The sequence below is a fragment of the Microcoleus sp. N9_A2 genome, assembly GCF_036701775.1.
Classification (GTDB): domain Bacteria; phylum Cyanobacteriota; class Cyanobacteriia; order Cyanobacteriales; family Microcoleaceae; genus Microcoleus.
In genome coordinates this window covers 1-106662 of record NZ_JAUBRH010000019.1, presented here as the reverse complement: position 1 = coordinate 106662, position 106662 = coordinate 1, and the positions used below count along the sequence as shown (strand labels likewise).

Genomic DNA, 106662 nt, shown 5'->3' with positions numbered 1-106662 from the left:
TTCTTCCATGTCACTTAATTTATCAGATTTTCTCCGCTTTTTGGGCTATTTCTCTTTTACCCCCCCTGAACGGTTACGAGAATTCTTTCTGCAAGCTTTTAAACTCTTAATCGAGGAAAAGTTTAAAGTTGACAATATGACTCCGTGTTGGAGAGCTTACTGAAAAACTTATGTCTAGGAGCATGAGAGACGCTAACAAATATATATTTGAGGTATTAGCTGCATTTGTCCAAAAAAGTGAAGTTGCTGTGTCTGTTTCTAATAATAAACGATGTATTGAGACAAATACTAAAGATAAAGAATGGTTGCAAAAACTCAAAATTATAAACAAGCAGTTACTTTTACCCAATTTCCAAACAGCATCATTTGAATTTAATAGCCAGAAATACTTTGTTGCCGTCGGTTGGCAGAGTAAACAAACTATTGATAGTGATGAAGTTATTGAATTTGTAGAACTGAATGCGGGCATAGTTACAGCATTACTATTTGAACTTAAAATTCCTCTTAGCCATGAAGCAAATCCTTATGATATTGCCGAGAATATTTTATATGATGACCCTATAAACTCAATAATTAAATATGAAAATTATTCTTTAATAAGCAATGTTTTTGAACCATTTTCTGTCTATCGAATTCCAGAAAATTCTCCTTTTGTCGAAAAAAATGATATAGATTTAATAAGGATATCAGGCTTCTATGCTTTAAAAAATAGCCAACTAATTGCCTTGAAATTTTCTAGTCAAACATTTGATAAATTTGAAAATCTTTTTTTTGAAGGATCAAAAAACATACCTTATGAAAATTTATTATTTAGTTTAGTTTCTGTTTCTTGGAAATATTCATTTCTCGATATTTATAGATGTATAGAAATGCTGTTTCCCCTATCATATTTAGAAATTTTTCACAAGGAATTGAAGATCGAAGATTCGCTCTTAAAGTTTTCGGCTGATGTTGAAAAGTACATGGGTTGGAAACCTAAAGAAAAAGATGCGGTTAATAAACTAATTGACGAGTCCCCGGAAGAAGCTCGTAAGTTATTGCGAGAAATTAAAAGATTGCTTGATGGTACAGAAGAAGGTAATTGTGGAGATTTTGTTTATAAAATTCGGAATTCTATAGTTCATTTTAGACCAGCAACTCAGTCTATTAATATGGAGGATAATAATTGGGATATGCTAATAACAGCATCTTTACATATCGTTGAATATTGGTATAAGCAATATGACGAACAATTAACGCTTAGATAGTCCCTCCATACCTTACCAACCTTTTCAACAATTCCTACTTTAAAACTTCAAATATGAGGATAAATTAACTAATGATCGGCACAATTGCCACCGAATAAAAACTAAAAATTCCAGTTGTCTATGCCGCTTATACCGATGCCAAAGGGGGCAATATAGGAAAAATTTTCAACAACCCAGAAATCCTGCGCCACTTGATGCTATATTTGTCACCCCCCAGCTTTTGCATTGCCCTACTCTTCAAGTTCTAAATATCGAGCCAAAATCCGTTGAATTTCTGGTATTTGTTGCAACTCCAATTGCCCAAGACAGCGCACAAGTCTGCGTTTATCAAACGTCATCGGATCGACACACACGATAAAACTCTCGGTACTCAGACCATTGAGAGTCGAAGGAATTACTGGCAAAACAATGGGTCGTAAATGCTCGTTTGGAACAGCAGAAGTGATGGGCAGAACTGTGACTTTACTGCGTTGATTAAAAGCAGTTCCTGAAATAATTACCGCCGGTCGAGTCTTGCGGATTTCTGTACCGACTGAGGGATCGAAATTCACGAGCCAGATGCTTCCCAGTCGGTAATCGCTGCTTGCTGCCATGCTTCATCCTCATCGGTTAATTTATCGCTCAGTTCATCCAGCAATAAACAGGCTTCTACCATTGCCTGCTGTTCTTGTTGTTTGCGCCATGCTTGCAATAAAAGCTCAACTAGCCGACTGCGATTTTCTACACGCTCGTCAATGTAACGCACTAGCTCATCTGGCAAAGAGATAGATACTTTCATATTATTTATGCCACTTTTAATACTACCAATGGTAGCACATCGATCGAGCAAATAGCAAGCTGATGAAGTAGAGCAGCAGCAATGCCGATTCCGTCTGATTCCGATCGCCCCCTACACAAAATTAGCCGGATCTTGATCTCGCCGATGCTTCAGCAGAATCGGAGTACCCTGGCCATCACCCACCAAAGCCGCCGTTTCCTCCAAAGCTTCCCTCAAGCGCTTCGCCGCGTAAATCGACATATCGCGGGGCACATTTACCCGATCGCGCAAATACCGCAAAGCCGCATCAGAACCCGCCGGCGGCGTACAAACTTCGCCAGTCATCATCAAAGTTAAAGCACAACGCAAAGCCTCATCGAATAAGTTGTCATCAGCAGGATTGACTCGAACGATGTTGCGGTGGTGCTTAATGACGCGATGAAGTGCTTCAGCGCGGGAAGTTTCCGGTTCTGGATACATCACATCCGGCAGTCCAGCCCAAGGCCCATTATCCACGCGGGCTTTATTGAGTAGCATCTGAGGTTCGCCGTTTTCATAACACCCGCCCATCTGAGGCGGTAAATCGTGGACGTGGGTGTGAAAATCGCTCTGAGTGCCGCGATAGGTGGGGCGGCTTTCCATCCCCGCAAACCAGTCGCCAAAGCGCGGGTTTTCTTCCCGCATCGAGTAGCCTTTGTAGTAGTAAAGACTGGCATTCATCCGTTCGACATAGGGCGTAAAGATGACATCCGCAGTGCCAAATTCATCGAGGAAATAAGGCCCAGGGGTGCTAGCCAGAGCTTTTTCTACTTCGGCGACGACACTGATAAATTGGTTGCGGTTGTGCTGTTCTACTTTGGCTGAACTCGCCGGGTAACACAGCCAAGAGCACCAGGCCCTAAACAGCAGTCGCTCTAACCGCCGCATGGGTATTACTGCCGGGTTTTCCATCCCCAAACCCAAGGGGCCGAAAACTCGTTCTAGGGCGATTAAGATATCATCGCTTTCGGTGATAATGCGGCCGTCTAGTTCGATCGCCGGTAGCATTCCCGACGGCACTTTCCGCTTGTACCAACTTTCCTTTTCCCCATAGCAGAACATAGTAACTTTGTCAATACGGTAAGGGATTTCTTTTTCTTCCAGCCACAGCCAGATTTTTTGGCAGTAGGGACACCAAGCATGGTTATCGCGGTACAGAGTGACTCGCACATCGGATTCGGTTTTACCAAAGAGGCGCAAGCGGGCTTGGGCGTTCGTTGGCCCGTTGACGCGATCGAGTTCAAAGTCTGTGAGGGCTTCTAATTCTGTCCAGCTAAGGGGGGTGGCGATCGTGGCGGTGGATGTCATAGGTGAATTAGTGCTGATAATGGTTCCCCAAAATATAGACTAAATGTATAGCTTTTCTTGGTCGCGATCGTCCACAAGTTAGCCACCCCCTTGATGATTCGGCGGTTAAAAGAGACTGTTGACTTTGTATGAAGGGTATTACGCCTCATACAAAGTCACAACCAATAGCGAGAATGATTATGTAATCAAAGTCACATTAAATAATCTAATTCAACTTGACATTCATATTTTGTAGTTTCTCTTTTAACCATTCCTCAAACAGAAGATTTTCCAAATCTCGCTTTAAAGCACCTTCTAACGAAGCAGGTAGCAGTTGTTCAACTTTCAACAAACAATAGCGTCCCTCAATCTGAAGCGGGCCAATAATTTGTCCAACTTGTGCATTTTCTGTGGCCTTACGAACCATTTCTGGCATCTGAGCGCGAATAACTGGCCCCATTACCCCACCTACTACAGCATCATCTACGGTGGAGTATTGTTTAGCTAATTGGGCAAAATCTGCACCCTGTTCTAGTTGCGGTTTCAAATCTTGAGCAATTTCTGGATGCTGTACGACAATGCGTGAAAGGACAACCCGATCCAAATTTTCTTTATTTTGCACAAAGTGTTTTTGTACTTTTAATGCTGTGACCTTTTCTTTGAGATTTTCTTGTTTGATCCGAAAAATCACTTGCTGTTTAAGCACAGCATAATTTATCCCATTTGTCAATAACCATTTTTGGAAACTTTCAGGGCTAGTTAATTGCTGTTGCAACCGAAATTCTAGGATAAATTGTTCTACGATATCGGCTTCCGGTTCTGGAATTTCTAAAGCTTTTATTTCGTTTTCTACAAGATACTGCTGGGCAATTTCTAACACAACTGTTGATAATTTACCAGCCGTGCGGAGATAGTCAAGGGATTGTTCTAAAGATAAAGTTACACTGTCGATCGATAAAAAATTGTTGATGTCCATTAGAAACTGTTGGTTAATGAGGGCGGTTAAAATTGTAAGGGCAGGTTAGAACTATCCGTAGTTTACCCGCCCCGCATCGATACTAGCTAACTAGCAACTTGAGCAACGTGGGATTGGTAACCACTTTGGTAAGCGAGTTGGCGACACCTTTGAAATTGCCATCGCCTACCGCTTTGAAAGCATTGACTAAATCCTCGACACCGGGAATCATGTACATTCCTTCAAAGAAAGCATCCAAATACTTACCTTCTCTTAAGTTAACAGCAGCTTGGGCTAAATGTTCACCTTCCGGGAATCCAGCAACTTTGAATCCTGTAGAAAGCGCTTTTAGGTAGTCGCCTTGCTGCAAACTCCACGCCATGTCTACCCAATTCTTACCATCTTGGAACTTGGCAACGTCAAAGCCAGTCGAGAGTGCTTTGAGATAATCGCCCTCCTTGACAGACTGCACCATATCTATCCAATTTGTACCATCTTGGAACTTGGCAACGTCAAAGCCAGTAGAAAGTGCCTTGAGATAATCACCGTCTTTAATAGACCAAGCAGCATCGACCCAACTTTGAATCGTTTGGAAGTTGGAGTTTAAGAAAGCACCAATCGCTTTTCGATTCGCTTCCGCAGTTCCGCGCGTACTTAATGAGGTTGAAACATAGGGCGATACCAGTCCTAATGCGGCCAAGAACAGTGTGTAATCTAATTCTTTGTATTGGAAGGCAGGATTGCTCAAATCGAGAACAGAAAGAGAAGAGAATTTTACCCCAGATGCTTTTTGTTCGCCCTTAATTTCCACACCATTCAGCACAGCCAGTCCGTGTTTTTTCCAGACAAAAGGATTAGAGTACGAGGAAAGAACGGCTTGACCGGGCAGGAATGCTTCTCCAGCCATTTGGACTATATCGCCAGATACGACGTAGTGGGTTACATTTTCTGGATTGCCTTTATTCTTGGCAAATTTAAGCGCGATCGAATCATCAATTCCGGGAGAATTAAAGGTGACAGTTTGACCCACTTTATCTGTAAATTCAGCCGCAATTGTTTGAGCTAATGCACCGCCTAAACTGTGACCCACAACATCAGGACGGCGACCTTGCTGATTTTGAGCCGCTAACCAAGCTTCGATCTCATTCTTATTCGCTTGGAATTGACTGTAACCGATGCTAATAGGATTGGCATCTTCCAAAACATCTTTTAACGTTGCGATGCCTTGCCGTTCCGTTGGGCTGCCTGCCGTACCGCGAACGGCAAGAACGGGTGGTTGACTGCCATCAATTGAAACAAGACCTACGGCATAAAATCCAGTGCTGGGATCGGAAATTACTTTGTCAACTTTGTAACCGGAGTTCAGCACTTCACCGACAGCGAGTTTATTGCCCAAGAGACTGTTATTGTTGAAAGCTGGTTCGGCAATAGCAGATACTTCAGGATCTTCGTAGGCAATACCGCGAGCCAGATATTCGTATAACTTGTGTTTTTGCGGGATAGCTGCGGGGTCTATACTTTGTCCTGGCAGCGAGTAATCGTCTGTAATAGCATCAAAAACATTCCCCACAAATGTTCCAGCATTACCCAAACCAGCCGTTTCTAAACCTGCACTCAAAGCTTGCTTGTAGTCGCCATCTTTAACTGCCCAGGCAACGTCTACAAATTTGTCAGCATTGGCAAATCCAGTGGTTGATAAACCCGTACTCAGAGCTTTCTTATAGTCACCATCTTTGATAGCCCAGGCAATATCGACAAATTTCTCAGCATTATTAAACCCAGCGCCCGACAAACCAGCACTTAAAACATCCTTCCAGTCGCCATCTTTCATCGCCCAGGCAACATCTACAAAGGTGTTGGCGACATCGTTTTTTACATCAAGCTCTTTGAGGATATCTTTCAAGGCAGTCTTGTAGTCTTTGTTGATAATTCCCCAGCCGACATCTACTAGGATATTGACCAGCGTATCTGGAACAGCAGAGCCACCGGGTATTATACCTAGCACTCCATTGATAGCGTTCTTGACAACCTGTTTCCAATCTCCTCCAATCAGGGCAATCAATCCCTCTATGCCATTGACAACAGTGCCGACAACTGGAATTTTCTTTAAGACATCAAGGACAGCACCAACGTCTATACCGTCGAGGGAACTTTTAAGTTTGGCCGCGAGGTCATCTGCTAATTTTTTGACAGGGTTATTTTTATCCAATAACTCCTTAAATTCTTGACCCTGTTTCTTGATGTCGTCAATGCTCTTGGGAATGCGATTAGCTACTTCTTCAGCTACCTTACTGATAGCAATCCAACCTTTTTCCAAGCTCTTTTGCACGGAATGAACAGCATTGTTAGTTCCATTCCAGGCATCAGTCACCCAACCCGTCACTGAATTGGCAGTTGCTATGGTGGCGTTCCAGGTTGCTGCTGCTGTGTTTCTAACGTAGTCAGCAGCATTTACGAAACTATTCCAGCCGTTATTCACTGCACCGTCTATTGAGGTAGCAGCACTACCAACAGCATTCAAGCCATCATCAAGTTTTTCTCTAACGTAGTTAGCAGCATTCCACGTTTCCGATGCAAACTTGCTATTGAGCTGTTGTAGATAAACATCGGCATTTAGCATCGCTTGGCTAGTCTTTTGGGCAACTTGATCGAGAACTGTCACCGCACTGTCAAGCGATTGCCAGGTGCTGTTTGTCAAATCTCTTGCCCACTGCGGGAAGGGGTTGGAAGAACTACCACCACCTGAACCGCCAGAATTTCCAAACAATCCTCCAACTACTGCACCTGTTACAGGATCGCCTAAAACAGCACCAATTCCTGCACCTACAACAGCACCTCCCCAACTCCAAGCGGCTCGTTCTGTAGCAATACTACTGCCTGTACTATTCCAAACTGTACCTGTCATCTTGGCTTCCAGATCGTAGTAGTAGTACAAGTTGTAGAAGTCTTTCCAGTAAACTTCTGGGATGCCATAAGTTCTCAGAGTATTTTCAAACAGATCAAAGTTAGCAGGCTTGTAGGTTTCTGGTTCAGTTGCTTTCGCCAAATGCACCCCCGCCGCAATATTTAGCAGTCCCAAACCTGTTTTAGTATCCCAACCTGGCGTATCCAAGTCAGTCGCCGTGCGGCGAAGAATATCCATCACTTGGGTGTAGTTCAAATTGGGGTTCGCAGCCCAAATTAAAGATGCTGCACCTGTAACTTTAGCTGCTGCTACCGATGAACCAACAGCACCATTACTAGCAGTTCCCTGTGCCAAGATGTCAACACCCTTGCCGTAGTTGGAATAATCAATTTCCCCATAGCTGGAATAATCTGCCCGTTGCCAACCTTCAGCAGCACCCGCAACCAGAATATTGTCAAACTCTTTAGTTGCTTGACTTAGAGCAGACATGAGATCGTTCTGATTTCCTGTTGCGGCAACAACTAACACATTATTCTGCTGGGCATAAGTTAGAGCCGCTCTTTCTAAAGCAGTCAATTCGTGGCGCGTGACAACAATACCATCAGGTAAAGTCTGAGTTAGGTCGAAGCTGAGGTTAACTACAGAATTTGGTTGTCTTGATGCTTTGGCAGTATCAACAAACTCAATCAATGACTGTGCCCAATCGTTTGAATCAACAGCACCTCCTAGCCAAATCGGTGACTTATCATTGATGCCATCAATCCCAATGTTGTTTTTACGAGTCGCACCAATAATCTCTAGGATTTTAGTACCGTGATCGTTTCGCCACCATTCCCCAGAATCCAGCAAGGGGTTTTCGTCACCACCAACTAAATCTTTACCCAGTGTAATGCGCGAGTAGTCAATGTCTGGATTTTCGGCACTAAAACCCGTGTCAATAACGCCAATGAGTGGCAAACCGGATTTTGCATTATCGGGGGTGTTGTACCAACGATTTTCAAAGGTGGCGATTTTTGCCCAAACATCAATTTGAGCTTGAGTATCGTCAACAGAATCATTCCAAGAATTAGTAATTGCGCTATACTGATTCCAAGCGTCACTCATAACCTGCTGGCGAGTGCTGTCTTGCTCTTGATAATGAGTCCAAGCATCTGCCATAACAGCATCAGTATAGTTATCCAGAGCGTAGTATTGATTCCAAGCATCGTTGATTACCCCAGTTTGATAATCATTCATGCTGTTATATTGACTCCAAGCATCATTTATCATCCCAACTCGGTAGTTATCCAAATCGCGGTAGTCGTTCCAAGCATTGCTGATAACGGCATCCGTGTAGGAATCAAAGCTGTTATACTCACTCCAAGCATTGTCCACGACTTCAACTCGATAGTCATTCCACGCCCGGTAGTTGCGGGAAGCATTATTTAAGCTTGTATTTCTGTCCGTGGCATTATTGTTATAATCGATTACAGCATTATTCACTAGAGAGTCGCTGTAGTTGCTGAGGGCATCATACTCGTTCCATGCTGCATCTCCTACACCATATTGATTAAATTCATCTACAACATGGTTGGTACGATCGATCATCCAGTTTTCAATCCGGACGATCTCGTTCCAGTTATGGTTCGTCCATCCATACATCCAGTCGGAAACGCGATTGATTTCATTTGCCGTGTATGCTGCCCAGTCGTACATATACTGTCCGCTACCCGATATTTCATTGTTGAGGTAGTTATCCCAGGCATTTATGTAGTCCGTGTTGCTGGAGAGATTTTGCCAGATATCCCAAGCTTGGTTGTATGTAGAGCTATCGATAGAAGAGACTTCTCCTTGTAAATAGTTCGTCCAAGCATTCATAGAATCTCCACTGCTGGAAATTTGATTGCCTAGATAATCTACCCAAGCATTCATGTAGTTTCCATTACTCGATAGATTGCTCCCGATATCGGGAACTTGATTGTAGATAGAGTTCCCCGCATCACTCAGTTCATTTTGAAGACTTTGTAACTCTTGCTCTCCACTTGCTTCTAATTTGGTCATTTGGGAGTTTGCTTGTTCTAGCCACTCGTTAACGACGGTTTGGGGTGTAACAACTGACTCTGTAATTGTTACTTGTGCAGGGGAGGCGATCGGCCCTTTTCCCTCATCCTTACTAGCTGAATTTTCTACCACGGTTGGTTGTGGGATGGAGCCTGAATTACTGTCTGCTGAAGTGGGCGCGATCGCTCCTATCTCCCCACCCTCATTTGCAACAGTTTCCCCTAAAGTTGGCTGTGTGGTGGATTTCGAGTTATTGTCTTGAGTTGAAGGGGCGATCGCTCCTATCTCCCCACCCTCATTTGCAACAGTTTCCCCTAAAGTTGGCGGGGTATTAGAAGCTGAATTATTATTTTGGGTTGTGGACGTGAGCTCATCGGAGTTGGTAGAAGTTACATCAGTTTCCGTTTTAGCAGGATCGGATGTTGCGGCGGCTGGAGTGACGACGGGGGTATCTGATTTTGATACTTCAGAGGCGATCGCTCCTGAATTATTATTGGTTACTACTGCTGAATCGAGATTTTTTGGAGTATCGGATACGATCGCTCCTGCATCCCCCGTGACGCTAGATGAAGACTCGGTTGTCACAACTTGCTGTTCTGGCGATACTGGTGTGGTCGATCCAGAGTCAAGCGGTGCGATCGCTTTATTTTCACTCTCAGAAGTTACCGCTGTTTCATCTGTGACAGGGGAAGTTTCCTCAACGGAAACTGATGGTTTCTCGATCGCGGGCGCGAGCTCATCGGAGTTGGTAGAAGTTACTTCAGTTTCAGTTTTAGCAGGATCGGATGTTGCGGGTGCAGTCACAACAGGGGTGTCTGATTTTGATACTTCAGAGGCGATCGCTCCTGTTTTACTAGCGTTATCTACCTGGTTATCTGTATTGCCGAAAACACTATCTAGCAACTCATCTGTTACCAACTCCCCAACGTTGGGATTCTCCGGTGTTACGTAAGGTTTAGCATACTCAGTCAACGCTTTACCCAAGTTAGTTGGACGCCAATCTTTCTTGAGATCGATGACGCTATCTATACTGACTGCGCTCCCCGTCGCACCCCGCACCTGGAAGATAATGTCATTGTAGTCGCTATCTGTACCTGGCTTGTCTACCCGCAAATCTTCCATGACAAAGGTATTTCCTATACCCGTGACATCGGCAATTTGCCCAGTCATAAAGCTACCATTTGGGTTAGCCATTGGCAGGGAAAATAAAGGCCGTGCGTCATCACCTGTTGCAGACTTGTTTGCAACTTGCTGTAAGTTAGCTCGATTAGGAACTAAGATGAAAGCAAACGTATCCCCTGGAAGCATTGTCAAGGTTTTAACGCCTTTATACTCGCCTTGATTACGGTTGATGTCGTCAGGGAGATCGCCATTAAATCGGGCTCCTTCAGTAGCATCGTTAATGACGACATAACCCAAATTAGAATTACTTACCGCTCTGCGTGCAGCCTCAGTAATAAAAGCATCGGAGTTTTGAGCTAATTTCTCCATCCCCTCCAGATTAAAAATCCCTAACTCTCCCTCATATCCACCTCCGTCAAACAGATAATCAATCCCAACATTGCCAGTTTCACCAACTTTAAATACCCCCATGTTAAATGTAAAGTTTTGAGATGTAGTGACAACGGGAGTATCTGATTTTGATACTTCAGAGGCGATCGCGACTGAATTATTATTAGTTACTACTCCTGAATCGGGATTTTTGGGAGTAGAAGTATCGGATACGATCGCTCCTTCATCCCCTGTGACGCTAGATGAAGACTCGGTTGTCACAACTGGCTTTTCGGACGATACTGGTGTGGTTGATCCAGTGTCAAGCGGTGCGATCGCTTGATCTTCACTCTCAGAAGTTACCGCTGCTTTATCTGTGACAGGAGAAGTTTCCTCAACGGAAACTGATGGTTTCTCGATCGCTGGTGCGAGTGCCTCTGAGTTGGTAGAAGTTACATCAGTTTCAGTTTTAGCAGGATCGGATGTTGCGGGTGCAGTGACGACGGGGGTATCTGATTTTGATAATTCAGAGGCGATCGCTCCTGAATTATTATTGGTTACTACTCCTGAATCGGGATTTTTGGGAGTAGAAGTATCGGATACGATCGCTCCTGCATCCCCCGTGACGCTAGCTGAAGACTCGGTTGTCACAACTGGCTTTTCTGACGATACTGGTGTGGTTGCTCCAGTGTCAAGCGGTGTGATCGCTTGATCTTCACTCTCAGAAGTTACCGCTGCTTTATCTGTGACAGGGGAAGTTTCCTCAACGGAAACTGATGGTTTCTCGATCGCACCAGCGATCGTTTTATTTTCAGTTGAAGTAATGGAAGTGTCGGGCGTCTTAGATTCACTTGTTGCTGGCGTAACGTTTTCTTTTGGCTGTTCCGTATTGTTAAGTGTTTGGCTTTGAGAAGCAGAAGGATTCGTTAATGAGTCCGGTTTTGAATTATCTATTACCGCTTCGTTTAGTTTTAAGCCTGTTAGGGTATCGATTCTTGTATCGGATGTACTAGATTTAGAGGTTACATCAGTTGAAAAAATAATTGTTTGGGTGGTGCTAGATACGGGCAAAATTACATTGTTAATTTCCTCGATTTTTAAGTCTAAAATAGTTGGTGATATATCTTTGTTAGTCGCTGAATCGTTAGCAATAACTGAATTAATAACAGAGTGACCACTGTTTATTTTATCTGATGCTGGTACGAGTGGATTTGTCGATCCTATTACTGCATCTAGGTTGCTTTTTTCATTTTCCAGGTTAAGCGTAGCGTTGTAATTAATTAATTCGCTCACGGTAAAGACCCTCTGATTTATCTACGTTGAATGGGTGGTTTTAGTGGATTTATCGTTGCCTGAATTTCAAAAAGTAAATTTTTAAGCATGGCAATAAAATTAAGCAGCTCTTGCAATGCCCATTACTACCTGATAACGAAACTGGATTAGATATGCACCCTTTTGATAGCTATTACTCTTAAGTGTGAACTTGGCTGGTTAAATCTATCTTGTTCAGTAATAACACTGATGCGCCGATCGCGTCTGTGAGTAAAAGTTATAAATAGTTATATCGTGGCTGCAAACTCTACCAACTTTTTAAGTATAATGGCTTAAACGCCTGCAATTGGGGACAGGAACCACGACCCTTGCGCTAACAAACCGGATAATTTTAAATAAATGACGATCGACGAAGCACTGCTTTTCCTCGACTCAGTTCTCAAACAAGAGCATCTCAACGATATTCACATACTGGTATTGCGGCAGTCTTGGGAAGGACACTCTTATCCACAGATTGCCAAAAGCGCGGGTTATGATGCCGAATATATTAAGTTTGTTGGCTTTCAGTTATGGCAAGTTCTCAGTCGGGTATTCGGAGAAAAAGTCACCAAGAGTAACGTTCAGTCAGTTATGCGACGGAAAGCACAACAGGCACAAGTAACCGTCGCACTACCCAATAGCCAAATTAGTCACAATATCAACCAACAAATCGATCGCAGTAGTGCGATCGCCGATCGAGTTGCAACAGACGTAACAAAACTCAACAAAACGATTAATTGGGGAGAAGCAATTGATGTTTCTATTTTCTACGGACGTGCAGAGGAATTAGCTTTATTAGAAAAGTGGCTAATTGTCGATCGCTGCCGCCTAGTGACGCTGTTGGGGATGGGTGGAATTGGCAAAACCTCTCTCTCTATCAAGGTAGCAGAACGCATCCAAGAACAATTTGATTATATTATCTGGCACAGTCTCCGCAATGCTCCATTAATACTCGACTTATTGGTAGAATTGATTCAATTTCTCTCGAACCAACAGGAAACGAATTTACCGGAAACTGTGGATGCTGGAATCTCGCGCCTGATGCACTATCTGCGACAGCATCGGTGTCTTTTAATATTAGATAACGTCGAGTCAATTCTACAAGAAGAAGAATGCACGGGTTGTTATCGACAGGGATATGAAGGATACGGTCAACTTCTGCGATGCGTAGCCGAAATCAACCATAAAAGTACCCTGCTACTAACCAGTCGAGAAAAACCGATCGGTGTAGCAGCTAAAGAAGGCGAAACTTTGCCTGTTCGTTCATTACAACTGACAGGTTTAACCACCCCAAGAGCACGGGAGATTTTTCAACGCATCGGTTCTTTTCAAGGGTTAGACTCCGAATGGGATATTTTGATATCCCACTATGCCGGAAATCCCCTAGCATTAAAAATGGTCGCTCCAGCCATTCGCGACTTTTTTGACAGTAGCCTGACCAAATTTTTAGAACTTTTAAATCAAGGAAGTTTAGTATTTGATGATATTCGGAACCTATTAGACCGACAATTCAATCGTTTATCAGATTTAGAAAAAAAGGTGATGTACTGGCTGGCTATTAATCGGGAGCCAGTCTCGCTGGGAGAGTTACAACAAGATTTAGTTTCAAAATTAACTGTCAAAGAATTACTAGAAGTTTTAGGTTCTCTCGTTAGACGTTCTCTCATCGAAAAAACCTCAGACGGCTACACTCAACAACCCGTCGTCATGGAATACATGACGGAACGATTAATCGAAAAAGTCTGCACTGAGATAACCAGCAGCGAAATTGACCTTCTCAGAAGCCTGGCTCTTCTCAAAGCTACAGCTAAAGAATACATTAGAGATACTCAATCAAGTCTGATCCTCAAACCTATTGCCGAGCGACTGCTTTTTAGTTTTGAATGCCAGCAACTTTTCGAAAACCAACTCAAACCAATTTTGGCATCGCTGCGCGGTAAACCAACACTAGAAACTGGCTACGCTGCGGGTAATATTATAAATCTATTGCGTCAGATGCAGCCAGATTTAAGCGGTTGGAATTTTTCTAATTTGACCGTTTGGCAAGCTTATTTAGCCGATACGAATTTGCATCAGGTCAACTTTGCTGGTGCTAATTTAGCTAATTCCGTTTTCGCCGAAGTTTTGGGAAGTGGTTTGTCAGTCGCTTTTAGCCCGGATGGAAAACTTTTAGCAATGGGCGATACAAATGGTGAGATTCACTTGTGGCAAATGCCAGAAGTTAGGCTGCTGAGAACTAGCAAAGAATACGGCAGCATCGTGTTATCCGCTGCTTTTAGTCCGGATGGGAAAACTCTTGCTACTGGCGGTAGTAACGGGACTATTCGTTGCTGGGATGTTAGCAGTTGGTCTATCCGTCAAATATTGCAGGGAAATCATAGCAGTGTGCTGGGAGTTGCTTTCAGTCCAGATGGCAAGATGCTTGCTAGTGGCATCGGTGATGGAACTGTGCGTTTTTGGGATTGGAGTAATGGACGATGTTTGCTAACTTTGCCAGCATACAAAAGTCAGGCTTGGTCGATCGCATTCAGTCCTCCAGGTAAGATTTTAGCTAGTGGCGGTGATGATGGAATACTTAAACTGTGGGATGTTGCTACTGGACAATGCCTGAAAATGTTTGAGAGTGACAGTCGTCAAATTCGATCAGTTGCTTTCAGTTTAGATGGTAAAACGGTAGCCTGTGGTGGTCATGATGCTTTGATTCGCATCTGGGATATTAGCACGGATCGAGTCGTGAGCATTTGCTCTGGACACTCACGAATAGTGGTGTCTGTTGCCTTTAGTCCAGATGGTCAGATTTTAGCAAGTTGCAGCGAAGACAGCACCGTGAGATTGTGGGAGGTGGCATCGGGTGAGTGTCTAAAAACGCTACAAAAACACACCAGTCGGGTTTCAGCCGTCGCGTTTAATCCTGATGGCAAAACTTTAGCTAGCACTGGTGAAGACTGTACGGTGAGACTGTGGGATGTTAAAACAGGTCATTGCCTGAAAACAGTATTGGGGCAAAGCAATCCAGTAAATTCGGTAGTTTTCTCGCCCGATGGCCAAACTTTAGCTAGTAGCGATCGCGCCGTGAGATTATGGAATATCAAAACGGGGAAGTGTTTTAAAAGTATACAGGATGGACGTACTAATCGATTGAAATCCATTGCCTTCAGTCTGAATGGGGACTTGCTGGCGAGTGGATTCTCTGACACTCGTGTCAGGTTATGGGATACTGCGATCGGTGAATGTCTAAAAAGTTTAGAGGGTCATTCTGCTTGGGTTTGGGGAGTTGCCATCAGTCCCGACGGTAAGACATTGGCAAGTTTCAGTGAAGACCAGACGATCAAATTATGGGAGATGAGCACAGGGCAATGTCTTGATACTTTTACTCAGCATGAGAGTTGGGTGATGGGAATTGCTTTTAGTCCTTCAGGTGATATCCTGGCTTCTGCGAGTACCGATAAGACGGTGAAGTTATGGGATCTCAGTACAGGGAAAGTTTTAAGAACTTTGATGGGAAATAGCGGCTGGGTTTGGTCTGTTGCCTTTAGTCCTGACGGTAATATCTTGGCAAGCAGCAACAGTGACGGTAGTATCAAGTTTTGGGATATCAATACCGGAGAATGTCTGACAAGTTTAGAGGGACATGAGGGTATTGTGTCATCTGTAATGTTCAGTCCTGATGGTACACAGTTGGCGAGTGGCGGTCATGACCAAACTGTACGAGTGTGGGATGTTAGCACGGGTAGATGTTTGCAAGTTCTCGAAGGACATGACAATTGGGTATGGTCAGTTGCGTGTAGTTCAGATGGTCAAATTCTAGCCAGTGCCAGCCAAGATGAGACGATTAAGCTTTGGGATGCAGTGACGGGTAAGTGCATCAAAACCTTACCAATTCCCAAACCTTATGAAGGAATGAATATTACAGGTGTTAAAGGTTTAACTGAGGCGACTATTGCGACGCTCAAAACACTGGGGGCAGTTGAAGTAAGTTGATCTGGACTTATACCAAATCCGGGTTTACTACCCCTTTTTTTGTATTATTTGTCATTGCGAGGAACGAAGCTATCGCTTAGTCTCTGTGATAGCTTCGTTCCTCGCAATGACGGAGGGGTAGTCATGATATTAAACCCGGATTTGGGATCGGGCGACTACATTTGGGGAGGGGGTGGGGCGTCTTGAATTTTAGCCAGTGCTGCTTTCATTTCAGGAGTGGCTAGCAACTTTTGGGTATCTGCGATTAAACGATCGCCCCAGAGGTTTTCTTTGAGATATTCTACGGTAGCATAGCGTTTGTCGAGTTTCAGAGCTGCTTCTCCCATCGCTAAGCCTTTTTCTTTGTCACCTTTGGTGTAGAATGCTACTGCTAGAGCTAGCATTGCTTCGGCTGCTTTGTCGTCGATCACGATCGCCTGTTCCCAGCGTTTGATGGCGCTATCAATATCTCCCATTTCGTATTTGACTAATCCGATATTGTTAATAGCAGGCCAGAGGTTTTTTTCTAAAGCAAAGGCTTTTTCGTATTGGGCGATCGCCTGATCAAACCGCTTCAGCTTATAAAAAGCATTGCCTAAATCAAATAATGCACCTGGAGTGTCTGGTTTTAACTTTAACCCTGCTTGCAAATATTCGACTGCTTTCTCGTAGTTCGCTTTCCGAAAGTGAGCTTCTCCCAAGACAAATTTAATTGATGGATTTTCTGGTGACAGAGATTGAGCTTGCCCCAAAGCTTCAATGCCTTTGTCAAACTGCTCGACTTGAAGGTACAAGCTACCTAACAAAGTCCAAGTTTGAGCATTTTTGGGGGCTAACTGTGTGGCGAGTTCGGCTCTGGGTACCGCTAGTTGGTACTGCTGCAGTCTGGCTAGCTGGACGGCTTCTTCTGCAAGGCTCAAGGCCGTTTGTTCGAGTTGGGCCGAGTCGATTTGCAGGGTGTAAGGCAGGAGTGCCTGACAGGCAGCAGGCTCGGGCATTGTCCACAAACCGAGTGCAAGTAGCAGAGATATTAAAGGAATGCGATTAGGCACTGTACAGCCCCAGAAAAAAATATAAGGGTTTCTCGATCGCCTATAATAACTCATATTTTTGAGTTTTGATATTGCTTCTTGACTCGCAACACTTCGGGGTTTTCATTTAAATACTTCTCAAATTATGTTTACATTCAGGATAGCCGTTTTTCTTCACCGTTGTATTGACGAATTATCACCTCACTACAAATAGGCAAAATTATGAGTTATTAGAAACTTGAATTAGTTAATAAATAACGTTTCGCGGTTTTCCGTTGAAGAATTCCCAAACTATGTTTTTAATCAGAAATAATAGTTGGTCTTTACAGGTTTAGAGAGGAGTGAATTCCTCACTACAAACCTAGTAAATTCTTCATTTTCAGGAATTTGAGTGAGTTAATAAAGTGTGTTGAATTTTGTCTAATAATTGTGCGGCTGACAAGGAAGAAGGCAAAATTTTGGCAGATACTTCTTGCAGCAGAAAGTCGATCGCCTCGGATTCGGAATTTACAGCAGACCGATAATCCCAGACTAAAATTGGCAGTTTTACTGCCATTTGTCGCAGGTTCGATAGCGCCTGCAACATAGCGGAGGATTCTGAGGGAGCATCTCGCAAGCACAGCAAAACTAAGTCAACACTTTGATATTGCAACTGCTGCAAAACTTCTGTCCAGCAAGGAGCGATGGACCATCGAAATCCTGCGGTTTGGATGTACTGAATCAAAGCTTGAAAGTTGGGAGTAGAAAACTGGGAATTGGGCATGGGAATCTCGACTTTTGTCGATCGCTCGCAATCTTTCAATTCTTCCGTCGGGTTCCCCCCAGAAGTTCGGTGCAAATCGGGTAAAGTCGAAATGTCGGCCAATAAAATGCTGGGCTTCCAACTCATGCCCGCAGCAACTTGAATCACTTGCCACAAAGCACTTGGCACCAACCCGGTACCTGAAGTTTCACTGTCGTCGGGACTGCGGGTAGCCAAACAGGGAAATACCGACAATCCTTTGACTTGATTTGCCAGTTGCGTAGTGGGATGGTCTAAAGTCACCAAGGGGAGAGAACCCAAATTTCGAGATCGACTTAACTGTTCGATAAAAGCTAAGGGGTTTTGCAGTTGACTTGTACCGTCTAAGACGATCGCGTCGGGCCGCCAAATTCTGGCCACGAGTTCTGCTTGGCCGAGGTCGTCTGCTTCTAAAACCCGGCAGTAGTTGGGGTTGAGCAGTAAAGCGGAACCTTGAGAGGAACCGTTTTGCGGGCTGAGCCACAACACGGTTAAAGAACTCCTTACTTTGGGGCTACTAGCATTACTGTGGCCGATCAAGTCTGCCAGCAGCCGCCGCAAAGCTGGTTCTTCCACCGGCAAGCTCAAAAAGCCTTCGGCTCTGTTGACACTGGCCCGTTCTTTTTCGCCTCTGGTGGCCGTGACGATCGCCGGAATCGATCGGGTATCCGGGTCACTCTTGAGCAGCGTCAGCACGTCCCAACCCGACAGCAGTGGCAGCAGCGGGTTGAGGAAAATCGCTTCGGGACTGAACCTGCGGGCTTTTTCCAGCGCTTCGGTGCCGGAACGGGCGACTATTACTTGGTAGCCCAAACCTGAGATGACGTTGGTTAAATCTTCGATATATTTGGGAACTGCTTCGACTATTAATACTAAACGAGAGCGAGAATTGGCGATCGGAGTCTGATATTTTGGTTTTAATAATTCTTCCTCGGTGGCTGTACGTGCTGGGAATTCTTCGCTGCTGTTTCCCGGAGGATTTGGCGGCAGCAGCAGGGTAAATTGAGAGCCTTGGTTTTCTGAGGAAATAAACGAAACGTCTCCGCCGTGGAGCCGAGCTAGGCGTTGAGTCAGTACCAGTCCCAGTCCGGTTCCTTGAAAGCGCCTGGTGAGGGGGCTTTCTAGCTGTTGGAATTTCTGAAAGATTAGGTGCTGTTTGTCGGCGGGGATGCCGATGCCAGTGTCCCAAACTTTGAATGCGATCCAGCCTTCCCAAACATTTACTTTCAATCCGATTTTGCCACCGAGTTCGGTGAATTTTAGGGCGTTGGAAAGGAGGTTAACCAGCATTTGCCGCAATCGCAGTTCGTCGGCAATTAAGTGGCTCAGTTCCGGTTCTATTTCGAGTGTAAATTCTATTTGGGCGGAGGGTTCTGCGTTTGCTGTACCGTCCGTTTTGCTCGGGCCGGCAGGGTTTTTTTCTTCTTGCTGTTGCAGTTGTTTTGCTTGTTCAAAGGCTCTTTGGCAGGTTGATGCTATTTCGACTGCTTCGGGAATTAGTTCTAGCTGCCCGGTTTCCATCCGGGTTAAGTCTAATATATCGTTAACTATTGTCATCAAATGCCGCCCGCTTTTATGGATTAGTTTGGCGTAGCGTGTTTGGCGATCGTTGAGTTCTCCGATCAATTTATCTTTGAGGAGGCTGGACAAACCGAGGACGGCGGTGAGCGGGGTTTTTAGTTCGTGGCTGATGCAGGATAAAAATTCGTCTTTTAGTCGGTTGAGGTGGATTAAATCTGCGTTTTTCGCTGCTAGTTCTTTGGCGACTAAATGTTCTTCGGTGACATCTTGTCCCATTACTAAAATTAGCTGGTCTGAGAGTGGCTGTTTGACAAATTGCCAGATCCGTTCTTGACCTTTTTGTACGGGGCACTCGCAAATGTAGGTGTCTGGTTTGCCGGCCATGGGACACCAAGCTGGAGCGGTTAATGTTGAAGGGGAGGCAGCAGCGTACAGGGGCAGCGGGCAACTGGTGGCTGCGGTTGAATCGCGCTCGTCCGATCTACTTGCTCCTACTAGGCTCCTGCACTCTTTGGTGATTGCCTCTAACTGCACGCTCTTGTATTCGCTTGTTAAATGGCTTGGTTTGCGGGGCGAGTGTTTACCCAAATTTGCTGCTGGTTCTGGAACTGGTTCTGGGCCTGCTCCCAGCAAAATCCGCCACGCTGCGTTTTGGCTGACTATTTGTGCAGTAGGGGTTTGCAATCTCAGGGGCAGGGGCAGTTTTTCCAACAGTTCCACTAGGGAGTTCAGGTTTTCCGAAGGTTTCAATCCTGCTTCTAGAAAGCGCACTTGAGCGTCTAGAACCGTGGCGATGGCTTCGGAAACCGGCCTTAATTCGATTTCTTTGACGACTGTTGCCGGCTCTGTGAGGCTGCAGAGCGAGCTGCTGTTGAGTGCGGCGAATTGCAGCAGGCTCAGGCTGTCTAGCATTCCTAAAAATTGACCACTGGCATCTGTCAGGGCGATCGGGTTGTTTGATGAAATGCCTGCGGTTTGGCGGTTTTGCCGGGCTGGGGTGTTCTGTTCCTCTGTTTGCAGGTACTGCCAGAATTCGCTGATGCTCATAGCGGCGGGTAATGCCCTGACTGGTTCGATCGCGATCGGGCTTTCTGACAAAGGTTGCTGCCCGTCGTTTGGGCGATCGGCCGCGCGGGCCCAAAGGCTGCGGAGGTACACTAATCCCAGCGGCTGTAGCTGTTCGTTGACTACTGCGACTCGATCGCAGTTGCTGGAGCTGAAAATTGACCGCAGCGCTTCTAGCGTCGCCGTTTGGAGGCACAGCGGCACTGGCTCGATAAAATTTTTGAGACTGGGGGTGGTGGTTGACATAACAAACCTGAGAGTCTGCTATCTATAGCAGTAATATTTTTGATACCCAATGTAGCTGCGGATTTCTATATCTTATTTGTTTTATATCAGTTCGCTATTAGGCCGGGGATCGCCACCGAGACCTAGGAGTTCGATGCCTGCACCTGATTTGAGGCGACTAGCAATTATTTTAAGGCTTAAGCTTAATTGCAGAAATCAAGCTCAGGGTGCTTGACACAAAAACCAAGGAGTACACTTTGATTATTCCTTTGCTGTAAGCACATCGCTTATTTTGCGGTTAAGATTGGTTAAAATAAATATTGAGATGATTGTTAAAATGTTAAGTTTTTTGTAAAGGAGATATCAACTCTGAGCGATCCAGCACTTTCAGGCAACTTAGGTGGTGCACCTACAGCTTTGCTTCCTCAACTGTCTATCGGTATTTTTGTCCGCTCTGAGGAAATCGCAGCCTCTGCGATCGAGCTTTTGAGAGGCGAACGCTATGCTTTAACGCACATGAAGTCGGCGGTGGAGTTTTTGGGATTCCTTAAGCACAATTATCACCTTGATTGTTTGGTTTTGGAGGTGGATGGGGATCTGCGATCGCTTCTGAGCAAGCTGCAAGAACGATCGCTCTTTTTGCCTGCTGTGATTTTTTCGCCCCAGCCGGGGGAGGATGCAACACCCGAAGCATCACCTTCAGATAATTTTGAGGCCGCGGCCAGTACCGCCGACCATAGTCAAGAGCAAAGTTGTGCTTTTTTTTACCACCCTGCTGAGGTACAACTGCCAATCGATCGATCGACTGAAATAAATGCAAGTATCGATCGGGCGATCGCACAATTTCTGAAACTTTCAACTCCGGTTCCTGTCAATTACCAATCCGTAACGGTCGATGCGACAGCCCAATTGACTGCTCAAAGTTTGCTCAGCCGACAGCAGCGGCGGCTGGCGGAAAAATTACGGGAGCGATTAGGATACTTAGGTGTGTATTATAAAAGAAATTCCCAGATTTTTTTGAGAAATCTGTCGGGACCAGAGAAGCAAAAGTTTTTGGAGCAACTCAAGTCAAGTTATCGCGACATCGTTTTGAATTATTTTTCTCAAGGTGCTGCGGTCAACAATCAAATAGATGAATTTGTGAATTTGGCTTTTTTTGCTGACGTTCCCGTGACTCAAATTGTAGAAATTCACATGGAATTGATGGACGAGTTTGCTAAACAGCTAAAATTAGAAGGGCGCAGCGAGGAAATATTGCTTGATTATCGTTTGACCCTGATTGACGCGATCGCTCATATGTGCGAGATGTATCGGCGATCGATTCCGAAAGAGACATATCAAAGTAGAATGTAGAAGGGATTCGGCCTAATTTAAGAAAGAAAAGGTAGAAGGTAGAACCTAACAAAAAAGAAAGGAGCCGACCAACGGTCGCGCGAGCGCGAGGCTGAAATTATTATAAAATAACAAAGAACAGCGGATTTAAGACAAATAACAACTACAACTAACATCTGACAACTAATACTCAACATTTAAAAAAGTTCATGAGTCCTCTGAAGAAAACCTACGTTCTGAAGCTGTACGTTGCGGGGAATACTCCCAACTCAGTGCGAGCTTTGAAAACCCTAAAGGACATCCTAGAACAAGAATTTCAAGGAGTCTACGCGCTGAAAGTCATAGACGTTCTCAAAAATCCTCAGCTAGCAGAAGAGGACAAAATATTGGCAACCCCGACGCTGGCCAAAATCCTGCCGCCGCCGGTGCGAAAAATTATTGGCGATTTGTCCGATCGTGAGAAAGTTCTGATAGGATTAGATTTGCTCTATGAAGAACTTCGCGAAGAAGACCTGAATTCATAAGATAATCAGGTGAGAGTCAGTCAATTTTAGATTTGAGACTTCGGTTTGGCGTGAAACGTTCGGCGAGCGCGAGCGTCGAAGCGTCGAGTCGCGCTCAGTCGAAAGATTTTAGATTTTAGATTTACTCAACAGATGAATCTGGGAGGTGGAACAAAAGTCTAAGATTTTGATCTCTCCACGACAGGAATACGTGGCAGGGTATCCGTTTTTCCGCGGGTCATTAGTCAGCAGTCAGCAGTCATTAGTTATTGAGCAAGAGCCAAAACTAAAAGCTGGGTACAAAGACTCATGATCGGCGGTTAATGAGTGACAACTAAAGAATACTGAGAGTTGACAAAAATCGATATGAATGAAATTAGTCAAACGGTTCAACGAGAAGGATTGGTAACCGCAGGAGTTGAAAAAATTCGCACAATGATTGAGGGTTTCGATGACATCAGTCACGGCGGAATGCCGATCGGCAGAACCACCCTAGTCAGCGGCACGTCAGGAACGGGAAAAACTTTATTTGCCGTACAATTTATCTATAACGGAATCACCCATTTTGACGAACCGGGAGTGCTCGTAACTTTTGAAGAATCTCCGACAGATATTATTAAAAATGCTTGCAGTTTCGGTTGGGATCTGGCCAAGTTAATCGATGAAGGCAAGCTATTTATTTTGGACGCTTCCCCCGATCCAGAAGGTCAGGATATCGTGGGAAACTTTGATTTATCTGCCTTAATCGAGCGGATTCAGTACGCCATTCGCAAGTACAAAGCCAAGCGCGTTTCTATAGATTCGGTGACAGCCGTATTTCAGCAGTACGACGCTGCATCGGTGGTGCGCCGAGAAATTTTTCGCTTAGTTGCGCGCCTCAAACAAGTAGGAGCAACTACAGTTATGACTACCGAACGGCTGGAAGAATACGGCCCGGTGGCGCGGTTTGGAGTGGAAGAATTTGTGTCAGATAATGTAGTGATTGTTCGCAACGTTTTGGAAGGGGAACGCCGCCGCCGCACAATGGAAATTTTGAAGTTGCGCGGTACAACTCACATGAAGGGCGAATATCCTTTTACTATGACTAATGACGGAATTAATATTTTCCCCTTGGGGGCGATGCGATTAACTCAAAAGTCTTCAAACGTGCGGGTTTCTTCTGGCGATAAAACTCTCGACGAGATGTGCGGCGGCGGTTTCTTTAAAGACTCGATTATTTTGGCTACGGGTGCGACGGGAACAGGCAAAACGCTGTTGGTGAGCAAGTTTTTGCAGAATGCTTGTATGAACGGCAATCGGGCGCTGCTGTTTGCCTATGAAGAGTCGCGAGCTCAGTTGTTCCGCAATGCTTATTCTTGGGGCATTGATTTTGAGGAAATGGAACAGAAAGGACTGCTGAAGCTGCTGTGCACTTACCCGGAATCTGCGGGTTTGGAAGACCACTTGCAGACTATTAAATCAGAAATTGCTGAGTTCAAACCTTCTCGAATTGCAATAGACTCGCTGTCGGCCTTAGCTAGGGGTGTCAGCAATAATGCTTTCAGGCAATTTGTGATCGGAGTAACAGGTTTCGCGAAGCAGGAAGAAATAACCGGCTTTTTCACGAATACCAGCGACCAGTTTATGGGTTCTAATTCTATTACGGACTCCCATATTTCTACGATTACGGACACGATTATCATGCTGCAGTATGTAGAGATTCGAGGGGAAATGTCGCGGGCAATTAATGTGTTTAAGATGCGTGGTTCGTGGCACGACAAAGGGATTCGGGAATACACGATTACTGAAAGAGGGCCGCAAATTAAAGATTCGTTCCGTGGTTACGAACGGATTATCAGCGGTTCTCCGACTCGGATTACGATTAATGAGAAGAGTGAGCTATCGCGGATTCTCCAGGGTGTGCAAGGTCAAAGCGATGACGATATTTAAGAGTTACCAGTGATTGGTCGTTAAAATTAGGTTGGGTTGAGCTAGGAAACCCAACTTTTTTAATTTGAGGAGTTTGTGAACATTTATAACAACCGCGGCGCAAAAAGTCCGGGGCAAACTTGGCAGATATGGAGGTAGTTTTGGAGATACTTGGAACAGATGGGAGCGAAACTTGAGCAGAAAATAGGACTATCGGTAATACAATTAACCTGAAACCCTTGCTCTACAAAAGACATAAACAATGAGCACGGAGGGATTTGAACCCCCGACCCTCAGGACCGGAACCTGATGCTCTATCCACTGAGCTACGTGCCCTCGACTTTTTTGAGTATAACACGTCTTGCGGAAAATGGCGAGTGTCGATCGCAAATTTCCTGGTCTACCTCCAAACCGCTTGAGCCATGCGGGTTCAACTCGCCCGCGCGCTCAAATATCAGGCTGTTCTCGAAGCCAGAGACTGCAACTTTTACCTAAATGGTAACAATAATACGACAATGGGTAAAATAATAGACTTTAATCGAGTAAACATTAGGTTCACATTAGATCGGGGTCGAGCATCTACCACAGCTAAAATAGCCCGCATCAATTCCCCCTAGCTAAGCGGCAGTAAATAAATGGTGCTGCTATTAAGACCGGTGGTACAAATACGGTTCTAGACTAAGTTCACCAAACCTCTCAATCTTATGGTTTCTAAAATTTTAGACAAATTACCGCTGCGAACAGTTCTCATAGTTCCATTTGTACTGCAAATCGTGGGAGCCGTGGGACTCGTAGGATATCTGTCTTTTAGAAACGGACAAAAAGCAGTTAATAACCTTGCCAGTCAGTTAATGAGCGAGGTGAGTTTGCGTGTCGAGCAAAACCTGCAAGTTTACCTGACAACTCCCCATCAAATCAATCAAACCAAGCTGGATGCTGTCAAGCTCGGGTTGTTAAAAATGGAAAACTTATCAGCTTGGGAGAAATATCTTTGGCGGCAAGTAAAATTATATCCCTATATCAATTTTACCTCGGTTGGCAACGAAAAGGGAGATTATAGATCCGGTGAACAACTTTCTAACGGCTCCCGCACGATGAATGTGATAGAAACATCTACTGGGTTAAATTTTAATTCTTACAATACGAACGAGCGAGGCGATCGCACTACATTTATCACCCTTGTAAAAAACTATGATAATCGGCAACATCCTGCGTACAAAAAAGCCGTAAAAATCGGAAAAGCTACTTGGAGTTCGGTTTATGTTTCCTTGCTAGAGCCGACCTTAATTATCAGCGCTATCCAACCCGTATACAGCGACAAAAATCAGCTAGAAGGAGTATTATTTGCTGCTTTGCGTCTCGACCATATTGGAATATTTCTCAACAGTCTCAAAGTGGGCAAATCCGGTCAAACATTTATTGTAGATCGCCAGGGTACTTTGTTAGCAACTTCCACCACAGAAAAACCGTTTCGCACCCAAGGTAATGAAAGACAATTGTTTAAAGTAGAAGAAAGCAGTAACCCTTTTACTCAAGCGACAGCTAAATATTTGACTGCAAAGTTTGAAAAATTAGACCAAATTAAAAAATCTGAGTTATTGAGCTTTGAAATAGATGACAAGCGACAATTTTTAAAAGTCTTGCCGTTCCAAGACGGCAAAGGTTTAGACTGGCTGATTGTCGTAGTTGTTCCGGAAGCAGATTTCACCAAAGAAATCGATGCCAATACCCGCACAGCGGTTTTGCTCTGTTTCGCAGCTTTAGGAGTAGCTGTGGCGATCGGCATTCTGACTTCTCGGTGGGTGACAAATCCTATTTTGAGCTTAAATACAGCAGCAAAAAATATTGCTAAAGGTGAATGGGACACAACAGTACAAAGCGAACGCTCCGACGAATTGGGGGAATTAGCCAAGTCATTTAACAGCATGGCTCAACAACTGCAACAATCTTTTGAAACTTTAGAACAGCGAGTGCAAGAGCGGACGGCAGAATTGGCTATAGCTAAAGACAAAGCGGAAGTAGCGAATCAAGCTAAAAGCACTTTTCTTGCTAACATGAGCCACGAATTGCGATCGCCTCTCAATGCAATTCTTGGCTTTTCCCAACTGATGACTCGCAGCCAAACTCTATCCCCAGAACATCAAGAAAATATTAGCATAGTTAGCAGCAGCGGAGAACACCTCCTTACCCTGATTAATAACGTACTGGATTTATCTAAAATTGAATCGGGGCGCACCACCCTCAATCCCCATAAAATAGACCTCTATCGCCTGCTCAATGACTTAGAAGATATGTTTCAACTCAAAGCAGATGACAAGCACTTGCAGTTGGTTTTTGACCGCAGTCCCGATGTGCCACCATACATAGAAGCGGACGAGTTAAAGTTGCGGCAAATCTTAATTAATCTGCTCAATAACTCTCTTAAGTTTACCCATGAGGGCGGTGTAGCGGTCAGAGTTAGCAAGCAGTCATTAGGCACAAATCAGCAGACAGAAGGGAGCAATTTTGAGCACTCCGAAGGATCAAAAAATACAGAAAATTCAGCAATTAATGGCATTAAAATATCTCAATTCAGTCAGTCGAACAACCAGATTATTGTAACGCCAAATGACGATTCAGCTTCTACCTCTTCCTTCTTCCTTCATTTTGAAGTCGAGGATACTGGTTCGGGTATTGCTACCAATGAATTAGACGATCTTTTTGAACCTTTCGTGCAAACCAAGACAGGCAAAGATTCGCAAGAAGGTACCGGCTTGGGATTGCCAATCAGTCGCAAATTTGTGGAATTAATGGGCGGCGAAATGAGCGTCTCTTCTGCTGTTGGTAAGGGAAGTAATTTTAAGTTTGACATTCAAGTTATTGCGGTCGATGCGGCTGATATTGAAAGCCCAAAACCGAGGCGGAATGTTATTGCCCTGGTTCCCAACCAACACACCTATCGAATTTTGATAGTAGACGATAAACCGCTCAACCGCCAACTGTTAATTAAAATCCTCTCTCCTCTGGGTTTTGAACTAAAAGAAGCTACTAACGGTCAAGAAGCTATTGAGATTTGGGATAGTTGGGAACCGCATCTAATTTGGATGGACATGAGAATGCCTGTGATGGACGGCTACGAAGCTACGCAATACATTAAAGGTACTCTTAAAGGTCAAGCTACTGCGATTATTGCGCTGACAGCGAGCGTTTTGGAGGAAGAACGGGCAGTTATTTTATCGGCGGGCTGCGATGCTTTTATGAGGAAGCCTTTCCGGGAAGCCGATATTTTTGATGCTATGCACAAACATATCGGAGTGCGCTATATTTATGAAGATCCGGGTCAAACTAATTTATCGGCAATCAAAGAGGGCGATCGCGGAATGACTGCGACTGATTTCGTGAAATTGCCGGATTCACTGGTAGCTGATTTAAAGCTAGCAATACTGAATGCAGATATGGATTTAATTGATACCTTGATAGAGCAAATTCGATTAAAGGATGCAGTAACGGCAGGTGCGATCGCAACTTGTATAGAAAATTTTGAGTACGACAAAGTTTTAAAGTTAATATCTCAAGCAATATCACATGAATAACGACATTCTTAGCACCGATCGCGGTAATATTTTAGTAGTTGACGACACCCCAGCTAATTTGCGGCTGCTAGCCGGAATTTTGAATAGCAAGGGCTATAAAGTGCGCCCGGTACCTAGCGGCGAGTTAGCGCTTTCGGCGGCAAAAGGTATGCCACCAGATTTGATTTTGCTGGATATTATGATGCCCGAAATGAATGGATATGAAGTTTGCGAAAAGATCAAAGCTGATCAACGAACTTGCGACATCCCGGTGATTTTTATTAGCGCGATTAATGACGTACTTGATAAGGTCAAAGCCTTTGCTGTTGGCGGGGTAGATTATATTACCAAGCCCTTTCAGGTGGAAGAGGTTCTAGTGAGGGTAGAAACCCATTTAGCAATGTGCCAGTTGCGAAAAAAACTCCAACAGAAAAACACTGAACTTACAGTTACTTTAGACCAACTGCAAGCTACTCAGAATCAATTAGTGCAATCGGAAAAAATGGCGGCATTAGGGCAACTGATTGCGGGCATTGCTCACGAAATTAATACGCCGTTGGGGGCGATTCGGTCGTCTATTGGAAATATTACCAGCTTTTTGGATAACAATCTCGAAAGTTTGCCAGTTTTTTTTAAAGAACTGTCAGCAGAACGCCAGCACGATTTCTTGCGTTTGATGTACAGTTCTAGTCAACAAAATTACTCTTTATCTACTCGAGAAAAACGGGTATTGAAAAAAGGCGTGAAGCAGCAACTAGAGTCGGAAGGGATTGACAATTCTGACAGCCTTGCTAGCATTTTAGTCAATATCGGATTGCAAGGAAATTTGCAAGAATTCTTGTCGTTGCTCAAAGATCCTGACAGCGAAAATATTATAAAAACAGCCTACGACTTTGCTAGCATTCACAAAAGCGCCCGAACCATCGCTACCGCTACTGAACGCGCTGCAAAAGTCGTCTTTGCTCTGAAAAATTATGCGCGTTACGATGTAAATGGGGAAAAAATACAGGTGAATATTACGGATGGAATTGAAACGGTATTAACCCTTTATCAAAACCAAATCAAGCAGGGTGTGGAAGTTGTCAGAAACTATCAAGATCAATTACCGGCGGTACTGTGTTATCCTGACGAACTCAATCAAGTTTGGACAAATTTAATTCACAATTCCTTACAAGCGATGGACAATCAAGGAACTTTAACAATTGACGCGGTACAACAAGATACCAACGTCTTGGTAAAAATTATTGACAGCGGTAAGGGGATTCAACCAGAGATTATTCCGAAAATTTTTGAGCCTTTTTTTACTACTAAACCTGCGGGAGAAGGCAGCGGGTTGGGACTGGATATTGTCAAAAAAATAATTGAAAAACATCAGGGTAAAATTGATGTGGAGTCGATGCCCGGTAAAACAGCATTTACCGTGTCTTTGCCGATTAATTTAACTGAGTAGGTAAAGCGCCGGAGACTGAAGTCTGGGGCTAAAATTTGCAGTCTACGCGCGCAGAATGTAGAATTTGGAAAACGGTGTGCTGCCCATGGGGGTTCACCCTGCCACACTAAAGAAGGAAACTAGCGATGTCTAAATCAGCAATTTTGTGTGTGGACGATGAAGTAGGAGTGTTGGAAAGTCTGGAAATTGAACTGCAACAGGCATTTAACGGTAAATATCTTTGCGAATTTGCTGAAAGTGCTGCCGAAGCCCTGGAAATTATTGAAGAGCTATGTGAAGATGAGGTTAACATTTTAGTAATTGTCTCTGATTGGTTGATGCCCGGAATGAAAGGAGATGAGTTGCTGATTAAAATTCATCAAAAATATCCGCAAATTGTGACAGTGATGCTGACAGGACAAGCAGATAAAGAAGCAATCGAACGCACAAGAACTCAAGCAAATCTTCATGCTTTCATAGAAAAACCTTGGCGAAATCAAGAATTAATTGAAGCGATTAAGTCGGGTCTAGCAAATTTATGAAAAAACCAGTCATTATTTGTGTCGATGATGAGCAGACTATACTCGATAGTCTGGAAATAGACCTGCTAAAAGCCTTTGAAGATAAATATTTAATTGAAACGGCCCAAAGTGGCGAAGAAGCTTTAGAGTTGCTGTCAGAACTTTTAGCAGAACAGTATGAAGTTCCTTTGGTAATTTCGGATCATATCATGCCGAACATGAAAGGAGATGAGCTATTAAGGAGCATTCATGCCATATCGCCGAACTGTCTCAAGATTATGTTGACGGGGCAGGCAGATTTGGAGGCGGTAGCCAATGCTATTAACTATGCTAACTTGTACCGATACATACCTAAGCCTTGGCAATGTGATGACTTAAAATTAACTGTCACTGAGGCAATATATAGATATTTTCAAGATAAACAATTAGCTGAAAAACAAAGAGAACTTCAGGAAATGAATCAGGAGTTGGTAAAATTAAACCGCAAGCAGGCAATGCTGATTGCCAAACTCCATGAAAACGAAAGTCGCTTGACGCAATATCTAGAAGCTATGCCATTGGGCGTGTGCGTGCTTGATGCGAACGGTCAATCTTTTTACGCAAATCAGAAGGCGCAGGAGATATTTGGCAAAGGCACTGTGCCGCATATTAATTCAGAGCAAAAAGCAGCAATTTATCAATTCTATAAAACCGGGACTAATCAGAGATGCCCCGTGGAAGAATTGCCAATTATGCGGGCGCTTCGGGGCGAAAATGTGCGGACTGAGGGTGTAGAAATTCGTACAGCTAGTAAGATTATTCCTGTAGAGAGTTGGGCAACTCCAATTTATGATTCTACAGGCGAGATTTCCTATGCGATTATTGCTTTTAGTGACATAACTGAACGGAAGGAAGCTGAAGCGGCGCTAATTCAAGCTGAAGAGAAGTATCGCGGGATATTTGAAAATGCTCTAGAAGGTATTTTTCAGACGACGCCGGACGGACATTTTATTAGTGCGAATCCTGCTCTGGCGGAAAGTTACGGCTACGATTCCGCGTCAGAATTGATAGAAAGTATTAATGAGATTCAGCAGCAATTGTACGTGGAACCGAACCGCCGTCAAGAGTTCCTGGCGCTGATGAAACAGCACGGTACTCTGTGTGAGTTTGAGTCTCAGGTTTACTGTCGAGATGGCAGCATTATCTGGATTTCTGAGTATGCGCGCACAGTTTATGATGCTAATGGTGAAGTGCTTTACTATCAGGGTTTTGCTAAGGATATTAGTTTGCAAAGACAGGTGCAAGTGGAACGAATCAGGTTTACTAATGATTTAGAAAAAGCTTTGGCAGCCGAAGAAAAGTTAAATGAGGCACTGTCAGAAAACGAAAGCCGATTGACTCAATTCCTGGAAGCGATGCCAGTGGGAATATTTGTTGTCGATGGTAAGGGTAAACCTTTTTACATGAATTCTTGGGGCGAAAGGATACTAGCCCAAGGTTTAATTTTTGATGGGGGTACTGACCAATTTCCTGAAGCTTATCATTTTTACGACGCTGGAACTAATCAATTGTATCCGAGGGATAGCCAACCGATTGTTCGGGCGTTGCGGGGAGAATTTGTGCGTATGGACGATCTAGAAGTTCATGGGTCGGATCGGATTGTGCCGATCGAGGTTTGGGCGACTCCAATCTACGACGAACGGAAAAACATAGTTTACGCGATCGCAGCTTTTCAAGACATCACAGAACGTCTAGAGGTAGAAACCGAGCGCCGCCAATTCACAGAGGAGCTGCAAAAAGCTTTAGCAGCGGAAGAAAAATTAACAGATGCTTACGGGCGGTTTGTGCCGCACGAATTTCTCCACTTTCTGGGATATGAAAGTATTCTGGAAGTCAAATTAGGCGATCAGGTACAGAAAGAAATGTCGGTGCTGTTTTCAGATATCCGCGATTTCACTTCTCTTTCGGAAAGGATGAATCCCGAAGAGAATTTTCAATTTATTAATGGTTATTTGTCGCGGATGGAACCTGCAATTACTGACAATTTTGGTTTTATTGATAAATATATTGGCGATGCGATTATGGCGCTGTTTGATGGCAGTGCGGACGATGCTGTGAAAGCTGGAATTGCCATGCTAGAAGAGCTTAACGAGTATAATATTAGTCGTAATCAGGTCGATTTCCCGCCGCTGCAAATTGGCATTGGCATCAATACGGGTTCTTTGATGTTAGGCACGGTGGGCGGCCAAAGTCGGATGGACAGCACGGTGATTAGCGATGCGGTAAACTTAGCCTCCCGCGTGGAAACTTTGACGAAAGAGTATGAAGTTTCGATGTTAATTACTCACAATACTTTTATAGAGTTAAACGATATTTATGATTTGAGGTTAATCGATCGCGTAACAGTTAAAGGCAAATCGCGAATGGTAACAGTTTATGAAGTATTTGCGGCCGATCCGCCAGAGTTACGACAGAAAAAGTTAGAGACAAAGACAATCTTTGAGCAAGCTTTGGTACTCTACTATAGTGACAAGTGTGGCGAAGCTATAAGATTGTTTTCGGCCTGCTTGGAAATCAACCCTAATGATAAGGTAGCTCAAATTTATATGCAGCGGTGTCTGAAAGGAGCGATCGCTCCTCCATAATACAATTTTAAATTTTAGATTTTAGAATTGGGAAGGATTTATTCCATAATGGTTGGGAGTGTGCCTACAGTTACATTTTTTTTGAAACTGGTATAATCATTGTTTAGACAGGCAGAGAAACGCAAACTATGGTTTCTTGCTGCGGTAAACTTTCTATTTTAAATTCTCCTCCGTGCAATTCTACAAGGCGTTGAACAATAGCCAGGCCCAATCCCAAACCTGCTTGTTGGTAAAGTTTGCGATCGAACTGCCTGTAAGCTTCTAGCTGTGCAATCTGATCGGTAGTCATGCCGCGGCCTTGGTCTTTGACAGACAGAATAAAAGTCTGATTTTCGATGACAGTGCTTAATAAAACAGGCGTTCCTTCTAAAGAAAATTTGAAGGCATTGTCCAATAGTTCTTCAACAATTTTTGCGAGTCGGACAGAATCCATAGCTACCGAGGCATCTTGCAAGTTTAATTGTAAATCGTCTGTTCTATTCGCGTGTTTTGCTTGCTGCCGCGCTTTTTGACTCAGCAAAGATTTTACACAGCTAAATTCGCTGTTTCGCATCTCTTTTAGCAGTTCGGGATTTGTGGCTGCTATCTCCAGTTCTGCATACAGCAAAAAGTTCTGAATCAGTCGATACAAGCGATGACCGGAAGTTTGAATTTGACCGATCATCTCTAAGATATCTGATTCCTCTAAAACCTGATATTCTGACAGAATCAGCTCAGAAAAACCCATAATTGCATTCAAAGGAGTCCGCAATTCGTGGGGCAGCGACATACTAATATTCGTGCGTAATTCGTCTAGCGTCTTTTGAGATTGTCGGCTAATTGTTTTTTGTTTTTCAAGTCTAATAGAAATGGCTTTTAGCAGTTCTTGCGGCGTACACGGCTTAGTAATGTAATCGTCAGCTCCCAGTTCCATGCCTGTGCGAATGTCAACTTTATCGGCTTTTGCTGTGAGGAAAATAAACGGAATTGTGGCAGTCAAGGGTTCCGAGCGCAATGCTTTGATGACGCCGTGACCGTCTACTTCCGGCATCATCATGTCGCACAAAATTAAATCCGGGATTTTTTCGATCGCCAATTTGATGCCGACTTTGCCGTTAATCGCTCCTATTCCTTCAAAATTCTCGGCTTCCAGCAACTCTAAAATATTCTCTCTAATCGCTTCTTCGTCTTCTATTACCAAAATCATAGCCACGGTGATAGCTCCTTTTAGTTAGTAGTTTGTTGGAAAATTCTGGGTTCAAGCACTTGATAAGTTTGTTTGTTAGGGGCTTAATTAATCGTTAACTAGCGGATATGTATAGTTGATAATTCAGTTGTTATTGACTGGGAGGACACATTAGAGGCAAGGTAATAGTGAAAGTTGTGCCTTTTCCTTCTTGACTGTCGATCGCGAGTTGACCGCCGTGAAGTTCCACAGCCCTCTTCACGATTGCTAAACCGAGACCTGTTCCCGAAATATTGCCGACATTTGGAGCTCGGTAAAAAGTTTCTAATATCCGCTCTCTATCGGCTTGGGGAATGCCGATGCCCTGGTCTTGAACTTGGAAAATAGCTTCTTTGTTTTGACAGTTGAGGTGCAAGGAAACTGTACTGCCTGCGGGGGAATATTTGATGGCATTTGAGAGGATATTTCCCAAGATTTGCTGCAGCAGTTTTTCATCCATTTGAGCCTCGCAGTTGCCGCCTTCATATTGAAAGGCGATCGGGTGTTGGTTGCTGTCGTTGAGCTGCTGCTCTTCTACCAGTAGACGGCAAAATTTTTCGAGGTTTAAGGAAACAGGTTGAAACTGCAAGGTATTGGCTTCGATTTTGCCAATTACGAGGATATCTTCTAATAACTCTGTCATGCGTTTAATTGCTAATTGAATCCGCACAAAATGAGTAGATTTTTTATCTTGGGGCCACTGAGAACTGTAATCTTGCAGCAATCCAGCGGAAAATTGGATGGTTGTCAAAGGTGTGCGGAACTCGTGGGAAACCATTGTGACAAATTTAGCTCGCAGTTCTGAAAGTTCCTTTTCTCGTGCGAGGGCTTTGAGAATTTCCGCTTCTGCTCGTTTGCGATCGCTAATGTCACGGGCTTCGGCAATCAGCAGCAAAACTTGTCCTGTTTCATTTTTAACAGGTTTCAGTGAGAAATCAACTGTCATAATTTGGCCACTTTTGCCTAACAAGTCGATTTCGCTGCGGAAAAACTCGCCGCGACTTGCTTTGCCGATCGCGCATTGCAACTGTTGGGAAACCTGTGGCGACTGGGCCCAAATCGCCATTTCCCAAATCGGGCGGCCCACAATATCCTCCGATCGCAATCCGGCAAAATCGAGGGCTGTCTCGTTCACTTCCAGCACGATTCCTTGGGGAGTCAGCAGCTTTGTTAGCTGAAACGAAGAGTCAAAAATCGCCCGAAAGCGGCGCTCACTTTCTCGCAGCATTTGAAATGTTTGAGATCGTTCGATCGCGTAGCGGATCGTCCGCACTAATAATTGAGTAGTAATTTGACCTTTAACAATGTAATCTTGAGCCCCCAAGCGAACTGATTCTAGGGCGATGGCCTCATCATCCAAGCCCGTCATTACCACCATTGCGGTATCCGGGGCAACTTCTCGCAGGCGAGTTAGGGTTTCCAAACCGTGGCTGTCGGGCAAAGAAAGGTCGAGCAAAACTACATCAAAGGGCTGTTTGCTCAGATGTGCGATCGCCTGATGCAGGTACTCAACCGACACCAGTTCCCACTGGACACCCACAGATACTTCTAACAGTTCTGCAAGCAAATCAGCATCAGCCGGATTGTCTTCTACTAACAGAATTTTAATCCACATAGCTTTGACGTTTTTGACTGTAAAATTTTCACTCTACCAATCTCAGGTTAAACTTTTTTGCTTTCCCTTGCCATTTTTAACTTGAAAGTTATTATTTGGGCGCGGTCACCACCGCCAGCCACAAATCCTCAATCCATCTTACAAAATTAGCAACTTGACTAAAATCGACAGGCTTAGTGATGTAGCACCGGGCTGACAGGGCATAAAACTTGAGCATCTCTTCATCGGCTGCTGAGGTTGTCATAATTACCACCGGAAACATTTTTAACTTTAGTGCCGAGTAGATTTATATCAATATTTTCAACCGTTTTTTTTGAGACAAGATCCAGTTAAGCATAATTAAATTGGGATGATAATGCGAACAGAAAAGCCTGCTTTATTCAATAAAATTATTTATACCATATCTTATACTATTTGCAAATCGTTAAAAATTGGCTTGTCGCCAGCTTTTATAAAGTCCATTCAGCATCGCTGAGCAAATCATCCACCAGCAGAATTTCCATAGGTTAAAAAATTTTATAGCGCTCATAAGCAAAGCATCTGTTCGTTTAATTTACAGGAAGTTCGACGACTGCGAGCCAGAATTCCTCAATTAACCTGACTACTTTAGTAAATTGTACGAAGTCTACGGGCTTAGTAATGTAACAGTTGGCGTGCAACGAGTAGGACATAAGAATATCCTCTGGGGCTGCTGAAGTGCTGAGAATTACTACGGGAATTATTTTTAAAATTGAGTCACTTTTAATTTCTTCTAGCACTTCAATACCGCTTTTTTTCGGCAGATGCAAATCGAGCAAAATCAAATCGGGACGGGGTACGCTGAGATAGGGTTCTTTGCGGCGCAAAAACTTGATTGCTTCGACTCCATCCTCCACAAAATGCAAGTTATTCAATATTTTACCCTGACCCAGGGCTTCTATTGCCAAATCGGCATCGCTGGGAGAATCCTCAATCAGCAGAATCTCTACGGGTCTAACAGTGCTTCGATCGCTCATAACCGGCGTATCCTTTTGATTATAATAAAAAAAATTGAAATTTGAGGCTTCATGTACTAATTATAGGAATAGTGAAGTAAAAAGTCGCTCCTTTTCCCTCCTGAGATTCCACCCAGATACGCCCGCCGTGGCGTTCTACAATTCGCTTGCATATTGCCAAACCTATGCCTGTGCCGGAATATTGGCGGCGTCCGTGCAGGCGTTGAAAAATGATGAAAATGCGATCGGCATACTGCGGATCGATGCCAATGCCGTTATCGCGGACACTGAACACCCATTCGCTCTCTTGCCTGCGGGCAGCGATATGAATCAAGGGGATATCTTGGCGGCAAAATTTGATGCTGTTGGCGAGCAAATTTTGGAATAATTGCACCAGTTGAAATTCATCCGCCATCACGGTTGGCATCGCGTCGCAGGTGATGACAGCTTTCTTTTCGGCGATGGCAATTTGCAAATTACACAAACTTTGCTGCACAGCAGCCTTGCAGTCTGCCGGCTCAAACTCCTGACCCCTGGTTCCCAGGCGCGAATACGCCAACAAATCGTTAATTAACTGCTGCATTCTGGTGGCGCCATCGACAATATAATTAATATACTTATCTGCGCGATCGTCCAAATTTCCTTGATAGCGCTGGGCCAGCAATTGAGTGTAACTGGTAATGGCTCGGAGCGGTTCTTGCAAATCGTGGGAAGCCACATAAGCAAATTGTTCTAATTCCTCGTTGGAACGCTTCAAATCTTCTGTAAGTTGCAGCATTTGCTGCTCTGCTTCTTTGCGGGCTGTAATGTTGTAAACCAAGGCGCAACAAGATAGCAGATTACCCTGAGAGTCCATGACTGGACTGGTAGACATATCAGTCCAAATATCTTTGCCGTCCTTGCTTTGGAATTTAAATTCGTGTTGTTCACCAATACCTTGCTTGCGCCGCTGGAAATTATCAAGAGCTTGTGGTTTTTGCTGTTCGTCCATAAAATCAAAAATCGACCGCCCGAACATTTCTAATTCACTATAGCCGAGCATTCGCGCCATTGCGTGGTTCACGTAAGTCGTGAGGGCATTGCTGTCAATTACCCAAATACCTTCTTCTGCTAATTCAACTATTTGCCTGTACTTAAATTCGCTTTCCAGCAAAGCTGTTTCCGTTAGTTTGCGCTCAGTGATATCTTTCATAAAACAGTGGTGGCCGTTAAATATCCCTTGTGCGTCGCAAGCTTTTACCATCGTTAATTGCTTGTAAAAAAACGACCCATTTTTCCGCACGCCTCTAGCTTCAACTTCTACTTGGCCAGAAATTAGCATTTCCTGATAAGCTGAGAGCATCATCTCAACATCGCTCGGATGTACGGTGTACTGCCATTTCATGCCAAGCATTTCTTTCGGTTCGTAACCGCATTTATGAGCGTAAGCTCGGTTAACCTTCATGTAGCGTCCATCAATGTCCAGCCGCGAAATCCCTTCCACCGCATTTTGCAAGGCATTAGTGAGGTCGCGCAGCTCTTTTTCAGCTTGTTTGCGATCGCTAATCTCCTGGCCGATACCCAAAAAACCGTTAATATTTCCGTTGCTGTCAAATAAGGCAGTCACCGACAGCAGTACCGGAAACCGCGAACCATCTTTGCGAATGTAAGTCCATTCATTTTCGTCAGCGATTTCCCGGCGCGGCAAGGCAACAAAGGCTTCAATTCCAGGCTCTATTTTCACTCCCAATTCTTGAGAAAGAACTTCAGCTCTTTTAGCGACCTCCAGAGGATCGTGAATTATTTCTACCGTGACTTTCCCGACCACTTCTTCTAGCCAATAACCTAAAAGTTGCTCTGCCGCCCGATTAAATGTTTTAATTGTACCGTCGGGTTCTGTAGAAATAATTGTGTATTTAGCGCTATTAAGAATTGCATTTTGCAGTTGCGTCAATTCCAACAAAGTGATCGCAATTTTTTCGCGGTAGGCTATTTCTTTTTGCAATTTGTGGTTAGAAACTTCAATTTGAGCAGTGCGCTCAGCAACTCGATGCTCCAGAGTTTCATTGAGCCGTCGATTTTCCTCTTCTACCTGCTTGCGCTCTGTAATATCAGTAATAGTACACACATAACTTTTAACCTCCCCATTTTCTCCGATTTGACCGACAGCTTGACCGAATACCCAACAGATTTGAGTTTGATTAATGCCTTGAAAGCGGTACTCAGATTTAAACGGCAATTTCTCCGGCGCGGGGCTATACCATTCCGTAAAAACCCGATCGCGGTCGTCTGGATGAATGCCTTGCAACCACCCTTTGCCCAAAGCTTCATTGCAGGTAATTCCCGAAATTTGACACCAGCGCTCGTTGACATACAAGCAGTCTCCAACAGCATCTGCATAAAATATTCCCACCGGCGAAGCTTCAGTTAAAGTTTGATAGCGAGCTTCCGTTTCTCGGCGTTCAAGGATTTCTTTTTGCAGTATTGAATCGAGCATCCCTAATTGAGTTGGACTGAGGAGAGTTAAGGCTTGGGGAACTAAAGGAATTAATGCAAAAGCGGTGTAGGCAGAAATCGCGGCGGTAATAATTTTCAGACTGCCAGAAACCCAATAAACAGGATGCCAAAGCGTCCAAACTTCCATTATATGAGTAGTGCCACAAGAGATAATAAAGGCTGCAAGCAGCCAAAAGATGTTACGGAAGGGCAAGTCTTTTCGCTGACCGATAAAATAAATTAGGGATAGGGGTATTGAATAGTAGGCCAGGGCAATTATAGAGTCTGACACTATGTGGAGCGCGACTAGCTCTCGCTGCCAAAGGTAACAGTAGCCTTGAGGAATATAATTCCCGGTGAATAACAGGTGATTTAAAAATTTCCAAATCATCATAAATGGAATGGGTAATCGAGAATTGGTAATTGGTAATTGGTAATTGGTAAGCGGGAATTGGTAAGCGGGAATTGGTAATTGGTAATTTAACCCAATGACTTATAACCTATCTCAAATTTTTGAAAGATACAGTCTTGAACGCACCGGGGGCTAAAAACCCGGTTTCTGGTTAGATGCCTCGTTGCCAAACCGAATATTGTCGTAGAAACTGGTTTTTCTTCCGTAACTCTTAATATAGCAATTCTCAATGATTCGCGAGCTGTAGCGAGCTCTAGGCTGGGTAGACCGAAGTGAAACCCAATATTCCGATTTTAGATTTTAGATTTTAGCTTTTCCTTCCTTCTTCCTTATCTTCTAGATAACTAAAGCCTTCTCTCGCGACGATAACTAAGGAATGAGAATTAAATAACTTACAATGCGTGATAGTTCTTGTGGGATGGGCGTCCCGCCCGTCCAGAAAGGGCGGGCGGGACGCCCATCCCACAAACGTTGTGTAAATTATTTAATTCGAGATCCTCAAGCCTTCTTCCATCCATCTGTTACATCTGTTACATCCGTCGAGCGAATCCGTTGCCGAACTTCTTCCTCCTTCTATAAAAAATGGGGCGAGCCCAAAGCCCGCCCCACCACAAATTATGCTGTTGCTATTGATTAACCCAACAGCGCCTTAGCCTTAGCTAACACATTATCAACGGTGTAGCCAAACTTTTCTAGAACAACTGGGCCCGGTGCAGAAGCGCCGAATGTATCGATACTGATGCTGTCGCCTTCGGAGCCCAAATAACGTCCCCAGCCGAAGCTAGAAGCCGCTTCAACTGCTAACCGCTTGGTAACAGCTTTCGGGAGTACAGATTCGCGGTAAGCGGCATCTTGCAAGTCGAACAATTCCCAGCAAGGCATCGAAACGACGCGGACTTTTTTGCCGGCTGCGCGCAATTTTTCAGCGGCATCAACGCAGAGGTATGTTTCGCCACCGGTGCCGATCAAAATGATGTCGGGAGTGCCGCCATCGTCGGACAAAGTGTAAGCGCCTTTGGCTGTTCCTTCGATCGAGCTTCCGGCCAAATTCGGCAAGTTTTGACGGGACAAAGCCATTAATGTGGGGCGTTTGGGGCTTTCTACTGCCACTTTATAAGCACCGGATGTTTCGTTTCCATCCGCAGGGCGCATCACCAACAAATTGGGGATGGCGCGCAGGGAAGCGATGGTTTCGACTGGTTGGTGAGTGGGGCCATCTTCGCCCAAAGCTACGGAGTCGTGAGTCATGACATAGATGACTCCAGCTTCCGAGAGTGCGGAGAGGCGAATTGCACCGCGCATATAGTCGGCAAATACTAAGAATGTGGCGCAGTAAGGAATCAAACCGCCGTGGAGTAGCAGACCATTGGCGATCGCGCCCATAGCGTGTTCCCGCACGCCAAAGCGCAGGTTGCGTCCTTCGTATTGACCTTTTTGAAAATCTTTTTCACCCTTAAGCAGAGTCATGTTAGAAGATGCCAAGTCAGCCGAACCGCCGATCAATTCAGGTAGGACAGCAGCCAAAGCATTCAAACATTTGCCAGAATGATTCCGAGTCGAATCAGCCTTATCTTCTACCTTGTAAGTCGGGAGAACTTTATCCCAACCTTCGGGAAGTTTGCCAGCAACCGTGCGCTCATATTCTGCTGCTTCTGCGGGATATTTTGCTTTATAATCTGCAAAAGTTTTATTCCATTCTTGCTCGGATGCAGCACCGCGATCGACTGCTTTGCGGAAGTGTGACAAAGCATCATTAGGAATCTCAAACGGTGCGTATTCCCACTTCAAGAAATCGCGAGTTGCTTGGACTTCATCGCTACCCAAAGCAGCACCGTGAGCGCTGTAGGAATTCCGCTTGTTAGGAGAACCGTAACCAATGATGGTGCGGACTTTAATCATGGACGGTTTGTCCGTGACTTTTTTCGCTTCTGCAATAGCTTTGTGAACTGCTGCTAGATTAGTATCGTGGTCTAGAGCAGTATTATCTACTGTAATGACGTGCCAGTTGTAAGCTTCAAAACGCTTGCCGACATCTTCAGTAAAGGCCAAGTTAGTGTCGCCTTCAATGGAAATGTGATTGTCATCGTAGAGGGCAATTAATTTGCCGAGTCCGAGGTGTCCAGCCAAAGAACAAGCTTCGCCAGAAATGCCTTCCATGTGGCAGCCGTCACCCATGATGACATAGGTGTAGTGGTCAACAATCGTGTGGTCGGGCTTGTTAAATTTGGCAGCGAGGTGAGCTTCTGCCATTGCCAAACCGACGGCGTTAGCAATGCCTTGTCCCAGGGGGCCTGTGGTAACTTCTATGCCTTCGGTAACAAAGTTTTCCGGGTGTCCGGGGGTTTTGGATTCCCACTGACGAAATTGCTTGATGTCGTCGAGGCTGACGCTATCGTAGCCTGCCAAGTACATGAGGGCGTACTGTAGCATACAGCCGTGGCCGGCGGAGAGGACGAAGCGATCGCGATTGAACCACTTGGGGTTTTTGGGGTTGAACCGCATGAAGCGATCCCACAGCACGAAGGCCATAGGGGCAGCGCCCATCGGCAGTCCCGGGTGTCCTGATTTTGCTTTTTCTACCGCATCGATGGCGAGAAAGCGGATAGAGTTGATGCAGAGTTCTTCAGTCTGTGATTGAGTTGCAACAGCCATAATTCTGGTTTTTATATCTAAGAGTGTGTGTGGTCGATTCTGGCAGAGGTGCGATGAGTCGAGTTCGATCGCCCGCTTCTCTGCTGTTCAGTTTCTGTGGAACTGCCGTGAGGCTGCACTACATATCATCTCACCTGTTGCGATCGACATACAACTTAATTTTTTAATGTTTCGCCCGCTTTGACAGTTGGCAGTTGACAGTTGACAGTTGACAGTTGACAGTTAGCAGTTGACAGTTGACAGTTAGCAGTTGACAGATTTTAGTTGACAGTCAAGGTCGGCTCGACGCTCGCAATGTATCTTGGTTGTTTGAAAAATTCGTCTGTGTTGCCCAGTTATGATAAAGTCTAGTGTTTCTCACATTTTGCAGCTTGGTCACGAACAGGCAAGATGCCTGTCCCACCCCAAGTGAATTTTCTGGTGGGGTGGGCTGGCGAGCCAGCCCGAGAATAGTGCAAGATGTAAGATATTGGTAATTTTAATCAGGCAATAAGTAATGACTCTGAGTGAAGCCGAAGTCCGCAGTCAAAAAGTAGACGAACTGCGATCGCAAGGCATAGAACCGTATCCTAGCCAATCTTACGCGCGATCGCACACAGCCCAACAAGTTCGCGAAATATTTAGTCAGCCAGGAAAAGAACTCGAAAACGGACAAAGCGACTCCGAAGAAATTTCCCTGCGATTAGCCGGCCGGATTATTTCCAAGCGAGACAGCGGCAAAATTGGTTTCATCGATTTAAAAGACGCTACAGACAAAATTCAACTCAAAATCGAGAAAGCAATCGTCACCGGCGAAGTCGGTTTGAGCTTTGACCAAATTAAAAAATTGCTTGATGTCGGCGATTTTGTCGGCGTAGAAGGTATCGGCTGCCGCACGCCCAGGGGAGAACTTTCTATTTTAGTGCGGGAATTCACGCTTTTATCAAAAGCTACGATGCAATTTCCCGATGCTTATTACGGAGTTAATGACCCCGAAGTATGCCGTCGCCACCGCGAAATGGATTTAGCTAGCAACCAAGATGCGCTCAACCGTTTCATGCTGCGTAGCCGCATCGTCCAAAGCATCCGTTCCTATCTCTGGAAAGCCGATTTTTATGAAATAGAAACACCGACATTGCAAGCAATTTATGGCGGTGCTGCTGCTAAGCCATTTATCACGCATCATAATGCTTTGGAGATGGATTTGTATTTGCGAGTTGCACCGGAACTGTTCTTAAAAAGGGCAATTTGCGGCGGTTTTGAGCGAGTATTTGAACTAGGAAAAGCCTTTAGGAATGAGGGCATTGATAGCACACACAATCCAGAGTTTACGTCTTTAGAAGTTTACCAAGCTTATGCAGATGTGTTCGACATCTTAGGAGTTGTCGAAGATATAATGTGTTTCGCAGCGGCTGCTGTCTTTGGGGATGTCAAAGAAATTGAAAATCAGGGGGAAACGATTAGTTTAGAACGCAAGTTCGACTACAGCGAAAAATATCCCGGTTTCAGTGGCAAACACTGGCAAGTGAAAACGATGGTAGAAGCTGTCAGAGACGAGTTTGGGCTGGATTTTGACAGTTTGGATCTCGAAAGTGCGATCGCCTCTGCAACCAAGCTAGAAATGCACCTTTCCAAGTTAGAACAACAGAGTTTAGGCTACGTGCTCTACGCAGTTTTTGACAAATTAGTTGTTCCCAAACTAATTCAACCTACATTCATCATCGACTATCCTGTCGAAGTTAGTCCCTTAGCCAAAGGACACCGCAGCAAACCCGGATTTGTCGAGCGTTTCGAGCTATTTATCAACGGCACAGAATACTCGAACGGATTCTCAGAATTGAACGATCCGAAAGAGCAAAGAAAGCGGTTTGAAGAACAATTAGCACAGAAGAATGCAGGAGATGACGAAGCGCATCCAATGGATGAAGATTTCATCCAAGCGCTATCTTTGGGAATGCCGAATTGTGCGGGAATGGGCATCGGCGTAGACAGATTGGTAATGCTTTTAACTAACACTCAAAGCATCCGAGATGCCGTGATGTTCCCGACAATGCGGCCTGTCAAAGATTAGTAAAATCTTGTAGGGTCGGGTTCACCAATAACATTTGATTCCCACAAACAATCTAGATAAACCCGCCCCCCCCACAACAAACAATTCACATCAACATTGATTTTTATTGAACGCTCAAATTGTGCATTTAGATTGCTGGTTGGGTGGGGGCGGGTTTATTTAGTTTGTCAATTATTGGCTAATATTGGTGGTGAACCCGCCCCTACAGTTCTGCGTGGGGAAATTGTGCATTTAGATTGCTGGTTAGGCGAGGGCGGGTTTATTTAGGTTATCAATTATTGGCAAATTTTGTTGCTGAACCCGCCCCTACAAGCCTCAATCTAACGAATTTCATATCACCGCATAAATGAACCGACAACACCGTTCATATCTTCAGTTAAAGGATTTCCCAAAGCCTTAAATTTCCACTCGCTACCTTCTCGATAGACTTCTCCCATCAACATATTTAATTTGCCTTCATAGGAAGGATCATTTGACAAGCGATAGCGAGCGATTTCTTTCCCGGCGGCATCTACAGCCCTCACGTAAGCATTTTCTACCATGCCAAAATGCTGTTTTCTTTCTTTGCCATTGTAAATATTTACGCCCAAGATAATTTTGTGATATTCTGCTGGCAATGAGCTCAGTTTCACAAATATTTGTTCGTCGTCTCCATCTCCAGCCCCGGTGAGATTGTCGCCAGAGTGAACAACTGTTTTGTCGTTTGACTCCAAATGAGAGTAATAAATTACATCCTCTTTGTAGTTCTTGATTTTGCCATTTTCCCCCAGCAGCAAAGCGTAGGAATCTAAGTCAAAATTAGCACTGCTGCTTCTGCCGAAAAGACCTTTTTTAGCTTGTGCAACATCCCAGCCCAAAGCCATTGTCACTCTGGATAAGTCGAATTCGCTTTTGCTGAGAACGATCGATTGTCCTTTTGTCAAGTTGATAGCCATAGTTTTGTGATTTTGTAAAGTTTATCGTGCAATATGGGATTGATAAAAAGACCGGGCGGTTTCAACAGTACGTCCGATCTGTTTATTCCCCGGAGATTCCCCTAAATCCCCCTTAAGGGGGGGACTTTGAGAACTCTCTTGCCCCCCCCTTTTTTAAGGGGGGCTAGGGGGGATCGACTTTACCTGAACCGTATTGTTTTATATCGACCTTTTATCCGGCATACTTGTCTACAAAGCTTTGCAAGCCTGAATTGTAGCCTTGTCCTACGGCTTGGAACCTCCACTCGCCGTCTTTCTTGTAGAGTCTGCCAAATTCCATCGCAGTTTCCTTCCCAAAATCCTCATCCAAATCGTACTTCGTGACTTCTGTGTTAGTAGTGGTATCGTAAATCCTGATAAAAGCATTCCGCACTTGACCGAAGTTTTGCCTTCTCGATTCAGCTTGGTCGATTGTTACCACAAACACAATTTCTTGCACCGCCGGATCAATTTTTGTTAAATCGACTGTAACGGTTTCATCATCGCCAACTCCTTCTCCGGTTCTGCTATCTCCCAGATGTATTACAGAACCGTCTGGCGACTCTTTGTTGTTGTAGAAAACAAAGTATTTTTCGCTGGGAATTTTGCCAGTAGCCCCCAACATAAACACGGAAGCATCTAAGTCAAAGGCCCCGCCGGTGTCTGTAGCATTTATATCCCATCCCAAACCGATCCCGGCATTTTTCAGCCCTGGTGCTTCTTTAGATAGATTGATTCTCCCGCCTTTTTCCAAATTGATAGACATTCGCCCTCCTATTCACAAAATCAATTTTAGTTACCGATCGCCATTATATCAATTATCACAGGAGCTTGACAAATTGCTGCTGGTACTCATCCTCTGTCATCAGTTCGTGGGTATTTTCCACTCTGTCTAAAAACACGATGCCATCTAAATGGTCGTGTTCGTGTTGAAAAATACGGGCTACAAAGTCGGTCAATTCTTGTCGGTGGAGTTTGCCGTCTCTACTGGTGTATTCTATCTCGATCGCCCTACTTCTCGGCACCAACCCGCGAATCCCCGGAATGCTCAAACAGCCTTCCCAGTCTTTGACCGTCTCTGTTGATACAGCGAGAATCCGGGGATTAATCATCGCCGTCGGTTCCATCTTCGGCGCTTGGGGATAGCGCAGGTTGGGGCGGGATGCGACGATGAACAGCCGATCGCCCTTCGCCGCTTGGGGGGCCGCAATCCCTACTCCGTTCGCCTGTTGTACGGTAAAAATCAGGTTGTCGATTAGCTGTTGAATGCGATCGTCCTTCACATTCTCCACAACTTGCGACGGTTGGCGTAATACGGGATTTCCTAATTGTGAAATTTGCAAGATTTCTGGCATATTAATTAGTTATTGGTGTTAAGTTAAGCCTGGAAGCATTAAAAAATCTCGTTTTTATCCGAGGCCAGATCCCCCTAAATCCCCCTTAAGAAGGGGGACTTTGATCAGAATCTTGTCCCCCCCTTCTTAAGGGGGGTTAGGGGGGATCTGGGCCTAATCGTCAAACAGCAGTCTCTAACTACGTTTGAGGTAAAACTGAAAGGAATGGGTAATGAGGAATTGGTAATTAATCTTCCTTCTTTCTTCCTATCGAATTTTTTGCACCGGCAAACTCCCCGGTTTTACAGTCAAATTAACTATTTGTCCATTCCGATTAATCTCCATTTGCAAAAGACCGCCAACTTTCGCATTTTGCACGAAATCCTGAACAGCTTCCGACTGAATAATCGGCTGATTGTTAAGCTTTTGAATCACATCTCCAGCCCGCAAACCTGCCGCCGCCGCCGGAGAATTAGGAACCACGCTCACAATCGCCACACCCCGATCGACTGCAACTCGCAGATTGCTATTAGCATTGCTGTTAATTTGCTGCTTAACTTCAGGAGTCAGCGTCGCCATTTCAATGCCCAAATAAGCGTGTTCGACTTTCCCCGTCGAAATCAGTTCCTGCGCCACCTGTTGGGCCGCCTGAATCGGAATCGCAAACCCCAATCCTTGAGCACCTTGAATAATTGCCGTATTCATCCCAATAACTTCCCCCGAAGCATTCAGCAGCGGGCCGCCGGAATTCCCCGGATTGATTGCAGCGTCTGTTTGAATAAAACCGATGCGCTTGTCGGGCACGCCCACATCAGAGCTCGATCGCCCCGTAGCGCTAATAATCCCCGCAGTGACGGAATTGTCCAAACCCAAAGGATTGCCGATCGCGATCGCCCATTCCCCAGACAACAGCTGATCCGAATTGCCGATCGCCACCACAGGTAGAGCGTTCGCCTCAATCTTCACCACAGCCACATCCGTCACCTTATCCGCCCCCAACACCCGCCCCTGAAAGCTGCGGCCATCCTTGAGAGTTACATTTACCGTATCGGCTCCCTCTACAACGTGAGCGTTAGTGAGAATCACGCCGTCGGCACCAATGACAAAACCCGAACCAGTGCCGCGTTCGATCCCGCCCCGGCCGCCCGAATTCGGATCTGCACCAAAAAAATCTTCCGGCGACAGCCCTCTATTTCCCGGTTTCACCCGGCGCGAAGCATCGATCCGAACCACTGCCGGGCCAACTTTTGCCACCGCAGCCACAATAAAATTCACATTAGCCCCGTCGCCCGACAAGGAAGCAGGCGGCAAGACTTTGCTAACTCGATCCTTTGTACTAGGAGGCAGTTGCAATTTCGGTTCCAGCGCCCTTTGTCCCGAGTCGCCAGAATTTGCACGAAATTGAGAAACCGTCAGACGATCGCCCAACATGGCGGCCCCAGCTCCCGTTGCCAGCAGCAATATGTAAATTGCCGGTTGCTTCCAAAACTTGCCAGTAGAACTCTTCATAGCCATGTTTTTAGGCTTTCCTGCCGAATATAAATACTTGTTTAGAGCTTCTCTCTGATACCTGTTTTTTGCCTCATTGCCGCAAAATTTTGGGCGATGGCGTCCCGCCCCGCAAGCTACGGCAGACTCCCTTAAACTTTAGCATTGTTGATCGATCGATCAACCTTCAAAATCGCCAATTCGATTAAACTGAGTTTTCGAGAAGACAAATTCAATCTCTTTAAATGCCGATCGGCAAAGGTAAGCAGTGGACATTACCCTCGAAAGTCTGTGGAATCAGATACTTGAACGTCTCCAGGTACAACTGAGCAGACCTAGCTTTGAGACGTGGATCAAAACAGCTACAGCCGAACAACTCGAAAATAACTGTTTGATCGTCAGCGCCCCCAACCCCTTTGCTCGCAATTGGTTGCAAAAATATTACAGAGAAATCCTTGCCGATGCAGTCGAAGAAATTCTCGGCTATCCCGTAGACATTTACTTGACAATTGCCGGGGGAAATGAAACAGGTGGCAGCAACGACTCCGCCATGATTTGGGCATCCCCGATCGCTGATAGCCCCGAAAGCCACTCGCTACACCCACCTAAACCAGCGCATTTAAACCCAAAATACCTATTTTCCCGCTTTGTCGTCGGTTCCAACAACCGCATGGCCCACGCAGCATCCCTCGCCGTAGCCGAGTCTCCGGGCCGAGAATTCAATCCCCTATTTTTGTGCGGCGGCGTCGGTTTGGGCAAAACTCATCTCATGCAGGCGATCGGTCATTACCGCTTAGAAATTGACCCCAACGCCAAAATTTTTTACGTTTCTACTGAAAAATTTACCAACGATTTGATTGCAGCCATTCGCAAAGATAGTATGCAAGCTTTCCGCGATCATTATCGCGCAGCCGATGTTTTATTAATAGATGACATTCAATTTATCGAAGGCAAAGAATACACTCAAGAAGAGTTTTTTCACACTTTTAATACTTTGCACGAATCGGGAAACCAAGTAGTTTTAGCTTCCGATCGTCCGCCGCAGCAAATCCCCCGTCTGCAAGAGCGCTTGTGTTCCCGATTTTCGATGGGATTAATTGCTGATATTCAATTGCCAGACTTGGAAACGCGGATGGCAATTTTGCAGAAAAAATCTGAATATGAAAATATGAGGCTGCCGCGAGATGTCATTGAATATATTGCTTCTAGTTACACTTCCAACGTTCGGGAATTAGAAGGAGCTTTGATTCGGGCGGTAGCATATCTTTCAATTACCGGTTTGCCGATGACCGTGGAGAATATCACCCCGGTTTTGAACCCGCAAACTGAAAGCGTAGAGGCGACTCCCGATGCAGTAATTGCAGTTGTGGCCGAGGCGTTTGATGTTTCTGTTGAAGATTTGAAAGGCATTTCCCGCAGGCGAGAAATTAGCTTTGCCCGTCAAATAGGGATGTATTTAATTCGGCAGCACACTGGTTTGAGTTTGCCGAAAGTTGGCGAAGTTTTCGGCGGCAAAGATCACACAACTGTGCTTTACAGTTGTGACAAAATTGCTCAGTTGCGGAACACTGACCCGAATTTGGCCCAAACTTTGCGTCAGTTGAGCGATCGAATTAACGTTATTAGCCGCAAAAGTTGAGAAGAAGTCATTAGTCAGTTGTCAGTTGTCAGTCAGTCAGTTGTCAGTTGTCAGTCAGTTGTCACACCAATGACTCTATGCAGCGATTTCAAGATCCGAATCATCGAAGGGGTAACTCTCGCATAACCGACACTCTCTATGCGTAGCAGCTAGCCTGTGGAAAAACCTGTGGAAAATTTGCCCTCCATTTGTGGAAAACTTTACTCGATCGCCCTTCCATTTTTGTGCACAAAAATGGAAGGGCGATCGACTTTAGCCAGCTTTTCCACAAGTTTTCCACAGGCATTTATGAGCGACAACTCAAGCACAGCAAGCAATTATTTTATTTTTCCACAGTTTCCACAGGGCGATCGCACAAAAATAATTCAATAAAAAAAAACTGTTCCGCCAACTGCCAACTCTTCCTGGTTGCTTCGGTAAACTCTCAACTGACAACTGACAACTGCCAACTGCCAACTGCCAACTGCCAACTGTCAACTGTCAACTGTCAACTGTCAACTGTCATCAGCTTTCTGTGATACGATTTGTTTCTGTTTCAAATCCGGTTAATTAACCTTCCACCCATGAAATTGGTTTGCACCCAAAGTGACCTCAACGCCAACCTCTCGTTGGTAAGTCGGGCCGTTCCCTCCCGCCCGACACATCCGGTACTAGCCAACGTGCTCTTAGTAGCGGATGAGGAAAATCAGCGGGTTAGCTTGACAGCTTTCGATCTCAGTTTAGGCATTCGTACCAGCTTTGCAGCAGAAGTGACCGGCGGCGGCAGTTTTACCATACCCGCTAAATTGCTCAACGATATTGTTTCCAGACTCCCAGATGGAGAGATTACTTTAGAAGACGAAGCCGGAGACACCGTAGCATATCTCACTTGCAGTTCTGGCAGCTACCAAGTCAGAGGCATGGGCCCAGAAGAATTCCCAGAATTGCCTGCAATAGAAGCCGGAACAATCCTCAAATTGCCACCGGAAGCCTTGATAGAAGGACTCAAAGGAACTTTATTTGCTACTAGCCCCGACGAGGCAAAACAGGTACTTGCAGGCGTGCATTTAAAGGTATTGCAAGATTGCTTGGAATTTGCAGCTACAGACGGCCACAGATTGGCAGTAGTTCAAACTGCCAATGAAAAAGCTGAAGGCGAAGAAACCCAAGAAGAATTTGAGGTAACAGTCCCCGCTAAAGCATTGCGGGAAGTAGAAAGAATGCTGGTGATGCGGCAGTGGACTGAACCTGTAACCCTGCATTTTGAACACGGTCAAGTAGTGTTTGAATGGGCAGACCAGCGGCTGACAACCCGCACCTTAGAAGGGCAATATCCCGCATACCGCCAGTTAATTCCGCCCTCCTTTGAGCGGCAAATTACTCTAGAAAGGCGATCGCTCTTAGCAGCAGTCGAAAGAATAGCAGTCTTTGCCGACCAAAAAAATAATATCCTCAAATGCAGCATCGACGAGGAAAATCAGGAAATTACTTTGTCGGTAGATGCCAAAGATGTCGGCTGCGGCAAAGAGTCAATGCCGGCACAGATTTCCGGAGATAGCATAGATATTGCTTTCAACGTGAAATACTTAATTGACATTTTGAAAACAGCTCAGTCTCCCGAAATTCAACTGCAATTAAACGGTGCTCTTGCTCCTGTAATTTTTCAACCTTTGGGCGGAGTCAATGCTACATTCTTAGTGATGCCAGTTCAGCTAAGAGCTTAATTGACAGTTGACAGTTGACAGTTGTCAGTTGGCAGTTGTCAGTTGGCAGTTGTCAGTTGGCAGTTGACAGTTGACTCAAGCAACAAGGAAGAGTTGACACCCGTAGAGTGCGTCAGTTTAGTAATTCTCAATCATTATCGAAAATCTCATAGGGATCTGTTTAGGTACGTTGTTGCGCTTTAGGGCTCTTATATATAGTAGCGCCCAAGCCCAACAACATACCTTTATTGAATGTGACAGTTGCGTAATTACTCTACAAAAATACTTCGTTACTTAATCCTGAACAGCCTTCAAATCAATGGCAACAAAATTTCAAACTCAGTACCTGTACCGGGCGTAGAATGCAAATTTAACTTGCCTTTATGCTTTTCCGTAACAATTTGATGGGTAATTGCCAACCCCAAACCGGTACCTTTCCCGGCAGGTTTAGTGGTAAAAAATGTCTCAAAAATCCGCCGTTGAATTTCTGGCGGAATTCCCGGCCCGTTATCGGCAATTCGGATGGCTATCCAAGCGTTATTTTGATTTTTTTCCGCTGCTTCTGGGCAGAAGTCGCCGTTTTGGCTGGCGGACGATAGCTGTTTTGCATTTTGTCGTAGCTTGCGGGGCGGAACGCCATCGCCCAAAACATAATTTTGAAGTAATTCCGAATTCACGAAGTCTCCGTCAGAACTGTCTATTAGCTCAGTTTCAATCGTAATCGCAGGTACAAAACCTATTTCTCCTTTTACCTCTTCCAAAGCATCGATCGCATTGCTGACGATATTCATAAATACCTGACTCAACTGACCAGAGTAACACTTGACCAAAGGCAAATCCCCATACTTTTTAACTACTTTAAACCCGTACTTAAGACGGTTTTTCATGATTAGCAGCGTACTGTCAATACATTCATGGAGGTTAGCTTCTTTCAAGTGAGTTTCGTCCATGTGAGAAAAGGTGTGCAGGCTGGTGACAAGTTCCCTCAGTCTCTCTGATGAAACCTTCATACTTTTGAGAATTTCCACCCAATCTTCTTGCAAAAAATCAAATTCTATGTTTGCTTTGAGTGCGTGAATTTTTTCGCTAGGCCCGACAATTTGCTCGTAAGCCGACAGCAACTCCATGATGTCTTTCGAGTAGTTAGACAAAAAGCCGAGATTTCCGCTGATGCAGGTGACAGGGTTTCTAATTTCGTGAGCGACTCCAGCTACCATCTGCCCCAAACTGGCCAATTTTTCGGTTTGAATTAGTTGAGATTGAGTTTGCTGCCTCAGCAATTTTGTCGCTAATTCGTGAATGTTTGACTGGGCCACTAACAGTTCGCGTACATCTACCAAAGTATAAGTTTGGGGCGACACTTGAACCACAATCGGCTCGTAAAGCAGTTCTTTCGAGCGCTGCAGCGACTTCCGGGCTGCATCCACGATTAAAGTATTGCTGGGAAAGATCAAAGTCTCAATTTCAGCAAAGCGGTATAAAGCCTTCACAGGTCGTTTTAAAAATAATTCTCTTCCAAAAGGACGGCTGAGAAATTCTAAAAATCTCCGCCGGGAAATCATGCCGACAAATTTACCTTGATTTGTCAAAATGACTCCCGGTAACAGCGGATTAGTTTCTAACATCTGGGAAATTTTCATCCCGAAATCCGTAGCTTCTACTTGAAAATCGTAAAGCGATAATTCTTGGAGAGTAGAGTCTAAACGAAGTTCTCCAGAGTCAGCTTCGGACGCGGGTTGTACTGGTATTTCTACGCAAGAAGTATTTAACATAAATTCATCAGCACGCTTTTTAGGGTTTTTATTTGCCAGCAGACATTCAGTTACCAAAGCTCAGTCGGTGAGTAGCTGAGTGCTTTGGCCGACATCCCTCTGGCAAACAGCATTTTAAATTACACAAAAAACTTATGGTGGAAAATGGGATTTTACCACTCCAAGTATTAGGCAAGTTCGAGCATGACCGAGATAGATGCGCTCTGGCGATTATGCCTGACTTTATTTTATATCGGCTTGATGCGTATTAACTATTATTTGGAGTATTTAACTATTAGTTAACCTTGGGCTAAAACCTTAACCTGTTGTTAACAATAACCCAATTTTGGTGAAAACTATCATTAATTGATGATACAGGAAAATCATAATTGCGCGAATCTCAAATACCCCGCTAGGTTTGCCCATAGAGTCTCGCCGTCTAAACAAGCTTGCCACTTTCATTATTTTTTTGTTACAACAAACTAATAAAACGCCATATTTTGCGATACTTTAATTAATTAAATTTTCGTTAATTTGTCCAATGATTCGCGCCAATACAATTAAGAATTATCCGGTCTTTCAGAACAATATCAAATTAATTTTAACGAGTATTATTCTCAGGTTGAAATATAGAGATTATAGCCGAGCATTGCTAGGGAAGCGACATTGCCGTGTCCGGTGCTGGAATCTGCAACTTTTAATGGTTGCTATAACATTGAGGACGATCGCCAAAAAGTTTCAACGGAATTTTAAATTTAGTGCTGTGCAGAAGGTATGATCGACAGGGAGTCCGCCAAATACGTGAAACTAAATACCAATTTACCAGTAGGCGATCGATGCAACCAGCCCTAACGAATCAGTTAAACAATGCTTTTACCCTTTTTCTCAGCTTGTTAGTAGAAGCAATACCTTTTCTGCTGCTGGGAGTCTTATTCTCAGGTTTGCTGCTGGGCTTTGTAGACGAACGCAAACTCGTATCCCGCATCCCGCGAAACCCGCTGCTGGCGGCTTTGATGGGTAGTTCGATCGGCTTTTTGTTTCCCGTGTGCGAGTGCGGTAACGTGCCCGTTGCCCGCAGGTTACTGATGCAGGGAGTGCCCGCACCAGCCGCGATCGGCTTTTTGCTTGCGGCCCCCACCATCAACCCCGTGGTAATTTGGGCTACTTGGACGGCATTTCGGGATCAGCCAGAAATTGTAGTTTTGCGGGTGGTATTTTCTCTGTCTATAGCCACAATTATCGGCTGGGTGTTCAGCGCCCAAAAAGACTTGCGGCCTCTGCTTCAACCCTCTGTAGCCCGCGCGATTCCCCTCCCAAAACCAGAGTTTTCCGAAAAAAACCTCGCCCAAGACAACACTCCGCTATTGTTGCAGTCGGGAACTTTTATGCTCGGTCAGCCGGGGGGGGCGGTGCCGATCGAATCTTTGCTACAAGACGACTGGAAGCCATTACAAACAGGCAAAACAGAAAAAACCTCGAAACGTTCCTCGATGTTCCACCCTGTTTCTAAAGAGCGTCTGCGCCTGCTTTTAGATACTATGGTACAGGAGTTGCGCGAATTGGGAGGAGTTTTGGTAATCGGAAGTGCGATCGCCGCCATCATTCAAGTTGGCGCACCCCGCGAACTAATTCTCAACCTCGGCCAAGGCCCCGTTTCCTCGATTCTCGCCATGCTGCTATTAGGCGCAGTCGTATCGATTTGTTCTACAGTAGATGCCTTTTTTGCCCTGTCTTTTGCCGCCACATTTACCAGCGGTTCGCTGTTAGCATTTCTCGTTTTCGGCCCGATGATTGACCTCAAAGGCATCGGTTTAATGCTCTCTATTTTTAAAGGTCGAGCCGTAATTTACTTAATTGTCTTGGCTGCTCAGTTAACCTTTTTAATGACCCTCGCTGTCAACTTGCATTTAGGTTAATAACTTAGCTAGAACAGACAACTAATACCCTTTGAAAATTTTTATTTTCAAATACCTTGATTCACGACACGGAGGTCACAGATCTACGGCTAGCTATTTTTCCCCTCTTCCTTCTTCGTTATTCCCTCTTTTTGTTCCTTCTTCGTTATTCCCTCTTCTTCTGCCTTTTTTCTTCTTCCTTCAACGTCTCAATTCCCAATTATCAATGACTATTAAAAAATGAATATTAAAAAAATTAGCCCCTGGCTGGACGCCCTAGCTATCTTAGCGTGGGGAATACTGCTTCTTAAATATTGGATTACCGGGAAATTAAGCATTCTCATTCACCCCAATTACTTTGGCTTGACTCTAGCAGGAGGAATCGGCTTAATGGTTATTGGCAGTTTAAAAACTTGGGAACTCTTAAAGGTCGATCGCACCACAAAGCAATCGCGGATATCAACAGCAAATAACTCTCTCAGAATCACAGAAATTGAACACGTTACTTTGTTTCCCCCCAGTATCGGCAGCACCTTAATGTTGAGCGTCGCATTAATCGGTTTACTAACAACGCCACGCACATTTACCAGCCAGACAGCATTAGAACGAGGTCTCACCGAATCCCTGCCCATCACCAGACTGCAACCACAAGAATTTCGCAATATTACAAAACCCGAACAGCGATCGCTCGTCGAATGGGTGCGGCTGTTAAATTTCAACCCCGAGCCAGATACATACAGAAGTCAAAAAGTCAAGGTTCAAGGATTTGTAATTCATCCCCCTAACCTAGCAGAACAATATATGTGGATCGGGCGTTTTATCATTACCTGCTGCGCGGCGGATGCCTATCCGATCGGGTTGCCGGTCAAATTAGCGATCGGTCAAAGCCGCATCACCTTTGCCCCAGACAGTTGGCTAGAAATAGAAGGAGAAACAATCGTAGAAGAACTACAAGGTAAGCGCAAATTAATCATTCAAGCATCCTCCCTCAAACCAATTCCCGAACCAAAAAACCCTTATGATTATTAGATGTGGAGCCGTTTGCAGATTAAATTTTATCTTTCTGATTGTAAAATGTGCGTCGGGCCCTTCCTCCCTAGAAAAATCAAGATACGGTAAAGTCAGCTAAAAAAATGGCTGCAGCATCCTGTAGAAGTTGCCAACGGCAAATTCAGCAACTAGACTCATAATTAGGAAATAAGTTGAGAGTATATGTCATCAGAAAAAAAATTAGCCATCAAAGGCGCATTCTGGACGATCGCCAGCTATGGAAGCAGTCAAATTATTCGATTTGGCAGCAACCTAATTTTGACCCGCCTGCTTTTGCCTGAACTATTTGGTCTGGTGGGTCTAGCCTACGTTTTCATCACAGGCGTCAACCTATTCACAGACATAGGTCTGGGCCCAAGCATCATTCAAAACAAACGCGGGGACGAACCTCAATTTTTCAACACCGCTTGGACAATGCAAGTTCTTCGCAGCTTACTTGTTTGGTTGTGTTTAATTGTAATCACCTGGCCAGTTGCTAAATTCTATGAAGAACCCCGTCTCCTGTGGTTGCTTCCCTGTATAAGTATAAATACCTTAGTAGGAGGGTTCAAATCCACTTCCGTATCCACTCTCGAACGCAAAATGAGCGTCAAGCAAGTAGTGCTTTTTGAGTTGGTCATACAGGCAGTTTCAACTACAGTGATGATTGTCTGGGCCTTTTTCAATCCCACAATCTGGGCCATCATCGCCGGCGGTTTGACTAGCTCTATAATAGAGTCAGTATGGAGCCATTTTTTGATTCGCGGCCAGTCAAACCGCTTCGCTTGGGATAAAGAAGCCGCTAAAGAAATATTTTCTTATGGAAAATGGATATTTTTGTCTACGATGTTATTTTTTCTGTGCTCTCAAGCCGATCGCCTAGTTCTAGGGAAAATCTTTACTTTAACAATCTTGGGCATTTACGGCATCGCTTTTACCCTCGGCGATCTGCCACGCCAAGTGATCATCGCCCTCGGAGGTAGGGTAATTTTCCCCTCTATTTCGATGCTAGCAGAGTTGCCTCGGGAAGAATTGCGCGCCAAAATTATTAAAAACCGCAACTTAATTCTGATACCTTTAGCCATAGGCTTAGCAATTTTTGTGAGCTTTGGAGATCAGCTAGTTTTAACACTGTACAGGAAAGAGTATATGGCAGCATCTTGGATGATGCCAATCTTGGCTTTAGGTATCTGGCACACTACTCTCCACAATTTGATGGGTTCTTGTTTGTTAGCGGTTGGCAAATCTCAATATGCAGCTATGGGCAATCTGGTAACTTTCTTGAGTATCGCTATTGGCATCCCGGTGGGATATCATTTTCTGGGTAATTTAGGTGCTGTGATTGCTGTAGCTGTTGGTGATATTCCTACTTATTTAGTAACTAGCTACGGTCTTTGGAAAGAAAAGCTAACTTGTTTTTGGGAGGATCTCCAATTGACAGCACTGTTCTTAGGGGTACTAGCAGGCATACTGTGCGTTAGAATGTATCTGCTGGGTTGGGGGCTACCTATCGATAAAATATCACCGATGGATTTAGTACCGATCAATCAACTGTTTCAGTAAACAAAAAGGAGATTGTCTGTATGTCAGCCGAAAATGCACCACACAGAAAAGTAATGCACTTTATCTTTTTACAAATTGCTTTGTTACAAGAAATATCGCGAGCGGTCATTAGGTATATTAAAATGATGCTGTTTTATCAAAGAAAAACCATCATAAATTTATTCAAAGAAAACGAACAGCCCGACCAAGAACGCCCCAAAATCTTTGCTGCTGTCGCACACATTACATCAGTTGAAGAATCTGAAAATCCCGAAAAAGGGGCAGCAAAAATAGAAAGACTCAGGCATACAATAGATGGACTGTTGGCGAGTTTTGCTCATTGCGACCTGACTATTGCGATCCAAACTCTACCGAACAGGCACGTTACAGCGTATTTACCTGAATATCAAATTAAGTGCATTCAGATACAAGAAGAGCCAGAATGCGACCCGATGTTTGTAGAGTTTAGGCTTCAGGAAGAATTCGTCGAAAAAGTAGAAGAATTTAACTGGTTTTTATTCATAGAAGATGACATTATTTTATCCGATGCTTTCACGATAGAAAAATTAGAAAAATTTAACAGAGAAAGCGGGTATGAGAATGCTATTCTTTACCCAAATCGTTATGAAATGTATCAAGGAACCAAGAGATATATTGATTTGACGATAACGCACCCATTGCTAATAAATAAGCTATCTAGTGTAGAGATAGAAGGTGTAAAATTTGCTGAATTTAACAATCCTCATTCAGCATTTTACTGTTTGTCAAAAAACCAGATGAAACACTGGATAAATTCAGGTCGTTTATTCAAAAATCAAGTAGTGAATGTCGGGCCTTTAGAGAGTGCAGCCACTTTTTGTCTTTTGGAATGTTTCTCTATATATAAACCTCACCCGTCAAATTTAAACTATTTTGAGGTCAGGCATTACGATAGCAAATATTCTAAGTTATATCCCGAACTGGAATCGCCCTATACACTGTCAGCGGTTAATAATAGTTCCCACATACCAATCGTCAAGGATTCGTGCAATGGATCTAAGTAGGTCGTCGTGATTATTAATAGGATGGGTAAAGTGCTAGCGTTATCGCTGAACCGATCGCACAATTGGCGATTTGAGATTGTAGATTAAATTAAAAATCTCAAATCTCAAACAGTCCAGGACGCAACTGCAACAATTGTAGGGTGCTCTACGGTCGTCAAAACCTCTCTAGAACGAGCAATTTTTACCTCTGAGGCACCCTACAAGCTAAAATTTCAAATTTCACATCTCAAATCGGTTGATGCTGTTGGAAGTGCCACAGACTCCACCGATTTAAGATCGTGAGTTTAATTCAGTCCTGGACGCACCACAACTTTCAGAAATCGGGTTTTTTACCAAAAGACGGGTTGCAGTCCTTTCCCCTGGTAAAAAAAATAGGTTTCTGAGGGTCGGGAGTGCGTCTAGGACTGTAAAATTTAATAGGGAAAATTTTATAGTTAATTTTCAGCAGAAATAGGAGAGAAAGATTTGTGAGTATTTTTAACAAAAAAAAAATTAATCCTTCACCCTTCGCTATTCTGCCATTCAAACAGCCGATCGACCGCACGGCGATCGCCCTCATGCTATTGCTGAGCTTCTTAATAGGGCTGCTGCTGCTGAGCGGCGATCGCACAGCACCCAGAGTGCGAGAATTCACCTGGGAAAACAAACAAATCGGGGCCGAAGATACCGGCTTTATCCTCACCTTCTTTCGGCCGATGAACCAGTCCAGCGTTGAGGAAAACTTAAAGCTAGAACCCCCCCTCCCCGGTAAATTTAGTTGGGCTGGAAGGCGCATGGCTTACACTCTCAAAGATCCAGCACCCTACGGCGTTACCTACACAGTAAAACTCGCCGGAGCAACCGACAAGTATTTCGGAGAAAACAACCAAAATAAAGGAACGCCAATGCAGCCGTTTAGCAGTTCGTTTCGCAGCCGCGATCGAGCTTTTGCTTACATCGGTGTCCAAGGCGAAACAGAAAGCAGATTAATGCTAGTCAACCTCTCCAGCAGCGAATCGAAACCGATAGCACTGACTCCCAAAGACTTAGTTGTCACCGATTTTAAACCGTATCCCGACAGCGATCGCATTTTATTCTCCGCCACAGATCGATCAATCGCCCGTACTCGTGGCACCCTCAATCAAGAACTATTCACAGTCACCACCGGCCTCAACCCCCAATCAGGATCAGGAACTCAACAAAAATACCCAGCCGGTAGAATCGACAAAATCTTAGACTCCAAAGATTACCAAAACCTCAAATTCGACCTCTCAGCCGACGGAAAAATCATAGTTGTCCAGCGCGTCAACCGCCGCAATCCCGGCGATTTCAGTCCTTGGATTTTGGAAGAAAAACAGCCGCCCAGACCCTTGGAAAATGAACAAGGCGGAGATTTTATGATTCGCCCCGACAGTAAATCGATGGTAATATCTCAAAAACAAGGATTAGCGATCGTCCCCCTCAAACCCGAAGCAGACCCAGTAGAATTTTTGCCAAAATACGAACAAGTATTGGGCATGGCCCGCGACAACTCTGCCGCCGCCTATGTTAAATACAACAGCGACTTTACTCGATCGCTTTTCATCTTAGATAACCAAGGTGTAGAACAAGAAATATTGCGTATTCCCGGCAGCATTATGGGCGTTTATTTCGACCCCCGCAAAAACCAAGACAACCAAGTTCAGCGTCTCTACTGTTTGTTAGCCCAACGCCTCAAAACAGAAAGCTACAAAGAACAGCCTTTCATCGCCACCATCGACCTCAAAAAAGAGGGTACTCGTTTGGTAGGAACCATCAAACCGCTGCTGATTTTGCCCAACCAATTAGATACCCAAATCAGTTTATCTCCCGACGGGCTGGCATTAATTTTCGACCAATCAGTCACAGCAGCAAATCCCTCAGCAGCAGACAGGCCCCGCAACGATAGTGGACAGTCGATCGCCACCAGCCGCCTCTGGCTGCTACCCTTAGTAGAAATACCCGCAGACGCTTCTCGCGCAAAACTACAGCCAGAAGAACTTCCCTTTGCCGGCTATCACCCCCGCTGGCTCCCCTAAATCGATTTTAGATTTTAGATTTTAGATTTTAGATTGACCGATATTGGTAAATATCAATAGGCTAAGGTGCGCCCATAAACACCAAGCGTTGAAAAGTCCGCGGTGCACACCCTACTTTTACTAAATTGATTTGAAATTTGAGATTTGAGATTTGAAATTTGAAATTGAGTTAATACTAAGCCATACTGGTAAATATTACAAACTTTTGAAACCAACTCGCCAGCCTGCAATTTCACATCTAAAACCTCAAACCTAAAATCTAAAATTCGCATGACTCCCGAAGAAATTAGCAATACCCTTAAAGACTTATTTGGTGACAGTGTGGAGATGCCTGCTGCCACTTCTTGGCAAGTAGAAACCCCCAATTTTCGCCTATTAGTCCTCCTTTCAGAAGACGGGACTTGGCTGCGGATTTTGCTGCCGATCGCCGATGCCCAGGAAGCTCAACCATTTCTTGATAAACTGCTAGAAGCTAACTTTGACACCACCCTCGAAACTCGCTACGCCTTACATCAAAACGTTTTGTGGGGAGTATTTCAGCACAGTTGTGCCACACTCGCGGCCGCCGATTTCTCAGCCGCCGTCGCCAGACTGCTGGCTTTGCAAGAGAGAGGTTTGTCTGACTTTTTCGGCGGTTTGATAGAAAGCCGCCTCCGTCAAATCATCAAAGCTGCGAAGATGCAGGGACAGTCTGTGGAAACTACCCTTCAGACTTTAGACCGTTTCTACGCAGAGGGATTGATGGGTGAAATGGAACTAGGGCGAGAGTCTAGCGAAAAAACTCTCGCCGCTTGGCGGTATCAGCTAGAACGCCTTTGGCCGGAGGTGGAACCCTAAGACGATTTGAGATGGCAGATGGCAGATGGCAGATTGCAGATTGCAGATTGCAAAAAACTGACTACCATCGAGGTTGGAAGTTGCCTAAAGTTGCATTTCTTTTGAGTGGTATAGCAACCGCCAATACGGTTAGAACGTTCTTAATTGCACAAACCCTTGCGGAACATTGCTTATTCCTTCTCTCCTACATAACTCAAGCCTTCCATCCGTTACATTCGGTTACATCCCAAGACAGCGAATCCGTGGCCGAACTTCCTTCTGCTGTACAAGCTGCAGATTTTGGCCTGGGCCCTAGTCTTGACAGTTGGAGCCTGCAGCTCCCTGGACGATGGCTAATCCCGATCCTCGAACCCTCGAAGGATGCCAATATATTCACTGATAACCCGCGAGCGGTTCTCCAATTCCCTTCTATCACTGGAAAAATGGTATAACTTATCACAATAATTCGTTATAAATATTAAAATTTTTCGGAAAACACGCGATCGCAGGTATATCATGGTAAAAAGTTTAAAGCGCCTACTCCGTAAGTTCCACAAAAGCTTAGATCGTTTAATATTGATTTAGAAACAAAATCTTTAGCACACAATGCTAGTGCGATCGGGTTTGCCCATCGGGTGCTGTTGTAATTTCACAAATTAGCAACTACCCGCTACCAATTACCCGTTACGAATTAATAGCAACTTAAGTTGTTCATGAATACAATTTTTAACAGGGGTTTCATCTATGTTTGCTGTGCGTGAGACTAGCTCGGAGTTATCAGTGTTGCATATACCTGAATTTTGTACTTGGAACATCTCCTTAGAATCAACTCTCCTAGACCTGCCACTCTCCAACTGCCAAATTGAATTAACTCAACAGGCAAAAGAAGTAGCCAAGGCTTTTGAAGAAAATTCCATGCTTCCCGGCGTCATTTTGACAAATGAGGGTAATTTTGTCGGCATCATATCCAGGCGTCTATTTTTTGAAAAAGTTAACCGCCGCTACGGAGTAGAAATGTTTTTCAAGCGGCCAATAGAGGTACTGTACAAGTTTGCCAAGCCAGAGGAACTCGTACTTCCCGCCAGTAAGTTAATAGTAGAAGCCGCCCAGGAATGTCTTTACAGATCAGCAGAATTAATTTACGAACCCGTAGTAGTGGAAATAGCCCCCCAGACCTACAAGCTGTTAGACGTACACCAATTAATGGTCGCTCAATCAAGAATTCACCAATTAACAAATAAGTTACTCCACAAACAAACCCAAGCCAAACTCATCCAAACAGAAAAAATGGCTAGTTTGGGGAGGATTGTAGCAGAAGTAGCCCACGAAATCAGAAATCCGCTGAACTGTATTTGGGGAAATTTAACTTTTCTGCTGTCCTATTTTGAACACTTGCTTCAGCTCATGTCGGTTTATGAAGAAGAATATTCGGCACCCTGTCCCCGAATTGATGCCCTTAAAAAAGAAATTGAGTTTGATTTTATACAAGAAGATTTGCCGATCACCTTAGAAGGGATGGAGTTGGGAGCCTCGCAATTGCTAAAAATAGTTAACGGGCTGCACCACTTCTCTCACATGGACGAGACAAAACCAGCCGAGACAGACATTCACGAATGCGTGGAGATGACGCTGTTAATTTTGAAAAACCGCTTTAAAAACAGCATAGAAGTGGTTAAAAATTACGGCGAACTGCCGCTAGTTAGTGGCTACTCAGGTCAGTTGAGTCAGGTGTTTTTGAATTTGCTAGTTAATGCTCTAGACGCCCTGACAGAGTACGCAGCCGATCGAGAAATACAGACCGAGTGCCTGGACAACTGGCAGCCCCAAATCGAAATTACCACTAAAGTCATAGAAACCGAAGACGGCAAGCGGGTGGCAATTTGCATTGCCGATAACGGCCCCGGCATTGCCCCAGAAAATCACAAGCAGATATTTGACACCTTTTTTACCACTAAACCAGCAGGTAAAGGCACCGGTATGGGGCTGGCTATCTCCCATCAAATCGTCACAGAAAAGCACGGCGGCCAACTGAAAATGCGATCGCAACCAGGTAAGAACACTGAATTTGAAATTCTCCTGCCCATAGTTGGCACAACAGATTAACTCAAGAGTATTCTCGGTTGTTCGCTCCTGCGGTGAAGTGATAGGCTAGCTTAGTAGTAGGTTCTCAATTCACTTTCCCAGCGTTTCGGCAACTAAAAGTTCTAGTGGCAAATAAATTCAGTTCCAAACTCCTTGGCCCTTCACTCTCCGAAGGCAGTCATCAAGACCTTTCCCTAGAATCTACCCTCTGGGACTTGCCCCTGTATGACTTTCAGGTTAAATCGAGCTGCTTGGCCGTGGCAGTTGCCGAAATGTTTGAACAGCATCCCCTAGTGCCGGGAGTGGTCTTGATGGAAGCAGGAGAGTTTGCTGGCATGATATCCCGCAGGCAACTGCTGGAATATTTGCTCAAACCCCAAGGCCCTGAGCTCTTTTTGCACCTGCCGCTGAAAGTTCTCTACAGTTACGCTCGCGTCGAAATATTATTAGTCGCAGAGAGTACAACCATTTTGGCAGCAGCTCCACAAGCTCTGCGTCGATCGCCCGAATTGCAGTCAGAACCAATCGTCGTCCAAATAGACTCCCAATCTTACCGCCTCTTAGACCCTCACGCGCTAAACATCGCCTACTGGCAAATTCGTGGCATAGAAACTCAAGTCCGCTACGAAAGAGCTCAAACTCAAATGATTCAAAGCGAAAAAATGGCTAGTTTAGGGCGTTTAGTCAACGGAGTAGCCCACGAAATTTTAGATCCGGTAGGCTTTATCTGGGGGAATTTAACCTACGTCAGCGACTACAGCAAAAACTTGATGGAGTTGCTATCAGTTTACGACGCATACTGTACTGATCCCCCGCCGCAAATAGCACGGCTCAAGGAAGAGATCGACTATGACTTTTTGCAAAACGATTTCCTCCGAACTGTTGCCAGCATCAAATCTGGAGCCGAACGTTTGAGCAAGCTGGCAAGCAGTTTGCAAAACTTCTGCCACATAGACGATGTTTATCCCAAACCGACAGACTTGCACGCCAACATAGACAGCATACTTTTGCTACTCAAAAGTCGTTTAACTAGGGAAATCAAAGTAGTAAAAAACTACGGCTACCTGCCGCCAGTGCCGTGCTATGCAGGCCAGCTAAACCAAGTATTTATGAATATCTTGACCAATGCTATTAATACATTAATTAACGAAGCAGTCGGTCAAGAGTTGGCGAAAGAATTTAAAGGTGCAGGACTCAAAGACTTTGATCGCCAGCCTAAAATTGAAATCACAACTCAAGTCTGCTGTCCCGATCCTGCACCGGATTTAGACAAACTTCATGTTCGCTGGGTTTCGATTTGCATATCAGATAACGGGCAAGGAATGTCACCTAGCAAGTACAAAAAAATCATAGAATCATTCTCTACCGAAAAACGCGCCCTCAAAGAAACCAGTTTAGCAGTTAGCTATCAAATAGTGACGGGCAAACACGGCGGTGCATTCAGAATGCGATCGGAGTTAGGCAGGGGCACTGAATTTGAAATTTTGTTACCCTTAGCTTAAAGAAGGAAGTTCGGCAACGGATTCTGTAACGGATGCAACGGATGTAACGGATGTAACGGATTTCAGGAAGAGGGAAGTTCGGCAACGGATTCTGTAACGGATGTAACGGATTTCAGGAAGAAGGAAGAGGGAAGAGGGAAGAAGTTACAGTTTATTCCTGATTTATGAAGTACAGGACACGGCAATGCTGTGTCGCTACCTGAAAACGCTGTAACAGTCAACAGTCAACAGTCAACAGTCAACAGTCAACAGTCAACCATTATCTAATTGACTGCCGCACATTTTACAAAATCTAGCATTAGCATCATGTACAGACCAACCGCAACCTTTACAAACCGCTTCTACTTGATTAGCACTTTTAACTAAGTGTTTAATCAAATCCCCCAATTGCCAAGGAATCAGAGCAATTCCCGTCAAAATCATCAAAATAGTCAAAAAACGGCCGGATTCCGAAATCGGAGTAACATCGCCAAATCCCACCGTGGTCATCGTGACAACCGAGAAATAAACAGCATCCAAAAAAGTTCCAAAACTTTCGGGATTTGCCGGATGTTCGACTTGATAAATCAAACCAGAATAAACAAAAATTATTGCCAGCAAAGTAAACAAAATCCGAGCAAAAATCACCCCATCTTCGCTGCTGATGCGGAAAATAGAAATTTTTAATTCCAGAAAGCGGATGAGTCGGAGAATTCTAAACCAGCGAAAAATTCGGATAAAACTAACGTTGACAAATCCCAGCAAAAATGGTAATATTGCCAGCAAATCAATAATTGAAAAAAAACTAAAAATAAATTTAACTCGATTTTCGGCACACCACAGCCGCAATAAATACTCAACTGCAAAAACGATTAAAAGGGCTGTGTCGAGAGTTTGTAAATTAATTCTAACAGCTTCCGAAATCGGGTAAGTTTCGGCGATGAAGTTGGTCGAAGATAGGAGAATAAGTCCGGTAAGGGTTAAATTGACGGTTCTACCAATTGGGGTTTCGATGTCTTCGAGATAAAATCCAATTTGCGATCGGGTTAACATAGATGGGATAATGAATAGCATTTCTAAGGTAAGGGAATGAGCATCGAATTAACTAAGGGTGAAAGGTTCAATCTTTCTAAAGAAACTTCTGATTTCAGTAAAATTGCGATCGCCCTGGGTTGGCAAGTCAGCCAGAAAGCACAAAACTGCGACATTGACGCATCTGTTTTTATGTTAGCGGCGGAGGGTCGGATTCCTGATGAAAAGTATTTTGTATTTTACAACAATCTGACCTCCCCCGACGGTGCGGTGCGGCATTCAGGAGACAGCAGGAATGGACAAATTGAGGGAGATGATGAGACGGTTTATGTGGATTTGAGTAAAATCAATTCGGCGATTCAGGAAATTGTGTTTGTGGTGACTATTCACGAGGGACAGGAAAAAAATCAAAGTTTTAGTCAAGTTACAAATGCTTTTATCAGGCTTTACAACCGAGAAACTCTTAGCGAATTGGTTCGGTACAATTTAAATCAGATATTTTCCCAAGAAACGGCTTTAGAATTTGGACGTTTGTATAAGAAGAATGGCGAATGGAGATTTCAGGCGCTAGGACAGGGATATAATGCTGGGTTGCAAAGTTTTGTAGATAAGTATTATGTTGAAAATCCGGTTGAGAAAAGCTCGAATGCTGGTGAGAAGCTTGATGATGCTGAGGTTGTGAGGCGGTTTAGCGATCGGGTGGATCGGTTATTGCGCGAAGAGGCGATCGAGGAGACACCGATTCCAGTATCTAGCGAAGCGGTAGAACAGCCGCCTGCTACTCCTGTGAATGCGGATACTGTGGAATCTGAGGAAGAGGCAAAAATCGATGATTCTGCACTAGAAAATCAGGAGCCAGCTATTAGTGCTGAGGAATTTTTACAACGGTATAATAACAAAGAACGAAATTTTACTGGAGTTAATCTAGCAGGAGTAAATCTGAGCAGAAGAGTCCTGAATCAGGTCAACTTTAGTAGGGCTAATCTAAGCAGTGCAGAACTTTCTGAAACAAACTTATACTTTTCTAACCTGAGTGAGGCAAATTTATGTCATGCAAACCTTCACCAAGCCAATCTCAGCTCAGCCAACTTAGGTAAAACACAATTACTCAATGCAAATTTAAGTGAAGTAAATCTGTCTAATTCAAACCTAAGTGAAGCTAATCTGAGTGGAGTAAATCTCAGTAAAGTTCATTTGTTATTGGGGACAAACTTCAGCAGGGCAAACCTCAGTAAAGCAAACTTAACTGGGTTGAATTTGAGGAGTTCACAATTGATGAAAGCTAATTTGAGTAATGCAAACCTAAGTAATACTAACCTATTAAATGCAAAGCTTGAAGGGGCAAATCTTGAGGGAGCAAAACTTCAACAAGCGCTTTACAACGCAGAGACTATCTTCCCTACAGGCTTTGACCCTGTTAAAGCAGGTGCTTGCTTAATTGATTCTAATGCTTCACTGCAAAGAGCCAACCTAGCTGGTGTTGACTTGAGTTATGTCAACCTGAGTCAAGCTAACTTGAGCGGTGCCAATCTAAGTAATGCCAATTTGGATCGTGCAAACCTCCTGCAAGCTAATTTGAGTAACACCAACTTAAGCAGAGCAATTCTGAGTAGCGCCAACCTCATTGCGGCAGACTTGCACGGGGCGAATCTGAAAAGTGCACAAACAGATTCTGCAAATTTTAGTGGTGCTAATCTAACTAAAATTAATTTGGTTGGTGGAAGTCTTCACTGTAATCTAAGCGGAGCAATATTAAGTGAAGGAAATCTCTGTGGAGCTAATCTTAGTTACGGCAATTTTAGTGGAGCAGACTTAACTTTGGCAGACTTGCGCGGGGCAAATTTGCAGAATACAAACCTAGAAAAAGCCAACCTGAAGGGAGCGAATCTAAGTGGCGTGGTCAATCTGGAAACGGCAAAACTCGCAGGCGCAATTATGCCAGATGGCACAATTCACGAATGAATTAATCTTTGTAGTAACGAATTGAGTCCTTAGAAATGGCAGGAGTAGGGCGTGTTTTCTTGACCAGGAGATCCCCCTAGCCCCCCTTAAAAAAGGGGAACCGGAAGCACTCAAAGTCCCCCTTAAGAAGGGGGATTTAGGGGGATCGAGACTTTGATATAAGTGACATTTATTATGGGTTTCTGTCTTAAATTGATACGAATGGTGGGGTGAGCCTCGCCATAAAAATAGAGTATGATGAGTGTGAAATATCAAATACATAGATTGTCGATGAATGAATCGCACACAGAAATTATAGAATCTACCCTCAGATGGATGACCGAGTTTGTCGAGTTATCGCATCCAGTTTTCAGCGATTTACCGATTTGTCCCTTCACTAAGAAGGCACGCTTGGCTAATCAAATTTTATTCAAAATCGAGCGATTTTCAGCGCTGACTGAGTTCGATGGAGATTCGAGCATAATGAAATCAATTTATGAATTTTACAATTCGGAATTTGAAATAATGGTAGTAATTAATCCCGAAAAAACCGCAATTACTGCGCCACAAACTAAAGAATTGATAGACAAACTGAATAATCAGATTTCAGAGTTGGGCTTGCTGGCTTTTCACGTCCATCCCGAAGAAGATTTTAATATTGACGGGCTTCATACTAGGAGGATGCCGTATCCGGGCTTCACGGTTCAAGTAAATTCTAAGCTGAAGCCAGCTTCCGATGCTTTAGAGAAAACTGAATATTACAAAAATTGGACGGGCGAACAACTAAAATATTTCGGGATTCCGAGAAATTGACGATCGCCCACCCTCCCCGCGCATCTCTGTGCCATTACAATTAATTCAGCAAAAAATCTTTACACATAAGAACTCATGCAGCTCAAGTCAACAACCCGCCATATTCGCATATACACCGCCATCCTCGAAGATAACGAACTCGTACCCAGCAACGACCTTTTGACGATCGACATTGACCCAGATAACGAACTTAACTGGAATGACGAGTCAATCAAACAGGTATATGCCAAATTCGACCAACTCGTAGACGCCTACGAGGGCGAAGATTTGACCGAGTACAACCTCCGCCGTATCGGTTCGGAGTTGGAACACTTGGTACGATCGTTCTTACAAAAAGGCCAAATCAGCTACAACCTCAACAGCCGCGCTGTCAACTACAGCATGGGACTTCCCCGTGTTGATGCCAAAATTCACCTGTAAGGGCGATCCTCTTCGAGGGCTTCGCTAACGGGCGATCGGCATTTATGTCAAGTTAAGATTGAAACCCATAATAAATGTCGCTTGTAGCTGAGTTTCGATCCCTCCTACTGCTCTTAATCAGGAGAGTACGGGGGGAAAAGACGGTTCTGTTTCGTCTCTCGCTTTGGGGATTGAGGGGGATTTAGACGTGGATACAGAGAAAAGGTGGAGATGGGGAGAATTGGGAAAATCTGCTTTTATTCTTCTTCCTGCTTCTTCCTGCTTTTTTCTGACTCCTGACTCCCGGCTTCTTCTTTCTTCCGACTTCGATCGGACTTCTCCCCCGCCTCCCCAGCATCAACCGGAGAATTTGGAACGCGATCGCGTTCCAAAAACTGTTTAACTGCAAGTTGGCGGTTGGTCATAAAGTGACCCCAAGCGCCGGGAAACAGGCCATCCAAGGTTTCCACCAGCGCCCAAACCTCAAGATTCATCACTTTATAATAAAAACTGTGAGACTGTTGAATGCTAGTGAGTATTTCGTCTATTTCAACGGCCGGCAGTAGCTTCGGATCGGGCAAATTCTTGGAAAAGGCGCTGGGTTCATGTGGGGCCATGGTTAAATACTCAACAGCTTGCAGAGGCCGGTCAGTAGATTTGAGATTTGAGATTTGAGATTCATTCCACAGATGAATGTGGGGGCTTGAACTAATATCTAATTTTTTTTGCTCTCCACGACTCCTGTGGGGGGCTGGCATCCGTCAGTTGATCGATTTGAGATTAATTCCACAGATGAATCTGGGGGCTTGTATCCATCTTTGGGTAGGGTTAAATTTAACTTCTCTTGCGAAACTAGGGCGCGAGGCACAGATGACCCTTCGCGAGAAAACCGAGAATTGATATTTATTTATACCTACCGGCTCAGGTGATTTCTACGTACCAGCATCCTACCATTATAGTTAGTCTAAAATCTCAATTCACTTGAGTGCTGCGATTTCTTCGGAAATTGCTGCTATCAGGAATATGCTGAAAACAGCGGGATTTCAAGCCGATGACTGGGGTGTCGCGCGATCGTCTAACCCTGAAAGCTCATAGCAAGATTCAACCGGCCGTCAACAAAATGGTAAACTGTTCCTGTCAGTACAAGACATTAAAACCTACCCCTAGACTGGGGGAAAGTAACGCCTAAAATATTGTCAGGAGTTAGACTAAATAGCAAAAAAGTTTACTAAAGTTAGTCATACTTAACTTGACTGGTTAACCTTTGTGGGTGGTAGAATTAGAGCGATGCCAAAAACCAAGGCTTAATTATCTGGGAGAGTAAACCGAGCGTGCAAGTCAAAACTGACCAGCCTGTAAAAAGGTCGAACGGGAGTCCGCGTTTCGTTAAATTGGTTGAAAATATTGGATGACTCATGGCTAAAATATTCAACTAAAATTAATTCGATTAGGGTGGGCTACACCCGAATTAACGCCTGTGGACAAGAAGGAGCCGACTCCCTTGGGTGAAGCAGGAAGCAGACCCTTCAGGAGCAATCCCGATTGAATGGTGAGACTTAAATAAGTTTAGCCAAGTTTTGTGTAGCAGATCTCACTACGCACACAACAGTGGAAACGTGGTGAGCCCGGGAACCTGAAAAATCAGGATATTAGGACTGCGAAGTCTTAAGAATCTGCGTCTGTTGAGAAAGCGGGAGTGTCAAATAATCGCCACGTATCAACCCGTCGAGGTTCAATCGCTAAAATAATTCAGATCAGCACGCTTGCCCAAAGGCGTCAGGAACCCTTATGCAAAACTCTGTGGCAAAACACTACTTATGGGCTTTAGGTGAAGGGATCAAAGGGTGTAAGCCAGGCGATCTGATCGCTGGTCGCTACTTGGTCAAGCGCGATCGACTTCTGGTCGATACTCAACCCGAACACTTGCCGGAACTGCCCGAAGAGATTCCGAGTGTTGTCACTCCTTATCTGAGACTGTTTGCCTATCAGTTGCACGTACCTCAAGTATACGGCATGGTATCGTCCAAGATGAGCAGGCTATCGGGAGATATCTGGCTACTGGAAAACGGGCCGATTTTGAAGGTGACGGAATCTTTAATGCCGGAATTGGCTGATTCCTGGAAAGGAGCAGCAGCGATGCGCCAGCTCAATTGGCTGTGGCAAATAGCCCAGTTGTGGCAGCCCTGTATCGCTCAGGGCGTGGCTTCGACCCTGCTGACTCCAGAACTGCTGCGGGTGGAAGGGCAATTGGTGCGGTTTTTGGAATTGCAGCCCGATCGCAAACCGCCTCATTTGTCGCAGTTGGGCAAATTGTGGCAGCAGTGGCTCGAAGATGCTCACCCAACTATTGCCAATTTTTTGAGGCAACTTTGCCAGCAAATGGTTGCCGGTCAAGTGCGCCACGGCGAACAACTGATGGGCCAGTTGGATAAAGCTTTGGCAAAGTGCGGCCGATTGTACGATCGTCACGTTGAAATTGCCACGGGCACAGATGTAGGCAGATCCCGGGCTCACAACGAAGATGCTTGCTATCCGCCCAGCGGTACGCTGTTCGCAGGAAACCCGGGTGCGGAAGCTTGCGCGATCGTCTGCGACGGTATCGGTGGACAAGACGGCGGCGAAGTCGCTTCGGAAGAAGCAATTGGTGTGCTGCGCGACAAGTTGCAGCAAATGCCCCTGCATCAGGCTAATTGGGACCCGTTGAGCCTGACTTCCAAGCTGGAACGGGCGGCTTGTGCTGCTAACGACAAGATAGCCAGTCGCAACGACAGCGAACACCGCCAAGGCCGCCAGCGGATGGGAACTACGCTAGTTATGGCTTTAGCCCACATTCACGAGCTCTACGTCGCCCACGTCGGAGACAGTCGGGCTTACTGGATTACCCGCACCGGCTGCTATCAAGTTACTCTCGATGATAATGTGGCTTGCCGCGAGGTGCGTTTGGGCTACTCTCTCTACCGGGATGCTTTGGAACAAGTGGCCGCCGGAGCTCTGATTCAAGCTTTGGGGATTACTTCGTCCAACACTCTGCACCCGACCGTGCAGCGTTTTCCGGTGGATGAAGACTGCGTTTTGCTGCTGTGTTCCGACGGTTTGAGTGATAAAGACCGGGTTGAGGAATGTTGGGAAGCGGAGATTTTGCCAATTCTCGACGGTAGCATTAGTTTGGCTAAGGCGCGCGATCGACTGATTGAGATTGCTAATACTAGAAACGGTCACGATAACGTCACTGTTGCTTTAATTCACTGTCAAGCGCATTTGAGGGAAGACGGTAATACTGCTACAGAACTGTCTGTCGCACCTTTAGATACGCCGATCGAACTAATTTCCGACAGTGAGGATATGCCAACGGATTTGAATGGGCCCACAAGCATTGGCGAGGGGGATTCTGAAGGAAAAACGCAGTTGTTACGGCCGGACAAAAGCAAAAGCCCATTTTCGCTGCTGCTGAAAATTTTATTTTTATTAGGGTTGGGGGGTGTATTTGCTTATTTTTTCATTCCTCCGGTGGGTCGCGCGATCGATACTGCCGGGGAGTCGATTTTCGGGAAACGCGGTTTAATTAAAGCTGGAAGCACGCCGGAGAAAACAGTTAACTCTGTACCTTCTCCGGTCCAATCTTTAGAAACAGGCTCGTTTATAGAGATTAAAAGTTCTGTGGCTGGGGAATTGAGCGCATTGGGCGATCGCTTGGATTTGCGAGTCGCAATGGGTGAGTTGACTGTCAAAGGAACAGTCCCAGCCGGCAGTGTTTTGCAGGTGACAAACAAACAGCTTACGCCTCAAGGCAATTGGCTGGAATTGAAAGTTTGTTCGATTCCTGAAATAGTGCGATCGAACTCCCCCAAACCCGAGTCAAATAAAGATTTTTCTACAGTTTCAAAACCTGCACTGAAGCCATCTCCCGCTGTGGCAAATCCCTCACCTTCCCCGGCAGTTAAGCCAACAGTTGAAGTAGAAAGCGCCAAGCTGCAAGCGGGGGAAATTGGATGGATTCAAGAACAAGCTGCCGTTTCTAAAGTAGTGTCTAACCTAGCCTTAAACCCAACTCAAAAGGGTAAGTGCGTTGAGGCTGACTCAAATCCAAATGCTAATTAAACTGTTAATGCTTGAGTATGTTGAGCGAAATTGATAGAGTTCAGTATAAAGCAATACGGTTCACTTAAGACAGATACCCCCTAACCCCCCTTAGGTCGGGGGACAAGAATGCCCTCAAATTCCCCCTTGCTTTCGGGGGATGCGAGGGGGGTCTCCGGGGTATAAATAGTGTTAAGTGAACCGTATTGCAGTATAAAGGAAAAGGCAGATTCCTAAACAAAACTAATATTAACAGGTACAATTGCAGGTCAAGGATCTGAAAAAATTTTAGATTTTAGATTGGGGAGTTAACAATTACCAATCTAAAGTCTAAAAATGTTTCAAAATTTCTAACCTAATTTGTTAGATACTTCTGCCAGTTTAGTCACCATTTGGGATACCGCTTTGTCAACTGCCGCGCTCAAAAGTGAGTCTTCATTGCTGCTGCCAGAATTGCTGCTGATACCTCTGACAGAAATATTAGAATCGCTTTGATCGGCTTCTCCTACTGCTTTGGCGGTGGCAAGAATATCTCCTGAAGCTGTACCGATTAACCGCACGTCTATTTGAACGGTAGCTTTGGTTTTTTGCGAACCGCCGCCGATTCCCATGAAACTGCCGCCGCCGGATTGTTTGTCGATATTAAACTTGGTAATGGTGCCGATGAGTACGGCGTCAACTCCTAGTTTTTTGCCAATTTCGGCTGCGGTGCCGGCATCCATTGTACCGCTGCGATTTTCCTGTTTGAGCACTTGTTCGAGCTTGCTACGATCGACTATTGTATAGGTGCCATTGTTGACGAGTTCGTTGATTAGCAGTTCGCTGATGCCTTTGGCGGCGCCGACTCCCCGATAAGAAGTGTAATAGCTGTTGGTGGTGCCGTAGTCGAAATCCATGACGACGAGGCGCTTTTTGGCCGTAGCTTGGGCGAGTTGGGTGGCGGGTTTGATGGTGGCTGGCGTGGCGATCGCATTTACTGAAACGCCTACTAGCATTAGGGTAGCTAGGGAAATGCTGGTTAAGCGAGATATGGTGGTTGTTTTCATAAGTTTTTCCTCACAGTTGTTTTGTGCCGACTCTAGGATACTTCACGGAACAGCCCGATGTCAGGGTTGGGGGTGAGGAGGTTGGAATTGGCGGGTTTTAGTGTTTTTTGACTTTCAAAAGGCTTAATTTTAATTAATTAACCGCAGAGGACGCAGAGGACGCAGAGAAAGAAAGGAAGAGTGCGATCGAGGTTTCAAGCCCTAGATAGGGAAATATGGGTTTTCCGGCTTAGGTGTGCAAATTGCGACAGCAACGGATTTGCCGTTTCAATCCCTAATAGGGAAATATGGGTTTTCCGGCTTAGATTTTGGCTGGCTATTAAACTTTTCCCACCACGTTTCAATCCCTAATAGGGTTTTATGGGTTTTCCGGCGTTTCGTTCGGGATGTTCCAGGCGTATTTGATACCGCGGTTTCAATCCCTAATAGGGTTTTATGGGTTTTCCGGCGTACAGTTACAAACAATCAACCCACTGCGTTTAAGTTTCAATCCCTAATAGGGTTTTATGGGTTTTCCGGCAATATCGTCGAAGTAAGTCACCCCGCCGAGTCCAAAGTTTCAATCCCTAATAGGGTTTTATGGGTTTTCCGGCAGGGCCGCCAGTAGTTAATCGTCTTCTTGGGTTCAATCCAGTTTCAATCCCTAATAGGGTTTTATGGGTTTTCCGGCTACACGCGAGACAGTCAGTTAAGTTTATGTTTGAATGGGTTTCAATCCCTAATAGGGTTTTATGGGTTTTCCGGCTCGGATGCCAAGGGTACAAACATCAAAGTGGGTTCCGTTTCAATCCCTAATAGGGTTTTATGGGTTTTCCGGCTCGGAAGTTTGGACGTAAGCACCAGTGATATCTATTCTGGTTTCAATCCCTAATAGGGTTTTATGGGTTTTCCGGCGCAAATGTGCTGTTGCCGTCAGCACAACCAATCACCTTTGTTTCAATCCCTAATAGGGTTTTATGGGTTTTCCGGCCAGCATCAATCCTAGCTTTTACTTGGTCTAATTCTAGTTTCAATCCCTAATAGGGTTTTATGGGTTTTCCGGCTGCCGTTCGTGAATTTGAACGTCGGTGTAATGACACTGTTTCAATCCCTAATAGGGTTTTATGGGTTTTCCGGCTTGGCTGCTCGATGCCAACGGATGCGTTATCGACCCGTTTCAATCCCTAATAGGGTTTTATGGGTTTTCCGGCGTCAAGCGCATCGACCACGCCGTTCATCGGCCCGTTTCAATCCCTAATAGGGTTTTATGGGTTTTCCGGCAATAAAATGATGGTTGTCCAGGCAACTATTCGAGAGTTTCAATCCCTAATAGGGTTTTATGGGTTTTCCGGCCGTAGAAAAAGAAGAATTAATGGGTAAGGTGCAAGTTTCAATCCCTAATAGGGTTTTATGGGTTTTCCGGCTTGCTTCAAGCCACATAAATACTCTCGCAAGTCCAAGTTTCAATCCCTAATAGGGTTTTATGGGTTTTCCGGCTCGATCCGCTTACATCATTTCCCGGGCGGGGTTGTGTTTCAATCCCTAATAGGGTTTTATGGGTTTTCCGGCTTGTTCACCTCCGCCAGTTATATCATTGACTTTGATAGTTTCAATCCCTAATAGGGTTTTATGGGTTTTCCGGCAGTATCTAGACCGGGCGACTATGTGCGAAGCAATCCGATGTTTCAATCCCTAATAGGGTTTTATGGGTTTTCCGGCGCTGAGCCAGAACAACTGCACCCAGCCACACTTTTTTATCGAGGTTTCAATCCCTAATAGGGTTTTATGGGTTTTCCGGCGTTTCGAGTGCGGAAATGCGATCGTTTAAAGCTTCGTTTCAATCCCTAATAGGGTTTTATGGGTTTTCCGGCTTAGGGGCATCCGTTATCTCTCAAACTCCCACTGCTAGTTTCAATCCCTAATAGGGTTTTATGGGTTTTCCGGCTAGGTACAAATCACCATGCTTGTCCAAATGGAAAGCGTTTCAATCCCTAATAGGGTTTTATGGGTTTTCCGGCCATATCGTAGCCCCAGTGTTGATTTATCCCATAGTGTTTCAATCCCTAATAGGGTTTTATGGGTTTTCCGGCTCGCCCGCCACTTCGCCGCCAAAGAAGACCCGCTGGCAGTTTCAATCCCTAATAGGGTTTTATGGGTTTTCCGGCCAACGTGTATATCATCATTGCAAGGGCTAGCTGTGTTTCAATCCCTAATAGGGTTTTATGGGTTTTCCGGCGTTACTGCGTCTTGTCTTTGTTATCGATCGAAGTAGTTTCAATCCCTAATAGGGTTTTATGGGTTTTCCGGCGGGAAATTATAGAGGAGGAACCAGAGGTTGCGATCGGTTTCAATCCCTAATAGGGTTTTATGGGTTTTCCGGCATACCGGCGTTACTCATCTGGGTTAAAGCGGTGCGTTTCAATCCCTAATAGGGTTTTATGGGTTTTCCGGCGGTGCGGGTATCTGTGCCCTTAGCCGCCAAGTAGTGTTTCAATCCCTAATAGGGTTTTATGGGTTTTCCGGCTTAAACCCTAAACGCTTGAGGAGCTTGTTGAAAGTTTCAATCCCTAATAGGGTTTTATGGGTTTTCCGGCACGAGCTAAATCGTAGTTAGGATTGTTGCCCGACTTGTTTCAATCCCTAATAGGGTTTTATGGGTTTTCCGGCAGAATTTGTTCGATTGTCATTGTCACTCCTTAATGTTTCAATCCCTAATAGGGTTTTATGGGTTTTCCCGCTCCAAGGTTAATTGAATTGCCCGCAGTTCGCTCGTTTCAATCCCTAATAGGGTTTTATGGGTTTTCCGGCGCGAGTGAGAATCCTTAACCCGCATTTTTGGCTAGTTTCAATCCCTAATAGGGTTTTATGGGTTTTCCGGCGCGCTCGTGAGGTAGTGGATGCTTGGGAGGCGATCGCCGTTTCAATCCCTAATAGGGTTTTATGGGTTTTCCGGCGCACGGGAAGAAGAGGCAGAAGGGGCCAGCCCGGCAGGAGTTTCAATCCCTAATAGGGTTTTATGGGTTTTCCGGCTGAACCGTACTTAAGACGTTTTTAGTGTTAACGGCTTATGTTTCAATCCCTAATAGGGTTTTATGGGTTTTCCGGCGCATATTATGTCTAGCAAAAAAGCAGAAACAGTTGTTTCAATCCCTAATAGGGTTTTATGGGTTTTCCGGCCTTTATAGTAGTCTTTATTCGGGTCTACTTCTGGGTTTCAATCCCTAATAGGGTTTTATGGGTTTTCCGGCTAGATATCTGTGTTGGAGTACTCATTATGGTGGTTATTATGTTTCAATCCCTAATAGGGTTTTATGGGTTTTCCGGCAGCCAGCCCATCCCTATCAAGTTGGTTCAAGAGGGTTTCAATCCCTAATAGGGTTTTATGGGTTTTCCGGCACAGATAGATGCCAGCTTAACTTAAGGCTTGATGGTAGTTTCAATCCCTAATAGGGTTTTATGGGTTTTCCGGCCAAGATAGGCATCGGATTCAATCGGCGGGCGATCGGTTTCAATCCCTAATAGGGTTTTATGGGTTTTCCGGCCAATTTATTTCCACTAACATCATTATAAGGCAAGTTTCAATCCCTAATAGGGTTTTATGGGTTTTCCGGCGTTAGTTTTTCCAAGGCTTCGCGTCGCGAAATTTGGGTTTCAATCCCTAATAGGGTTTTATGGGTTTTCCGGCACGACTGATTCAATCACCGAAGTTAAACCATCACGTTTCAATCCCTAATAGGGTTTTATGGGTTTTCCGGCCTATGCGATGCTTAAATACGCCTTAGAGCAAGCTGTTTCAATCCCTAATAGGGTTTTATGGGTTTTCCGGCGTCATAATTTACCTCTAATTTTATAAAGCGTAGGTTTCAATCCCTAATAGGGTTTTATGGGTTTTCCGGCTATGAATTGTCTTCATGGAATTTGTGCTGATCCTTCTCGTTTCAATCCCTAATAGGGTTTTATGGGTTTTCCGGCCAGATTTCTAAAAATAAACTCTGAGCTTGCAAAAGTTTTTGTTTCAATCCCTAATAGGGTTTTATGGGTTTTCCGGCCCTGAGTTTTGGTTTGGGGACTCTGTAGATTTTTATTGGTTTCAATCCCTAATAGGGTTTTATGGGTTTTCCGGCAAGCAATGAAGGAAGCCTTTAAAGCCAATGGCTTTAGCTTCAGTTTCAATCCCTAATAGGGTTTTATGGGTTTTCCGGCTAGACAAATCTGTAGACGGCACTGTAGACACTTCGTTTCAATCCCTAATAGGGTTTTATGGGTTTTCCGGCGTTATTAGGTGTTTCAGCGGTGATGCTGCTTTTGTTTCAATCCCTAATAGGGTTTTATGGGTTTTCCGGCCAGGGGCCGAACCGCACCAGCTAGCAGCTAGAGTTTCAATCCCTAATAGGGTTTTATGGGTTTTCCGGCTGGATGCAGATTTGTCAAGGGTGGAAGGGCCCAGTTTCAATCCCTAATAGGGTTTTATGGGTTTTCCGGCTCGACTCCTTTACAGAAAGGTAGTCATGCTAGCGTTTCAATCCCTAATAGGGTTTTATGGGTTTTCCGGCATGGCGGTGTCGGGGCTGGGGGAGGATTCAACGGACAATTCGTTTCAATCCCTAATAGGGTTTTATGGGTTTTCCGGCTTTTGTCCACAATGCGGCTCGAAGGAAATTGAATATGTTTCAATCCCTAATAGGGTTTTATGGGTTTTCCGGCCTTGTCTCTCTATATTATAGCCTAGTGTACCGCGCGTTTCAATCCCTAATAGGGTTTTATGGGTTTTCCGGCGGTCAATTACAACTGGAGTTTGCAGAATGTACGGTTTCAATCCCTAATAGGGTTTTATGGGTTTTCCGGCTCTGCAAAGAACAGGCAGGCAGCTCGCTTGCAGATGTTTCAATCCCTAATAGGGTTTTATGGGTTTTCCGGCTTGGCTGGCTGTCGGGGTATGAATTCCCGGTGATACGTTTCAATCCCTAATAGGGTTTTATGGGTTTTCCGGCATTGATTTTCATTTAATTCTACCTTCACCGATTCTGAATTGTTTCAATCCCTAATAGGGTTTTATGGGTTTTCCGGCACCAATAGGGTACTTCGAGCAATCCGTAATACCAGTTTCAATCCCTAATAGGGTTTTATGGGTTTTCCGGCGCAAAGTGATAAAGCTATTCTTGATAGCCTTAATAGGTTTCAATCCCTAATAGGGTTTTATGGGTTTTCCGGCGCGAGGTGATATCGGAATTATTGTGGTTGCCCACAAAGTTTCAATCCCTAATAGGGTTTTATGGGTTTTCCGGCTTCAGATGACTCAGAAATTTCCGATTGATATCGTGCGTTTCAATCCCTAATAGGGTTTTATGGGTTTTCCGGCGCTGGTATGCAGTCACTTGCCCGCTGCTAATGATTGTTTCAATCCCTAATAGGGTTTTATGGGTTTTCCGGCTACCCGTTATGTCAGATTAAGGCGGATAGACTATGTTTCAATCCCTAATAGGGTTTTATGGGTTTTCCGGCGACAAAGCACCGCATTGTTCGCCCATCTTGTCCTGTTTCAATCCCTAATAGGGTTTTATGGGTTTTCCGGCACTACGTTCCGATTGATCGCATACTTTTTTTTGTTTCAATCCCTAATAGGGTTTTATGGGTTTTCCGGCGTTTCGCGGGCTTAAAGCACTTGTTAATGTCCAAGTTTCAATCCCTAATAGGGTTTTATGGGTTTTCCGGCAGTGTTTGTACGGCGATAAAGTCTGCGACGATTTGGTTTCAATCCCTAATAGGGTTTTATGGGTTTTCCGGCCCTTTTACCCAATTTCTAGAATTTGACCCCGAATATGATGTTTCAATCCCTAATAGGGTTTTATGGGTTTTCCGGCAGTAGCTAATAGATATGGCACCACGTAAAGGAAATACCGTTTCAATCCCTAATAGGGTTTTATGGGTTTTCCGGCTCAGTAAAATCTTAGAAATTATCAACCAATGAAAATCTCAGGTTTCAATCCCTAATAGGGTTTTATGGGTTTTCCGGCCGGAGGAAGTTTCAATCAACGCCAGGAGCGGAAGTTCGTTTCAATCCCTAATAGGGTTTTATGGGTTTTCCGGCGTCTAGAGTTCGATCGCAAAATTGAAACCACTTACGTTTCAATCCCTAATAGGGTTTTATGGGTTTTCCGGCATTTCCGTGGTTGTAGGTTTGTAGATTTTTTCATTTACGTTTCAATCCCTAATAGGGTTTTATGGGTTTTCCGGCTGTTTGGAGCCTCTCTTACCAACGGGGCTATCTAGGTTGTTTCAATCCCTAATAGGGTTTTATGGGTTTTCCGGCCCGAGGGCGACAAGTTCGTTAAACCAACTTTTTGTGTTTCAATCCCTAATAGGGTTTTATGGGTTTTCCGGCTTCAAACGAGAATTTTGGCCCGCAGATCCTTTTGTTTCAATCCCTAATAGGGTTTTATGGGTTTTCCGGCTTTCCTAGCCTATGCAGGCGACGCGCTCAAGCTACAGAGTTTCAATCCCTAATAGGGTTTTATGGGTTTTCCGGCCAGGTGTTCCGGGTTTTTTCGGTTCGGCTTGAGGGTTTCAATCCCTAATAGGGTTTTATGGGTTTTCCGGCTCATAATTGAATTACCTCACAAGTAGATGTGTGGGTTTCAATCCCTAATAGGGTTTTATGGGTTTTCCGGCTATGAACAACAAGCCAAACGATTTGATTTTTTACGGAAACGGTTTCAATCCCTAATAGGGTTTTATGGGTTTTCCGGCGTTACTTCGCTTGCTTCGTTGGATATCTCCACCGTTTCAATCCCTAATAGGGTTTTATGGGTTTTCCGGCGTTACTTATAGAAAGGTATGGTATGTTGGTATTGGTTTCAATCCCTAATAGGGTTTTATGGGTTTTCCGGCCGGGTACGCTGCGATCGGACTACCCGGTATTAAGTTTCAATCCCTAATAGGGTTTTATGGGTTTTCCGGCTCAAGCATGATGCCTTGACGGCAATAATCCAAAAATGTTTCAATCCCTAATAGGGTTTTATGGGTTTTCCGGCCAGCTTTGGGTTTACTGGGGTTCGATCGACTCTCAGACGTTTCAATCCCTAATAGGGTTTTATGGGTTTTCCGGCTTGCCTTCTTCTCCCAATCAATTCAAGATAGCTTATTTGGTAGTTTCAATCCCTAATAGGGTTTTATGGGTTTTCCGGCCGCTGGCATTTGAAACCGTTGCAGTATTTAGTTTTCAAGGTTCGTTTGCGTCTGCACCAACTAAAAATACCATTTCAGCCTCGGCCTGTCAATACCCCATTTTGACTTGTGCCTTGAAACTCTTATTAGATAAAGGTTTCAGCAATTGCGTCTGCCTTTTGTTCCGGATTGGGGCATCAAACCCTTACAGCAGTTCGATTACAGCCGAAAAATTCAACCCCTCGATTTTTACACCTACCAACAGACGCACTTTTAAACAAAAAATATAGTTCCATCTACGCCCCAGCCTCCATAAAACCCATCAACCAATTAGCCATCGTCGCCCTGCGAGTCTGTCTCGGCCCGAATTCCCCAATCTTATAGCCCTTAAACCCCAATTTTTCCTTCAGCAACTGCTTGTTTTCTGGAAGGGTCGATCGCGTCAATTTCACCGTCGCCGGCCTAGAATCGATAAAATCCGGCGGTTCAGGATAATCTTCGCGCCACTCCCTAGCAACATCAGCACTGTTCCACTTACCAGTCTCCGCATCCCAGCGGTAGCCCAGATACAGCCAAACTAACCGGTTGACGGCAGCATCGTCGATTTCTTCATTGAGAATAGCCCAAATAGTTTCGTTATTCAGCGGTGGTAATTCAGACATATAAAGGAACGGAGGGGGCATTGGGCATTGGGCATTGGGCATTGGGCATTGGGAAAGAAGGAAGATGAAACCAATTGTTTCAGCAATTAAAAATGCTTTAACTACCAAGAAGATTGCTATATAATTGTCAGAAACGGGCAAGATGCCCGTTCACAAAAAATCATAGGAATTTATTTGTGGGGTGGACACGCGAGCCCGCCCAAAATGTCACCCCACAAAAAATTAATTATTCAAAATTCCGTCTTTCTCGGCCATCGACAGCATTAAGTCTATCACGCGACTAGAATAACCCCACTCGTTGTCGTACCAGGAAATAACTTTGAAAAACTTAGAATTCAGTTCAATTCCCGCACCTGCATCGAAAATGCTCGATCGCGCGTCGCCCTGAAAATCTGTCGAAACCACCGCATCCTCAGTATATCCAAGAATGTCTTTGAGTTCGCCCTCCGAAGCTTTTTTCATGGCCTCGCAAATTTCTTTATAGCTAGTTTCCTTCGCCGTTTTGAAAGTAAGGTCAACTACAGACACGTCGGGAGTTGGCACCCGCAAAGCCATTCCCGTCAATTTTCCTTTCAATTCTGGCAACACCAAAGTAACAGCTTTCGCTGCACCGGTCGAAGATGGAATAATATTTTGAGCCGCACCGCGTCCTCCCCGCCAATCTTTTTGGCTGGGGCCGTCTACAGTTGGTTGAGTAGCTGTCATTGCGTGAACTGTAGTCATTAAACCTTCTTCCAATCCGAAGTTATCGTTAATAACTTTGGCAATTGGTGCTAAACAATTCGTCGTACAGCTAGCATTGGAAACAACAGTATCTTTTGCCGGGTCAAATTTGTGGTGGTTGACGCCTACTAAAAAAGTTGGAACTTTTTCCGGGTCTTTTGTCGGTGCTGAAAGTATTACTCGTTTTGCTCCCGCCGTCAAGTGTTTTGATGCGCCTTCAAAATCTGTAAACAATCCGGTAGATTCTACAACATAATCTGCGCCGGATTTACCCCAAGGCAATTCTGCCGGGTTTCTAATCGCTGTACAGGGGATAAAATTTCCGTCAACGACAATCCCGTCTGGTTTGCTTTCAACTTCGCCGTCGTAAATGCCGTGGGTGGAGTCGTATTTGAAAAGATAAGCCAGGTTGTCTGGCGAAACTAAGTCGTTAATGCCGACAAATTCGATGTTGGGATTTTTGATGCCGGCACGCATGACTAGCCGTCCTATGCGACCAAATCCGTTGATGCCAACTTTTAATGCAGCCATGTTTAAACTCCTCTTGAAAATCTCGTTAGTCGATCGCGCGTTAGCGAAGCCCTAGAAGAGGATCGCCTGTTGTGGCTTAGAATTTACCACGCTAACGGATTTTTGCAACTGATTCTTTTCTATCTCTTAAGAATTCTGAATAGTGCCCCGGCTGGGAAGGGCAATTAACCCTGACAAGACTGCTGACTAATCGCTAATACCTGATGAGTATAAACTTGTAAAAGTGCTATAATAGACATAAAATATTTTCAAAATCGCCTTTTTTTAATCGGCTAAAGTAATAATAAAAAACTTATGGAAAAGCTAAAACGGATGGGCATTCTCACCCGTGGTGGCTGTCGGAATCCGAAGCCTAGGATTAAAGTCGCAGATACGCGCAAGAACACGGCATTGCCGTGTCCCTAAACATCTGGCGTACAATCTATATGTAGCTCTACTTTTGGGAATTGGTATAATCACCAATCACTAATGACTAATAACTACCCCACGCATCTAGTAATTAGCAATTCCACCGCATCTGAAATAAAACACGACCCACCAAATTTATTGAGCACTGGTCTAATGTTTTCTGCAACTGCTGAAACTTGAGCTGGTGAACAAAAAGCAAGCACATAAATGTTATCCAGCGCCGTCATTGATGAATCACGGGAAACGTGATCCCTAGTGCTTTTTCCAGCGACATCACGAATCACCGAATAACCGGGTACGCCAGCTTTGTCTAAACCGTCTAAAATCTTGCCGAGTTCAACTGAGTGGGCTATGATTTCTACTCTTTTGACTGACTCCATCATCTCACCTCCAAAACATATTGATTCCGTATAGATACAGGGGAATGCCAACAATGATATTAAATGGAAATGTCACTGCTAAGGCCGTTGAAATGTAAAGACTTGGATTCGCTTCGGGAACAGTTAGGCGCATGGCTGCTGGTACTGCTATATAAGAAGCACTCGCGCACAACACGGCAAACAGCAAAGTGTCTCCCTGCGGCATTCCGATTAATTTGGCTATTACCAAAGCAATTACTGCGTTGACTATCGGAATTAGGATTGCAAAGCCGATCAGAAAAATTCCTGCTTCTTGCAAATCTTTAATTCTGCTGGCTGCAACCAGCCCCATGTCTAGCAAGAAAAAAGTCAGAACTCCGTAAAACAAGTCTTGAGTAAACGGACTCATAACTTCCCAACCATGTTCTCCTGTCAGTATGCCCATAATTAGGCTGCCAATCAGCAGAAAAACTGAACTGTTTAGGAATGCTTCTTGCAACACTTCTGGCCAAACTATTTCGCGTTTTCCTTCTTCCCCGCCAAATACACTGACTAGAATGAGACCAACTATAATTGCTGGGGATTCCATTAATGCTAGCGCGGCTACCATGTAACCGTCAAAGTCGATTCCCTGTGCTGTGAGGAAGGAGGTTGCGGTAATAAATGTGACGGCGCTGATGGAACCGTAGGTGGCTGCGATCGCCGCGGCATTGTAGGCGTCGAGTTTGATCCTCAGTATGAAAAAAGTATAAATCGGTACTAGCATTGACATCAGCATGGCTGCCAAAATTGTCAGGGCGATTTGCTGGTCAATTCCGCTTTTGGATAGTTCGACGCCACCTTTAAATCCGATCGCAAACAGCAGGTACAGCGAAAACAGTTTGGGGATGGGCGCTGGAATTTCTAAATCAGATTTGAGAAAAATTGCCAGCATTCCCATGAAAAAAGCTAATATTGGGGGATTTAAGATATTTGACGATACTAAACTCAAATCCACGATCGTTCACTCCCATTTCTTGCGTTTTTAATATTACTTCCCCAGTAATTGTTGCACGAGAATGGATAAATAGACCGATCGAACTTTTAACACCGAAGCTCGATCGGGCTAAATACCGCCAAATACGGCAAAGGCGCACAGTGCACACCGTACAACGAGTAAGGTGTGCACTGCGCGCCCGCAGGCTATTGTTGTTTAACTAAGCAACTGCCAAATAAGACTCTAGGGCTTCGGAACCACCGATCAACTTGCCGTCGATAAATACTTGCGGCACAGTTGTAGCCCCAGTCACAGCCCGGAGCGATCGAGTTGTGATATCCCGGCCCAAGACGATTTCTTCATAATCCAAGCCCTTTTGACTCAGCATTTCCTTAGCCTTAGCGCAGAAGGGACAGCCCATTTTTGTAAACAGCGACACTACCTTCGGCTTGGTTGCTGCGGAGTTGATGTAGTTAAGCATCGTCTCGGCATCGGACACTTTGAAAGGGTCGCCCGGTTCATCAGGCTCAATAAACATTTTTTCAACCAAGCCATCTTTTACCAGCATCGAATAACGCCAAGACCGCTTGCCAAAGCCTAAATCTGTTTTGTCTACCAGCATTCCCATGCCTTGAGTAAATTCGCCGTTACCGTCGGGAATTAACGTCACATTGTCTGATTCTTGGTCTTTGGCCCACTCATTCATCACAAAGGTGTCGTTGACGGAAATACAAACGATTTCATCTACGCCGTTTTCTTTGAAAACTTTGGCCAATTCGTTGTAACCGGGGAGGTGCGTTGACGAACAAGTGGGAGTAAAAGCTCCCGGCAGCGAAAACACTGCTACGGTTTTACCTGCAAATATATCATCGGTGGTGACATCGACCCACTCGTTGTCTTTGCGAGTGCGAAAGGTGACTTTAGGTACTCTTTGACCTTCTTGGTTCGTCAGCATGATTTTAAATTTTTGGGTACTTGGGTTCAATTCCTTTGCTTCCTTTAGCGTACTCATAACGAGTATGAGTTGTCAAGGGTAGGCGGGTTTTTTTTAGTCAGTTGACGGTTGACGGTTGACGGTTGACGGTTGTCAGTTGACGGTTGTCAGTTGACGGTTGACTGTTGTCAGTTGACTGTGGACGGTTGTCAGTTGTCAGTTGACGGTTGACTGTGGTGAGCTTTCCAGTCAACAGTCAACAGTCAACAGTCAACAGCTAACAATGCCCAATGCCCAATGCCCAATGCCCAATGCCCAATTACCAATCAAGTTTTCGGCCTAAATACTCCTCTAGCTGCTGATTGTAAGGTCGAAAATAATCCCTCAACCAATCGCGAACCGATTGATTGACCGGCTGATAAGAACCGGGATTAGCATTTTGGTATTCAGACAATTGATATTCCGGCAAATCTAAAAATTCTAAAACTTGCTTGACAGTTGTCGCCGCACCTGCATAAAAATCTTCGCTTTTCAAAATTAACAACTGTTCTCGGGGAAAGAAAGTCCGCCAGTTTTTGATAAATTCTATGTACCTACCGCGAGCTAAATAATTCCCCGGTTCCTCGCCGATGATGTATTCTGGATTGTGATTCAAGCGTTCAATTTCATCGCTAATTACTCGATCGAGCGATCGCCCTTCCCAATTTAACTCCCTCAAGCGGTAGAAATGAGAAATCGCGCGATCGACCGGATTTCGCAAAAGTACAATCAGTTTAGCCTCTGGAAACAGGCTGTAGAGCCGTTCCGGTGCTTCCCGATAGTCAAAATAGCTCGGACTTGCTTCACCAGTTACAAATTGCTCTCCCGAAGGCATGGGCGGAAAATGAGCCAAATACCAATCAATCCCTCTTTCAAAGTGCCACGACAAAAAATCCATCTCCTTTTTAATCGGAGTCAAAATTTGCGGGTGTTGGGATAAATAAGTGTACAGAGAAGTCGTGCCGCACCGCTGAGAACCAATGATGATAAAGTTAGGAACTTTGACTGGTTTTAAGTTCCAATTTTGTGGAACAGGCATCTTGCCTGTTCTCTTACTGAGAATAGATGCAAAACTTTGTTTGTAACTGACAGTTCGATAAAAATCAATCGCCTCTGCAATTCGGTCTTGCCTCGTCAAAGCTTCCCCCAAATTCAGATAAGGCCAAAAAGCCTCCGGTTTAGCTGCAACAACTTCGCGGCACAAGTTCTCAACTTCATCTAACTTGTTTTGCCTAACAAAAACTTCCCACAAATTGTAATAAAACCACCAAGGAAGATCGGGATTTATTTCTATTGCTTGAAAAAATGCCGCCGCCGCTTCCTCCCAATATTTTTGGTGGCTCAGAACAGCACCTAAATTGTAATAAGACCAGCAATCATCCGGTTTTTGGGCGACAGTTGCGCGAGATGAGGCTAATGCGCTAACGTACTTTTCTTGCTGCTGCAACAACTGCTCTAATTCCGCTGACAGTTCTGCACAACTCGGAGCGTATGTCAAGAGAAGTTGGTAAAAAATAATTGCGCTTTTTGGGCGATCGTACTTTACTAAATTCCCTCCTAACTGCAAATAAAACTCCCAATTTTCCGGTGTAATTTGCAATTGATATTGTTCTAAAACCAAGTTTAAATCCGACTCTGTTTGTCCGAGAGCGTATCCAAACTTCTCGTAAATCCCCGGCAAATCTTCTTCAATTTCAACAGCTTTTAAATACGTGGCGATAGCTTCATCCCACTGTTTTAGTTTAGTTAAAGCGTCGCCTAAATTGCAAAAAGACCAAGCAAAATCCGAGTTAAGTGCAATCTCGCAGCGGTAAGCAGCAGCAGCCTGTTCCCATTGCCGAAGTTTCAGCAAAGCATCGCCCAGATTGTGATAAGACCAAGAAAAATCGGGATTTAACTCAACAGCTTTTTTGTAAGCAGCGACAGCTTCCTCCCATTTTTCAAGTTTCAGCAAAACATCGCCCAAACTGTGATAAGACCAAGAAAAATTAGGATTTAATTCAATAGCTTTTTTGTAAGCAGCAACAGCCTCATCAAACCGACCGCTTTCTTGCAGGGAGTTCCCCAAATCGTGGTAGTCATTATCCATGCAAAACTCCTGCAATAGTCAGTAATTTTTCCAGCGAGTTCACATCCAACCGCATATCTTTATGTAAAGGTTTGGTCGGAGTTCCATTATTAACCAAATCACCAATTAAATAGTAATGTTCCAAACCGCACAAATTGCTAATCATCCAATAACAATACGGAACGTAAAGGGGGGAAAAAATCTCAATTACTTTAGTTCCCGGACTGCAAAAAACTAGATTAGTCAATCCTGCTCCGTGAGGTGCGACAACTACTTTAGCAGCAGCCAAACACGATGCTTGTTCGGCTACCGACATCGTTTCCAACTTGACACTGCGAAACCCAAATTGTTCTAAGTATTTAATTACCTCTTCATCGTTGACAATTCGGCGATAGGATGCTTGTTGGCGGCTGATATAAATTCGCTCTGAATAGTCTGTATTTAGTGGCTGTTGTTCATTTAAAAATGTCTGCCTGAGATATTCACACTTCCATTTTGAAACCGCTCCCGATCCGTTATAAGATATTGACGGAACTATTAATTTATCGGCTGTGATGTGTAAATTGCAGCGACTTTCTAAAAGTTGATCTTGAGGAATTCCTAAAGTATCTAAAGTTTCTGTTTGATAGGAAGCATCCCAGGCATTGACAACAAACTTATCTATAGTTTCTATTAATCCGCTTCGCTGTAAAAGGTCAAATCGCGTCATCACATCAAACATCCAATGAAAATAAGAGGCTCCACCCCAGCGAGCCGATAAAAAAGCCACATTTCCATCGACGTGTTCAGCGGGAGGCAATTTGTGGGAAGTGATTACCAATTCAGCACAACCCATTGAAATATCAGCAACAAGTTTATTGTCTGAAGTAATCACGGCGGTAGTCACAACATCCGCCCAAGCTCGTCCGTTTGGCAATACGGCAACAAAAGCTTTTCTGGAATGACTTTGATCTTCCGAAAATCTGCGGCTGCTGTCGATTGTTTTGGAATCGGATAAATTGATTTGACTCGCAGGATGGATGTCAATGCAGGTGAGGTGCGAATTGGATTCTGCTGCAACAATCAAATCTTCTGTAAACCCACAGTATTTTTTGAGAATACTTAAGGGTAAGATTTGATTGCTGTATTCTCCCCGATCGCTCTCCTCGACTTCTCCTTCTTGTTCCAGAGCATAACCTATATTATCGTAAGCTTCAAACAAATCGGGTTGAATTTGCAGGGCTTGAACTAAATTAGTGATTGCAGGTTCCCATTGCTGTTTTGCAATTAAACTCAAACCCAATCCTTCGTAACACCAACAAGATTTTGGATCGAGATTGATACCTTTTTCATAAATGGCGATCGCCCTTTCCACTTCCCCTTGATTCCGCAGTGCATCACCCAACTTTTTGTACAGCCAACTATGCTCAGGTTCTAGCTCAATAGCACGACCAAAAGCCGCTGCTGCTTCTGGCCAATTTTCTTGGAATTCCAGAATTTCCCCCAAACTATTGTACAACCAACAATCATCGGGATTTAATTCAATAGCTTTGCGGTAAGCCGCCGCCGCTTCTTCCAAGTTTTCCAGTGCAACCAAAGCCTTACCTAATCTCTCGTAAGACCAACAAAAATCGGGATTTAGTTCAACTAACTCGCGGTAAGCAACAGCAGCTTCCTCCCACTCAGAAAGCTCCATCAGCACATCACCTAAATAGTTGTAACTCCAACAAAAATCGGGATTTAACTCAATAGCTTTGCGGTAAGCAGCAGCGGCTTCGTCGTATTCCTCAATTGCCTGCAAAGTTTCCCCCAAAAAGTGGTAAGACCAACTAAAATTAGGGTTGAGTGCGATCGCCCGTTGGTAAGCGGCCCGAGCTTCCTCAAACAGTTCTTTCTCTTGCAGAGTTTTACCCAACTTGTGGTAAGTTAAATAGTTGTCCGACTTAATTTTAATAGCTGTTTGATAGCGGGCGATCGCCTCATCCAAATAACCCGCATTTGCTGCAATCTCCCCCAACTTTTCCCAACCCAGAGACAACAGAGTTTGCTCTTCGCCCAATTTTTGATTTCCGATTTTTTTGACCATCAGTTGATAGCCTTTGTGTACTACTTCTAACTGACTTCCAAACATCTCTAAAAAAACATCTATCCCAATTTTAGTATCTTGCTCCGGGCTGTCGGGAAACGTAAACTCGTAATCATCAAAAATCATCAATCCCCCAACTTTCACCAACCTCCAAGATAAAATCGCATCTTGCAGGGCGCTGGTGGGTTTGTGACAGCCGTCAACGTAAGCAATATCGTAAAATTCTGAATCTAAGTTTACTAGCAAATCTTGAGAGTAACCTTCTAATTCAATTACTTTTTCGGCGACTCCCGTTTTAACAATATTGCCCTTAAAATGTTGTTGAAAATACAAATCAATACAAGTAATCTTTGCCGTCGGATGAGTTAAAATATTATCCAGCAGCCAGCAAGCCGACATTCCCTGAAAACTGCCGATTTCCACAACTTGAAAATCCGCAATTCCGGTAAATTCCTGCAAATGCCGTTTCCAAATAGGAATATTGTGGGTAAACCAATCTTGGGTAAATTGATAATTTTTCGCCGCACACTCAGCCCAACCCCTCAATTCGCCCGCTTTTTGGTGGCAAATAATTGCTTCTTCTAATTCCCCTAATTGCGGTAAAATATTTCCTAAATCATTGTAAGGCTTAGAATTGGTCGGATCGAGAGCAATTTGGTGGCGGTAAGCGGCAATTTGTGCGTATAACTCCTGTTGTTTCGCTCGCACATCATTTAGTTGGGCGACAACTTCCGCAGCATTTGGTTCAATTTGCAGTGCCATACTATAAAATACGATCGCACCTTCCAACTGCTTCTGTTTCGCTAAACTATTGCCTAAATTTATATAAAACTCCGCTCCCTCTAACTCAATTTCCAGCAATTTGTGGTAAATTTTCCCGCTTGCAAGTACCGCAATACCTTGACAATAAGTTTCGATTGTGCTGTCTAAACCCGATTCGCTGCGCTTCCGCAAAACATATCCCAACCTCTGATTGATTCCCGTCAAATTCGGCTCCATCTGAACCGCGTGCAGGTAAGCGCTAACAGCTTCATCCCAGGATTGTTCGCAGGTTAAAGCAATTCCCAAATTGACATAAAACCAAGGAATATTTTGATTTATTTCAATAGCTTTGCGGTAGCAACTAATAGCTTCAGCCCACTGTTTCTTGTGAGCCAAAGCGTCCCCTAAGCAATTGTATGCCCAGTAGGAATTATCATTGATTTCCAGAGTCTGACGGTAGCATTTTATGGCTGCATCAAAGTCGCGTTTTTGAGCAAAAACATTACCTAAACCCACGTAAGCACGAGCATAACTTGGATTGAGTTCGAGGCTTTTGTTGTAACAGGCGATCGCCCGATCGCATTCTCCTCGCTCCGCCCAAGTTTTACCCAAACTGTGGTAAGATTCAAACGAATCTGGATTGATGGCAATGGCTTGTCGGTAATTGGCGATCGCCTCATCCCACCGCTTCTGACCAACCAACATTTCTCCCAAATTGTGATAAGCTGTTGCCAGTTGCGGGTTTAACTTAATTGCCCGCGAATAACACTCTATAGCGCGATCGCACTTTCCCAATTCAACACAACTATTTCCCAGAGTGACGTGCTCGTCAGCAGTTGCCCAAGTCGGCTCGATATTAAAAGCTTGATACCAACAGTCTGCCGCCTCTTCTCGCTTCTCCAACTGCGTCCAAATTCTCGCCAACTGCCGATAAACAGCAGCAAAATTAGGCGCTAGCGAAATCGCTTTTTCACAATTGGCGATCGCCTTTTCCCACTGTTTCCCCTGAGAATACAGACTGCCTAGATTAGCATAAACTTCCGGCAAATTTGGATTGCGATCGATCGCGCTTTCATACCACTGCTTAGCTTGCTCGATTTCACCTCGAACCTGCATCACCTTTCCCAGCGTCTGGCAAGCTGTCGCCAAATTCGGTTCAATTTTCAACGCTAACTCGCAAGCAGCAACTGCCTCATTTAACCTTCCTTCGGCTAAATAAACTTCTGCTTGCCGACTCAAATCAACCGCTGCCTTTTCCATCTTCTCAATCGAGGGCATAATTAAACTTGCTCCAGACACCAACTAACCCAAACCCACCACTTCAACCATCCTTTTCAGCGAACTCAAGTTCACCAAAATATCCTCAGTCAGCGAATTCTGATACATCAACTGTCTAATAGGATAGCATTCAAAAGCCTCACCCGTTAAAAAGTAATGTTCCAACTGCAAATATTGACTGATTCCCCAGTAATAATGGCTGATATAGTGAGGCGACACCAACTCAATTACTTTAGTTCCCTGGCGACTAAAAATCGTATTTGTCAAGCCGCTGCCGTGGGCCGCGACTATCACCTCAGCGTGGTAAAAATGAGCAATTTGCTCTGCCAAAGACATCGACTCAGGCAAAATAGAAACAAAGCCAAATTTATCCAAAACCTCCACCACATCTTCCTCGTTCAAAACTCGGCGGTATCTTGCTTTGCTGCGGCTGATATAAATCCGTTTTGGATAGCTGGAACTAGGTAGAATTCCCTTGAGAAACTCGCGCCTCAAAAAATCCATCGCCCACCCAGAAGGCCAGCCCAAATATCCCGCAAAAGACGGCACAATCAACTCGGTTGCTTGTATGTGAGGCAAGCGATCGCTCTCCAAGACTTTTTCTTCGGGAATGCCCAAAATTCTCAGACTTTCCCGCTGAAATTGGTGCTGACAACTATTCACCAAAAACCAATCAATCTCCGCCAAATCCCTACCGCTGTGCCGCAGCAATTCTATCCTCGGCAAAACATCAACCATCCAGTGAAAATAGACATTTCCCGACAAACCAGAAAGCACTGCCACGCTGCCGTCAATTTGCTTTAAACCGGGAAACGATTCTAACTGAAAAACGCTGTGTTTTCTAACATCATGCTTTTCACATCCAGGTAAAAACCCCGGATAATCTCTCGACACATCAGCCAACAAATAATTGTCAGGAGTAATTACAGCGATCGCCTTGCAAATCAGCCAATAATTTTCCTGCGGCACAATCCAAACTCGCCCGTTGGGAATTGCCGCCACAAAAGTCTTGGGCGACTCCACAGGTAGCGGTTGCGAGTTGGACAAACGGCAAACTCCCCAACCCAAATGCACCGGATCGAACCACTTAGAAAGTCGCTGCAAACACAGCCCGCAAGTTAAACCGGCACACTCGGAATTTTCCAATTTGGAATTGGCGATCGCAAATTGGGAATTCGGAATATTTTCTGCACTTGCTTTGGGTGCAAATTCCCAAAATATTTCCACATAATTGTCAGCATCCAACTTAGCATTAACCAGCCAATCCCAGCTCGATAAATAAATACCGTGAGGAGGTTTTATAGAAGTGCTATCTCGCAATATAAAGCTCTTTTTTTTCCAGTTTTTCGGCTCCCCATACCCGTGCAATTGCAACTCTAAAACTTTTTGATAATAATCTATCGCCCGTTCCCAGCGGCCCTGTTTTTCCAGCAGTTTTGCCAACTCAAAATAAACCTGCGGTAAAGCAGGTTGAATTGTCAACGCCATGCGGTAAACTGCAATTGCTGCAATTATCCGCTCTTGCTGGGCTAAGGAATTTCCCACCCGCCAGTAAATCTCTGCATTTTGTGGCTGAATTTGCAAAGCTTTTTGATAATAAGTGGCGGCCGATTCGTGTCCGCCGTACTCTGTTAAAGCATTTCCCAAATGCAAGTAAATTTCTGTTAAATTATCGCAGATTTCAGCAATTGGTAATTCGCAAGCTGCACTTGACAAATATCTAGCCGCACCATCTTTTTTATTTACTTTTAAATCTGTTAAATCCGTGACATCCGTGACATCCGTGACATCCGTTACATCCGCTACAAAATCCGTTGCCGAACTTCCCATCAATGCTGTGAGAAATCGATCGCACGCAGCGATCGCCCTTGACAATTCATCATCTTCTACAGCAGCAACTCTGCGCCTTTCTCCCAAGCGGCAGTAAGCCTCAACAAAATCAGGCTTCAGAGCTATCGCCCGCTCAAAATAAGGCATGGCTTCCGCAATTTTGCCCAAAACCATCAAAGAAAACCCGGCGTCTGTATAGCCCGAAATATAGTCGGAATTGATCTCGATCGCGCGATCGAAACAAGCAACCGCCGCCGAATGTTCCCCCTGCAATTGCCACGCTTTCCCCAGATTGTAGTGAGCCAAAACCATGTCCGGCTCCAACTCAATAGCTGTGAGGTAAGATGCAATCGCCCTTTCCGGACTTTTGTCCAGCAAGGCTTGACCCAAATTATTGTGCAGCGTCGCCCAATCCGGCTTAATCTCCATCGCCCGCTGGTAAACCTCGATCGCCTCAGCAGCGCGATCGTCCTTGAGCAAAATCACACCCAAATTGCTGTAAGCTTCCACGTAATCCGGCTTCAGAGCCATCACCTGTCGGTAGGCATCCATTGCCGCTTCGAGCTGACTATTTTCATCTAAAAGCACAGCCAGATTGTATAAAGCATCGAGATAATCCGGTTTTTTGGCGATCGCATTTCGGTAAGACTCGATCGCCCCCAACAAATTACCCTGCTTGTGAAAAACATTTCCCAAGTTATAATGTAACTCCGGCCAGTCTGGTTTCAAATCCAGAGCTTGCCCGTAGTGAAAAACCGCCTCATCCAGCCACGCATAGTCACTGTAAAGTTGACCCAAATAAGCATGAGCCAGAAAAAACTGCGGCGAAATCTCCAAAGCTTGCACAAAAGCGTCTCTTGCCGCCGTCGGATCGCCTTGAGCTTCGAGAATTGTGCCTAAAGTCGTGTAAGCCGAGGGCGAAAACGGTTGAAGTTCGATCGCCCTTTTGCAAAAATCGATCGCCTCAGTTAACTTCCCCCGGTTCAAATAAATTTGGGCTTGCCGAATATATTCTTCAGTGCTCATTGCTAGCCAGCAGTTGCGGTTTCTTTACCGCTTCAGTAAAACCTAGAAATTTTAATTTAAAAATTTTCTATTTATATTTTGCCCGATCGGGCGAGCGATTAATTTTATCAATAACTGTCGATCGATTTTTTTTAACTGCCCTTGCCTCAGTTCCTGCATTGAATATTTCAACCTCACCCCGCTTGTGGCAGAGTGAGGTTGAAATCCTTTAAAACTACCAGCTTTGTGAGAACAGCCCCGAATCTTATCCGGTGCTGCCCCACAACAGCCAGTTGTTTTAGAACAACTCGAAGTTGTTCGAGGTAATCGTCAGGCCAGTCTGCAACTGAGCAACCTGTAGCACTCCGTTGCTGCCGTTGAAGAACAGCGCACCGCTTGTTGGGTCGTAGACCAACTTGTTGCTCGTGGCTGCTCCTGGAGTAGCTGCGTTGAAACCAGAAACGACGACAAACTCGCTTGCCTCGAAGCTGGTACCCAAACCAGAGAACACACCGCCCTGCTTCAAGCGGATCTTATCTTCGCCTGGGGTAAAGTCAGTGATCGTATCTACGCCATAATCGCCACCGCTGGAGAAGAAGTAGAACGTATCGCTGCCAGCACCGCCGGTCAAGACATCGCTGCCTCTGTCGCCAGAGATAAAGTCATTGCCAGAGCCACCATCGACAGTATCGTTATCTTTACCGCCGTAGAGAACGTCGTTGCCATCGCCGCCGCCGACAACATCGTTGCCCCGACCGCCAAAGACTGTATCGCTCCCAGATCCGCCGAGTACGGTGTCGTTGCCGTTGTCGCCAGAAACCAAGTCATTGCCATCACCGCCATCAACGAGGTCATCCCCTTTACCGGCAAAGATCCGGTCATCGCCAGTCCCGCCAGCTACCGCATCAGCGCCACTGCCTGCAAAGATATTATCGTTGCCGTCGCCGCCGCCGATACTGTCATTTCCGCCTCCGGTAATAATCAGGTCGTTGCCACCGCCAGCAGCGATGACATCTGCATTTCCAAAAGTCAGGATGATGTCATCACCGGAGCTGCCGTTCAACCTGTTGGCGCCGGTGATGCCGATAACGGTTGAGCCGCCGCCACCACCACCACCTGGTAGTGAACTTGCTGGCTGTGTTGGATTAGTTACCTGTGTCATTTACACTCCTCCTAAAAGATCAATCATTTTTCTACAATACACTTTTCCCTCCAAAGGGATTCAATAAATGAAACCGGACATCGGTTGAGACCCTAATTTACCCGGCTGCTATAAGCTGTCATGTAATTTAAATTGTCAGCAGCGAGCCTGGGAGCGCGAGTTGAATCCTGTATTCGTTGAGCAGCAAATCTCGGTTGTTTCCTGCTTTTGACTCTCGACTCCACCACTGCCTCCTCTAACACGAAAATATTCCAGTTAAACGTTTGTGAGTTTACCATACCGATACTGGGTGCGGCTAGTCCTTTTTCAAACAATAGCCGGGAAATACACATAAACCATTTTTAATCGGAGTATGCTCTCAAGATTGAGAAGTTGCACCGCAGTCGTGACCAAATGTCGATCGCCCGGAAGTTCGATCGCCCGCAATGGGGCTGGAACTGAGCTGCGATTTCTTTTAAGTACACTGTACCTGACCTGACTTTTGATTTTCGCCAATAGTTCCCCAGAAATCAAAATTTTTTAGCTGGCTTTCACAGCAAGCCCGTGCACGCTACAGGCCGGATTCAATCAAAAGTGCGTCCCAACCCGCTCCCGGACGGACTTTTGAGCCTCATCACCTTGATATTTCCAGCCAAATCCCTCACGCTCAATGTAGGATTTTGGCTAAAAAACCCAGTTTTTCAACCACAATCCGTCATTTCAACCATGAGCCGCATCCATCCGGACAATCTGACAATGCAGTGATCGTCTTTTGGTGAAGTTGGGATGAACGGTGGGCCGGTAGAGTTGTGACGGTACTGTAACTAGATTTTAGATTTTAGATTTACTCCAGAGATGAATCTGGGAACTGGAACTAGGATATAAAATTTTTGGCGGCTGGCGAATCCTGCCCCAGTTATGGGTTGGCGCAATTGTAGTTATGAAGAATTTACCTGTTAATAATGCTAAAGCCATCAATTTTTTGATGTATCTATCGGCTCCCAAGTAAAATTCTTACCTGCCTACTCGCCGGATTTGTCTCCCATCGAGTTGTATTGGGCAAAAATCCAATCGATTTTCCGTTCTGAAGGAGATCCACCTTCAAATGTTCTTGATGAAGCGATTAGTAAAGCTATTAAGCTGTTTGGCATTTAAAGGAGGATAGTAGGGTGCGTCCATAAATCAGCGTTTCCCATATATAGTTAGTGTTCTAGCTGACGCACCTTACCTGAATCGTTAATGGTTTAAATGCTCCACAGCTTAATGCTCTTAATGATGAAAATGCTTGGCCATCCTTTCATCACTCTGGTCTCTTTTGAGAACTAATTAAATAGTTAATTTTTGTGGTACATTCGATGGCTAATACCTGTGAGTTAAAGTATTAACTTTTTAGCCAATAGTTGTTTACTAATTGTTGTTAACTTCGAGCTGATCATTAACGATTAGCAAATTATCCGAAATTTGGTTCGGCATTAATTCAGAGAAAATCTCTACTATTTATTCCTAGCGGTGTGCTTCTAGTTGCGCTGGTGACGCGTTGGAATTACTCTGGCTGTCGTAACTGTAGATGTGAGCGTCACTCTCGAAAATATAATTGATGGAAGTAGCTGCATAGTAGCTCAGCGCTAGCAGGGACAATAGATTAAGAACTCTATAAATTGGTTTCTCAGATACTTCGTTCATTTTGACTCCTACTTTTTATGCAAATAACAAATTTGGATACCGTGACGGCACTTTTTTTTAGAAGTTCCCAAACATCTCGCACCTCTAAAAATTTAGCTGGCTCGCGTTATAAACTCATGAGGCCCGATCGCCCAAAATAAGTCGTACTTGCGATTTAAAACAGTTTTTGTTGCCTATTTCATATTGCAGTCTCTGCCTGGAATTGTCTATCTAACTGCGGTAAGAGTTAGGCTATTTGGGCGCAAACGAACTCTACATTTTCCTATTTAGAGCTGCTACGATTTGAAGAAAGGGAGCTGGAAAAGGTTACATAGCAAAGATCCTAGCTGTTTTTCAACAGCCAGGATTTTCCCACCTTCGATATAATGGTACGTCGCCGCCGGAAGTATAAAAATTCTTAAGTTGGTCAACGGCAGGCGAAAATATGTCTGAAGTTATATTTTTGCAAGCAACAGGCCATGTTAAATTACATATTAATTTTGAGCTTGGTTGAGGTGGCAGATAATTTTTGGGTAAAAAATGTTGTGGTCGCTGTCCGATAATTTGAGTCTGACAATTTTGACTGAGCCGCACCCTTAAATCACGATTTGACAGAAGAAAAGTAGGCGTCATTCGATTGGAGACTTCGGGGTGAGACATTCGGCTAGCGCTCAGTCAATCTCGCTCAGTTGAACGATTTGAGATTTGAGATTGTATTCGATAGATGAATCTGAGAGCTTGAACAAAAGCCTAAAGTTTTGGGCTGCGGCCAACTCCTGTCGGAAAATTGTATCCGTTTTTGGGCGGGTTCAAAAAGCAGAAGGCAAAATTTTATATTGGTAAAAAAAATACTGTTTTAGGATTCAGATTTTTTTGGATTCTACCTTCTCGCTGATTTTTTTTACAATGAAACAAAATAAATTACTCGCTGCCAGGAGCGATGCACGCCGAATAATTTAGGACGAGATAAGCGACTGTGTTGAAGCCAGTTACTTCCACAATTTATTATAATTCTTGCTCGCATTGAGCTGTTTTTACAACAGACTTTTTGCTGGTAATTTGCAAAAGGGATAGGGGCAGAACAACAGGCCAAAACAGAGGCCCCATTATTAAGGCTATCCAAGATATCACGTCTTTTTTAGATGTCGCTGTATCATTCCAAAAACTTTTGAACCAAACAAGAAAAACGATTAAGGCAATCGAAAAGTAGCTAATCATTATCATTTTTTTACCTGCCAGCCTATAGATGGGATAGAAGTATTTATAATTATTGTATCTCAGGCCGTGGCTCGCCGATCGCAACTTTATGCCCTGAGCTGCAAGCTGCAAGTGTCTAAAACCCAAAGTTTCACAGCTATCCAAGTCCAGAGTATGCGATGTAGAGCGGACTTACTCCCGCTGCTCGGCGGTCTTGGGAACTCAAAGCCTTTCGTTTAGGGCTTTTCGAGGTTTTGTCAAACCTTGAGGCTACCACCCCAATCATAGCTTATGCGATCGAGGTCTTTGGTTTTCTGTGATTTAACTCACGCTACTCTTTTCTCAAATGCTCGATATTATAATAGTCGAGTTCAACGAGATTTCATGCAAGCTCTGACTTTAAAATATGATCGCGCGATCGCTGAACTGTTCTATCAAGTTACTCATTCAGGCAATCTGACTCGCACTCAAAGCCACGGACTGCGCGAACTCTGCCAAAGCGCTCTCAGCGAAGACGCCAGAGATGCAGTCAACCGCCTGCTGCACGCCACCCGCCGCGGATGGGTCAGGATTTCCGATTAGTCCCCTCACACAAGAAGTTGAGATGAGTATTTCTACTTTCTCTCCTGTCAAGCTTTGCCAAGAATAAGATTTTCGTGAGTAGGTCGCTCCATTAACCCTCTCCAAAAAAAATTGTACTGCGATCGAAAAGCTCGACCCGGTTTCTTGAAGAAGCCGGGATTTTTGATTTTAAGCAGTCAGTCGATTTTAGATTTTAGATTTTAGATTTTAGATTTTAGATTGACTTCACAGATGAATGTGAGAGCTTGAACTAGAGCTTAAAATTTGGGGCGGATGCCCGATCCTGTCGAAAACTTGTATCTGTTTTTGGGCGGCCATTAAGTATATCCACGGAACAAAGACCATACTAAGAAACTAGGTAAATGTAGGTAAAAGCAGGCTTCTTAACACGCTAAAAGTTTTACCTTGAATTAAGCCAAGCGATTTAGCTAGCAGTCATTAGTAATATATTAATAGATAAATATTAAAAAATTTGTCACAGCCTCTTGACAAAAAGTAGAGATTTCGGAGTTGCCAGAAGCGAGGAATCGGGACGGGGTTTGTGTTTCAAGTAGCAGGGCGATCGAGGAAATATCCGATCCCCAAGTTCGGCTGACACAAATCACTCATCAAGAGCCAATCGATCACATTTACTCCCGTAGTTGAATCACATAAATTTTGGAAAAATCAGTCAATACTGTCAAAAGTGAGTTCAAAAACAAAACAGATGATGAAAACCCAAACGCTTTTACCTCAATTTACTATTGCAGAGCTAGTCTTTCAGGTATATCACTCCGGTCTGCTGACTCCCACTCACCGACAACAGCTCAAGACAGCCCTATTAAATGACTGTCTTACCGAAGAAGATCAAACAGCCATCAACCGCTTGCTCCACGCCGTTCGCCGGGGCTGGCTGAAGGTTGTAGATTAAATTATCGCCAATTTTTTTTGCCACTCTATTTAAATGAACTGTCAGTCAATTTTGGATTTTAGACTTCCGCAAGCGCTCAGTCGAACCGTGGAGTCCCGCTCACTCGAACAATTTGAGACTTTAGACTTACTCCACAGATGAATCTGGGAGCTTGAACAAGACTCTAAAATTTTTGCCTCTCCACAACACGAGTCCGGGGCTTCTCTCGATTTTTGGGCGCATGAGATTAACGCAGAATTAAATCCCCTTAAAAAAATCAGGCATTAGCCTAAATGTAGGGTGCACCACAGGCACCCTGCGGTTTTAACTTCTATTTTCTCAGCTTATTTACTCAGAGATTGTGCCGTCAGGCATCATGGCCTCTCTGAGATTCGCTTCATTCAAATTTGTCCCGCGCAAAGAAGCTTGATGCAGGTTTGCTCCCCGGAGATTTGCTCCCTTAAGGGAAACTCCGCTCAAATCTGCTTGATGGAGATTTGCACAGCTCAAGTTAGCTCCGCTCAAATCGGCTCCCTTCAAATCAGCTTTTTCCAGATTTGCTTCCGTCAAATTTGCCCAACTCAGATTTGCTTGAGTTAGGTTAGCACGGCTGAGGTCAGCTTGTGTTAAGTTTGCATCGGTTAAATTTGCTTTACTGAGGTTGATTTCGCAAAGCTTTACTTCTGTCAAGTTTGCACCTTGCAAGTTAGCGTTAACTGCATAAACTTGAATCAAAATTGCTCCCTGAAGGTTTGCATCTCTCATGTCTGCACCCCTGAGACTCGCCCCCGTTAAATCAGCCCCGCTGAAGACGACACTCCGCAAGATGGCTCCGCTCAAGTTCGCTCCTACCGCCTCGCATTCGCCAAAATTAGCGGACATGAGGTTGGCTTGGGAGAGGTTGGCTTGGCTGATATCTGCTTGATACAGATTAGCTCTGTAGAGGGTGAGACCGATCGAATTTGCACCTTTTAAATTAGCGTGACTCAGGTCAATATCGCGCAAATTTGTCCTTGACAGATGGGCACCGCTCAGGTCTACTTTGTGAAAAACCCGTTCTCCGGCTGCATACCGTTTGAGAAGTTCATCTGCATCCATGTCATTTTCCCCAAAATAATTAATAATACCTTTGATATTTCAATAATATTAGGAATGAGTGACCTTTACGTTTCTTGGCCTGAGTACCATCGGAAAATTGAGGATTTGGCTGTAAAAATTGAGGAATCTCAATGGAAATTCGATCGCATTGTCTGTCTGGCGAGGGGAGGGCTGCGGGTTGGAGATACTCTGTCGCGGATTTTCGACAAACCTCTGGCGATTTTAGCTGCCTCGTCCTATGGTGGGGCCGAGGGAAATGTCCGGGGTGCGATCGAGTTTGCCCGCGATTTGACAATGGTGGGCGATAATTTGGGCAGCCAGATTCTGCTAGTTGACGATTTGGTGGACTCGGGAATTAGTTTAGAGCAAGGTATCGCTTGGCTCAATAGTCGCTACGGCGAGGATATTCAGGAAATTCGGACTGCTGTACTCTGGTACAAGGCTTGTTCTGTTGCAAAGCCGGATTATTATGTAGATTATTTGGCTGACAATCCTTGGATTCACCAACCTTTTGAAATGTACGAAAAAATGAGTGCGGCTGATTTGGCAGCGAAAGTTGGGAGTTAGTCTATAAAAGACTAAAGTCTGGTCAATTTTTTATAGGGTTTGCCGATATTTTGCACTTTTTGGAATAGTCCGCCAGGGGTTAAAAACCCCTGTCTCATAGCTAAAGTCCTCTCAAAAAGGACTGGATATTTATCAAGGTTGGGCAGTCGGTTTCAACTGAGATATTGTAGCATTGTCAGCAACAGGCAAGATGCCTGTTCCACCAAACTCAATTTTATTGTGGAACGGGCATCTTGCCCGTTCTAAACAGGTAATTGACAATGGTGCAATATCTCAGTTACAACCAAATTTAGCTATGAGACGGGGAATTAATTCCCCGGCAGGCTTGTGGGTAAGTGCAAGTCTGCTGATACAATTAGCGAACCGAAAGAATGCGATCGCCCAATTCCATACTCTCTGCCAAAACTTCCTGCCTCGCCCACCGATCTGCCGCCAAAATATCATCTAAAGCCGGACTTTTACAGTTATCAGCTTGATGTTTGTCGCACGCCTTCTCAATCAACTTCGGAATATCCAAAAACTGAATTTTTTCCTCCAAAAATAGCGCTACAGCCTGTTCGTTTGCCGCATTCAGCACCGCCGGCATCGAACCGCCCGCACGTCCCGCCGCATAAGCCAACTGCATACAAGGATACTTTTCGTGGTCTGGTTCTCGGAAAGTTAAATCCCCAGCTTTTACCAAATCCAGCCGTTCCCAATCTGTATGAATTCGCTCCGGCCAAGACAAAGCGTAAAGCAGCGGCAATCGCATATCCGGCCATCCCAATTGCGCCAAAACCGAGGTATCTTGCAGCTCAATTAACGAGTGAATTATGCTCTGAGGATGGATGACAATATCAATGTCGTCATAATCCATTCCGAACAAGTAATGAGCCTCAATTACTTCTAATCCTTTATTCATCAAAGTAGCAGAATCGATCGTGATTTTCTGCCCCATCGACCAATTCGGATGTTTCAAAGCATCGGCTACTGTTACTGCGGCTAATTTGTCGATCGGCAAATCTCGAAAAGAACCCCCCGAAGCCGTGAGAATAATTCGCCGCAACCCGCCAACCATAACACCTTGGAGACACTGAAAAATTGCTGAATGTTCCGAGTCAGCAGGCAATATTTTAACGCCGTATTTTTCGATTAAGGGGTTGACAACGGGGCCCCCTGCGATTAATGTTTCTTTATTGGCTAAGGCGATATCTTTGCCTGCTTTGATAGCCGCAATTGTTGGCAGCAAACCGGCACAGCCAACTATGCCGGTGACGACGGCTTGAGCGTCGCCATATTTGGCAACTTCGACAACGCCTGACTCGCCAGCAAGTAAAATAGGTTGAGGGTCGAGATCTGCGATCGCCTCCTTCAATTCCTGTAATTGATCTTCGTCGCAAATTGCGACAATTTCCGGTCGAAACTGGCGAATTTGCTGGGCCAGCAACGTTACATTTCGTCCTGCAGTTAACCCGACAATCCGAAATTGATCGGGGTATTGAGCTACAATATCCAGAGTTTGAGTGCCGATGGAGCCTGTGGAGCCGAGAAGAGTTATTGCTTTCACAATTTTTTAATGTTTTGTGGATTATTCTAATATTACGATTGCGGGAACTAAAATTAGCGGTTAACTATTGCGCGGCAAGCACATTCGATGGCATTATATTTTGACCGATCAGCTAGTGCCAGATTTCATGGAGAATAGGGAAAATTTTGTTGATGACAGTGAGGAGATCAGTGTCTCGATCGCCGAAAATATAGAAGAAGGTCGATCACAGCTACCGTCGAGTTTGGTTTGGGCGATCGCTACTGCTGCGACAATTTTCTTTTTGTGTAGCAGTTTACGGCACGCTTTATTCCAATCAACTGCTTTCGATTTGGGAATTTTTGACCAAGCAATTTACTTGATCAGCCAAAACCAAACGCCTTTTTCTTCTTTAATGGGGATTCATATTTTGGGCGATCACGCAGCGGTAATCTATTATCCGCTAGCTTGGCTGTACAAAATTTCCCCGGATGTGCATTGGCTGCTGTTGGTACAAGCAGTTGCTTTATCCTTGGGGGCTTGGCCTACCTGGAGTTTAGCGCGTTTGGCAGGTTTAAATCAAGAACAATCCCGTGCGATCGCATTGATTTATTTGCTCTATCCGGTGGTATTTAACATCAATTTATTTGATTTTCATCCGGAAGTAATCGCTTTACCCGCACTTTTGGCAGCAGTTTTGGCGGCGCGTTTAAATAAAATTGTGTGGTTTTGTACCGCTATTGTGTTAGTTCTCAGTTGCAAGGCGGTTTTGTCCCTAACCGTTGTTGCTATGGGTTTGTGGCTGTTTTTTTGTGAAAAAAAGCAACGGTACGGGGCGATCGCACTTTTGCTCGGTGCAGCTTGGTTTTTGATAGCTTCCCAGAAAATCATCCCCTTCTTTAGCGGCAGCGAAGTCGCTGGAGTCGGGCGCTACAGCTATTTAGGCAAATCCGTACTAGAAATTATCATCAATCTCATATTAAAACCACAGTTAGTATTAGGAAAAATCCTTTCATTCGATACATTCAAATATTTATTTCTCCTCACCTTACCTGTGATATGGGTGCTATTGCCATTTTCGGGCAAACTACGCCTCAAATATTTAACCGCGCTAATTCCAGCCCTCCCTACCCTGCTGATCAATATCCTCTCTGACTTGTCCTTTCAACGCAGCTTAGCCTATCAGTATTCAGTACCTGTAATTCCATTCTTATTTTTAGCAGTTATCGCGAAAGAAGAAACAAGGAACAGGGAAGAAATAAAAGGCAACAAGGAAGAGGATAAAGCAAATAAACAACATTTTTTAACATGGAGCAATCTGCCACAATTTAAAAACTTCCAAATTTCTCAACTTTGGCAGGGAATTCAATTGCCGAGAATCATGATAATTTGGTCACTACTAATTTTCCTATGTGTGGGCGAATATAAAGATTTTTATCTGTACCTAAATAGACTAGATACCTGGCAAGCTACACGCGAAGCAGTCGCACAAGTTCAACCGCAAAGCAGTATTTTAACAGATAATAGACTTGCCCCTCACTTTACCCACCGCCCAATAGTAAAATTGCTGTCACAAATTTCGCCCCAAACAAATTTAGCTGAATTTCAATACATATTATTAAACCTGCGCCATCCCTGGCCTGATACTGAAAAAATTGGTGATACCTTAGCAAATCAACTAAAAAACTCTCCAGATTTTAAATTAACTTATCAAAAAAACGAAGTCCTGCTATTTAAACGAAGGGCTGATTAAACCACTAAAATGCTAACTTTAAAATCCCTAAAATCTCATCCAGTATTTTTAATGATTGTTGTGACAACGATAGTCTTATTTGTCGCCAGCAGCACGCGGCACGCTTTGTTTCAGTCAACTGCATTCGACTTAGCAATTTTTGACCAAGCAATTTATTTAATCTCCCAAAATCAAACGCCATTTTCCTCTTTAATGGCAATAAATATTTGGGGTGATCACGCCGCTTTTATTTTCTATCCACTAGCTTTACTTTACAAAATATATCCAGATGTTCACTGGCTTTTTTTAGTGCAAGCTGTTGCCCTAGCTTTAGGCGCTTGGCCGAGTTGGAGTTTGGCACGTCAAGCCGGATTAAACGAACAAAAAGCAATTGCAATTTCAGCCGTATATCTGCTTTATCCCGCAGTATTTAATGTCAATCTCTTCGACTTCCACCCAGAAGTAATTGCTTTACCAGCACTGCTAGCAGCAATTTTAGCGGCTAGGCTGAATAAAACCTTGTGGTTTTGTGCTGCGATTGTATTAGTTTTGAGCTGCAAAGCCGTGCTATCTTTAACTGTGGCTGCGATGGGTTTGTGGCTGTTGTGTTTTGACAAAAAACGCACTTGTGGGTTCATAGCTCTTTTTCTAGGCGCGGGTTGGTTCCTAGTAGCTACTCAGGCAGTTATACCGTATTTTAATCAGGGAAGAGAACACGCGGGAATCGGGCGATATCAATATTTGGGAAACTCGGTTTTGGAAATTGTTATTAATTTAATAGTGAAACCCAATCTAGTTTTAGGGCGTTTGTTTTCTTTAGAGACTTTTGAATATTTAGCGTTATTGTTATTACCTGTAATTTGGTGGCTGTCCCCGCGTAATCTGTCATCTTTAATTAGTGCTGTGCCGATGTTGGCGATGAATATTCTTTCGGATATCCCCGCTCAACGGGATTTAATTCATCAATATTCTGTGCCGATATTGCCGTTTTTGTTGGTTGCCGTAATTTCCAGTTTAGCAGCTAGCAATCAGCAAAAGGGAAAGACAATATTTGATAGATTGTCAATTCCTAATTATCCATTGCCTAGAGTCATTGTAATTTGGTCGTTGATTGCTTTCTTAGCTTTAGCGAAATACGGCTATTTTTGGACTATTTATTTAAATGGGTTCGACACTTTGCCCGCTACCAGAGAAGCAATTTCTCTTGTTGAAACCAAAGGCAGTGTTTTAACAAGTGCTCAGATTGCTCCGCACTTAGCGCACCGCCCTGTAGTAAAATTAACTCTGGCTAACGCACCGCCGGCAAATCTCGCAGAATTTGATTATGTATTGCTGAACCTCAAATATCCTGGCTGGATGAGCGATCGAGCTTTTGTGGAAAACCTCATAACTAAACTAAAAAATAACCCTCATTTTCAACTCAAATATAAGCGAGACGACATATACCTATTTACCAAGAGTGATTAGTCAGCAGTCATCACTCATAAGTCAACAGTCAACAGTCAACAGTCAACAGTCAACAGTCAACAGTCAACAGTCAACAGTCAACAGTCAACAGTCAAC

General features: G+C 44.5%; 63 protein-coding genes, 1 tRNA gene and 1 CRISPR repeat array. Of the genes, 30 read left to right on the top strand and 34 right to left on the bottom strand.

The window, feature by feature from the left end:
- The first annotated feature begins 182 nt into the window (after window positions 1–182).
- Window positions 183–1247, top strand: coding sequence for a hypothetical protein (locus tag QUA44_RS14250; RefSeq protein WP_333251975.1), 1065 nt, complete (start codon window positions 183–185; stop codon window positions 1245–1247).
- Between the two features lie 230 nt (window positions 1248–1477).
- Here the strand turns inward: QUA44_RS14250 and QUA44_RS14245 are convergent, their stop codons facing one another.
- The 5 genes from QUA44_RS14245 to QUA44_RS14225 all read right to left on the bottom strand — a co-directional run bounded on the left by QUA44_RS14245 (window position 1478) and on the right by QUA44_RS14225 (window position 12014).
- Complete coding sequence (locus tag QUA44_RS14245) at window positions 1478–1840, bottom strand: type II toxin-antitoxin system PemK/MazF family toxin (RefSeq protein ID WP_333251974.1); 363 nt, start codon at window positions 1838–1840, stop codon at window positions 1478–1480.
- On the bottom strand, window positions 1795–2025 hold the full coding sequence (locus QUA44_RS14240; RefSeq protein WP_333251973.1) for a ribbon-helix-helix domain-containing protein: 231 nt from the start codon (window positions 2023–2025) through the stop codon (window positions 1795–1797). The genes QUA44_RS14245 and QUA44_RS14240 overlap by 46 nt, the downstream gene beginning before the upstream one ends.
- Before the next feature lie 111 nt (window positions 2026–2136).
- Window positions 2137–3351 (bottom strand): glutathione S-transferase family protein, encoded by a 1215-nt coding sequence (locus tag QUA44_RS14235; protein WP_333251972.1) that lies wholly within the window; start codon window positions 3349–3351, stop codon window positions 2137–2139.
- 205 nt (window positions 3352–3556) lie between these two features.
- Window positions 3557–4306, bottom strand: coding sequence for a peptidylprolyl isomerase (locus QUA44_RS14230; RefSeq protein WP_333251971.1), 750 nt, complete (start codon window positions 4304–4306; stop codon window positions 3557–3559).
- Between the two features lie 82 nt (window positions 4307–4388).
- Window positions 4389–12014, bottom strand: coding sequence for a S8 family serine peptidase (locus QUA44_RS14225; RefSeq protein WP_333251970.1), 7626 nt, complete (start codon window positions 12012–12014; stop codon window positions 4389–4391).
- 378 nt (window positions 12015–12392) lie between these two features.
- On the opposite strand from QUA44_RS14225, the gene QUA44_RS14220 reads away from it, so the two are divergent.
- Window positions 12393–16013, top strand: a complete 3621-nt coding sequence (locus QUA44_RS14220; protein ID WP_333251969.1) for a WD40 domain-containing protein — start codon at window positions 12393–12395, stop codon at window positions 16011–16013.
- 155 nt (window positions 16014–16168) lie between these two features.
- On the opposite strand, the gene QUA44_RS14215 is transcribed toward QUA44_RS14220, so the two are convergent.
- Window positions 16169–17044 (bottom strand): tetratricopeptide repeat protein, encoded by an 876-nt coding sequence (locus tag QUA44_RS14215; protein WP_445243667.1) that lies wholly within the window; start codon window positions 17042–17044, stop codon window positions 16169–16171.
- Window positions 17045–17402: 358 nt separating this feature from the next.
- The gene (locus tag QUA44_RS14210) at window positions 17403–20636 is read right to left on the bottom strand and encodes an ATP-binding protein (protein ID WP_333251967.1); all 3234 of its coding nucleotides are present in this window, start codon (window positions 20634–20636) and stop codon (window positions 17403–17405) included.
- A gap of 396 nt (window positions 20637–21032) precedes the next feature.
- Here QUA44_RS14210 and QUA44_RS14205 point away from each other — a divergent pair, with 396 nt between their 5' ends.
- The 3 genes from QUA44_RS14205 to kaiC all read left to right on the top strand — a co-directional run bounded on the left by QUA44_RS14205 (window position 21033) and on the right by kaiC (window position 24379).
- The gene (locus QUA44_RS14205) at window positions 21033–21968 is read left to right on the top strand and encodes a circadian clock protein KaiA (RefSeq protein ID WP_333251966.1); all 936 of its coding nucleotides are present in this window, start codon (window positions 21033–21035) and stop codon (window positions 21966–21968) included.
- Window positions 21969–22156: 188 nt separating this feature from the next.
- Window positions 22157–22471, top strand: a complete 315-nt coding sequence (kaiB, locus tag QUA44_RS14200) for a circadian clock protein KaiB (RefSeq protein WP_006632119.1) — start codon at window positions 22157–22159, stop codon at window positions 22469–22471.
- Between the two features lie 345 nt (window positions 22472–22816).
- Window positions 22817–24379 (top strand): circadian clock protein KaiC, encoded by a 1563-nt coding sequence (kaiC, locus tag QUA44_RS14195; RefSeq protein WP_333251965.1) that lies wholly within the window; start codon window positions 22817–22819, stop codon window positions 24377–24379.
- 242 nt (window positions 24380–24621) lie between these two features.
- Here kaiC and QUA44_RS14190 read toward each other — a convergent pair.
- Window positions 24622–24694 (bottom strand) — tRNA-Arg (locus tag QUA44_RS14190).
- Between the two features lie 368 nt (window positions 24695–25062).
- On the opposite strand from QUA44_RS14190, the gene QUA44_RS14185 reads away from it, so the two are divergent.
- From QUA44_RS14185 to QUA44_RS14170, 4 genes are all read left to right on the top strand, one after another.
- Window positions 25063–27930, top strand: a complete 2868-nt coding sequence (locus tag QUA44_RS14185; RefSeq protein WP_333251964.1) for an ATP-binding protein — start codon at window positions 25063–25065, stop codon at window positions 27928–27930.
- On the top strand, window positions 27923–29359 hold the full coding sequence (locus tag QUA44_RS14180; protein ID WP_333251963.1) for a response regulator: 1437 nt from the start codon (window positions 27923–27925) through the stop codon (window positions 29357–29359). Before QUA44_RS14185 ends, QUA44_RS14180 begins: the two co-directional genes overlap by 8 nt.
- 125 nt (window positions 29360–29484) lie before the next feature.
- Window positions 29485–29880, top strand: a complete 396-nt coding sequence (locus QUA44_RS14175) for a response regulator (RefSeq protein WP_333251962.1) — start codon at window positions 29485–29487, stop codon at window positions 29878–29880.
- Window positions 29877–32483 carry a PAS domain S-box protein gene (locus QUA44_RS14170; protein WP_333251961.1) on the top strand — a complete coding sequence of 869 codons (2607 nt, stop codon included), beginning with the start codon at window positions 29877–29879 and terminating at the stop codon, window positions 32481–32483. Before QUA44_RS14175 ends, QUA44_RS14170 begins: the two co-directional genes overlap by 4 nt.
- A gap of 103 nt (window positions 32484–32586) precedes the next feature.
- On the opposite strand, the gene QUA44_RS14165 is transcribed toward QUA44_RS14170, so the two are convergent.
- The 6 genes from QUA44_RS14165 to tkt form a co-directional block, all read right to left on the bottom strand.
- A complete protein-coding gene (locus tag QUA44_RS14165; RefSeq protein ID WP_333251960.1) occupies window positions 32587–33675 on the bottom strand; it encodes a response regulator in 1089 nt (362 codons plus the stop codon).
- A 124-nt stretch (window positions 33676–33799) separates the two neighbouring features.
- Window positions 33800–35302: an ATP-binding protein gene (locus QUA44_RS14160; protein ID WP_333251959.1), complete on the bottom strand. Its 1503-nt coding sequence runs from the start codon at window positions 35300–35302 to the stop codon at window positions 33800–33802.
- A 91-nt stretch (window positions 35303–35393) separates the two neighbouring features.
- The gene (locus QUA44_RS14155; RefSeq protein ID WP_333251958.1) at window positions 35394–35546 is read right to left on the bottom strand and encodes a hypothetical protein; all 153 of its coding nucleotides are present in this window, start codon (window positions 35544–35546) and stop codon (window positions 35394–35396) included.
- A 304-nt stretch (window positions 35547–35850) separates the two neighbouring features.
- A complete protein-coding gene (locus QUA44_RS14150; RefSeq protein ID WP_333251957.1) occupies window positions 35851–36297 on the bottom strand; it encodes a response regulator in 447 nt (148 codons plus the stop codon).
- Between the two features lie 49 nt (window positions 36298–36346).
- Window positions 36347–39145, bottom strand: a complete 2799-nt coding sequence (locus QUA44_RS14145) for a PAS domain S-box protein (protein ID WP_333251956.1) — start codon at window positions 39143–39145, stop codon at window positions 36347–36349.
- 651 nt (window positions 39146–39796) lie between these two features.
- Window positions 39797–41815 (bottom strand): transketolase, encoded by a 2019-nt coding sequence (gene tkt / locus QUA44_RS14140; RefSeq protein ID WP_333251955.1) that lies wholly within the window; start codon window positions 41813–41815, stop codon window positions 39797–39799.
- A gap of 496 nt (window positions 41816–42311) precedes the next feature.
- Between tkt and lysS the strand changes: the two genes are divergently transcribed.
- Window positions 42312–43865, top strand: a complete 1554-nt coding sequence (lysS, locus tag QUA44_RS14135; protein WP_333251954.1) for a lysine--tRNA ligase — start codon at window positions 42312–42314, stop codon at window positions 43863–43865.
- Window positions 43866–44200: 335 nt separating this feature from the next.
- Here the strand turns inward: lysS and QUA44_RS14130 are convergent, their stop codons facing one another.
- The 4 genes from QUA44_RS14130 to QUA44_RS14115 all read right to left on the bottom strand — a co-directional run bounded on the left by QUA44_RS14130 (window position 44201) and on the right by QUA44_RS14115 (window position 47661).
- Window positions 44201–44800, bottom strand: coding sequence for a TerD family protein (locus tag QUA44_RS14130; protein ID WP_333251953.1), 600 nt, complete (start codon window positions 44798–44800; stop codon window positions 44201–44203).
- A 211-nt stretch (window positions 44801–45011) separates the two neighbouring features.
- A complete protein-coding gene (locus QUA44_RS14125; RefSeq protein ID WP_333251952.1) occupies window positions 45012–45584 on the bottom strand; it encodes a TerD family protein in 573 nt (190 codons plus the stop codon).
- Between the two features lie 55 nt (window positions 45585–45639).
- Window positions 45640–46173, bottom strand: a complete 534-nt coding sequence (def, locus tag QUA44_RS14120; protein WP_333251951.1) for a peptide deformylase — start codon at window positions 46171–46173, stop codon at window positions 45640–45642.
- Window positions 46174–46419: 246 nt separating this feature from the next.
- Entirely contained in the window at window positions 46420–47661 is a 1242-nt protein-coding gene (locus QUA44_RS14115; protein WP_333251950.1) for an HhoA/HhoB/HtrA family serine endopeptidase, read from the bottom strand.
- A gap of 247 nt (window positions 47662–47908) precedes the next feature.
- Here QUA44_RS14115 and dnaA point away from each other — a divergent pair, with 247 nt between their 5' ends.
- From dnaA to dnaN, 3 genes are all read left to right on the top strand, one after another.
- Window positions 47909–49279 carry a chromosomal replication initiator protein DnaA gene (dnaA, locus tag QUA44_RS14110; protein ID WP_333251949.1) on the top strand — a complete coding sequence of 457 codons (1371 nt, stop codon included), beginning with the start codon at window positions 47909–47911 and terminating at the stop codon, window positions 49277–49279.
- Window positions 49280–49467: 188 nt separating this feature from the next.
- Window positions 49468–49797 (top strand): hypothetical protein, encoded by a 330-nt coding sequence (locus QUA44_RS14105; RefSeq protein ID WP_333251948.1) that lies wholly within the window; start codon window positions 49468–49470, stop codon window positions 49795–49797.
- Between the two features lie 45 nt (window positions 49798–49842).
- Window positions 49843–50982, top strand: coding sequence for a DNA polymerase III subunit beta (gene dnaN, locus QUA44_RS14100; RefSeq protein WP_333251947.1), 1140 nt, complete (start codon window positions 49843–49845; stop codon window positions 50980–50982).
- Window positions 50983–51272: 290 nt separating this feature from the next.
- On the opposite strand, the gene QUA44_RS14095 is transcribed toward dnaN, so the two are convergent.
- Window positions 51273–52733: an ATP-binding protein gene (locus tag QUA44_RS14095; protein ID WP_333251946.1), complete on the bottom strand. Its 1461-nt coding sequence runs from the start codon at window positions 52731–52733 to the stop codon at window positions 51273–51275.
- 815 nt (window positions 52734–53548) lie between these two features.
- Between QUA44_RS14095 and QUA44_RS14090 the strand changes: the two genes are divergently transcribed.
- The 8 genes from QUA44_RS14090 to QUA44_RS14055 all read left to right on the top strand — a co-directional run bounded on the left by QUA44_RS14090 (window position 53549) and on the right by QUA44_RS14055 (window position 64657).
- Window positions 53549–54628, top strand: coding sequence for a permease (locus tag QUA44_RS14090; protein ID WP_333251945.1), 1080 nt, complete (start codon window positions 53549–53551; stop codon window positions 54626–54628).
- A gap of 219 nt (window positions 54629–54847) precedes the next feature.
- The gene (locus tag QUA44_RS14085; RefSeq protein ID WP_333251944.1) at window positions 54848–55636 is read left to right on the top strand and encodes a TIGR03943 family putative permease subunit; all 789 of its coding nucleotides are present in this window, start codon (window positions 54848–54850) and stop codon (window positions 55634–55636) included.
- A 183-nt stretch (window positions 55637–55819) separates the two neighbouring features.
- Window positions 55820–57199 carry an oligosaccharide flippase family protein gene (locus tag QUA44_RS14080; protein ID WP_333251943.1) on the top strand — a complete coding sequence of 460 codons (1380 nt, stop codon included), beginning with the start codon at window positions 55820–55822 and terminating at the stop codon, window positions 57197–57199.
- A gap of 20 nt (window positions 57200–57219) precedes the next feature.
- On the top strand, window positions 57220–58221 hold the full coding sequence (locus tag QUA44_RS14075; protein WP_333251942.1) for a hypothetical protein: 1002 nt from the start codon (window positions 57220–57222) through the stop codon (window positions 58219–58221).
- A gap of 467 nt (window positions 58222–58688) precedes the next feature.
- Complete coding sequence (locus tag QUA44_RS14070) at window positions 58689–60257, top strand: hypothetical protein (RefSeq protein WP_333251941.1); 1569 nt, start codon at window positions 58689–58691, stop codon at window positions 60255–60257.
- A gap of 270 nt (window positions 60258–60527) precedes the next feature.
- Window positions 60528–61094 (top strand): hypothetical protein, encoded by a 567-nt coding sequence (locus QUA44_RS14065; RefSeq protein WP_333251940.1) that lies wholly within the window; start codon window positions 60528–60530, stop codon window positions 61092–61094.
- A gap of 723 nt (window positions 61095–61817) precedes the next feature.
- The gene (locus tag QUA44_RS14060; RefSeq protein ID WP_333251939.1) at window positions 61818–63176 is read left to right on the top strand and encodes an ATP-binding protein; all 1359 of its coding nucleotides are present in this window, start codon (window positions 61818–61820) and stop codon (window positions 63174–63176) included.
- A gap of 104 nt (window positions 63177–63280) precedes the next feature.
- Window positions 63281–64657 carry an ATP-binding protein gene (locus QUA44_RS14055; protein WP_333251938.1) on the top strand — a complete coding sequence of 459 codons (1377 nt, stop codon included), beginning with the start codon at window positions 63281–63283 and terminating at the stop codon, window positions 64655–64657.
- Between the two features lie 252 nt (window positions 64658–64909).
- Here the strand turns inward: QUA44_RS14055 and QUA44_RS14050 are convergent, their stop codons facing one another.
- The gene (locus QUA44_RS14050) at window positions 64910–65710 is read right to left on the bottom strand and encodes an ion transporter (RefSeq protein WP_333251937.1); all 801 of its coding nucleotides are present in this window, start codon (window positions 65708–65710) and stop codon (window positions 64910–64912) included.
- A gap of 15 nt (window positions 65711–65725) precedes the next feature.
- Here QUA44_RS14050 and QUA44_RS14045 point away from each other — a divergent pair, with 15 nt between their 5' ends.
- From QUA44_RS14045 to QUA44_RS14035, 3 genes are all read left to right on the top strand, one after another.
- A complete protein-coding gene (locus tag QUA44_RS14045; protein WP_333251936.1) occupies window positions 65726–67630 on the top strand; it encodes a pentapeptide repeat-containing protein in 1905 nt (634 codons plus the stop codon).
- A 234-nt stretch (window positions 67631–67864) separates the two neighbouring features.
- Window positions 67865–68422 (top strand): hypothetical protein, encoded by a 558-nt coding sequence (locus QUA44_RS14040; RefSeq protein ID WP_333309729.1) that lies wholly within the window; start codon window positions 67865–67867, stop codon window positions 68420–68422.
- A 75-nt stretch (window positions 68423–68497) separates the two neighbouring features.
- Window positions 68498–68842 (top strand): NAD(P)H-quinone oxidoreductase subunit M, encoded by a 345-nt coding sequence (locus QUA44_RS14035; protein WP_333251934.1) that lies wholly within the window; start codon window positions 68498–68500, stop codon window positions 68840–68842.
- Window positions 68843–69078: 236 nt separating this feature from the next.
- Here the strand turns inward: QUA44_RS14035 and QUA44_RS14030 are convergent, their stop codons facing one another.
- Window positions 69079–69438, bottom strand: a complete 360-nt coding sequence (locus tag QUA44_RS14030; protein ID WP_333251933.1) for a hypothetical protein — start codon at window positions 69436–69438, stop codon at window positions 69079–69081.
- Window positions 69439–70609: 1171 nt separating this feature from the next.
- On the opposite strand from QUA44_RS14030, the gene QUA44_RS14025 reads away from it, so the two are divergent.
- Entirely contained in the window at window positions 70610–72919 is a 2310-nt protein-coding gene (locus tag QUA44_RS14025; protein ID WP_333251932.1) for a protein phosphatase 2C domain-containing protein, read from the top strand.
- Between the two features lie 329 nt (window positions 72920–73248).
- Here QUA44_RS14025 and QUA44_RS14020 read toward each other — a convergent pair whose 3' ends face one another.
- From QUA44_RS14020 to QUA44_RS13970, 11 genes are all read right to left on the bottom strand, one after another.
- Window positions 73249–73944: a CsgG/HfaB family protein gene (locus QUA44_RS14020; RefSeq protein WP_333251931.1), complete on the bottom strand. Its 696-nt coding sequence runs from the start codon at window positions 73942–73944 to the stop codon at window positions 73249–73251.
- Between the two features lie 264 nt (window positions 73945–74208).
- A CRISPR array of direct repeats spans window positions 74209–81108; the repeat unit is 37 nt; unit sequence GTTTCAATCCCTAATAGGGTTTTATGGGTTTTCCGGC.
- Window positions 81109–81383: 275 nt separating this feature from the next.
- The gene (locus tag QUA44_RS14015; protein WP_333251977.1) at window positions 81384–81749 is read right to left on the bottom strand and encodes a DUF1823 family protein; all 366 of its coding nucleotides are present in this window, start codon (window positions 81747–81749) and stop codon (window positions 81384–81386) included.
- 222 nt (window positions 81750–81971) lie between these two features.
- Window positions 81972–83003: a type I glyceraldehyde-3-phosphate dehydrogenase gene (gene gap / locus QUA44_RS14010; protein WP_333251930.1), complete on the bottom strand. Its 1032-nt coding sequence runs from the start codon at window positions 83001–83003 to the stop codon at window positions 81972–81974.
- Window positions 83004–83482: 479 nt separating this feature from the next.
- Complete coding sequence (locus QUA44_RS14005; RefSeq protein WP_223300725.1) at window positions 83483–83794, bottom strand: P-II family nitrogen regulator; 312 nt, start codon at window positions 83792–83794, stop codon at window positions 83483–83485.
- 1 nt (window position 83795) lies between these two features.
- Window positions 83796–84767 (bottom strand): sodium-dependent bicarbonate transport family permease, encoded by a 972-nt coding sequence (locus tag QUA44_RS14000; RefSeq protein ID WP_333251929.1) that lies wholly within the window; start codon window positions 84765–84767, stop codon window positions 83796–83798.
- A 199-nt stretch (window positions 84768–84966) separates the two neighbouring features.
- Window positions 84967–85701, bottom strand: coding sequence for a glutathione peroxidase (locus QUA44_RS13995; protein ID WP_333251928.1), 735 nt, complete (start codon window positions 85699–85701; stop codon window positions 84967–84969).
- A gap of 298 nt (window positions 85702–85999) precedes the next feature.
- Window positions 86000–87808, bottom strand: coding sequence for a tetratricopeptide repeat protein (locus QUA44_RS13990; RefSeq protein ID WP_333251926.1), 1809 nt, complete (start codon window positions 87806–87808; stop codon window positions 86000–86002).
- Window positions 87801–91892: a tetratricopeptide repeat protein gene (locus QUA44_RS13985; protein WP_333251925.1), complete on the bottom strand. Its 4092-nt coding sequence runs from the start codon at window positions 91890–91892 to the stop codon at window positions 87801–87803. The genes QUA44_RS13990 and QUA44_RS13985 overlap by 8 nt, the downstream gene beginning before the upstream one ends.
- Before the next feature lie 24 nt (window positions 91893–91916).
- On the bottom strand, window positions 91917–94748 hold the full coding sequence (locus QUA44_RS13980; RefSeq protein WP_333251924.1) for a tetratricopeptide repeat protein: 2832 nt from the start codon (window positions 94746–94748) through the stop codon (window positions 91917–91919).
- 277 nt (window positions 94749–95025) lie between these two features.
- A complete protein-coding gene (locus QUA44_RS13975) occupies window positions 95026–95889 on the bottom strand; it encodes a calcium-binding protein (RefSeq protein ID WP_333251923.1) in 864 nt (287 codons plus the stop codon).
- Window positions 95890–97371: 1482 nt separating this feature from the next.
- Window positions 97372–97551 carry a hypothetical protein gene (locus tag QUA44_RS13970; protein ID WP_333251922.1) on the bottom strand — a complete coding sequence of 60 codons (180 nt, stop codon included), beginning with the start codon at window positions 97549–97551 and terminating at the stop codon, window positions 97372–97374.
- Window positions 97552–99111: 1560 nt separating this feature from the next.
- Between QUA44_RS13970 and QUA44_RS13965 the strand changes: the two genes are divergently transcribed.
- Entirely contained in the window at window positions 99112–99309 is a 198-nt protein-coding gene (locus tag QUA44_RS13965; protein WP_333251921.1) for a hypothetical protein, read from the top strand.
- Between the two features lie 709 nt (window positions 99310–100018).
- Window positions 100019–100219, top strand: a complete 201-nt coding sequence (locus tag QUA44_RS13960; protein ID WP_041622289.1) for a hypothetical protein — start codon at window positions 100019–100021, stop codon at window positions 100217–100219.
- 327 nt (window positions 100220–100546) lie between these two features.
- On the opposite strand, the gene QUA44_RS13955 is transcribed toward QUA44_RS13960, so the two are convergent.
- Window positions 100547–101296 (bottom strand): pentapeptide repeat-containing protein, encoded by a 750-nt coding sequence (locus tag QUA44_RS13955; protein ID WP_333251920.1) that lies wholly within the window; start codon window positions 101294–101296, stop codon window positions 100547–100549.
- A gap of 54 nt (window positions 101297–101350) precedes the next feature.
- On the opposite strand from QUA44_RS13955, the gene QUA44_RS13950 reads away from it, so the two are divergent.
- Window positions 101351–101863: a phosphoribosyltransferase family protein gene (locus QUA44_RS13950; protein WP_333251919.1), complete on the top strand. Its 513-nt coding sequence runs from the start codon at window positions 101351–101353 to the stop codon at window positions 101861–101863.
- Window positions 101864–102218: 355 nt separating this feature from the next.
- On the opposite strand, the gene dxr is transcribed toward QUA44_RS13950, so the two are convergent.
- Window positions 102219–103409: a 1-deoxy-D-xylulose-5-phosphate reductoisomerase gene (gene dxr / locus QUA44_RS13945; protein ID WP_333251918.1), complete on the bottom strand. Its 1191-nt coding sequence runs from the start codon at window positions 103407–103409 to the stop codon at window positions 102219–102221.
- 127 nt (window positions 103410–103536) lie between these two features.
- Between dxr and QUA44_RS13940 the strand changes: the two genes are divergently transcribed.
- Complete coding sequence (locus QUA44_RS13940) at window positions 103537–105120, top strand: DUF2079 domain-containing protein (RefSeq protein ID WP_333251976.1); 1584 nt, start codon at window positions 103537–103539, stop codon at window positions 105118–105120.
- Between the two features lie 9 nt (window positions 105121–105129).
- Window positions 105130–106566: a DUF2079 domain-containing protein gene (locus tag QUA44_RS13935; protein WP_333251917.1), complete on the top strand. Its 1437-nt coding sequence runs from the start codon at window positions 105130–105132 to the stop codon at window positions 106564–106566.
- The last annotated feature ends 96 nt before the right edge of the window (window positions 106567–106662 follow it).

Excerpts from the sequence above, each read along its gene's own strand:
- QUA44_RS14250 (WP_333251975.1), top strand. The coding sequence starts at position 183 with ATGAGAGACGCTAACAAATATATATTTGAGGTATTAGCTGCATTTGTC.
- QUA44_RS14245 (WP_333251974.1), bottom strand. The coding sequence starts at position 1,840 with ATGGCAGCAAGCAGCGATTACCGACTGGGAAGCATCTGGCTCGTGAAT.
- QUA44_RS14240 (WP_333251973.1), bottom strand. The coding sequence starts at position 2,025 with ATGAAAGTATCTATCTCTTTGCCAGATGAGCTAGTGCGTTACATTGAC.
- QUA44_RS14235 (WP_333251972.1), bottom strand. The coding sequence starts at position 3,351 with ATGACATCCACCGCCACGATCGCCACCCCCCTTAGCTGGACAGAATTA.
- QUA44_RS14230 (WP_333251971.1), bottom strand. The coding sequence starts at position 4,306 with ATGGACATCAACAATTTTTTATCGATCGACAGTGTAACTTTATCTTTA.
- QUA44_RS14220 (WP_333251969.1), top strand. The coding sequence starts at position 12,393 with ATGACGATCGACGAAGCACTGCTTTTCCTCGACTCAGTTCTCAAACAA.
- QUA44_RS14210 (WP_333251967.1), bottom strand. The coding sequence starts at position 20,636 with ATGTCAACCACCACCCCCAGTCTCAAAAATTTTATCGAGCCAGTGCCG.
- kaiB (WP_006632119.1), top strand. The coding sequence starts at position 22,157 with ATGAGTCCTCTGAAGAAAACCTACGTTCTGAAGCTGTACGTTGCGGGG.
- kaiC (WP_333251965.1), top strand. The coding sequence starts at position 22,817 with ATGAATGAAATTAGTCAAACGGTTCAACGAGAAGGATTGGTAACCGCA.
- QUA44_RS14185 (WP_333251964.1), top strand. The coding sequence starts at position 25,063 with ATGGTTTCTAAAATTTTAGACAAATTACCGCTGCGAACAGTTCTCATA.
- QUA44_RS14180 (WP_333251963.1), top strand. The coding sequence starts at position 27,923 with ATGAATAACGACATTCTTAGCACCGATCGCGGTAATATTTTAGTAGTT.
- QUA44_RS14175 (WP_333251962.1), top strand. The coding sequence starts at position 29,485 with ATGTCTAAATCAGCAATTTTGTGTGTGGACGATGAAGTAGGAGTGTTG.
- QUA44_RS14170 (WP_333251961.1), top strand. The coding sequence starts at position 29,877 with ATGAAAAAACCAGTCATTATTTGTGTCGATGATGAGCAGACTATACTC.
- QUA44_RS14160 (WP_333251959.1), bottom strand. The coding sequence starts at position 35,302 with ATGTGGATTAAAATTCTGTTAGTAGAAGACAATCCGGCTGATGCTGAT.
- QUA44_RS14155 (WP_333251958.1), bottom strand. The coding sequence starts at position 35,546 with ATGACAACCTCAGCAGCCGATGAAGAGATGCTCAAGTTTTATGCCCTG.
- QUA44_RS14150 (WP_333251957.1), bottom strand. The coding sequence starts at position 36,297 with ATGAGCGATCGAAGCACTGTTAGACCCGTAGAGATTCTGCTGATTGAG.
- QUA44_RS14145 (WP_333251956.1), bottom strand. The coding sequence starts at position 39,145 with ATGATGATTTGGAAATTTTTAAATCACCTGTTATTCACCGGGAATTAT.
- tkt (WP_333251955.1), bottom strand. The coding sequence starts at position 41,815 with ATGGCTGTTGCAACTCAATCACAGACTGAAGAACTCTGCATCAACTCT.
- lysS (WP_333251954.1), top strand. The coding sequence starts at position 42,312 with ATGACTCTGAGTGAAGCCGAAGTCCGCAGTCAAAAAGTAGACGAACTG.
- QUA44_RS14130 (WP_333251953.1), bottom strand. The coding sequence starts at position 44,800 with ATGGCTATCAACTTGACAAAAGGACAATCGATCGTTCTCAGCAAAAGC.
- QUA44_RS14125 (WP_333251952.1), bottom strand. The coding sequence starts at position 45,584 with ATGTCTATCAATTTGGAAAAAGGCGGGAGAATCAATCTATCTAAAGAA.
- def (WP_333251951.1), bottom strand. The coding sequence starts at position 46,173 with ATGCCAGAAATCTTGCAAATTTCACAATTAGGAAATCCCGTATTACGC.
- QUA44_RS14115 (WP_333251950.1), bottom strand. The coding sequence starts at position 47,661 with ATGAAGAGTTCTACTGGCAAGTTTTGGAAGCAACCGGCAATTTACATA.
- dnaN (WP_333251947.1), top strand. The coding sequence starts at position 49,843 with ATGAAATTGGTTTGCACCCAAAGTGACCTCAACGCCAACCTCTCGTTG.
- QUA44_RS14095 (WP_333251946.1), bottom strand. The coding sequence starts at position 52,733 with ATGTTAAATACTTCTTGCGTAGAAATACCAGTACAACCCGCGTCCGAA.
- QUA44_RS14090 (WP_333251945.1), top strand. The coding sequence starts at position 53,549 with ATGCAACCAGCCCTAACGAATCAGTTAAACAATGCTTTTACCCTTTTT.
- QUA44_RS14085 (WP_333251944.1), top strand. The coding sequence starts at position 54,848 with ATGAATATTAAAAAAATTAGCCCCTGGCTGGACGCCCTAGCTATCTTA.
- QUA44_RS14080 (WP_333251943.1), top strand. The coding sequence starts at position 55,820 with ATGTCATCAGAAAAAAAATTAGCCATCAAAGGCGCATTCTGGACGATC.
- QUA44_RS14075 (WP_333251942.1), top strand. The coding sequence starts at position 57,220 with ATGTCAGCCGAAAATGCACCACACAGAAAAGTAATGCACTTTATCTTT.
- QUA44_RS14065 (WP_333251940.1), top strand. The coding sequence starts at position 60,528 with ATGACTCCCGAAGAAATTAGCAATACCCTTAAAGACTTATTTGGTGAC.
- QUA44_RS14060 (WP_333251939.1), top strand. The coding sequence starts at position 61,818 with ATGTTTGCTGTGCGTGAGACTAGCTCGGAGTTATCAGTGTTGCATATA.
- QUA44_RS14050 (WP_333251937.1), bottom strand. The coding sequence starts at position 65,710 with ATGCTATTCATTATCCCATCTATGTTAACCCGATCGCAAATTGGATTT.
- QUA44_RS14045 (WP_333251936.1), top strand. The coding sequence starts at position 65,726 with ATGAGCATCGAATTAACTAAGGGTGAAAGGTTCAATCTTTCTAAAGAA.
- QUA44_RS14040 (WP_333309729.1), top strand. The coding sequence starts at position 67,865 with ATGATGAGTGTGAAATATCAAATACATAGATTGTCGATGAATGAATCG.
- QUA44_RS14035 (WP_333251934.1), top strand. The coding sequence starts at position 68,498 with ATGCAGCTCAAGTCAACAACCCGCCATATTCGCATATACACCGCCATC.
- QUA44_RS14030 (WP_333251933.1), bottom strand. The coding sequence starts at position 69,438 with ATGGCCCCACATGAACCCAGCGCCTTTTCCAAGAATTTGCCCGATCCG.
- QUA44_RS14025 (WP_333251932.1), top strand. The coding sequence starts at position 70,610 with ATGCAAAACTCTGTGGCAAAACACTACTTATGGGCTTTAGGTGAAGGG.
- QUA44_RS14020 (WP_333251931.1), bottom strand. The coding sequence starts at position 73,944 with ATGAAAACAACCACCATATCTCGCTTAACCAGCATTTCCCTAGCTACC.
- QUA44_RS14015 (WP_333251977.1), bottom strand. The coding sequence starts at position 81,749 with ATGTCTGAATTACCACCGCTGAATAACGAAACTATTTGGGCTATTCTC.
- gap (WP_333251930.1), bottom strand. The coding sequence starts at position 83,003 with ATGGCTGCATTAAAAGTTGGCATCAACGGATTTGGTCGCATAGGACGG.
- QUA44_RS14005 (WP_223300725.1), bottom strand. The coding sequence starts at position 83,794 with ATGATGGAGTCAGTCAAAAGAGTAGAAATCATAGCCCACTCAGTTGAA.
- QUA44_RS13995 (WP_333251928.1), bottom strand. The coding sequence starts at position 85,701 with ATGCTGACGAACCAAGAAGGTCAAAGAGTACCTAAAGTCACCTTTCGC.
- QUA44_RS13990 (WP_333251926.1), bottom strand. The coding sequence starts at position 87,808 with ATGGATAATGACTACCACGATTTGGGGAACTCCCTGCAAGAAAGCGGT.
- QUA44_RS13985 (WP_333251925.1), bottom strand. The coding sequence starts at position 91,892 with ATGCCCTCGATTGAGAAGATGGAAAAGGCAGCGGTTGATTTGAGTCGG.
- QUA44_RS13980 (WP_333251924.1), bottom strand. The coding sequence starts at position 94,748 with ATGAGCACTGAAGAATATATTCGGCAAGCCCAAATTTATTTGAACCGG.
- QUA44_RS13975 (WP_333251923.1), bottom strand. The coding sequence starts at position 95,889 with ATGACACAGGTAACTAATCCAACACAGCCAGCAAGTTCACTACCAGGT.
- QUA44_RS13970 (WP_333251922.1), bottom strand. The coding sequence starts at position 97,551 with ATGAACGAAGTATCTGAGAAACCAATTTATAGAGTTCTTAATCTATTG.
- QUA44_RS13965 (WP_333251921.1), top strand. The coding sequence starts at position 99,112 with ATGCAAGCTCTGACTTTAAAATATGATCGCGCGATCGCTGAACTGTTC.
- QUA44_RS13960 (WP_041622289.1), top strand. The coding sequence starts at position 100,019 with ATGAAAACCCAAACGCTTTTACCTCAATTTACTATTGCAGAGCTAGTC.
- QUA44_RS13955 (WP_333251920.1), bottom strand. The coding sequence starts at position 101,296 with ATGGATGCAGATGAACTTCTCAAACGGTATGCAGCCGGAGAACGGGTT.
- QUA44_RS13950 (WP_333251919.1), top strand. The coding sequence starts at position 101,351 with ATGAGTGACCTTTACGTTTCTTGGCCTGAGTACCATCGGAAAATTGAG.
- QUA44_RS13940 (WP_333251976.1), top strand. The coding sequence starts at position 103,537 with ATGGAGAATAGGGAAAATTTTGTTGATGACAGTGAGGAGATCAGTGTC.
- QUA44_RS13935 (WP_333251917.1), top strand. The coding sequence starts at position 105,130 with ATGCTAACTTTAAAATCCCTAAAATCTCATCCAGTATTTTTAATGATT.